The organism is Ligilactobacillus ubinensis (assembly GCF_024160875.1).
Taxonomy (GTDB): Bacteria; Bacillota; Bacilli; order Lactobacillales; family Lactobacillaceae; genus Ligilactobacillus; species Ligilactobacillus ubinensis.
In genome coordinates this window covers 1-115,343 of the sequence record NZ_JAIULA010000004.1, presented here as the reverse complement: position 1 = coordinate 115,343, position 115,343 = coordinate 1, and the positions used below count along the sequence as shown (strand labels likewise).

Below are 115,343 nucleotides of genomic sequence, written 5' to 3'. Positions count from 1 at the left end.
AAAAATTTATAAGCATTAATTATGACAAAGACTGGTTGTATGTTCCAATTCCAATTGATGAAGAAACAATGCAGATAAGGGGATTTAATCAAATTGAAGGACTAACAACAAATATACCCTTAACTAGAGTGATAAGTATGAGAGAAAAAAGAGGGCGGATTAAACAATCTCACAAAAATAAAAAAGAGCGAATGCTGACAAAACAGCCATTTAAAATTTCTGAACAGATAAGTCAGTTAAAAAAAGCCAAAATTTTACTACTAGATGATATATATACAACAGGAAGAACACTGTATCATGCACGTAATTTATTAATGCAACACGGAGCTGAAACAGTGAAAAGTATTACACTTTGTCGATAAATAAAAATTAGATAAAAAATTTTAAAAAGAGAAGATAATATTTGTTAAATGAATCGCTTTCCATTATAATGAAAGAGTAGATAAAATGTAGGTGATTATTACCTGCATTTTGATGCCAAGTTGATAATGGCTTGGTATGGAAAGGAGAGGTTTACCATGTTAAAAATCAATGTTCGTGGTGAAAATATCGAAGTTACTGGAGCAATTCGTGAATACGTAGAAAAAAAGTTAGCTAAACTTGAGAAGTATTTCGAAAATACATCCAGTTCGACAGCTCATGTAAATTTAAAAGTTTATACAGACAAGACGTATAAGGTTGAAGTGACTATTCCATTGCCTTATCTAGTTCTAAGAGCTGAAGAAACCTCGCCTGATATGTATGCAAGTATTGACTTAGTTACTGATAAGTTGGAACGTCAGATTAGAAAGTACAAGACTAAAGTTAACCGTAAATCGCGTGAAAAGGGATTTGAATTTTCTGATTTCGTTAGTCCAACTAATGAGTCAAGTGAAGAAGAAAAGAAATTTGAAATTGTACGAACAAAGCGTGTTTCTTTAAAACCGATGGATAGTGAAGAAGCAGTTTTGCAAATGGATATGTTAGGGCATAACTTCTTTATTTATGAGGATGCTGAAACACAAGGAATTAACATTGTATATCGGCGCAATGATGGACGTTATGGTTTGATTGAAGCTGGAGATGAAGGCTAATAAAATAAATTAAGCCTTGAAGTGCTTTATAATTGTTAGACTAAGAGTCTAATAATTGTGAAGTACTTTTTTATCTCTAACTAATATTAAAATGTAATTAGCTAGTGTAACATCGGGAAATCCAATTTCTGTATTATTGTAGTTATGAAGTTAGAATTCTTTAGTTGACCGTTTTTTGTAGTATCTCATTTTATAAGATTAGCTAAGGTATATTTGTATGGTTGAAACTATGCGTATTTAGAAAAGGTGGAATTTTAGGCAGTTAAGCGTAAAGAGGTATCCGTTGGATAATTTAAATTCGAAGAATACCAATGTAGCATACTTTTTACAAGGTGTTTTCATTCTTTGAAAATAATGTTAAAATGTATCGTGGTATATTAAATTTAAAATGGAATTTAAATATATAAAACTGTTATATTGGAAAGGAATTATGACATGGCAAATGTCCTTAAAAAATGGGTAGAAAGTGACAAGCGCGATTTAAAACGTTTAGGTAAAATTGCCGATAAGGTTGAGGCTTATGCCGCAGATATGGAAGTTTTATCCGATGAAGAATTACAGGCGAAAACGCCAATGTTAAAGCAGCGTTATCAAGATGGTGCTAGTTTAGATGACTTATTACCAGAAGCATTTGCAGTTGCTCGTGAAGGAGCAAAACGTGTGTTAGGATTATATCCATATCGCGTGCAAATCATAGGTGGAGTTGTTTTACACGAAGGAAATATTGCTGAAATGAAAACAGGTGAAGGGAAAACCTTGACTGCAACGATGCCTGTTTATTTGAATGCACTTTCTGGAGAAGGTGTACACGTAGTTACTGTGAATGAATATCTTTCCAAACGTGATGCAACAGAAATGGGTGAATTATATTCATGGCTGGGGCTTAAAGTGGGCTTAAATATTTCCAACAAGACACCTGATGAAAAGCGTGAGGCATATCAAGCAGATATTACGTATTCTACAAATAGTGAATTAGGATTTGATTATTTAAGAGATAATATGGTTGTTTATCGTGAAGATATGGTGCAACGTCCCTTAAATTTTGTTATTGTTGATGAAGTTGACTCAATTTTAATAGATGAAGCACGGACACCATTAATTATTTCAGGTCAAGCAACTGGTTCAACTACTTTATATACACGGACGGACCGTTTTGCAAAGACCTTAACTGAAAAAGAAGATTTTAAAATCGATTTAGAATCAAAAACTGTTTCTTTGACCGAAGAAGGTATAAAGAAAGGTGAGAAGTATTTTGGACTAACTAATCTATATGATACTGATAATACAGCTTTGAACCATCATTTAGATAATGCATTGCGGGCTAATTTTATTATGTTGCGTGATAAAGATTACGTTGTTCAGGATGGCGAGGTTTTAATTGTTGATCAATTTACAGGCCGAATCATGGAAGGAAGACGTTATTCTGATGGCTTACATCAAGCGATAGAGGCTAAAGAACATGTGAAAATTGAAGAAGAAACAAAAACAATGGCTAATATCACTTATCAAAACTTCTTCCGGATGTATAAAAAACTATCAGGAATGACAGGAACAGCTAAAACGGAACAAGAAGAATTTCGTGAAATATACAATATGGAAGTTATCTCGATTCCAACAAACAAGCCGGTTATCCGAGATGATCGCCCGGATTTGTTATATCCAACTTTAGAAAGCAAATTTAAGGCGGTAGTTGAAGATATCAAGGAACGAAATGCTGCAGGACAACCAATCTTAGTTGGGACAGTTGCGGTAGAAACGTCAGAGTTATTAGCTAAATTGCTTGATCATGAAGGAATTGTTCACTCTGTTTTAAATGCTAAAAATCATGCACGTGAAGCCGAAATTATTATGAATGCGGGCCAACAAGGTGCTGTTACAATTGCTACTAATATGGCTGGACGTGGGACTGATATTAAATTAGGACCTGGTGTACGTGAAGTCGGAGGATTAGCTGTTATTGGAACAGAACGCCATGAATCACGAAGAATTGATAATCAGTTACGAGGACGCTCAGGTCGTCAAGGTGATCCAGGAGTTTCACAGTTTTATCTTTCGCTTGAAGATGATTTAATGTTGCGCTTTGGTTCGGAACGAATTAAACTCTTTCTTGAAAAAATGAAAGTAGCTGCTGATGATGCTGTTATTCAATCACGGATGATTACACGTCAAGTGGAATCTGCACAAAAACGAGTAGAAGGAAATAATTATGATACGCGTAAGCAAGTCTTGCAATACGATGATGTTATGCGAGCACAACGTGAGATAATATATAAGCAACGTCAACAAGTTATTATGGAAGATAAATCACTAAAAACAGTAATTGTACCTATGATAAGAAGAACTGTAGAACATATTGTTCAAGTTCATACGCAAGGTGATAAAAATGAGTGGAATTTACAAGCCATTCTTGATTTTGCAATTTCTTCTATGGTGAATGAAAATAGTATTGAGCTCTCAGATATTGTGGGTAAAACACCGGATGAAATAGTTGCTTATCTAATGGATAGAGTTGAGGCAAATTACAAGTTAAAAGAAAAACAACTGTATGATGCTAGTCAAATGCTAGAGTTCGAAAAGGTTGTCGTTTTAAGAGTTGTCGATTCTCATTGGACGGATCATATTGATGAAATGGACCAATTGCGTCAATCTATCGGATTGCGTGGGTATGGTCAGTTGAATCCATTGGTTGAGTATCAATCAGATGGTTTTACAATGTTTGAACAAATGATAGGTGATATTGAATACGATATTACGAGACTCTTCTTAAAAGCTGAAATTCGGCAAAATATTAAAAGATAAGAAGGAAGCTAAAAAACGAGGCAGATAACTGTTAATTGAAGCAGCCTAGTTTTTTAGCTTTTTTAGTTTAAAATTAAAGGAGCTAGATTGTATGGAATATAGTGATTACAAACGCGAAATAACACAAATGAAGGAACAAATTCTAAACTTTAGGGGGTCTCTTTGACTTAGAAGGGCTTGAAGAAGGTATAGCAGTAAATGAAGCCAAAATGGCAGAACCTGATTTTTGGAATAATCAAGAAGCAGCACAAAAAGTAATTAATGAAAATAATGATTTAAAAAATAAGTATGATAATTTCAACAAACTTACTTCAGCAGTAGATGATTTGCAAATTTTATTAGATATGGTACAAGAAGAGCCAGATGATGAAGATTTGAATGCTGAATTAGCTGAATTATATACGACTACTGAGAAAAAAATGCAGGCATATCACTTAGGCATGCTGCTAAATGAAAAGTACGATAAAGATAATGCAATTTTAGAAATTCATCCAGGCGCGGGCGGAACAGAATCTCAAGATTGGGGTTCAATGCTGTTAAGAATGTATACTCGATGGGCCGAACAGCATAATTTTAGAGTTGAAACTATAGATTATCAAGATGGTGATGAAGCTGGAATTAAAAGTGTTACTCTTTTAATTGAAGGTATGAATGCTTATGGTTATCTACGTAGTGAAAAAGGTGTCCATCGCTTAGTCAGAATCTCCCCGTTTGATGCAGCAGGTCGCAGACATACATCGTTTGCATCTGTTAATGTAATGCCTGAACTTGACGATACGGTTGATATAGAGATTAGACCAGAAGATGTAAAAATGGAAGTTTTTCGTGCAAGTGGAGCAGGTGGACAGCATATCAATAAAACATCGTCTGCTGTGAGACTAATCCATATACCAACAGGAATTGTGGTATCAAGTCAAGCACAAAGATCACAATTTCAAAACCGTGCGACAGCTGAAAGTATGTTACGTTCAAAATTGTATCAACTTGAAGTTGAACAAAAAAATAAGCAAAAGGCGGCTATTCAAGGCGAACAATTGGATATTGGCTGGGGCTCTCAGATTAGATCATATGTCTTTCACCCATATTCGATGGTTAAAGATCATCGAACTAACTATGAAACGGGAAATGCTACCGCGGTTATGGATGGAAATTTAGATGATTTTATTAATGCTTATTTACAATGGAACTTGAAGAGAAGCAAGTAAGTATAATTGAAAAATAACTGTAATATATATGAAATGTTAGCGCTAATTATAATGATATAATAACAGTTGATATGTAACTATGGGGAGGATCGCCTTTTGATTGAATTTAAGAATGTAACCAAAAAGTATGCTAATGATATAACGGCAACAGATAATATTTCTGTAAAAATAAAAACAGGTGAGTTTGTTTATGTTGTAGGACCAAGTGGTGCGGGCAAGTCTACTTTTATAAAGATGATGTATCGCGAAGAAGTACCAACAAGTGGTGAGATCAAGGTTAATAAATATGAGCTTGAAAATATTAAAAGTCGCGAAGTTCCATATTTACGTCGCGAACTGGGAATTGTTTTTCAAGATTTCAAGTTATTACCACGCTTGACCATTTTTGAAAACATTGCTTATGCACTTCAGGTGATTGAGAAAACACCTGAAGAAGTAACTGAACGCGTTAACCGGGTATTGGAATTAGTTAATCTAGTTGACAAAAAGAATAATTTTCCGACAGAGCTTTCTGGTGGCGAGCAGCAAAGAATTGCAATTGCACGAGCTATTGCTAATCAACCAAGCATACTGATCGCAGATGAACCAACAGGTAATTTGGATCCTGAAACAGCTGAAGAAATTATGGATATTCTTGAGCGGATAAATCAGGGTGGAACTACAGTTGTTATGGCAACACACAATAGTTACATAGTAAATGAGTACAAGCATCGTGTGATTGAAATAAATAGTGGGAGAATTATTCGAGATGAAGAAGGGGGAGTATACAGCAATGAAAAAGCTAACGTTTAAACGACATTTAGCCGAAAGCTTGAAAAGTCTTAAGCGAAATGGGTGGATGTCAGTTGCGGCTATCAGTGCTGTTACAGTTACCTTATTACTAGTAGGCGTGTTACTGTCAATATTATTGAATGTTAATAAAATTGCACATGATGTTGAAAACGATGTGCAAGTGCGGGTTATTATTGATCGTGGGACAAACGAAAAACAAATTAAGCAAATCAAGCAAAAATTAACTAAAATTGATGGTGTGAAAAAGATAGAATTTTCAAGTCGTAGTGAGGAATTAAAAAATATTATTGGAGTTTATGGAAATGATTTTCGTTTATTTAGAGGAGATAGTAATCCATTATATGATGTTTATGTTGTTGATACAAAAAGTCCCTCACAGACTATTACGGTAGCCAACAAGGCTAAAAAGATTAAAAATGTGTACGACGCGCGGTATGGAGGCATAGCTGCTAAAAAACTCTTTAAAGTTGTAGGAACGGTCCAACGTTGGGGCGCAATAATTAGTATTCTATTACTTTTTGTAGCAGTCTTTCTGATTTCCAACACAATTCGAATTACTATTTTATCACGTAAAGATGAAATTGGAATTATGCGTTTGGTTGGAGCAACTAATAATTATATTCGCTGGCCATTTGTATTAGAAGGTGCTTGGACGGGATTATTTGGTGCAATTATTCCAATTGTTTTAGTTGATGTAGGCTATAATTGGGCTTATGCAGTTCTATCAAAGTCACTAGAAAGTACATCATATCGTTTGCTAGTTCCTGGCCAATTTTTATGGCAAATAGATCTTTTACTCGCAGTAATTGGAATTGTTATTGGGGCTTTGGGAGCAGGAGTATCAATGAGCAAGTTCTTGAAAATATAGATGATTCGCAAAAAACATTGCAGAATATGTAATGCTAAGCTAAAATCTGTAGTTAATAGATAGTATAAAAAGGATTTAAAGTTCGGAGTTTGGAACTTTAAATCCTTTTTTTATATTAATCGAATTTGGTGAATATCTTTCTAACAAAAAATAGATCTAAAACTAATACCATAAGACAGATGATAAATGCACTGTAGAAACGAATAGTACTGCTAGAAATCAAAGATAGAGAGACCGTCGCTGAAATAATGGCAGTACCAGCAGCACCAGCAAATTGTTGAAATGTGTTAAATAATGCATTGCCATCTGATTGGTCTAAAACATTTATTTTGCTCAAAGCACTTGTCATGATAGCTGACATGCTTAAAGACTGTCCAAGTGCAGAGATAATAAAGATAATTGTAACGACAAAAATTGATAAATATTGAAATAGAAGTATAAAAGATAAAACAGAAATAGTTTGAAGCGTTATTCCGTAAATAATGGGTTTTTTAGCACCTAAGTGATCAAGTAATGCCCCTCCAAAAGGTGTTGCAATAGCACCTAAGAGAGCACCAGGAGACATTGCAATGCCGGCTTGAAATGACGATAGATGAAAGTGCAACTGCATAAGATTAGGGACAAGAAAAGATAAGCCTAAAACAACAAATTGGCCAATAAAGTAACTGCTCAAATGTAATGTAAAACGAGTATCTTTTAATATTTTCCAGTTTATAACAGGATGAGGTGTGTTGAGATAATGTTTTTTCATAAAATAGCAACTCATGATACCGATTAAAAGAAAGATAAATGTAAAGACCAGACTTTTACCAATGAAGCTAAATGTAACAATTAAGGAAACAAACATACAAGCCGTTAAACTCCAGCCTATAAAATCAAAATTTGATTTAGCTATTTGTGCTGTTGACGGAATAGAAAAAATGCCACTAATTAAAGCAATAATAATTAGAGGAATCAATAAAATAAAAATCATGCGCCAACTGTAGGAATCGATTAAGATGCCTCCATACACAGGGCCGATTGCAGGCGCTGTTGCGGTTATAAAATTACCTAAGCCCATCAGTAGCCCAAGCTTATTTTTAGGGGCTTGTTCCAAAATTATATTAAACATAAGAGGTAGACTGATTCCAGTGCCTACTCCTTGAAAAAGACGACCTAAAATTAATAATGCTAAATTTTGAGCAAATGCATCGATGAGTACACCAGCTAAGAAAAATAAAGCGGCGATGATAAAAAGTATTTTTTGATTAAAATTGCGTTTAAAAAAAGCTGACAACGGCATCATAGCAGCTAGAACTAGCAAATACGACGTTGTAACCCACTGAGCTTGGCTTAAAGTAATATTGAAGAGTTTCATTAGTTGTGGAAAAGTTACATTCATTGCTGTTTCTACAACGACTCCACAAAATGATAGAATGCCAGTTGAAAAAATGGCTAGTAATAGTTTTTTTTGTTGTTTCAAAATAATAGACCTCTTTTAATAGAATGTGATGTTATTTTTAATTTTTTTTGAAAGTTGAATAAATAAAGTTAATTCCTCCTCAGTTAAATCTTTTTGTAATTGTATTTCGTTAGCTTCAATCATTGAATTGATAGCAAATGCTTTTTTTAAACTATAAGGTGTAAGCGAAATTGTTTTGCGGCGACCATCAACAGATGATGTAGCAAGTGTGACGAGACCATTTTTTTGCATTCGTGTAATTAATTCACTGACAGTTGATTTTTTTAAACCAAAACATTGCTGAAGGGTTGATTGAAAAGTTTCTTGTTCTTTATGAGCATACAGATAGCTTAGAACCCATTGTTGTATTTCAGTAATATTAGTTAAATCATGTAGCATAATTTGATGATTTGCATATTGGGATAGATAAATAGATAATTGTTTAATTTGAAATCCAAGAGTATCACGAATATCCATAGCATGAGCTCCTTCATAAAAATAGTTCGTATACGAAACATGTTAAATGAAATTATTATAAAATGCAAGAGAGATTGATATCCGCTCAAAAATAGCCAAATTTTGGTTTCGCATTGTATACCAATAATTGTTATAATGTATGCAGTTAGTAAAAATGAGATGGAGGGACACTAAGTGATGGTACTTAAACTATTGGGACAGTATCTGTGGCAACCAGTATTTTTGCTAGGTGTTGTAGTTATATGTGTGTTATATCAGCACCGGATGAGAAAAGAGCGTCATTTTTTTCGTATAGCAGCTAATCGAGATTTTTATGAAATGCGCCATTTTATTAAGCATGGATTAATCTTTAGCATTATTGGATCAACAGTTACATTGGCATTAGGAATAGTGTTTCCTTTACAAACAATAGTTATATATGAAATATTAGGTTGCTTTTTTTTACTGGTAGGGATTAGATCAAATCAAGGATTAAATATAGTATTATTAACTGGATTAATTACATGGACGGCAAGTATGTGGTATCCTGAAAATGGAAAAATATGGCTTTTTAGGATGCACGGTGATTTTTTAGGAACAGCTATTTTAGTGTTGTGTAGTTTGTACTTGCTTTTTAAAATAATTCTTTTGAAAAGTAAAAATTCCGCATGGTTTTCGCCACGAATCAAGGATGGTAAACGAGGACGTCGCATTGCGTATTATATCTGGCGTGAACTAACAATTGTTCCGTTAGTGATTTTAATTCCAGGAGATGTGATAGCAAGTAAGGTTGGTTTTTGGCCTATTTTAAACATAGGTGATAAGCATTTTACGTTCTTTATACTCCCATTTGTTGTCTCAGCCTTTATGAAGATTTTTAAACAGGCGCCACAAGATGCTATCAAATTATACCGTAAGCAAACTTGGCATATGTTGGAAATTGCAATTATTGGTTGCATAGTTAGTTATTTTGTTCCAATGATTAGTGGTGCGATATTTGTATTGTTATTTATTGTATGGTTAGTGCAAGGGCAGATAAGAAAAAATGTAGATAAAAAGTCAGATCGATGGTATGTAGAAACAAATCAGGGTGTTCGAGTAGTTGCAATTCAACCGAACACACCTGCGGCAAAAATGAATCTAGTACCAGGAGATATTATTTTAGAATGTAATCAGCAAAGCGTTACTAATGAAGAAGAATTATATGAGGCACTTCAAAAAAATTCAGCTTATTGTAACTTTAGAATTCGAACCTTTAAGGGGGATTTTAAGGTTGCTGAAAGTGCAATTTATGCAGGAGCACCTCATGAGATAGGTTTGATTTTATTTCACTAATAGATGATTCATGGAAGGAAATAAAGCATGAAAAAAGTATTGGTAGTCGATGATGAAATTGCAATTGTGACATTATTAAAATATAACTTAGAAAAAGCAGGCTATGTGGTTACAACGCAAAACGATGGTCAACAAGCCTTTGAGCAAGCATTAAAAGAAAAATTTGATTTTATTTTATTGGATTTAATGCTACCGCATCTTGATGGAATGGAAATTACGCGTAAATTACGGCAAGAAAAAGTAACAACACCGATTATTATGATTACAGCAAGAGACGAAGAATATGATAAGATTATTGGTCTTGAGTTAGGAGCAGATGATTATTTAACCAAACCATTTTCACCAAGAGAAGTGATTGCACGGCTTAAAGCTATCAGCAGACGGGTGCCTGAAGAACAAACAGTTGTAGCTACTAGTGAACTAGAAACTAGTGGTAATCAACAAGAAGTGTATAATTTTATTGATTTTAGTATTGATTTAGAAAATTATGTTGTTACCCGAAATGATAAGGCAATCAGTTTGACACCCAAAGAATTTGAGTTGCTTGCATACTTTGTAAAGAGGCCGCATCGCGTTTTAAGCCGAGATAAATTACTAAATGGTGTCTGGGGGTATGATTACGTAGGACAAACGAGAATGGTTGATATGCATGTTAGTCATTTGCGTGAAAAAATTGAATCTGATCCCAAGCAACCTCAGAACATTCAGACAGTGCGTGGTTTTGGATATCGTTTTGAAGGACAGTTACAATGAAGCTAAAAAGTATTTTTTTAAATTGGTTGGTTATAGTAATATTATTGTTAATAACAGTGATATTGTATAGTGAATTAGAAAATTTAAATATAATAATTGTAATTGAAAGAAATTTTGAATTACTATGTTTTACAAGTGTTATTTTTACTTTATTTAATGTTGCAGTTCTTGTAGTGAGGGAGTATAAGCAAAAAAAAGAGCTTAATATGTTGAGCAACAAATTAACAGATTTAACACAAAAAGGAAAATATACACATATTATTCTTAACCCGGAGAATCCATATTATAAGTTGTCGAAATCGATTAATGAAGTTCAAAGTATGCAGCGTGACTTTTCTAAAGATTATCAGCGTCAACAAAGAGGATATTTTAGTTTGTTGGAGTATTTGACAATTGGTGTAATGGTGATTGATCAAGATAACCTAGTTTACTTAGCTAACCATGCGTTTAGTGAGATTTTTGATAAAGAAATGGATCAAAAAAAGATTGCCTATTATTATGTATTAGATAATTTTGAATTAATTCAGCTAATTGAGCAGGCATTTCGTACGAAAAAAGATCAGCATAAAGAAGTAAAGCATCGAGCTGATAGTGAAAAATATTTGGATGTTCAGGTTTTATATGTTCCGCTAAGTAAGCACCATTTTTTGTTTATGTGCTTAGTGTCTGATATTACCGAGAGAAAGAAAATAGAACAGATGCAGATGGACTTCGTTAGTAATGTCAGCCATGAATTAAAAACACCAATAACATCTATTAGTGGATTTAGTGAAACTTTACTACAAGGTGCAATAGATGATAGTACTGTGAATAGGCAATTTATTGAAATCATTTATCGAGAAAGTAAGGAGTTATCAGAATTAGTTAACGATATGTTGTCTATTTCTAGAATCGAATCAAATAAAAACTTAAAACTAGAAAAAATAGAACTACAACCTTTTTTTAAAGAAAGTCTTGAATCTTTTACTAGTTTGATTACTAAAAATAACTTAACAATAGATGTGCAATTAAATGAGAACCGAGTTATTTTATGTGATAAAAGTAAATTACGGCATATTATAAATAACCTGGTTCAAAATGCTGTTCGTTATAATAAGGAGAATGGTACAATAACAATTGAAGTGAAAGTAACACAAAATGAATGGCAGATGATAATTAGTGATACAGGGATTGGAATTGATTTAGCAGATCAACAACGAATTTATGAGCGCTTTTATCGAGCTGATCAGGCTCGAACAAAAAAGGTTCCTGGGACTGGGTTAGGCTTAGCAGTTGTTAAAGAGTATATTAATTCTTTATCAGGAAGAATAAAAGTGCAAAGTACCTTGGGAGTTGGAACTAGCTTTACGGTAACGTTACCGATTTTTAATGATTTATAATATTTTTTAAAATTCAATTAATAGTGAGTCAATTGTTTGGCAGATAGATTAGTTTAAGGATAAAATCATATGCACAGAGTATAATTTATTAGGAGGAATAGTAATGCGAAAAAAATTATATCGTTCACATAATCGTTTGATAGCAGGTGTTTGTGCAGGCTTGGCAGAATATTTTAATATAGCGACTAAAAATGTTCGTATTGGTTTTATGGTGTGTTTAGTATTGTGTAGTTTTATTCCACATTTAATAGTTTTACCTATTGGAATATATGCAATCCTAGCGTTAGCATTACCATTAAATCCTAACCAAAAAGAATTTAGTTGGTTTTCATTATTGGAATCAATGACGGGCTTTTCTAATGCTTCAAATAATGGTAATGAAACAAAAGATTCAAGAAAACAAAAAAAGAAATCAAGAAAAATTATTACAAATGTACGTGAAAAAGATCTTCATTAATAATATTAGTAGAATAGAGGGGTGTTTTTACGCAATGGGTTTTTGGCAAAGAGTAGTAGTTAATACATTAATTTTTGTGGCTTTAGCTGGGTTCTTCCCTAGCTTTCTTCATGTATCAACGATGTGGGTAGCCTTTATTGCAGCAGTTGTTTTAGGAATATTAAATATGTTTGTAAAACCAATCCTAGTGTTGCTTTCTTTCCCTATTACGATTGTAACGCTAGGCTTTTTTTATTTATTGATTAATGCGTTTATTTTAGAATTAACGTCTGCAGTAGTTGGTAGTTCGTTTGAATTTGCTAGTTTTGGAGCAGCGCTGTTGATTTCAATTATTTTAAGTATCGTTAATGTGATAATAACAAGTTTTTTAAGTAGATAAAAATGGATGTTTTGAGATTGTCATTTTCAAAAGCTGATAGGCAAAAAATAAGATTTTTTGTATAAAACTTTATTTACAGTTAACATATCAAATTTTTCTTATCTTCAGTAGTGATAAAACGGTTACGAAATGATAAAATTAAATTGGATAATCTTAAAATAAGGCATAATAAAGTATATATTCTTGAAGGAGGCAGTTACTGTGAACAAAGTAAGTGTTGCAGAATTGGTTGAAGCAAATAATCTTATTGTATATGCAGGTGGAAACTTTTTAAATGATAGACACGTAACAACAAGTGATATATCGCGACCTGGTTTGGAATTGACAGGATATTTTGATTACTATCCAGAAGAGCGGGTACAACTTATGGGTATGACTGAAATCTCATATGCACATAAGATGGAACATGAAAAGAGAATGACAATTATGGAACGGATGTGTGGCGAAAACACACCGTGTTTTGTTATTTCACGGTATTTGTCAGTTCCTGAAGAGATGGAAATTGCTGCTAAAAAACATAATATTCCAATATTACGTTCTAAATTGCCGACAACGCGTTTGTCTTCTAAGATGACTAATTTTTTAGAAGGAAGATTAGCGGAAAGAAAGTCATTGCATGGCGTTTTAGTGGACATTTATGGGTTAGGTGTCTTGATTACGGGTGATTCTGGTGTTGGAAAGTCAGAAACAGCACTTGATCTTATAAAGCGCGGTCATCGGTTGATTGCAGATGACCGAGTAGAGGTATATCAACAAGATGAGCAAACGCTAGTTGGTGAAGCGCCTAAAATTTTGCAACACCTATTAGAAATTCGGGGTGTTGGAATTATAGATGTTATGAATCTTTTTGGAGCAGGAGCAGTACGGACGTCAACGGATATTGCTTTAATTGTCCATTTGGAAAACTGGAATAAAGATAAACAATTTGATCGTTTGGGTAGTGGAGAACAATCAGTACAAATTTTCGATGTAAGTCTACCTAAAATTACAATTCCTGTAAAGGTAGGCCGAAATATGGCTATTATTATTGAAGTAGCAGCGATGAATTATCGTGCCAAAACAATGGGATATGATGCGACTAAAGTTTTTGAAAATAATTTAAATAATTTGATTCAAGAAAATTCGAAGAATAGTTAATTTAGGAAGAAGAGAAGTAAGTGGGAAATTTATTAGGAGTATTAAATCCAATTGCACTAAAAATTGGCGCCATAGAAATCCATTGGTATGGGATTATTATAGCAACTGCAGTTGTTTTAGCAGTTTTATTGTCTGTAAATGAAGGTAAAAAACGTGGATTAAAAGAAGACTATTTTTATGATTTTCTGTTATGGGCATTACCTTTTTCGATTATTGCGGCACGAACATACTATGTTGTTTTTCAATGGTCATATTATTCGCAACATTTAAATCAAATTTATCGAATTTGGGATGGTGGAATTGCCATTTACGGATCTTTATTAGGTGCGTTAGCGGTACTTTTAATATTTTGCAAAAGAAATAATATCTCAAGTTGGTTATTTTTAGATGTGATTGCCCCAACTGTTATTTTAGCCCAAGGTATTGGTCGATGGGGAAATTTTATGAATCAAGAGGCACATGGTAGGCCAACAACATTGGCCTTTTTAAATAGCTTACATTTACCAGAGTTTATCGTGCAACAGATGCATATAAATGGAATTTATTATCAACCTACATTTTTATATGAATCTGTATGGGATATTTTAGGTTTTATTTTGATAATCAGTCTTAGACATAAGAGTGGTTTATTTAAGCAAGGTGAAGTCTTCTTTACGTATGTTATTTGGTATTCATTTGGGCGATTCTTCATAGAAGGAATGCGGACTGATAGCTTAATGCTAGGTTCATTACGTGTTTCACAATGGCTATCACTTGTCTTTTTTGTTGGCGCTATTGCTTGGTGGGCGTATCGCCGATATTGGAACCCGCTTAATGATTGGTATTTGGATGCAGGGATAAAAACAGAGAAATGAAAAATTTATTCTAAAAACAAAGTGCTAGATTACTAACAAAAAGTAAGGTATAATGCAATAAAGATAATAGTGGGAGGAAGATAAGCTGATGGTAAAAAAGTATGATGTGATTGTAATCGGTGCTGGACCAGGTGGAATGACAGCTGCACTGTATGCATCACGTGCAAACTTACATGTATTAATACTTGATCGTGGTGTTTATGGTGGTCAGATGAACAATACGGCAGAAATTGAGAACTATCCAGGGTATAAATCTATTTTAGGACCTGATTTAGCTGAAAAAATGTATGAAAGTGCATTACAGTTTGGTGCGGAGTATGCATATGGAAATGTGGAAAACGTAAAGTTAACTTCTGCAAAAACCAAAGTAGTTAAAACCGACAGTGAAGAATTTGAAACTGATGTGGTGATTATTGCAACTGGATCTCAGCATAGAAAATTAGGTGTGCCAGGAGAAGAAGAGTACAGTGGGCGCGGTGTATCATATTGTGCAGTTTGTGATGGTGCTTTCTTTAAGAATAAGCAGGTAGCAGTAATTGGCGGTGGCGATTCAGCGATAGAAGAAGGTAGTTACCTTACTCAATTAGCAGCTAATGTGAATGTTATTCATAGAAGAAATGAGTTACGTGCACAAAAAATTATTCAGAAACGTGCCTTTGCAAATGCAAAGATGAACTTTACATGGGATACTGTTGTCACAGAAATTAGTGGCGATGGTCAAAAAGTGACGGGACTTAATGTGCATAATAATAAAACCGGCGAGGATAGTAAAATAGCTGCTGATGGTATTTTTATCTATGTCGGCATTGAACCGATGACAACACCCTTTGAAAGTCTAAATATCACAGATGAAAATGGTTGGATTGAAACCGATGAAAAGATGAGTACTAAGGCACCTGGAGTATTTGCGTTAGGAGATGTTCGCAAAAAGGATCTTCGTCAAATTACAACTGCAGTTGGCGATGGTAGTATAGCAGGGCAGCAAGCATTTAATTATTTAGAAACCTTGAAAGACTAACTTTTCGCAAAAAGAGGGATAAAAGATAATTAGCTAGAAAAAGTAAACGGCGTAAAACGGATAATCTATAGTAGAAGTTAGCTGACTTACGTAGTAAAGTGTAGTTAGTTAAACTTTGGCATACATTTGCACCAAATATTTAGAGATAAGGAGAGTTCAGGGATTTTACCTGAACTTTTTTTATGTGTGCTTGGGACCTTACAAAAATAAGTAAATAGTTAATTAAGGATCTTTAACAACAAATGATGTAATAGGAGACTAATTTTTTCTTAAAAGTATTTGATATATCTGCTTAGTATAAATATGGTATAATGTTAGGTAGATAGTAGTGGAGATATGTTGTTTGAAACTATATTTTTAACCATTATTTAGCAAAACAAATTATTTTATACAGTAGATATTTTAGGGAGTGATTTTATGAGTTGGAAGGAAACTTACAATACTTGGAAGAATTATCCAGATTTAAACCCAGAGTCAAAAAAGGAACTTGCTAGTTTAGCAGGTAACGATACGATGTTGGAAGATGCATTTTATGCACCATTAGAGTTTGGCACAGCTGGTATGCGTGGCGTATTAGGTGTGGGAATCAATAGAATGAATACGTATACTGTGCGCCAAGCAACAGCTGGATTAGCTGCTTTTATGGCTACATTAGATGAAAAAACACGCCAACGTGGTGTTGCAATTAGTTATGATTCTAGACATCATTCCCAAGATTTTGCATTTGAAGCGGCAAAAGTTTTAGGTGCAAAAAACATTCCGACTTTTGTTTTTGAAAGTTTACGTCCAACACCAGAATTATCATTTGCAGTTCGGCATTTACATACATATGCTGGTATTATGATTACTGCAAGTCATAATCCAAAGCAATATAATGGCTATAAGATATACGGTGAAGATGGCGCACAAATGCCACCAGAAGAGTCAGATTTGATTACTAAATATATTCGTGAAGTAGATGATTTATTTACAATTGAAGTTGCTTCGCAGGAAAGTTTAATTGAAGATGGGACTTTGAAGGTTATTGGATCTGAAGTAGATAAAGCATATCTTGCTGAAGTAAAGAAAGTAACAATTAATAACCAACTAGTAGCAGAAGAAGGTAAAACATTAAAATTAATTTTTACACCATTGCATGGAACTGGAGCAATGTTAGGCGAAAAGGCACTTTTACAAGCGGGTTTTGAGAACTTTACAATGGTACCTGAACAGGCCAAACCAGATCCTGATTTTTCAACGGTTAAGAAACCTAACCCTGAAGATGCAGCGGCATTTAATTTAGCAATTGAATTAGGTAAAAAACAAGGTGCAGACTTACTTATTGCCGTTGATCCAGATGCTGATCGACTAGGTGCAGCTGTAAGACAACCAGATGGTGAATATCAGCTTTTGACTGGAAATCAAATTGCAACGATTATGTTGAATTATATTTTAACAGCACGTCAGCAAGCGGGAACTTTACCAGCAAATGCAACCGCAGTTAAATCAATCGTTTCTAGTGAATTTGCAACAAAGGTGGCTGCTAGTTACAATGTAGGCATGATTAATGTTTTGACTGGATTTAAATTCATTGCAGAACAGATTAAACATTTTGAAGAAACAAATGAACATACTTTTATGATGGGCTTTGAAGAAAGTTATGGTTATTTAATTCGGCCATTTGTTCGTGATAAAGATGCTATTCAATCATTGGTTATGTTAGCTGAGGTTGCAGCTTACTATAAGAAACAAGGTAAGAATTTGTTTGATGGACTACAAGAATTATTTGCTAAATATGGGTATTATGCAGAAAAAACAATTGCTTTAACCTTTGATGGTGTTGAAGGAGCCCAAGAAATTAAAGATTTGATGACTAAGTTTAGAGAAGAATCTCCTGAAAGTTTTGCAGACTATAAAGTTGTAGCATTAGAAGATTTTGCGAAAGCAGAAAAACGTTTAGCGGATGGAACTGTTACAAAGATGGCTTTTCCAACAGCAAATGTTCTAAAATATATTCTTGAAGATGGAACTTGGATTGCGGTACGTCCTTCTGGAACAGAACCTAAAATCAAGTTTTATATAGGAACACAAGCCAAGGATGAGGCAGATGTGCAAGCTAAGCGAGATGCTTTTGAAGCGGCTATTAATAATTTTGTGCGTGGTTAGTTTTTAGTAAGATAGCGACTAGTAACTGAAAACTAAGATACTATTTTTTGAAGTGGAGTCTGGGACAAAAGTTCCAGACTTTTTTATCTTAGTTGCTTACCTTTTATATATTTTAAAGTGCTAAATAGATGTGAAAATATGTTCGGTGTGATATGATTAGAGCTGAAATTTTAGGACAAACAGATAAGTGAGGAATAATTGTGATTGAACGTCAAGCAAATCGAAAATTTGAATTAGTTTCTAACTATCAGCCTACGGGAGATCAACCTGAGGCAATCAGTAAGTTAAGTACAGGAATTGAAGCTGGAGAAAAAGAACAAATTCTTTTAGGTGCAACAGGTACCGGAAAAACATTCACAATTTCAAACGTTATAAAAAATGCCAATAAACCTACATTAGTATTAGCGCATAACAAAACATTAGCGGGACAGTTGTATGGCGAATTTAAAGAATTTTTTCCTAATAATGCAGTTGAATACTTTGTTAGTTATTATGATTACTATCAACCTGAAGCGTATGTACCATCAAGTGATACATATATCGAAAAGGATTCTAGTATAAATGATGAAATTGATAAACTTCGACATTCAGCAACGAGCTCACTCTTGGAAAGAAATGATGTTATCGTAGTGGCATCTGTTTCTTCTATATTTGGTTTAGGAGATCCCAAAGAATATCAGGAGCACACAATTTCGTTAAGAACAGGTCAACAAATAGAACGAGATCAATTATTACGTAGTTTAATTGATATTCAATTTGAAAGAAACGATATTGATTTTCAGCGCGGACGTTTTCGAGTTCAAGGGGATATTGTAGAAATTTTTCCAGCGTCACATGATTCTAGAGCCTTAAGAATAGAGTTTTTTGGAGATGAAATTGATCGTATTCGAGAAATTGATCCTTTAACAGGAGAACTATTAGGAGAGCGAGATCATGTTGCAATTTTTCCGGCAACACACTTTATGACAAATGAAGGACGTTTGCAAACGGCAATTGAGAATATTGAAAAAGAAATGGACGAAAGAGTTGCTGAACTAACTGCAGAAGAAAAACTATTAGAAGCACAAAGATTAAAGCAGCGAACAACTTATGATATCGAAATGCTACGTGAAATGGGATATTGTTCTGGAATTGAAAATTATTCGCGACATATGGATGGTAGAAAACCGGGACAGCCACCATATACCTTATTAGATTTCTTTCCAAAAGACTTTTTAATCGTAGTTGATGAATCACATGTAACAATGCCACAGGTACGAGGAATGTATAAAGGAGATCGTTCGCGCAAACAGATGTTGGTAGATTATGGTTTTCGTTTACCAAGCGCATTGGATAATCGGCCTTTGCAGCTAAGTGAGTTCGAAAAACATGTTAATCAGATAATTTATATGTCAGCAACACCGGGACCATATGAATTAGATAGAACTGATAAAGTTATTCAACAAATTATTCGACCAACTGGATTACTAGATCCAACAATAGCTGTACATAAAAGTAGCGGCCAAATGGATGATTTAATTTCAGAAATTAATCTTAGAATTAAGCAAAATGAGCGGGTTTTTGTAACAACTTTAACTAAGAAGATGGCAGAAGATTTAACTGACTATTTTAAAGAATTAGGGATTAATGTGCGCTATCTTCATTCAGATATCAAAACCTTAGAAAGAACCCGATTAATTAGAGATTTACGTTTGGGTAAATTTGATGTTCTAGTAGGAATTAACTTATTACGAGAAGGAATTGATGTGCCAGAAGTATCCTTAATTGCAATATTAGATGCTGATAAGGAAGGATTTTTACGCAATGAACGGTCGCTAATTCAGACTATTGGTCGTGCTGCACGAAATGTGCATGGACATGTTATTATGTATGCTGATAAAATTACAGATTCAATGCAAGCAGCTATGGATGAAACAAAACGACGACGTGATATTCAACAGGCTTATAACGAAAAACATCATATTTCACCGCGGACGATTAAAAAAGAAATTCGGGCTAATATTGCAATCACAGTTAAATCAACGAAGAAGCGCAAAGAAGTATCTGCTGATGATGCATTTATGGATATGAATAAGCAAGATCAACAAGCATTGATAAAAAATTTAGAGGATCAAATGCGACAAGCTGCTAAGAAATTAGATTTTGAAGAGGCAGCAACACTAAGAGATACAGTGTTAGAGTTGAAATCTCAATTATGATAAGAGAAGAGGGAGTTAAGTGACGCATAATAAAATTATTGTTCATGGTGCAAGGGCACATAATTTAAAAAATATTGATATTGAAATTCCTAAAGACAAGTTGGTAGTTATTACAGGTTTATCTGGCTCAGGGAAAAGTTCGCTTGCTTTTGATACTTTGTATGCAGAAGGACAGCGGCGCTATGTTGAAAGTTTATCGGCTTATGCGCGCCAATTTTTAGGTCAGATGGATAAACCTGATGTCGATTCAATTGATGGACTTTCACCTGCTATTTCAATTGATCAAAAAACAACTTCTAAAAATCCGCGATCAACTGTGGGAACAGTAACAGAAATCAACGATTATTTACGTTTGTTGTGGGCGCGAGTAGGTACTCCAATTTGTCCAAATGATGGTCATACAATTACAAGTCAATCACCTGAACAAATGGTAAATAAGGTGCTAGCTTTACCGGAAAAAACTAAGTTGATGATTTTAGCACCAATTGTGCGTCGAAAAAAGGGACAACATAAAAATCTATTAGATAAAGTTAAGCGTGAAGGATTTGTTCGAGTCTTAATTGATGGTCAGATGCATGATATAGAAGAAAAAATTGAGCTAGATAAAAATATTCAACACTCTATTTTTGTTGTTGTAGATAGAATTGTTATTAAAAAAGGAATCCGTTCACGTTTATTTGACTCATTTGAAGCAGCTTTACGCTTGTCAAAAGGATATGCATCAGTTCAGATTATAGATGGAGAGATGTTGCAGTTTTCTGAAAAATTTGCATGTGCCTATTGTGGTTTTACAATTGGAGAATTAGAACCCCGTCTTTTTTCATTTAATGCACCATTTGGAGCTTGTCCAGATTGTGATGGTTTGGGTATGAAACTTGAAGTTGATCAAGATTTGGTGGTACCTGATAAGGGTAAAACACTAAGAGAAGGTGCGATCGCGCCTTGGAATCCAATTAGCTCGAAGTATTATCCTACCTTATTAGAACAAGCTTGTGCAGAATTTGAGATTGATTTAGATACACCGTTTGAAAAACTATCTAAAGAGCAGCAGCAGATTGTTTTGTACGGTGCAGGTGAGCGTAAATTTCATTTTAAGTTTGAAAGTGATTTTGGTGGTTTGCGTGATATAGATACCGTTTTTGAAGGAGTTATCCCTAATATAGAGCGCAGATATCGAGGGACAAATAGTGATTTTACGCGTGATGTAATGCGACAGTATATGACTAGTTTAACTTGTCAGACCTGTCATGGATATCGCCTAAATAAAAAAGCGTTAGCGGTAAAAATTGCTGATAAGCATATTGGTGAAGTATCAGATTATCCAATAGGTGATAGTTTAGAATTCTTTATGAAGTTAAAATTTTCAAACCAAAATGCACAAATAGCTAATCCAATTCTGAAAGAAATATGCGATCGGTTAAGCTTTTTAAAGAATGTCGGACTTGAGTATTTAACTTTAAGTAGAGCTTCGCGAACCTTATCAGGTGGTGAGGCACAAAGGATAAGATTAGCAACTCAAATTGGGTCTAATCTTTCAGGTGTGATGTATATTTTAGATGAACCATCGATTGGATTGCATCAACGTGATAATAATAGACTAATTGAATCTTTAAAGAAAATGTGTGCATTAGGTAATACGCTAATTGTAGTTGAACATGATGAAGATACAATGCGTGCAGCGGATTATTTAATTGATATTGGCCCAGGTGCTGGCGAAAATGGCGGTGAGATTATTGCTGCTGGAACACCTAAGCAGGTTATTCGATCGCGTAAATCATTAACGGGTCAATACTTATCAGGAAAAAAGTATATTGCTATTCCTGACAAACGCAGACAAGGAAATGGTAAAAAAATATGTTTATATGGAGCACAAGAAAATAATTTAAAAAAGATTGATGTCGCTTTTCCTTTAGGTGAATTTATTGCAGTCACAGGTGTTTCAGGGTCAGGAAAATCAACATTAATTAATATGATTTTGGAGCGAGCATTAGCACAGAAAATAAATAATAATTCTAAAAAGCCAGGCAAGTATGCCAAAATTACTGGAGTAGAAAACCTTGAAAAAGTTATTAATATAGATCAAAGCCCAATTGGAAGAACTCCACGCAGTAATCCAGCAACCTATACAGGTGTTTTTGATGATATTCGTAGTTTATTTGCTCAAACGAATCAGGCTAAATTACGCGGGTATGGAAAGGGTCGATTTAGTTTTAATGTTAAAGGTGGTAGATGTGAAGCTTGCAAGGGTGATGGCATTATTAAAATTGAGATGAATTTTTTGCCAGATGTTTATGTTCCCTGTGAAATTTGTCATGGAACAAGATATAATTCAGAAACTTTAGAAGTTGAGTACAAGGGAAAAAATATCGCGCAGATTCTTGAGTTTACTGTTTCTGAAGCGTTAGAATTTTTTGATTCAATTCCTAAAATTAAACGAAAATTGCAAACTATTAAGGATGTAGGATTAGGTTATATAGCACTTGGTCAATCGGCAACGACGCTTTCTGGTGGAGAAGCACAGCGGATGAAGTTAGCTTCTGAGTTACATCGTAAGTCTAATGGGAAAACTTTTTACATTTTGGATGAACCTACTACAGGCTTGCATGCAGATGATATTAAGCGTCTCTTAAATGTATTGCAAAAATTAGTAAATAAAGGAAATACAGTTTTAGTAATTGAGCATAATTTGGATGTCATAAAAACAGCAGATTATGTAATTGACTTAGGCCCTGAAGGCGGTGCAGAGGGTGGTACAATTGTTGCTACAGGAACACCAGAAGAAATTGCAGCGGTAAAAGAAAGTTATACGGGTAAATATTTACGTCCAATCTTAGAAGATGGACACTATGTCACAGTTCAAACTGATTAACTCTTGCTTTTTTAAACTAAAATGCTAAAGTTAGGGTATAGATAAATGAATAGGAGTGGATGATTTGTGGCAAAAGTAGAGAGTTTTACTTTAGATCATACGGCAGTTAAGGCACCTTATGTACGATTAATTACGGTTGAAAATGGTCCTAAGGGTGATCAAATTTCAAATTTTGATCTACGCTTGGTTCAACCAAATGAAAATGCAATACCAACGGCTGGATTGCATACGATTGAGCATATGTTAGCTGGATATCTACGCGATTATATGGACGGTGTAATCGACTGTTCTCCATTTGGATGTAGAACAGGTTTTCATTTGATTATGTGGGGTGAGCACGATACAGTTGAGGTTGCTACGGCATTAAAAAAGGCACTTATTGATATCACTAAGGCTTCATGGAGTGATGTACAAGGAACGGATATCAAGAGTTGTGGTAACTATCGTGATCATTCATTATTTTCTGCACAAGAATGGTGTAGAAAGATTTTAACAGAGGGAATATCTTCTGATCCATTTGAACGAAAAGTGGTAGATTAATATTTAAAAAGCTAAGTAGGGCTCGTTTGAATAATTGAGAATGGGTAATATTTAGCTTTTTTATTGAATAAATTTGTGGAATGTAAAAATATTTAAACCAAATAAATATATACGATATGCTATAATTTTGTTATGGGTTTTAATTTGGAGGGATTTAAATTGACAGAAACTTTGAGTTTAGTCATTGTTACAGGTATGAGTGGTGCTGGTAAAACAGTTGCTATGCAAAGCTTTGAAGATTTAGGATATTTTTGTATTGATAATATGCCGCCCACCTTGCTGCCTAAATTTTGGGAATTGGTCAAGGAATCCGGTAAAGTAAAAAAGGTTGCACTAGTCATTGATTTACGTTCACGGGCTTTTTACGATGAAATAGGTGAAATGTTAGATGACTTAGAAGAAACTGATTTTGCAAATACACGAATTTTATTTTTAGATGCCTCAGATGAAGAATTGGTTGCACGCTATAAAGAAACTAGACGTTCACATCCATTAGCGATGGAAGGTCGGGTGCTTGATGGAGTACAGTTAGAGCGCGAATTACTCGCAACGATAAAATCACAAGCACAATTAATAGTGGATACAAGTCGTTTATCCCCCAGACAATTACGAGAAGAAATTTTTCATAATTTTGAAACAATGGATGTTAAATCATTTCATATTGAAGTTTTATCTTTTGGATTCAAGTACGGCTTACCAATTGATGCCGATATTGTGATGGATGTAAGGTTTTTGCCTAATCCATACTATGTACCGGCATTACGCAACAAAACAGGACTAGATAAAGAAGTTTCAGAATATGTGATGAATTCAGATACAACAGAAGAGTTTTACGCTAATTTTATGAAGACATTAGAAGTTGTTTTACCAGGATATAAGCGAGAAGGTAAATCAAGTGTAACTATCGCTATTGGATGTACTGGTGGACAACATCGTTCAGTGGCTTTATCTCAAAGAATTGGGGATTTCTTGAAAAAGAGTTATTCTGTAAGAGTTTCTCACCGTGATATGAACAAGCGAAAGGAAAGTGTTAATCGTTCATGATGAAGATTGGTAATAAAAGAAAAAATCCCCGAATTGTTGTTATTGGTGGAGGTACAGGACTACCAGTTATTTTAAACAGCTTACGTAAAAAGAATACAGATATTACAGCAGTGGTAACAGTTGCAGATGACGGCGGTTCTTCTGGAATTATTAGAGATTATATCAATGTGGTTCCGCCAGGAGATATTCGAAATGTATTAGTTTCTTTGTCTGATTTGCCTGACGTTTATAAGAAAATATTTCAATATCGCTTTGATTCAAAAGATCAATTTTTTTCTGGACATGCTATTGGTAATTTAATTATCGCCGCTTTATCAGAGATGGATGAGGGTGGTATTTTTGATGCAGTTCAAAAACTTTCAAAAATGATGAAAACACAAGGTAATGTATATCCAGCTTCAAATACATCACTTGTGTTGAATGCGGAATTTAGTGATGGGTCAACCTTAGCTGGTGAAGCTGAAATTACAGCAGCTAAAAAAACAATCAAACAGGTTTGGGTAACGACAACTGATGGTACAGAGCCTGAAGCCCGTCAAGAAGTGATAGATGCGATTATGCAGGCAGATCAAATCGTTTTAGGACCAGGAAGTTTGTTTACTAGTATCTTACCTAATTTGATGATAAAAAACGTTGGTCAAGCTTTATGTAATACTAATGCAGAAGTAGTTTATATTTGTAATATTATGACACAAAAAGGTGAGACAGAACTTTTTAGTGATGCAGATCATGTCCGTGTTTTAAATACACATTTAGGACAAAATGCGATTAATACAGTTTTAGTTAATACAGAGCCAATACCAAGTAATTATATGGATAGGCAAAAATATGATGAATATTTGTATCAAGTTCGATACGATTTTAAAGGCTTACGTGAACAAGGATGTCGGGTTATTTCGGATAATTTTTTGTTGTTACGTAATCATGGTGTTTTTCATGATGGTGATAGAGTTGTGGATGAGTTGATGCGTTTGACAGGACAAATGCACTTGTAAACAAAGAAAGGAGGCTGAAATAATAAGCAATGTCGTATGCTAGTGAAGTAAAAAAAGAACTGACGATGCTAGAAGTTCATTTTGGTAACGCTAAAGCAGAACTAATGGCACTTATTAGGATGAACGGTACATTAAGTATTGTTCATCACCAATTTGTATTAAATGTTCAAACAGAAAATCCGGCAATTGCGAGGCGTATCTATAAATTATTAAAGCAATTTTATGATATTGAAAGTGAATTGCTTGTACGTCGTAAAATGAAACTTAAGAAGAATAACTTGTATATTGTGCGCTTAAAAACTGGTTCGGATTATATATTGAAAGATTTGGATATTTTGGATGAATTTCAAATTAAGGAAACAGTCCCACTTTCTTTTTTAGATGATGATGCTAAAGTAAGGTCGTATTTACGAGGAGCTTTTTTAGCAGCAGGTTCAGTTAACAGTCCCGAGACAAGTCGATATCATCTTGAAATATATTCATTATACGAAGACCATAATAATACCATTTGTGAGATGATGAATCGCTATGGATTAAATGCTAGGATAACTGATCGTCGCAGTGGATATATAACGTATTTGAAGGAAGCTGAAAAAATTGCGGATTTTTTGTCTCTAATTGGGGCAACAAGTTCAATGTTAAAATTTGAGGATATCCGTATTGTACGAGATATGCGAAATTCCGTAAATAGGATTGTTAATTGTGAAACTGCAAATATGAATAAAGTGGCGGATGCAGCTAATAGACAAATTGAGAATATTCGTTTTATCGAAAGTACGGTTGGATTAAAAAATTTGCCATTAAAGTTACAAGTAGTAGCAAGTGCACGCATTTTACATCCAGAAGTTAGTTTAAAGGAATTGGGTGAGTTAGTTGAAGGTGGACCAATTTCGAAATCAGGTGTGAATCATCGTTTGCGTAAAATAGGTGAATTTGCACAAAAGCTACGAGAAAATAATGAAATAGCTTAAATGCAAAAAGTTTGACGTTCTTTGACCAATGCGTTAAACTAGCAATACAGTCATAGGAGTGCTAAACTCAATGACGTAATAATATTTTTATTGGGAGGTTTCTCGCTATGAATTTAGTTCCTACAGTTATTGAACAATCCTCACAAGGAGAACGTGCATATGATATTTATTCACGTTTATTAAAAGACAGAATTATTATGGTATCTGGTGAAGTTAATGATGATATGGCTAATGCGATTATAGCACAGCTTCTTTTCTTAGATGCACAAGATCCAGAAAAGGATATCTATATGTATATTAATTCTCCAGGTGGTTCAGTTTCAGCTGGATTGGCGATTTTTGATACAATGAATTTTGTTAATGCTGATGTGCAAACTATTGTAATGGGGATGGCTGCTTCAATGGCTTCTGTATTATCAACGGCTGGTGCCAAAGGAAAGCGTTTTGCATTACCTAATTCTGAAATTATGATTCATCAACCACTTGGTGGTGCACAAGGTCAATCAACGGAAATCCAAATTGCCGCTGAACATATATTGAAAACACGGAAGTTGATTAATCAAATCTTAGCGGATGGTTCAGGACAAGATCTTGAGGTGATTAATAAAGATACAGAACGTGATAATTTCATGACAGCACAGCAAGCAGTAGATTATGGTTTGATTGATGGCATTATGAAAAACAAAAAGAAAGTTAAGTAATTGTAATTAAGTAGGATATTTAACTTTTATAGTGTAATCGAATTAAAAAATTTAAGATTAGTTCTGATATGAAACGTTAAAAACAACTTCATATCAGAACTTTTTTGTTTACATTGAAAGTAAGATTAAAGCTAAGCGTACTGCTAGGACCTCAATGCCGTAACCTAAAATAGCTTTTGCCACTTTTAACGTACAAATATAATTTCAGAGTGAGAATTCTTGAGGTTAGGATTAAAAAATGATATATCATATTTGATGAGATAATAATAAATTCATATTTGTGCTATTGAATTAGAAATTTAAGATAGTAAATTTTAAATTAGATAATTTACCATTTAAAAGTTGATTAACTACAAAAATTGCAAGTAAAAAAGGGTTTATTTGTAATATTTTGATAAGGGTAAAGTAGTTACTCAGAAAATATCAAAAACATGAGCCAAGCAATCATAATATTTTAGTGATTTTTATTTGTTTGTGGATGAAAAAGTATTTGCCTAATTAATTTGAAAAAACAAGAAATTAAGAAACAAGATATATAAGCAGATTGCTTATGAAATGATTATTTTTTGGGTACTAAAGCGAAACATTCTAAAAGCAATATACGATTTCTGGTTATTTAATATGTAAAATGTTAAAATAAATTAAGAAAAAGAAAATGATTATTGTTAATATATTTGGGATACGTGTCTTTAAAAATGAGTGTAAATTTAGTAGATTATGCAAAATAAAAAAGCCTTATTACAAGGCCTTTTTAACTAATATAATAGCTAATAAAGTAGCAGTATGCGCCATGGGGGAGTCGAACCCCCATTTCAAGAACCGGAATCTTGCGTGCTATCCATTACACTAACGGCGCGTACCTTTATTATATTAACGTAATTTAGGTATAAATACAAGAACAAGTTAGAATAAGGAGGGAAATAAATGTCTTTAGAACAAGGTTTTAGTCAACAACAAAAACAAATTCAAAAGTTGGCAATGACCCAAAAAATGCAGCAGTCTATCCAAATATTGAAATATAATATTGATGAATTGCAGAATTTTTTAAAACAAAAAGAATTAGAGAATCCCTTTATTTCAGTTAGTACACAAATATATAATAGTACTAACGGTTTTAAACAAAACAAAGAAGATTGGCAAAATTACACAGCAATTCATAAGAAACAGTCATTATTTGAATATTTATTGGATCAAGTTCATTTAACGATGCGAAAAACTGAGTTGCGCTATTGGGTAATTTATTTGATTGAACACTTGGATTCAAATGGTTATTTAAAAATCAATCTAGAAAATATTCAAGCTCAATATTCGGTTAGCCAAATCGTTTTATATGATGCTCTGACGCTTTTACAAAGATTAGATCCTCCTGGAGTGGGGGCACGTAATTTACAAGAATGTTTACTTTTGCAAATTGAAGAGGATGATTATGCACCCAAACTAGCAGATACTATTTTAAAAAATGATTTTGTAAATTTTACAGATAAAAAATGGGAATTAATTGCCAAAAAGTATGAAATTGAAAAAAAAGATATTCAGCAAATACTAGATTATGTGCGAACTCTTTCTCCAGCGCCAGGTGCAGCATATTCACAAGACGAGATAGGCTATATAATACCAGATTTAATTGTAATTGATGAAAATGATATTCTCTCTATTAAAGCGACGAAACAAGCAAAATCACATATTGTTTTTCGACAACGCTACTATAACAGCTTAGTTAATACAAAGGATAATGATGTGTTACAGTACATGAATTTGAAGAAAAAAGAGTATGAACAACTTCAGCAAGATGTACAACAAAGAGAAAATACGGTGTTATTAGTTGGAAAAGAGATATTAAAGTTCCAACATGATTTTTTCGTAAACGATAGTCATCCTTTAAAAAGATTATTATTGAGAGATGTTGCACATAAATTACAATTACATGAATCAACAATTAGCCGAGCTGTAAATGGAAAATATATTCAAACAAGTTTTGGAATTTTTGAATTAAAACATTTCTTTTCGCAAGCTGGTAACTATCAAAGAAGTGATGGGAAACAAGTAAGTGCCAGTACAGTTAAGCAAAAGATTAAAGCACTAATTAATGAAGAAGATAAGAGAAAGCCGCTATCGGATCAAAAGATAGCAATTGAGCTCTCAAATGTGGGACTTAAATTGTCCCGAAGAACAGTGGCTAAGTATCGTGAACAACTTGATATTTTGGGATCAAGTAAAAGGAAGCGCTTTGAATAATTTTTATAAAATTTGATTTTACCGATATATAGTTAGACTTTTATTGGGATAATTCTTAAAATTCAGTTTATTATTCGCAAATCAATCAAATGAATTGAAATTGGAACTTTTAAAATTCGGAATAAGGTTATATTATCAAAAAAATAACTATTATTTATCGATATTTTTATTTAAATTAAAGGGTTTAATAGTTGCAAATTTTATTTTTTATTGCTATAATTTTCTTGTAATTGAGGTGTGGGAACAATTTAACGAGAGCGTAATGATTGTTGTTATACTTTGTTTTTTTTAGCTTACTGGGTCATTAGATGGCACAGTCGGACGTCAGATGTCCCACAAGAAAGAGGCATTAGGATGCACCAAGAACTAGAATGGATAGAGTTAATCGCACCAGACATGGTTGATGTTATAAGCCAACGTTTTAAAATATTGCAAAACATTAGTTGGACGGAGCCTGTTGGACGTCGTTCTTTAGCGCAAATGTTAGGAATGAGTGAACGGGTTTTAAGGACAGATACTGACTTTTTAAAAAAACAAGAGTTGATTTCTGTAACTAAGTCTGGAATGATTTTGACTGCTCAAGGCTATGAAACTATTCATGGCTTGACTAACATGATTGATCAATTGTTGGGATTACAGCAATTAGAGAAAAAATTATGTGGTTTCCTTGGAATTAAGCGGTGTTTGATTGTATCCGGTGATAGTGATAACCAACCTCAATTTATTGATGCTATGGGTAAATTGGTTAATGACTCTTTACAGATGTTATTACCAAAGGGAAAGAATATCGTCGCAGTAATGGGCGGTACAACAATGGCTCGGGTAGCTAAGTGTTTAACTCCTGAAATTATGGAGAAACGTGAGGTGCTCTTTGTACCAGCCCGTGGCGGAATTGGTGAAAGAGCTGATATCCAAGCAAACAATGTTTGTGCTCAGATGGCGCTTAAAACTGGTGGTAAACACCGTGCGTTGTATGTGCCAGAGCATGTAAGTGAGAAGGTATATCGTCCTTTATTAACAGAACCAGCAATTCAAGAAGTTGTTTCGTTGATAAAGGATAGCAATGCTGTAATTCATAGTATTGGTGAAGCAATGCATATGGCGAAAAGACGTGCGATGCCTGAAAGTATTGTGAAGATGTTAATTGAAAAGCACGCTGTTGGCGAAGCTTTTGGTTATTTTTTCGATGAATATGGACATGTTGTTTATCGGATACCAAGAATTGGATTACAGCTTGAAGATCTCGCTTCAATGGACTGTATATTAGCGGTTGCGGGTGGCTCATCTAAAGCCAAAGCGATTCGTGCGTATATGCAACACGCCCCTAAAAATACTTGTCTGATTACAGACGAAGGGGCTGCAAAGGTGATTTTAAAGGAGTAATGTTGTAGTTGCATTGCTTTTTAAAATAAATTTTTATTTCCTAAAGGAGGAAATTTTAGTATGACTACTAAAGTAGGTATTAATGGTTTTGGCCGTATCGGTCGTTTAGCTTTCCGTCGTATTGCTGAAGTATCAAGTGATTTGGAAGTTGTTGCTATCAATGATTTAACATCTCCATCAATGTTGGCACACTTATTGAAATATGATACAGCTCATGGTCAATTTGATGCAGAAGTTTCTGCAACAGAAAACGCATTGGTTGTTGACGGTAAAGAAATTCCTGTATATGCTGAAGCAGATGCACGTAATATTCCTTGGGTTAAGAACAATGGTGTTGATTTAGTTCTTGAATCAACAGGTTTTTATACATCAGAAGAAAAAGCATCAGCACACTTGGAAGCCGGTGCAAAGAAAGTTTTAATCTCTGCTCCTGCAGGTAAAGTTAAGACAATCGTATTCGGTGTTAATGATGACACTTTGACAGAAGATGATAAGATTGTTTCTGCTGCTTCATGTACAACAAACTGCTTGGCACCTTTAGCTAAAGCTGTTAACGATGCATTTGGCATTAAAGCTGGTACAATGACAACAATCCATGCTTACACAGCTACTCAAAAATTACAAGATGGTCCTGATCGTGGTGGTAACGTACGTAACGCACGTGCTGCTGCACAAAACACAATTCCTCATTCAACAGGTGCTGCTAAAGCTCTTGGCTTAGTTGTTCCTGAATTGAATGGTAAATTAGATGGCCATGCACAACGTGTTCCTGTTATCACAGGTTCATTAACAGAATTAGTAACAACTCTTGACAAAGTAGTTACAGCTGACGAAGTTAATGCTGCTGTTAAGAAAGTTACAGAAAACAATGCATCATTTGGTTTCAATGATGATGGTATTGTATCTTCAGATGTTATCGGTACAACATTTGGTTCAGTTTTCGATCCTACACAAACACAAATTGTTGGTAAAGGTGAAGGCCAAGTTGTTAAGACAGTTGCTTGGTACGATAACGAATCAGGTTTTACTGCACAAATGATCCGTACATTAGAAAAATTTGCAAGCATGCTTTAATATTTAGCTTATAGCTGAATATTAGGTTAAATTGCATTTTCAAGGCGGGGGGAGGCGAAACTCCTTCCGCTTTTTGTTTTTCAATTATAAATATTGGAGGTTTGCTATCAATGGCTAAACTAATTGTTTCAGATTTAGATGTTAAGAGCAAAAAAGTACTTATTCGCGTAGATTTTAATGTTCCTATTAAAGACGGTGTAATTGGTAATGATAACCGTATTGTGGCTGCATTACCAACGATTAAATATGTAACTGAAAATGGTGGGAAAGCAATTTTATTCTCTCACCTAGGTCGTATCAAATCAGAAGATGACAAGAAAAAATTGTCATTACGTCCTGTGGCAGAACGTTTAGCAGACTTATTAGGGAAACCTGTAACTTTTGTTCCTGCAACTCGTGGTGCTCAATTAGAAGATGCTATTAGTGAATTAAAAGACGGTGATGTTTTATTAGTTGAAAACACTCGTTTTGAAGATTTAGACGGCAAAAAAGAATCAGGCAATGACCCTGAATTAGGTAAGTATTGGGCTTCTCTTGGCGATTTATTTGTAAATGACGCTTTTGGTACAGCTCACCGTTCACATGCTTCAAATGTTGGTATTGCAAGTAATATGGAAAAAGCAGCTGCTGGTTTCTTGTTAGAAAAGGAAATTAAGTTTTTAGGTGAAGCTGTTGATGATCCTAAGCATCCATTTGTAGCTATTTTAGGTGGAGCAAAGGTTTCAGATAAAATTGGTGTTATCAATCACTTATTAGGTAAAGCTGACAAGGTTATTGTTGGTGGTGGGATGACATATACATTCTACGCTGCTAAAGGGATTAAGATTGGTAATTCATTAGTTGAAAAAGATAAGATTGAATTAGCTAAAGAATTATTAGAAAAAGCTGGCGACAAGTTAGTATTGCCTATCGATAATGTTGTTGCTGAAAAATTTGATAACGATGTACCAAATAAAGTTGTTGAAGGTGACATTCCAGACGGCTATATGGCTTTAGATGTTGGCCCTAAGTCTGTAGCATTGTTCAAAGATGTTTTAAAAGATGCTAAGACAGTTGTATGGAACGGCCCAATGGGTGTCTTTGAATTAAGTAATTATGCAAACGGAACTTTGGAAGTCGGCAAATTCTTAGGCGATTTAAAGGATGCTACAACTATTGTTGGTGGCGGTGATTCTACAGCTGCTGTACAACAATTAGGTGTTGCTGATAAGTTAACACATATTTCTACAGGTGGTGGCGCATCTCTTGAATATCTTGAAGGTAAGACATTACCAGGAATAGCTGCTGTTTCTGACAAATAATTCGAAACATATTTTGAATAGTATTTGTTAGTTAGTATTTTCTTGAAAGGATGATTATAAGTGCGTACACCAATTATTGCAGGTAACTGGAAATTAAACATGAATCCAGTTCAAACTGCTGAATTTGTAAAAAATGTAAAAAATGATTTGCCAGCAACAACAGAGGTTGAATCTGTTATTGCTGCTCCAGCTGTTGATTTACCAGCATTATTAGAAGCAGCTAAAGGATCAGAATTAAAAGTTGCTGCAGAAAATTGCTATTTTGAAGATGAAGGTGCCTTTACGGGCGAAACATCACCTAAAGTTTTAAAAGAAATGGGTGTTGATTACGTTGTTATCGGTCACTCAGAACGTCGTGATTATTTTCATGAAACTGATGAAGATATAAACAAAAAAGCACATGCAATTTTCCGCAATAACTTAACACCAATTATTTGTTGTGGCGAAACGCTTGAAACACGTGAAGCAGGTAAAGCTGAAGCATGGGTTGAAGGACAAGTAGAAGCAGCATTAAAAGGTCTTTCTGCTGACCAAGTAGCTAGTTTGGTAATTGCTTATGAACCAATTTGGGCTATCGGTACAGGTAAGACAGCTACAGCTGATCAAGCTCAGGAAATTTGCGCAGTTGTGCGTCAAACAGTTGCTAAATTATACAACAAAGAAACAGCTGATAACGTACGTATTCAATATGGTGGTTCTGTAAAACCAGCTAATGTTAAAGAATTAATGTCTAAAGAAGATATTGATGGTGGCTTAGTGGGCGGTGCTTCATTGATCCCAGATTCATATTTAGCATTAGTAAATTATAAGAACTAAATATTTTTATTAAATCAATTGAAACTTTTAAAGAAAACCTTTAAAATAAAGTGTGAGAGGTTTTCTCTCAAGTCAAACAAACTCAAAGGAGAGTAAAATCAATGTCTGCAATTACAGAAATTTATGCTCGCGAAGTCTTAGACTCACGTGGTAATCCAACAGTTGAAGCTGAAGTTTACACAGAAGCAGGTGCTTTCGGTCGTGGAATCGTACCTTCAGGTGCATCTACGGGTGAACATGAAGCCGTTGAATTACGTGACGGTGACAAGTCTCGTTACCAAGGTAAAGGCGTTTTGAAGGCTGTTGCCAATGTTAACAAAACTATCGCTAAGGAAATCGTTGGCTTCGAAGTAACTGATCAAGTTGCTATCGACAAAGCTATGATTGCTTTGGATGGTACACCAAACAAAGGTAAATTAGGTGCTAACGCTATCTTAGCTGTTTCTATTGCAGTTGCTCGTGCTGCTGCTGATGAATTGGAATTACCTTTATACAACTATTTAGGTGGTTTCAATGCACATGTGTTACCAACACCAATGATGAATGTTATTAATGGTGGTGCACACTCAGATAACAAAGTTGATTTCCAAGAATTCATGATTATGCCAGTTGGTGCAAAATCAATCTCAGAAGCAGTTCGTATGGGTTCAGAAACATTCCATAACTTGAAGAGCCTTTTGGGTGCTGACGGTAAAGTTACTTCTGTTGGTGATGAAGGTGGTTTTGCTCCTGACTTTGCAAACAATGAAGAACCATTACAATATTTAACAAAAGCAATTGAAGCAGCTGGTTACAAACCAGGTAAAGATATTGCTATTGCAATTGATGTTGCTTCTTCAGAACTTTGGAATGCAGAAACAAGCAAATACAAATTACGTTGGTCAACAGGTGAAGAATTCTCAACAGAAGAATTTATTGATTACTTGGAAGACTTAACAAGCAAATACCCAATTATTTCGATTGAAGATCCTATCGATGAAAACAACTGGGAAGACTGGAAAGTTATCACAGATAAATTAGGTAAAAAAGTTCAATTAGTTGGTGATGATTTCTTCGTAACAAACACACAATACTTACGTAAGGGAATCAAGATGGGTTGTGCTAACTCTATTCTTATCAAAGTTAACCAAATCGGTACTTTGACAGAAACAATGGAAGCAATTGAAATGGCTAAAGAAGCTGGTTATACAGCTATTGTTTCACACCGTTCTGGTGAAACAGAAGACACAACAATTGCTGATTTAGTTGTTGCTACAAATGCAGGTCAAATCAAGACTGGTTCAATGAGTCGTACAGATCGTCTTGCTAAATACAACCAATTAATGCGTATTGAAGATCAATTAACAAGTAATGTTGCAGAATACAAGGGAATTCACTCATTCTACAATATTAGTGAAGATGCTCGCCAAAATGTCATTAATAAATAATTAAATTGATAGGGTTGAGCCTTATCTTTTAAGACAAGAGACCAGTATATGGTTTCTTGTTTTTTTAGCTATAAATATGGTATGAAAAAATATTTTTATGAGGTGTGATAATGGGAAAAAAGCAACAGAGATTAATTTTAGATAAAACACGCTTACATTTTATAATAAAGGGTGTTTTAGTTGGACTTTTAGTTGGCTTAGTAGTGAGTCTTTTTAGAATCACAATTGAAAAATTAATGGGTGTTGCGAAATGGGGCTTTCATCAAATAGCTTTAAATCCGATCTACTTAGTTGTTTGGTTAGTAATAGTGTTATTTATTGTTCTTTTTGATGGTTGGTTAATTCAAGGTGATATAAATATAATGGGTTCAGGAATACCACAAGTTGAAGGCCAATTAGCGGGTGAATTAGAGATGAAATGGTGGTCTGTTCTTTGGCGTAAATGGATAGGTGGAGTTCTTGCAATTGGTTCGGGGCTTTTTCTAGGTCGTGAGGGGCCTTCCATTCAATTAGGTTCTGCGATTGGGCAAGGATTAGCGGAAAAAACTGCACAAAAAGGAACACCGCGACGCGTGTTAATTGCAGGTGGTGCTGCAGCTGGACTATCGGCTGCATTTAATGCGCCAATTGCAGCTACGCTATTTATTTTAGAAGAGGTATATCATGACTTTTCACCATTAGTTTGGACGACTGCTTTAGCTGCATCAATTGCTGCAGATATGGTCTCAATGATATTTTTTGGACTTAAACCGGTCTTATATATGCGTTATACTCATGCATTACCCTTGCGTTATTACATATATTTAATCGTATTAGGAGTTATGTTAGGTTTATTGGGCTATTTATATCAATATATAACTTTGAATGTAGATAAAGTGTATGCAATGATCAGATTCATTCCCAGACAATTTGATTCAATTATTGCATTAGTAATATTGCTACCAATAGGTATTTTTTTCCCAAGTACATTGGGTGGTGGAAATAGTTTAATTGTTCAATTAGGAAACAATGTTCCAAGCATTACAATCCTAGTAGGATTGTTCTTACTACGATTAATATTCTCGACGATTTCATATGGTTCAGGGGTTCCTGGAGGAATATTTTTACCAATTTTAACTTTAGGAGCGATTTTAGGAGCTTTATTTGGCCAAATATTACATGTTTTAGGAATATTACCAGAATATTTGATAATAAATTTTATTATATATGCAATGGCGGGCTATTTCGCTTGTATAAGTAAAGCTCCATTTACTGCGATTCTATTGATAACTGAAATGGTAGGATCATTGTTGCATTTAATGCCACTGGCTGTAGTATCAATTATTGCGTATGCAGTTGTTGATTTATTAAGAGGTCAACCAATTTATGAATCGATGCTTTCAAAGTTGCACCCAAATCCAGAGCAGATACATGGTTTTTATAAAGATCATTTAGAGATTCCAGTTTTTGCAGGTTCAAAATTACAGGGCCGCCAAGTGCGTGATATACAATGGCCCAAAGATTGTCTATTAATCAGCATTCGAAGAGGAGAAAATGAACAAATTCCACATGGTGATACATTGATTCGCAGTGGTGATACACTAATTATTTTAACGGATCATAAAAAGAGAGCTAAAATTAGGACAAAGATCGAATTAATTACACAAAATTTAGTTGATAAGTAAATTAACTGGAATTATATTGAAATCTATGCTAAATTAGAATAGATATAGATTTCTTATATGGGTGAGGAGGGTACCTATTGTACAATACACTCTTAACATTGTTGATTATTGTTTCAGTGCTAATTATAATTGCTGTATTGATGCAGCCTGCTAAAACAGATAATGCTTCTAGTGCTTTATCTGGTGGTGCTGCTGATTTATTTAGTAAACAGAAACCGCGAGGATTTGAGGCATTCATGCAAAAGGTGACGACTGTCCTTGGAATTGCATTTTTTGTCTTATCACTAGCATTGGTTTATATTTCATCAAAGTAGACAAATCTGACCTTCTGTATATTTTTCAGGAGGCTTTTTTAATGAATTATAGATAACTTGAATATTAAAAACTGTAAAAACGAGGAATTAAATGGAAAATGAAAAAATAAAACAATTGTTGTTCAAACATTTTGAAGAAGAAGCTAAAAGTGAATTCACTGTTCAACAATTAGTGGAATATCTGCATATGACAGAGACCGGACAATTTAAGTTTGTAGTCAAAGCTATTGCAGAATTAGAACACGAGAAAAAAATAACATTAAATCAATCTGGTGCATTTACATTAGCTCGCCGAAAGGAAGAACCCAGTTATGAAGGGATATTTCATTCGAACGATCGAGGCTTTGGCTTTGTAACTGTTGATCCGGAAAAACAAGACTTTTTTATTAATCCAACCCAAACTTTGTCTGCTCTAAATGAAGATGAAGTTGAAGTTCAAATGATAACAGCGGGAGATGAAAAACTAGGTCGCCGTCCCGAAGGTAAAGTTGTAAGAATAATTAAGCATTCATTGACACAAGTTGTGGGTGCATTTAGTGTGCCAACTGATGAAAAGTTAGCTGATGGGATTATTGGAACTGTAAAGCTAAAAGATAAAAAAATGACTAACTATCGTTTCTTATTGAAAGCGGATGGACTTCATCCGACAGAAGGAGAGGTCGTTTTAGCCGACATTGTTAGTTATCCAGATGCACATACACCAGGAGTTATTACCGGTGTTGCAGTAAAGGTACTAGGAAATGTAAATGATCCTGGAATGGATATCTTAGAAATTGTTTATCAACATAATATTCCAACTAAATTCCCAGAGGATGTGTTGGAACAAATTAAAAATATTCCAGATCAGGTAACACAAGAAGAAAAAAATGGGCGTGTTGATCTAACTAAGCAACAACTTGTTACAATTGATAGTATTGAATCTAAAGATTTAGATGATGCTGTTACAGCATGGAAATTGGATAATGGTAATTATCATTTAGGAGTACATATAGCTGATGTTTCACACTATGTACAGGAAAACTCACCTCTTGATAATGAAGCTTTTGATCGGGGAACCTCTGTTTATTTAACAGATCGTGTTGTCCCAATGTTACCGCCCAAGCTATCTAACGGCATTTGTTCATTAAATCCGCAAGTTGAAAGATTAGCAATGAGTTGTGAAATGGAAATAAATCAAGATGGGGAAGTAGTTAACCATAAAATTTTTCCAAGTGTAATTAAAACAACAGCAAGAATGACGTATATTGATATAAATCAAATTTTAGAAGCTCATGACGAAAAAACAATAGCACGTTATAGTGAATTAGTACCTATGTTTGAAACAATGCACGAGCTACATAAAATTTTGGTTAAAATGCGAAAACGTAGAGGTGCAATTGATTTTGAATATCCTGAAGCAAAAATCATTGTAGATGAAAAGGGCCATCCTACTGACATTGAAATTCGTGATCGTGGGATAAGTGAAAGAATGGTTGAATCATTTATGTTAGCTGCTAATGAAACAGTAGCAGAACATTATAGAAAGATTCATGTGCCATTTGTGTATCGTATTCATGAAAATCCCAAGGAAGAAAAAATTAAATCCTTTTTTGAAATGCTATCAGGACTTGGAATTGAAGTTGCAGGTAAATCAGATAATGTAACTCCTAAGATGTTGCAAGGAATATTAAAGAAGGTTGTTGGAAAACCAGAAGAACCAATGGTTTCTACCATGATGTTACGTTCTATGCAACAGGCTAAGTATGCACCTACACCGATTGGACATTTTGGACTGGGTGCAAAAGATTACACGCATTTTACATCACCAATACGTCGCTACCCTGATTTAATGGTACATCGTCTAATTCGTTTTTATTTAGAAAATGGTCTTCAAAAGAAATATGAAGATAAATTACCTGAAATTGCAACACATAGTTCAGAAATGGAACGAAGAGCGATTGATGCAGAGCGCGATACTGATGCAATGAAAAAAGCAGAGTATATGGCTGATCATGTCGGCGAAGAATTTGATGCAGTTGTTAGTTCGGTAACTAAATTTGGTATGTTTATCTCTTTACCAAATACAGTTGAGGGACTATTGCATATTAGCGAACTTCATGACGATTTCTATGTTTTTCTTGAAAAGCAAATGGCGCTAGTTGGCCGACGGACTAAAAGAACTTATCGAATAGGGCAACCAGTTCGGGTTAAACTAAATAATGTTAATGTAGAACAAAAAGAAATTGATTTTTCATTACTGGATGCACAAAATACGCCTGTAACAGATTTATTGGATAATGTTGAACTTCCAGATGATCATTCTCGTCGTTATAATAATCATGGTAATCAACGAGATAATGGACGTTATCGAAACAATAATAGTAATAATAAAGGCTCACGTAATAAGAATGGAAATAAGAAACCCTTTTATAAAGGTAATAGAAAAAATCAATCTAAAGATAAACGATAAAATTTAATTTGAGGGGGCGTTCAAATATTATGGTCAAAAATAATGGACTGAAGCATGATAAACCATTGGCTCAAAATAAAAAAGCAAGTCACGATTATCGGATTTTAGATACTGTTGAAGCAGGAATGGTTTTAACAGGAACTGAAATTAAATCAATTCGAGCTAGTCGTATTAATTTAAAAGATGGTTTTGCACAAGTGCGTAATGGCGAAGCATGGTTAATGAACGTCCATATTTCAATATATGATCAAGGCAACCAATTTAATCATGATCCTTTACGAAATCGTAAGTTACTTTTGCATAAAAAGCAGTTACAGCAATTAGCTGAACAGACTAGTAAAAAAGGAACGACTCTTGTTCCACTTAAAGTTTATATAAAAAATGGATTTGCTAAAGTTCTAATTGGTATTGCTGAAGGTAAGCATGATTATGATAAACGTGAAACAATTAAAAAACGCGATCAAGAACGTGAGATAAGAAGAACTTTAAAAAATTATCGTTAATATTGATTATTATAGCAAAAGAGCCACTAAATAATATTCCATTTGGAAATATTATTTAGTGGCTCTTTTGCTATAGAGATTTATTTAATTAACCATATTTTTAGGATGACCCGCTAAAAAGGCTTTTAAGTTATCAACAGCAATATTCATCAAGCGTTGTCGTGTTTCAATTGGTGCCCATGCAATATGGGGAGTTAAGAAACTATTTTTTGCGGTTAAAAGTGGATTGTCAGAATTAATTGGTTCATTTGAAACAACATCGGCTCCTAAAGCATAGATTTTACCTTGATTTAAAGCTTTAGCAACATCAGTTTCATTTAGCAAACCACCACGAGCAGTATTGATGATAATAACACCAGGTTTCATCTGAACAATAGCTTTAGTATCTATCATATTTGTTGTTTCAGCTGTTTGAGGTACATGTAAGCTGATGATATCGGCTGTAGCATAAAGTGTTTCTAAAGAAACTTGCTTAAGCCATGAAGCAGAGACTTTTTTAGGATTATGGTTGTAAAAAATGACATTCATCCCAAAGGCATGTGCAAGTTGCGCGACGGCTTTACCGATACTGCCAAAACCAATGATACCAAAAGTTTTGCCAGTTAAGGACATTAAAGGTGTTTTCCAAAAAGTAAAGTCAGCTGACTTAGTCCATTCGCCATTTTGAACAGCTTGATTATGGAGACCAACTTGATTAGTTATTTCTAGTAATAATGCTAGAGTATGCTGTGCCACTGCATCAGTTCCATAACTTGGAATATTGGTAACAGTAATATTATTCTCTGTAGCTGCTTTTACATCGACGACATTGAATCCCGTTGCTAAAACACCAATATATTTTAATTGAGGTGCTTGAGAAATAACTTTTTTTGACAGCGGAGTCTTGTTCGTTAAAATAATTTCAGCATCTTTAATACGTTCAAGGATTATCTTTTCATTAGCAATAGTACGATCATAGTAAGTAAATTCGCCTAGTTGTTTAAAACCATCCCAAGACAAATCACCTGGATTAAGACCGTAACCATCTAAGTCGATAATTTTCATGGAAAACATCTCTTTTCTATATAGGAAATGACATATTAAGTAATTTTCAGTTGCAAGTGTTGATAATTATGTGCACTAATTTTTAAGGTAGTAACTTTATAGAATCCAAACCGACGATATAGTTTAGCTGCAGTAGGATTTTTAAAATCCACGTCTAAACCGATTATTTTTTTATGGTGAGTTAATGCTATTTTAGGAAGATAATTTAATAAGGCACTGGCAATACCTTGACCACGAAATTTTGGATTGACAACTAATGAGTCAAGATACCATTCATTATTAAATGATTCAGAAGAATCCTCATCATAAATACTTTTAATACGTGGTAAACCTACTTGCGGGAAATAATGACATAGTAGAGAATCAACTGCACAGTTACTTTCATCTGGATAGCCAAAGGCCATACCTGCAACATTACCATTTACTTCAGCAACGATAATCTGTGCTTTTTGTTTACGGCACTCTTTAGTCTTAAAAGCAAGTTCTAAAGCTTTGTTAACCTTGGAAGAAGGATACCTTTTAAAGATTGGTAGTTCCATTTGCTTTAAGATAATTTTAAAGAGTGCCATTATTTGGGGGACATCATCAGATGTCGATTGTCGAATAATTAAAATAAAAAAAACTTCTTTCTTTGTTTTTAGCTATCAAAGCTAATATGAAGATGACCTTGCTGTTGATGTGCGTGGCTGCCTGAACTAGATTTAGCCCAGAAGTCGAGAATTGCAACTACACAAATACATAGCGGCTCATCATCTTGATGTGTTATCTGTAGTTCTAGAAATTTACCAGAAGAAAGTTCCACTTCATGAAGACTTAAAATACAGGTTCTTCCATGATAAATTTTATAATTAAAGGTTAAGGAATTTCCCAAGATAAACCAATTAAGTTTTTGAATAAAGAGCATTTCATGACCGACACCATAGTATCTACGTAATGAGCCAACCAGTTTATGCTGCTCAAAAAGCTCAAATTTAGGTAAAAGGCCAAGAGAACGTTGCTTAATTTCAGCCAACAAGACACCATCAATGTCATAAACTGACATTGCAGCAGGGTGCATGCCCCAACGGCCCGTTAAAAGATAAACAACCTTGCCTTGTTCATCTTTAATTGTCGTTGAACCACGACTAGAAAGATTATTACGACTTGAGTATAATTTGCGCACGTTCTCTCACCTCCCTAGCTAGTTGTTTTCTTGTAAGATTTCCTCGATAGCCTTACCAACGCCATCTTCAGTATTATTTTTGGCTAAGCGATTAGCCAAGCGTTTCACTTCAATACTACCATTGCTCATAGCATAACTAATACCAGCAACTTTTAGCATTGAAACATCATTGTTATTATCACCAATTGCCATTACATTATCTAAAGGGATGTTCAAGCTATCTGCAAAAGACTGTAAAGCTATTCCTTTTTGAGCGTTAATGCTGTTAATTTCAATATTTGAGTCAGAAGAGGCAGTTACTTTTAAAGCTGGGTTCTTTGATATTTCTTCACGTAAAGGATTCAGTACTTTAGGTCCTTCTTGACTAAAAGCAACAATTTTTAAGATTGACATATGCGGATCATTTATTAAAGTAAAATAATCATCAACGTAATTAATATTCATAAGTTCCATTCGTGCGGATGCTAATGTAACGGCAAGCTTGTACGGTGTATCTGGACTAACTCTTGAGAGCAATTCAGCAAAATTTGCAATTCTTTTAGCTTTGTTATCTGAATAGACGCCTGTTGTTGTAACTAATTCAAAGTAAAGACCACTTTTCTTTAATGTCGAACAAATCTTGTTAGCAAGTTGGTCAGTTAGCGCAACGGTTTTAGTAAGTTTTCCATTTTCATCATACATTTGTGCGCCATTGATAGTAATCATAGGACAGCTAATATTGACTTTATCTAACAGCGGCTTTATTTCATTAATAGCACGTCCAGTTGAAATAATAAAATGTACGCCTTGGCTTTGAGCTTGTTTAATAGCTTTTGCATTATAGTCTGAGATGACCATTTCATCATTTAATAAAGTACCATCCATATCTGAAGCAATAATTTGAATCATAAGATAAAAACCTCACTTATTGGCTATTTTTGTACTTCTTCATTTTACCATGAATAACTATTTTTTTAAATTTTGTGAATTTAATCTGAAATTGAAAAAAATGAATAGTGTATTTACAAAACGTTTATGGTAGAATATAAACCGAGGTGTTCAAAAATGAAAGCGTTTATCCAAAATGACTGGCAAGAAATATTAAAACCAGAATTTGAGTCAGTTTACTATGAGCATTTGCATAATTTTTTAAGAGATGAGTATACCCACTATAATATTCATCCAGATATGTATCATATCTTTGAAGCGTTCGAATGGACGCCTTTTTCCAAAGTAAAAGTAGTTATTTTGGGACAGGATCCTTATCATGGACCACACCAAGCACATGGACTGAGCTTTTCAGTTTTACCAGGTGTAAAAATCCCCCCATCATTAAAAAATATCTATAAAGAACTTGAATCTGACTTAGGAATTAAGCCGGTTTCACATGGGTATCTTGAAAAATGGGCTAAACAAGGAGTGTTACTGTTGAATTCGGTTTTAACAGTACGCGACGGGCAAGCTTTTTCTCACCGCGGTCAGGGGTGGGAAAAGTTGACGGATGTAGCAATTAAAAAGCTTTCAGACAGAGAGCAACCGGTTGTCTTTATTTTATGGGGAAATGCTGCACAAAGCAAAATTGGATTAATTGATGAGACAAAAAACGTAGTTATCAAATCGGCGCATCCAAGTCCGCTTTCAGCAACGCGTGGCTTCTTTGGTTCGCGTCCTTTTTCCAAAACTAATGCTGCTTTAATTGCAATGGGTGAAACGCCAATTGATTGGCAATTACCTGAACAAGCACCTATTGAGAAATAGTATTTTTTAACTAAATATTGGAGGCGAGTTTTTATGGATTTATTTGATAGTTTAAAGGATAAAGTTAGAGGTAAGAATATAAGTATTGTTTTTCCCGAAGGTGACGATACACGTATTGTCAGTGCGGCAATTCGTCTAGCCAAAGACGAACTGTTACATCCAGTTGTTTTAGGTAACAAAGATGAAGTAAGTAAGCTAGCAACAGCAAATGGATATACTTTAACAGATGCGGTGGAAGTTCTTGATCCGAATACATATCCAGCAAGTGATTTTGATGAAATGGTACAAGCTTTTGTTGAAAGACGTAAGGGTAAGAATAGTGAAGAACAAGCCAAAGAAATGTTAAAAGATGTAAACTATTTTGGCACAATGTTAGTTTATATGCACAAAGTAGATGGCTTAGTATCAGGAGCCAAACATCCAACAGGAGATACTGTTCGACCAGCTTTGCAAATTATTAAAACGCGACAAGGTGTAAGCAGAACCAGTGGTGCATTTATTATGTCTAGAAACGAAGGCAAGGAACGATATCTATTTGCTGATTGTGCAATTAATATAAATCCAGCGGCGCAAGAGTTAGCTGAAATTGCAGTTGAAAGTGCACGGACAGCTAGATTATTTGATATTGATCCTAAGGTTGCAATGTTGAGTTTTTCTACAAAGGGTTCTGCAAAGTCAGATGAGGTTACTAAAGTTGCAGAGGCAACAAAGATTGCTCAGAAGCTAGCACCAAATGAACAAATCGATGGTGAGTTGCAATTTGATGCAGCTTTTGTCCCAGTAGTTGCAGCTCAAAAAGCACCACATTCAGATGTTGCTGGAAAAGCAAATGTTTTTGTTTTCCCAGAGCTACAATCAGGTAATATTGGATATAAGATGGCGCAACGCTTTGGTGGATTTGATGCAGTTGGCCCAATTTTACAAGGACTAAATGAACCGGTATCAGATTTATCCCGTGGGTGTAATTCACAAGAAGTTTTTGATGTGGCATTACTAACTGCAGCACAAGCTACGGTTTAAAAGAAAATTGTTTAGGATTAGATTATGAAATTAGTTGTAAAAAATGCACTTGAAACACAACTTTTGGCTGAAAAACTAGCAAAAAGATTAAAACCGCAAGACCTTATTTTGTTAACAGGAGATCTTGGGGCGGGTAAAACAACGTTTACTAAAGGATTGGCTTATGGATTAGGAATTATGCATAATGTTAAGAGTCCAACGTTTACTTTAATACGCGAGTATCATCAAGGAAGGTTACCATTATATCACATGGATGTGTATCGTTTAGAAAATGGCGGTGCAGAAGATTTAGGGCTAGAAGAGTACTTTAATGGTGATGGTGTTAGTGTTGTTGAGTGGGCACAATTTATTCCTTCAGAATTACCCTCAACGTATCTAGAGATAACGATAGTTAAAGATAATGCCAATGATGAAAGGCGAACTTTAATTTTAGAACCAAAGGGTGATAGATATGAGCGCCTTATTGAAGAATTGAAACAAGATATAGTATGAAAAATAATTTAAAATACCATAAGACTGAATCTAGATGATATCAGTTTTATGGTATTTTTAGTGGTTTATTTTGTTGGATAGGCTGTTACAAAACTTTTCAAATTATTAGCACCAAAGTTTTGAATTTGATAAAGTAAGATGTTAGCACATGCAGTTGCATCGTCTAAGGCGTTATGATGATGTTGCAAAGGAATTTGAAGTTCAGAACAAATAGTATTTAACTTTTGATTAGGAAAATTATTAAAAAAATAACGGCTAGTTTTCAAAGTGTCTAAAACTGCAAAGGTTGGGATATCCAAATTATAGTGTTCCAGGGTTTTGGCTAAGACACTACAATCGAAAGTGGCATTATGAGCAACTACAATTTTTTCAGGTGAAAAGAAAGTTGAAATGTGTGGCCATAATTCTGCAAAAGTAGGCGCATCTATTGTATCTTCTTGATGGATACCATGGATACAGGTATTATAAGTTGAAAAAGCAGATTGTGGGTTGATTAACGAGTAAAACTCATCAACAATTTGGTTATTACGAACAACGCTTAATGCTAAAGAACAAGCGCTGTTTCGTTTAGAGTTTGCCGTTTCAAAATCAAAAGCTACAAAGTTCATGGTAAAAATTTCCTTTCTTGTTGTTTATTTTATACTAAGTTTAAGTGAGATATATGAAACAAGTCAAGCAACTAGACGGAAAAAATGGTAAAATTAAGTGAGTATTTTTGAATGTGAGGAAATAGAAAAATGAATGAAATAGCACAAAAATTTGTAGCTAATTTTCCTAAGTCAGTTGTTTTAGCTGATGAACCATTGGAAAAATATACGAATACGAATACGGGTGGACCAGCAGATTGCCTTGTGTTTCCAGATAATATTCAAGAAACCCAAAATTTGTTGACTTTTGCAAAGAAAAATAATATTCCTGTTACAGTAATTGGAAATGCAAGTAATTTGATTGTTAAAGATGGAGGCATTCCCGGTTTAGTTCTTATGTTAACTAAGCTAAACAAAATAAGTATTAAAGAAAATGAAGTTATTGCGCAAGCAGGCGCTTCATTAATTAGGGTAACGCAAAGTGCATATCATGCAGGATTTACAGGATTAGAGTTTGCTAGTGGAATACCCGGAAGTATAGGTGGAGCGGTCTTTATGAACGCTGGAGCTTATGGTGGCGAAATGAAAGATGTTATCAAAAAAGTTGAAGTTGTTAGTCGTTTTGGAGAGTTAAAAACATATCAAAATAGTGAATTACATTTTAGTTATCGTCATAGTCGTTTGCAAGAAGAAGATGATGTTGTTTTACAAGTGACTTTTAGTTTAGTTCCTGGAGACAAAAAAGTTATTCGAAGTAAAATGGACCAACTTAATTTTTTGCGAGCTTCTAAACAACCGCTGGAATATCCATCATGCGGTAGTGTTTTTAAGAGGCCTAAAGGACATTTTACCGGAAAATTAATTTGTGATGCTGGATTACAAGGTTATCAAAGTGGTGGCGCTCAAGTTTCAAAAAAGCATGCGGGTTTTATTGTAAATATTGATAATGCAACAGCAACAGATTATTTAAATGTAATTAGTCATATTCAAACTGAAATTAAAGCAAGATTTGATGTTACACTAGAAACGGAAGTTAGAGTAATTGGGATAGATAAGTAATAAAAAAGGGGATTAAGCACATTATGCAAAATCCTCTTTTTGGTACTTATTAAGTAGGGCTATCATTCTTTTTATCAGCGTGGATTGGTGCTTCAGAAACATAAGTATTTGTTGAAGCCTTAGGCGTAGAAACAACTTTTAGATTGTTAGTTGCCTCATAGGTATTGAGTGACATACGTGAAATAAAAAATGCTCCCCAAACAATTAGTTGTAAAATAAGCATAAAACAAATAAAAACTAACATACGGATATTCCACATATTCATTAATTGTTGCATTACCCAATCAGGATTGATGAAGAGATAGGCTGTGTGTAACCGTAAAAAGCGACCAATATAAACGCCAATTGAAGATACCACAAGTAAAAGAATAACAAGAAGTATTTGTAAAAAAGTGCCTTTCTTTTTGAAACGAACCATTAAAACATCAACAATATATTGGACACTCCATGTTCCAATAACAATACTAGCTAAAGCACTTGCAACAAGATTAGTGAAGTTTAGCCATAGATGTAGGTTAAAACTCATTAATCCATTTTTAGGATTATAAGGATTCATACGAGCTAAATGGAACAAGTCTGTTAAAATATAAGGTGCATTTGGATAGAATAAAATCCATAAAACAAACAATAACCAAAAAAGCAGTGCGGGCTGTTTTTCATTCATATGAAAAGATAATTCTATAGGAATATACGCTAAAAATGTATTGAGCAATAAAAAACTGTAAAAAGAATTTTGTTTGAAAATGGTTATATATACATACAGCATATACAACCAGAAGACGACCCTAACAAACCATTTAAATTTTTTTGACATAACGACATCACCTTAAAAGTTTCTACTTACCATTTTAACAAAAGATAAGGAAATATGGCATAAAAATGTACTTTTAACAAATTAATTTAATGTTTTTTTGAAAAAATGAAGGAAGGTGCTAGAACTCGCCAAAAAACAATAGGCGATTACATAAAATTGCTATTGAAGTCGTGATATAATGAAAAGGAATTTGAAAGATGGGAGTATTTGAGTATGACAATCGATTGGGGGAGTATCCTCACATTACGTAATGTTATAAATGTAATTGATATTGCTGCTGTATGGTTTGTAATTTATGAATTAATGATGCTGTTACGAGGTACAAAAGCTGTTCAATTATTTCGAGGTGTTCTGGTTATTGTTTTAATAAAGCTCATTAGTTGGTATGTGGGTTTACAGACTGTTTCTTGGATTATGGATCAAATTATTAATTGGGGAATTATTGCAATGATAATTATTTTTCAACCAGAAATCAGACGAGGATTAGAGCACCTTGGTCGTGGATCAGTTTTTCAATACAATAAAGAGGGAACACAGGAAGGGAAAATTGTTGAAGCTTTGGATAAAGCTATTCAATATATGTCTAAAAGACGAATAGGCGCATTAATTACAATTCAACAGAATACAGGGCTTGAGGATTATATTGAAACAGGGATATCTTTGGATGCTGATATTACAGGGGCATTATTGATTAATATTTTTATTCCAAATACACCATTGCATGATGGGGCCGTAATTATTAAAGATAATAAAATAGCAGTTGCTGCTGCATACTTACCTTTATCGGAAAGTAACTTGATTCCTAAAGAACTTGGAACAAGGCATAGAGCTGCAGTAGGTATTAGTGAAGTAACAGATGCACTCACAATCGTTGTTTCTGAGGAAACAGGTGGCGTTACAATTACAAAAAACAACGAATTATTACGTGATTTGACACAACAAGACTATTTGAAACTTTTACGAAATGAATTGGTTCCAAAACAAGAAGAAATGCATAATAATCCGATTGCACGGTTTTTCGAGAGTGTAATTAAGGGAGGGGGGCATAAACATTGAAATTAGCGCAAGCCTTTAATTCAAAGTGGTTTTATCGCTTGATAGCACTTTTCTTTGCAATTTTGCTTTTCTTATATGTCACCTCCGAAAAAGGTAATACAACCCGGAATGGAGATACTGATTCTGTAACTAATGGGTTAGTATCTAATAAAACAGTAACTATAAGTGTACCATTAAAGTTAAATATAGATAGTGATAAGTATTTTGTTACAGGGTATCCAGAAAATGTAAAGGTAAGATTGAGTGGGCCGTCTGCTTTGGTAACAACTGCAAAAAACACAGAAGATTTTGAGGTGTATGCAAATCTGAATAATTTAAAATTAGGGAAGCATACAGTAACACTAAAATCTTCTGGAATTAGCAGTGAGTTAACATCCAAAATTATACCGAAAAGGATAAAAATTAAGATTAGCAAGCGCAAAACTAAAAAAATGGCAGTTCAAGTTCGTTATGATACTAATAAAATAGCATCAAATTATGCTGCGGGAAGTACATCTGTTTCACAAAAGTATGTAACAGTAACAGGGGCAGCTAAAGACATTAATAACATTGATAAAGTTGTCGCTGATGTTAATTTACCACATAATACCGATTCTTCGTATTCAAAAAGTGTAACATTGCAAGCTTTGGATGAAAATGGTAAGGTATTAAATGTTGTTATCTCACCAACTAATGTAACTGCAACAGTACCTATTTATTCTGCAACATATTCCAAAAAAGTTGCAATTAATTTAGTTTCTGGTGGTGATGGTGTTAGTGGCATGAGTTATAGTTTTTCTTCTTCAACTCAAAATGTCACAATTCAAGGAACAAAGCAAGCATTAAGTAAAATTAGCAAGTTAAATGTGCCGGTTTTTGTTACAGGGATAACATCGAGTACCACTGAGAACGTAAATGTTACATCATCTTTAAATGGCATAACATCAATTTCTCCAGCTACGATTAGTGTTAAAGTTACAGTTACAGAGAACAATTCTAGTAGTTCATCTACAGAATCAGCAAGTTCATCAACAAATAAAACAACATCAACTTCTTCAGTTAGTAGTTCACAAGTAGATGGTAGCGATAAAACATCCAGTAGTTCAAGTAATGATATAAGTACTTCAACAACTACTTCAGCGTCGTCAAGCTCGGAAAAAAATAATACTGACAATTAAAATATAAAACTAGGTAATTAAGAAATGAGGATTTTAAAATGAAATATTTTGGTACAGATGGTGTTCGTGGAATAGCAAATGAAACGCTTAGTCCTGAACTAGCTTTTAAATTAGGTCGTTGTGGCGGATATGTATTAACGCAACATGCAGCTAATGGTAAAACACCCAGAGTGTTAGTGGCGAGAGATACACGTATTTCTGGACAAATGTTAGAGCAAGCAATAACAGCAGGTTTATTATCTGTTGGAATTGAAGTTTTCTCATTAGGTGTGATGACGACACCAGGCGTTGCTTATTTAGTGCGTTTGCAAGATGCAGATGCAGGAGTTATGATTTCAGCATCACATAATCCAGCTCAAGATAATGGAATTAAATTTTTTGGTGGGGATGGATATAAGTTATCTGATGATCAAGAAGAAGAGATTGAAGTTTTACTTGAACAAAAAACGGATACGTTACCACGTCCAGCTGCCAAAGGGTTAGGTACAGTAAATGACTATCATGAGGGTGCACTTAAATATACACAGTTTTTAGAGCAAACAATTCCAGATGATTTAGCAGATTTACGCGTTGCTATTGATGGGGCAAATGGGTCAACAAGTGCCTTAGTTTCACGGTTGTTTGCTGATTTAAATGCTGATTTTGTAACGATGGCAACTAATCCAGATGGAATTAATATTAATAAAAATGTTGGGTCAACTCATCCAGAGGAACTTTCAAAATTTGTGGTTGAACAAGAAGCTCAAGTGGGAGTGGCATTTGATGGTGATGGTGACAGATGTATTGCTATTGATGAAAAAGGAAATGTAGTTGATGGCGATAAAATAATGTATATTTGCGGTAAGTATCTTAGTCAACGTGGTAGATTAAAAAAGGATACTATAGTAACAACAGTTATGAGTAATATTGGACTTTATAAAGCAATGGCAAGCCACGATTTAAATTCTGTAAAAACAAAAGTTGGCGATCGTTATGTTGTTGAGGAGATGCGCAAAAATGGATACAACCTTGGCGGGGAACAATCTGGACATGTTGTTTTCTTAGACTTTAATACAACAGGCGATGGAATGTTAACTGCATTACAGTTATTAAATATAATTAAACAGACAGGAAAACCTCTTTCGAAGCTAGCTGAAGAAGTAGTTACTTATCCACAGGAATTAGTTAATGTGCGTGTAACAGATAAAAAAGCGGCATTAGACAATAAAGTGATTCAAGAGACTATTTCTCGTGTAGAAGAAAAAATGGGGGATGAAGGTCGCGTCTTAGTACGTCCAAGTGGAACAGAGGATTTACTACGAATTATGGCAGAGGCTCAGACCCAAGAAAAAGTTCATGAATATGTAATGGAAATAGTAGATGTTGTTGAAAAAGAAATGGGAATTAAGTAATTAGTATTAATTATTGAATAATTTAAATAATAGTCCGGGACAAAAATCCCGGACTATTTGTATTTTCGAATATTTGCTAAAATGTGGACCAAAAGACAAAAAAGCTGTGCTTAACCATTTAAACTAGATATTTACTTTGTGATGTTAGTACTTTTTAGCTAATGTCACTTTATTCTACTCACTTTTTATTTGAACCGTTTTAGTAAAAAGCTAATTATTCTAAATATTAGATATAGACTGCAACTAATAATTATAAATTGTAGGAATAACAATAATATTGGTAAGAACCAAAAGTTAGTATGAAAGAAAAGTAAAATAGTCGAAAAGTTATTAAATGAATCTCCACCTTGAAGCGTAATTAACAGAAGATGAAGGACTGTTAATATAAAACCAAGAAGTAGACTAGTTTTGAATTGTAATTTATTAATCATAGTAACGTTATTACCCTTTCAATATAGATGCTATTTTCATTATAATGTTTAAAGCAGCTAGTAACAAGAAAATAAAATCACTTAAAAAATTTGACAACGCTTACAAAGAATAGTATATTATAGAAGTAAGGTATTTAAGAACTAATTTACCTTCTAATCAATTCTCTTTCTCTCTTATGCCAACCACTGTAATAAAGCTTATTACAGTGGTTTTGTATTGTGATTTTAATTTTGACATATATTATAATTCTTTGTATAATTTGCAGTGTTAACTTTTATATTATTTATATGGAGGGACAAAAACTGTTGAAAAGCGATGAAATACTAACTTTAATTGAGGAAATAACCCGTAATGATGGAAGTAATTATTTTGAAGTTTCTAATATGGTTCAAAATGGCAGAGCAGAATTAGCAGCTGTACGTGGTTTTATAAAGAGCGTTCGAATTTTACAGTTGAATATTCCACGTTCAACGAATGTAATTAAGTATGAGGAATATATTAATTCGAATTTTGAAATGCCAACTGAGAAAATGGATCATTTTGATGAATGGAAAAAAACTCCAGAAGCTCAAGAAATTCTAGCTAATATATTACGCGAGAATCATATTGCTTAAAAAGTTTTGCAATTAATAATATTATATGATAAAATAATTTATATTGATTGATAATTGCTCAGTAGTTCAGCGGTAGAATAATTGACTGTTAATCAAGAGGTCGCTGGTTCGATCCCAGCCTGAGCAGTAGAGTACAAATAGAGTAGAAGTGGATTTAGTCTTTTTAAGAGACTAAATCCTTTTTTTATTTTATCTGTTCATAAAAATGAGAGTAATACCATGAATTATCTAATTAAATACAATACTTTACATGAATAAATCTCAGGTGGCATCAACCAATTCAAATGCTTTTTGGATAGAGATTTAATTTTTTGAATAGTTCCTAAGCTTTATCTTCTAGATGAATACTCACAGTGCAATGGTATATGTGAATTAGAAAAATAAAACGACTTATCAAGCAATCTGTTAGCTGAATATGTTTTGAAAACTCAGGGACTTATAATAGAAATCTTTTCTTTTAAAAATTGTAGTTAAAATTAGCGTATTTGGATTTTACTGGTAAGCTCTTTATTTTACTTTTGCACTGTACGTAAAGTGTAAATTCAGCATCTAAACCGGTTTATTGTGTCATTGTAATTGTTACATTAATAAAAGAATATTTTTTAGTTTAAATTAATTTTCTTGTTTTTAAAACGTTTTATTATAAAAGTATTGTAATTTTTAGGTTTTTGTTTAAAAATTTATATTTGAAAGAAAACGTTATAAACAAGTGATAGAAAGCGAATACATATAAATATATAAAAATTAGAAGATACACATAAATTCAGTGAAATATGTTATTATATAAATAGGGGGTTATCTTAATGAATTGGTTATAACAACGTAAGGAGGTATTGCTGTGAGTGAAATTAATGAAACAGAATTTATAAAAAGTTTAGCAACATTTGCTACAGGTGAAAATTTCCATCTTGATAGAACTCTTGGAATTCACAAGATTGTTAGAAATGGGAAAAAAGGCTATTTATTTAGTGTTTGGGCACCGAATGCACAGCAAGTTTCAGTTGTAGGTGATTTTAACGACTGGGAAAAACCAGGTATCTTAATGCAAAAAAGTAGTACAGGTGTCTGGTATGTTTTTACAGATTTACCTAAAATTGGCCAGTTATATAAATACAATGTAAAACAAAAAAATGGGCGTGAAATATTTAAAATTGATCCGTTTGCACATGTCTTTGAAAGAAGACCTAATGATGCAGCGGTAATAAGTGATGATGCTGTATATAAATGGAATGATGGTTTATGGCGAGGAAGGCAAAAACGCTCCAATTATTTTGAGAGACCACTTAACATTTATGAGGTACACATGAGTTCATGGAAAAAACATGCAAATGGAATACCCTTTACATTTAAAGATTTAACGCGGGAATTAGTTCCGTATTTAAAAAAGATGGGATACTCACATGTTGAGTTTATGCCATTGATGGAACATCCTTTAGGTGCTTCTTGGGGATATCAGTTAATAGGCTATTATGCACTTTCATCTTTTTTTGGAACACCCAATGACTTTAAGGACTTTGTTAATACATGTCATAAAGAAAATATTGGTGTTCTTGTAGATTGGGTCCCAGGACATTTTTGCCGCAATGATGATGCACTATCTTATTATGATGGAACAGCGACATTTGAATATGAAGATATCGATCGTGCAAATAATGTTGGTTGGGGAGCACTGAATTTTGATTTGGGAAAACCAGAAGTACAATCGTTTTTAATCTCAAGTGCATTATATTGGATTGAAACATTTCATCTTGATGGTTTAAGAGTTGATGCAGTTTCTAATATGATTTATTTAGATTATGATTTAGGGCCTTGGAAGCCTAATAGTGAAGGTGATAATCGCAATTTAGAAGGCTGGCATTTTTTGCGCAAATTTAATAGTGTTATAAAACTAAAACATCCTAAGGTAATTACAATGGCCGAAGAAAGTTCAGCTGATACAAAAGTTACTGGTGTTTTAGAAAATGGGACTTTGGGGTTTGACTATAAATGGAATATGGGCTGGATGAATGACGTTTTAAAGTTTTTTGAAATGGATCCAATTTATCGGAAGTATCATTTAAATTTATTAACTTTCTCATGGATGTATAGAATGTCAGAAAATTTTATTTTACCTCTTTCACATGATGAGGTAGTTCATGGCAAAAAGAGTTTGATGCATAAGATGTGGGGAGATCGCTATCGGCAATTTGCTCAATTACGAACACTATATACTTATCAAGCGACACATCCAGGGAAAAAATTGCTTTTTATGGGAAGTGAGTGGGGTCAGTTTCTAGAATGGAAATATGATAGCGAGCTTGAATGGTCTGATCTAGAAGATGATATGAATAATAGAATGCAGATGTTTACTAAAGCACTCAATAATTTTTATCATGAAAATCGTTCTTTATGGGAGCTAGATGACAAGGAGAATACGTTAGAAGTAATTGATGCAGATAATGCCGATGCAACTGTACTAACATTTATACGTCATGGAAAAAGAAAAAAGGATTTTCTAATTATTGCAATGAATCTAACACCTGTTGAAAGGCGTGCATTTAGAATTGGAGTGCCATATTCAGGTACATATACTGAAGTACTTAATACGGAAATGAAAGAATTTGGTGGAACTTGGACAAGGCATAATACAAACAGTGTTTCTGAGGATGTTGCTTTTAAAGAATTCACAAATTCAATTACTACAACAGTTCCAGCGCTTGGGACAATCATTTTAAAACCGAATGAGATTAATATACGTAAGGATTCTCGCAGTAATTTGATTTGAAAAATCATAGAAGAGAGGTGTGAGATGGATAATGTCCATCTGTTGTTATGAAAAATGAAATGCTTGCGATGATTTTAGCTGGTGGTCAGGGATCACGCTTGAAAAAATTAACTCAAAATATTGCTAAACCAGCTGTACCATTTGGGGGAAGATACCGGATTATTGATTTTACCTTGAGCAATTGTGTTAATTCGGGAGTACGTAACATTGGTGTTATTACACAGTACCAACCTCTGGTATTAAATAATCATATTGGAAATGGTGCAAGTTGGGGCTTAGACCGTTTAGATTCTGGAGTAACAATTTTACAACCATATTCAAGTAAAGAAGGAAGTAAATGGTTTGAGGGGACAGCACATGCGATTTATCAAAATATTGATTATATTGATAGCATAAATCCAGAATATTTATTAGTCTTGTCAGGAGATCACATCTATAAAATGGATTATGAAGATATGCTGCGAGTACATAAAGAAAAAAACGCGGCACTCACCGTTGCTGTTATTGATGTGCCCTGGGATGAGGCTAGTCGATTTGGAATTATGAATACAGATGAAAATAATCGCATCATTGAATTTGAGGAAAAACCAACTGAACCAAAAAGTAATCATGCATCCATGGGTATTTATATTTTCAATTGGTCGAGACTAAGAGAAGTTTTAATTAATGGTTTTACAAAAAATGTACCAATGGTTGATTTTGGTAAAAATGTTATCCCGGCATATATTCAAAGTGGAGATAATGTTTTTGCATACAATTTTTCAGGATACTGGAAGGATGTTGGTACGATTGACTCCTTATGGGAAGCAAATATGGAATTCATTGATGATAAAGGAGGTTTAAATATTAGAGATAAAAGCTGGCGTATATATTCAAAAAACCCAATTGCTCCACCTCAGTTTATTACGCAAACAGCTACGGTAAATGATTCAATGGTAGTCGATGGATGTTTTGTAGCGGGAAAAGTTGAACACAGTATATTGGCAGCTAATGTTCAAGTTAAAGAAGGTTCTACTATTAAAGATAGTGTTATAATGCCAGGAGCTTCAATTGGTAAAAATGTAAAGATTAGTCGGGCAATTATTGGTGAAAATGCGGTAATTGGTGCTAATGCAGAAATTGATGGGACAAAAGAAATAGCTGTAGTGGGAAACTCTGAAGTGATTGGAGTGAAAACAGATGAAGACTAATAAATTATTAAACAATAAAATGTGCGCAATTATTGGTAATGAACATGAGTATAATGGGCTGTTGCCTTTAACAAGTAATCGGCCATTATCAACTTTATATTTTGATTGTAAATATCGAATTATGGATTTTGCTTTATCGAGTGTAGTTAATGCTAATATAAAAAATGTTTTTATGATTATGAATGAAGGAAGAATAAAATCTATTTTTGACCATCTGGGTGGTGGTCGAGAATGGGGATTAGATAGTATTGGAAGTTATCAATATACGAGCTTTTATCAAGACATTTTAAGACGTAAAGCAGAAGGAAAAACATATTTTGATGATGTAATCGACTATCTTCAAAAATCAAAAGCAACATATACTGTTTTTATATCTAATAAAATTTTAGCAAACGTTGATTTACGAGCAGTTCTAAAAATTCACCAAAATCAAAAAAATGCGATAACAGCCGTTTTTAAGCGAGTGAAACGTGAAGATATTGCAAATGATGATCAAATTTTAGAGTTGAGTGAAAATGGAGCAATTACAGATACCAAGAAATTTAATGATTTATCAGATAAAGATGATATTTATAATTTGGCAATGGGCTTTTTTATTGCTAATACGGATTGGCTGATAAATGCACTTTATGTTGGTCAAAATGCAGGTGCCTCAACCAGTATCGAGGAATTTCTTATCAGTGAGTTAACAAAGGCAAAAGCCTCAGCATATGAATATACAGGTTATATGAGCAACATTTACAATATAAAGAATTATTATAAAGCGAATATGAATATGCTTGATCCAGAAAAGTTCAATTCATTACTATTTTCAAGTCAAAAGGTAATTACTAGGACCAAAAATGAAGTAGCAACGTATTTTTCAGCTACGTCAGAAATTTGTCTAAGTCAATTTGCAACTGGATGTATCATCAGAGGGAAAATTGATCATAGTTTAATCTCAAGAAGGTCACTTGTCGAAACAGGTGCGATAGTTAAGGACTCAATAATAATGGGGAGTGCTAATATTGGCGAAAATGCAATTATTAAGTATGCTATATTAGATAAAAATGTGCGTGTAGATCCTGGTGTTAAAATTGAAGGAACTACTGATAAACCGGTAGTTATTGAAAAAAACAAGCATATTACAGCTGATGTATTTGGAGGATAGAAGATGAAAATATTATTTGCAGCAGCAGAGTGTGTGCCATTTTTTAAAACTGGTGGATTAGGTGATGTGGTAGGTGCTCTACCTAAATACTTAGCTAAAAAAGAAAATGAAGTACGGGTTGTTGTGCCATACTTTACTGGTATAAAACAGGAATATAAAGAAAAAATGACCGATTTATTTAACTATACAGTACAAGTTGGTTGGAGAAAGCAATACTGTGGAATAAAAACTTTGACGTTAAATGGTCTGAAATACTATTTTATAGATAATGAATATTATTTTAATCGCCCAGAGTTATATGGTTATTATGATGATGGAGAACGATTCGCATTTTATCAAATGGCTGTGATTGAAATGATGGAACGAATTAATTTTATTCCTGATATATTACATGTTAATGATTACCATACAGCGTTTATTCCTTTTTTATTACAAGAAAAGTATCAGTGGATTAATGCATATCAAAATATAGCAACAGTATTGACAGTGCATAATCTCGAATTTCAAGGACAATACGATAAAAATGTTTTGCCAGATTTGTTTGGTATGGATACAAATCGTTATGATGATGGCACAATTCGTTTTAATGGTGCTGTAAATTTTATGAAAGCAGGTATTTTATATGCTGATAGAATAAATACAGTTAGCCCATCATATGCACAAGAAATTCAGACTCCAGATTTTGGTTGTGGACTGGATAATATTTTAAGAATGGAAAGTGGTAAACTTTCTGGAATTTTAAATGGAATTGATTATGAAACAAATAATCCTGCAATTGATAGAAATTTGAAAACGACTTTTAGTAAAGAGAATATAAGCGGAAAATTAGGTGATAAAAAAGAGCTACAAAAGATATTTAGTTTGCCAGTTCGTTCAGATGTACCAGTAATAGGTGTTGTTAGTCGATTGACCTATCAGAAGGGCTTTCAGTTGGTAGTAGCTGAACTAAATAATTTATTGCAATTTGATTTACAATTTATTTTGTTAGGAACTGGATATCCCGATTTGGAACATAGCTTTAAATATTTTAATGAACAATATCCGGATAAATGCGGAGTTAAAATTGGATTTGACATTGAATTAGCTCAGCAGATTTATGCGGGATGTGATATGTTTTTGATGCCTTCAGCGTTTGAACCATGTGGACTTTCGCAAATGATTTCTATGCGATATGGAGCTTTGCCAATTGTTCATGAAATTGGTGGCTTAAAAGATAGCGTTCAGTCTTACAATCCTATTGAAAACACAGGTACAGGGTTTGGATTTGAAGAATACTCGTCATTTTATTTGGTTGAAGCAATAAAACTAGCATTAGATGTTTATAAAAACAAGCCAGATGTATGGAAAAAATTACAATATAATGCAATGAATCAAGATTTCAGTTGGGAGACAGCTAGTGAAAATTACGAAGAATTGTATAAACAAATAGTTTAGTATCGGTTTATGAGTTTTTTAGTGATAAGTTGCTTCTGACAGGAGGTTTTATTAATGGAAATAACGAAAAAGAATTTTGTGGAGGCATTTCAAAAAAGATTAGAACAAAAATATGCACTAGATGTAAATGACGCAACAAATAACGAATTATATGATGCATTGTCTTCTGTTATTAAATCTGCGTATACAAGTATGTGGCGAAAAACATGGAAAGATTATTTACAAACAGATCAAAAGCAAGTCTACTATTTCTCAATAGAGTTTTTGCCAGGTCGTTTATTAAAGAGTAATTTACTGAACATGGGTTGGTTAGATATTGTAAATGACGGATTAAACGAATTGGGTTTAAATTTAGATGACATTGTACAAGCAGAGTCTGATATGGCACTGGGAAATGGGGGCTTAGGCCGATTAGCATCTTGTTTTATGGATTCCTTAGCATCAGAAGGATTTCCAGGTAATGGAAATGGTATTCGTTATAAGTACGGTTTATTTAAGCAATGTTTTGTGAATGGATATCAAGTAGAGTTACCAAATGAATGGCTTAAAACAGGGGTAGGCAATACTTGGGAGATAAGACGTGACAGTAAAGCTGTTATGGTTAAGATGGGTGGGCATGTTCATCTTGAACAAAAAGGTGATTATTTAGAGCCAGTTTATGATGATGCCACCATTATTCGTGCAGTGCCTTATGATGTTGGAATGGTAGGGTATGAAAATCAACATGTTAATACACTACGTCTATGGGATGCAGAAATTCCAGAGAATGAAGAGATTAAGTATCCAACAATTGAGGCTAGACGCAATATTGAAGATTTAACTTCAGTTTTATATCCAGATGATTCAAATGAAGATGGAAAGCGGTTAAGGTTACAACAAGAGTATTTTTTTGTTTCAGCTGGTGTACAAAGTATTATGCGTCACTATCTTAAGTACAAAAAAAGTCTAAATGTAATCAGTGATTATATTGCTATCCATATTAATGATACTCATCCAGCAATGTGTATTGCAGAATTTATGCGAATTCTACTTGATGAATGTCATCTTTCATGGGAGGATGCATGGAGACAGACTGTTAAAGTTATGAGTTACACAAATCATACAATTCTATCAGAAGCATTGGAAAAATGGGATGTTCAAATGCTCAATAGTGTACAGCCGCGAATTTTGCAAATTATTGCAGAAATAGATAACCGCTATGTGGCATCGTTAGCCGGTAAAGCTGATGGAGATTTCATTGAACGAACACGGATTATTGCTGGACATCAAGTGCATATGGCGCATCTTGCTATTATTGGGTCACATAGCACTAATGGAGTCGCTAAATTACATACGGAACTATTAAAAACGGATGTATTAAAAGACTTTTATACTCTATATCCAGAACGTTTCAATAATAAAACTAATGGTATTGCTGAAAGACGATGGTTACAGTTAGCAAATCCAGCACTAACTAAGGTGATTGATGAAACGATAGGAACTAAGTGGCATACTGATGTAAAGTTATTACACGAGTTAATGGAATATACTAATGACAAGTCGGTAATACAGAAAATTGGGGCTGCCAAGCATGAAAACAAAAAAATTTTGGCAGACTTAATCAAAGTAAAAACAGGAATTGAAGTATCTCCAGAAGCTATTTTTGACGTTCAAATAAAACGATTGCATGCATATAAAAGACAATTGCTTAACTTATTGCGTATTGTCAAAATATATTTGGATTTAAAAGAAAACCCAGATTTGTCAATAGTACCACGTGTCTTTATTTTCGGAGCTAAAGCAGCTCCTAGTTACCATTATGCTAAATCAATAATTAAATGTATCAATGAGGTTGCAAATCTAATAAATAATGATGTTGATATTCAAAATAAATTGAAAGTAGTCTTTTTAGAAAATTATGGAGTAACGTTAGCGGAAAAAATAATTCCTGCAGCTGATGTCAGTGAACAAATTTCAACAGCTTCAAAAGAGGCATCTGGAACAAGTAATATGAAATTAATGCTAGATGGTGCCATAACCGTTGCTACACTTGATGGTGCTAATATCGAAATTAAAGATAGAGTGGGTAATGAGAATATCTTTATCTTTGGATTAACAAAAGACGAAGTTTATAAATATTATGAAAATCATAGCTATCATAGCTCAGACTATTATAACAATAATCCTGTCATTCATAGAGTTTTAGATGCTTTTGTTGATGGAACAATTCCAAACATACAGGCAGAAGGACATGAAATCTTTGATTCATTAACATATTTAAATGATGATTATTTTGTATTGTGTGATTTTGAAGATTACTTACGTGCCCAAAGTGAAATAGATGAAATATATCGTGATCAAAGTAGATGGAATAAGATGAGTTTAATTAATACAGCTAATGGGGGCTTTTTTTCTTCAGACGATACGATTCGAAGCTATGCTAGTGATATTTGGCAAATTAAATCTATAACAAAAGCGAAGAGGGTGGATAATAATGGCAAGTATCCACTATAATTCGTGGATGGAACAGTATAAAATGCCATTTGGAGCTGCAAAAAAAGGTACAGAAATCACAATTGGTTTATTTGTGTCAATCATTGAAAATCCGCGAGTAGAGTTGTTAATTCATAAAGATGGAGAAGATAGCGAAAGCAGTTATTTACTAAATGAAAAGGAAAGTCATTTTTATCAAACTAATTTTACACCAGAAACAGAAGGACTATATTTTTATTACTTCAAAATTAGTTCACAAGATAATGGTGAACAGATAACCTATTTTTATGGAGCAGCTTACGATGGTTTTGGTGGTGAAGGTCGAATTTCAAAGCGCGATGAGTTGTTTTTGTATCAATTAACTTGTTTTGAAAAAGATTTAGTACCGTCTAAATGGTATGCTAGTGCTAATTTTTATCAAATCTTTCCAGATAGATTTTTTAATGGTAATGAAAATGAATATATTACTGGACGTAAAAAAAACAGTTTTATATATGCAACTAAAGAAGATACTCCGTATTATATTAAAGATAATACAGGTGCTGTTGTTCGTTGGGACTTTTTTGGAGGAAACTTACAAGGAATTATAAAAAAGATACCGTATTTAAAACAATTAGGTATTACAGGAGTATATTTAAATCCAATTTTTTTAGCAACGACAAATCATCGTTATGATACAAATGATTTTATGAGGATTGATCCGATGCTTGGCAATGAGAACGACTTTAAAGAACTTTTGGATAAATTGCATAGTGCAGGGATTCATATTATTTTAGATGGTGTATTTAATCATGTTGGTAAAGACAGTTTATATTTTAACGCTCGGAACCTTTACTATGATTCAAGTCAAGGTGCAGCACAAAATGTAAATAGTCCATATTATTCTTGGTTTAAGTTTTATCACTACCCAGATGAGTATGCTTCATGGTGGGGTGTGAAAGATTTACCTGAAGTAGATAAAGAAAATACTAGCTATCAACAGTATATCTATGGTGAGGATAATAGTGTGCTAGCTAAATGGACGAGCATGGGGGTAGATGGTTGGCGCTTGGATGTTGCTGATGAGTTGCCAGAGAATTTCATTAAGGGAATTAAAAACAATCTGTCCGAGTATCAAGAAGAAAAAGTATTACTTGGTGAAGTGTGGGAGGATGCTTCTAATAAAATTGCCCATGAAAAGCGACGTCATTATGTTTCAGGTAATGAATTAGACGGTGTAATGAATTATCCACAGCGAAAATGTATTTTGGATTTATTAGTTAATAATCGGCAACGTTCAATCTATGAAATAGCACGCGAATTAATGAGTTTAAGAGAAAACTATCCGCATAATTTTTATTTTAATTCATTAAATAACTTAGGTACTCATGATACAGAAAGAATATTGACAATTCTTGAAAATGACATAAGAAAACTCAAAGTAGCTTGGGATTTATTATATATGTTACCAGGAGTACCCTGTATTTATTATGGGGATGAAGTTGGAATGACAGGTGGCAAAGATCCGCTTAATAGGGGCTTTTATCCGTGGAATAAAGAAAATACGATAGTATTAAATTATGTAAAGCAATGCATAAAAAGAAGAAAGGAGACAGAGGTTTTACAGAAGGGTGATCTTATCGTAGGTGCTAGTATGTATTGTTTTTCTATCATTCGATATAATCAAGAAAGCATTGGCATTTATGTAGTGAACATTTCAGAAGAGTCTAGAAATTTAGATGAGGAAGAATTTACTTGGTATCATGATAATGATAATTTAGGTGAGTTTATTCATACTGAATTTGGCAATCAAAATTTGACACCATATGAAGGGCAGTGGCGTATTTTAAAGCGACCATAGCGCAATAATTTAGAGCCAAATATCATTAATACAGCAAATAAGCAGAGGACAAGGTTCATTATTTTTTTGAATTTTATCTCCTGCTTTTTTAATTTAATAATAAAAAACAATCAGTGTAAAGACATCTTTACAGATAATAGAAAAAATCGTTGCAATATTTACATAACCTTTACACAACCACCTAAGACCCTTTACAAAAATAACGTAACATGGGAATGGTAGAGGAAAGGATATACACTATGAAAAAGAAAATAAGGACTATATTGCTGACTTTGAGCGCAGTGCTTTTTTTGAGTGCATGTAGTAGCACAAATAAAAATAAGCAGATAACCATTGTAGGTTCGACGGCTTTACAGCCAATCGTTGAAGTCGCAGCTGAAGAGTATCAAACTACTAATGCGAAAATAAGTATTACAGTACAAGGAGGGGGTTCTGGAACTGGTTTGAGTCAAGTTCAAACGGGAGCTGTTACAATTGGAAATTCAGATATTTTTGCAAATCAGCAATCCGGGATTAAGGCAAAAAAATTAGTTGATCATAAAGTAGCTGTTGTTGGAATTGGACCAATTGTTAACAAAAAGACAGGCGTAAAAAATTTATCATTAAAGCAATTACAAGGCATTTTTACAGGTAAATATACAAATTGGAAGCAATTAGGCGGCAAAAATCAAGAAATTATTGTTATTAATCGTGCTCAAGGAAGTGGGACTCGGGCAACTTTTGAACAACATGTGTTACAAGGTAAGAATGCTATAAATACGCAGGAACAAGATTCAAGTGGAACTGTTGAAAAAATGGTTGCCAGTACACCAGGGGCAATTAGTTATGTTGCATTTTCTTACTTTAAAAAAGATGTGACAGCACTGAAAGTCGATAATATAAAACCAACAGATAAAAATGTAACAACGAATACTTGGAAAATTTGGGCATATGAGCATATGTATACAAAAGGCAAGCCTGATAAACAAACACAAAAGTTTTTGGATTATATGCTATCAGCAACTGTTCAAAACAAATTAATTAAAAAGCTTGGTTATATTTCAATTCATGATATGAAAGTGACAACTACAAAGGAAAAAGCAGAGTAAGAGGTATATATGATGGATAAGATTAAAGAAAAAATTCAAAATAACTCAAGGGAAACACGGCAAGAGTTAAGAGGAAGAATATTAACTTATTGTGCAATTGGGTTAATTTTGATTGTGGTTATTTCGATTTTTCTATTTGTTGCACTAAAAGGAATTGCAACCTTTACACAAGATAAGGCAAGTTTAAAAACATTTTTTACTGGAACTAACTGGAATCCAGGTATTTTAGGATCAGATGGTAAACCACTTGTAGGGGCATTGCCTATGATTGCTGGCTCATTTGGTGTAACTATTTTAGCAGCAATTATTGCGACACCTTTTGCTATTGGAACAGCATTATATATGACGGAAATAGCGGGAAAAAAAGGTAGAAATGTCTTGCAATCAGTTATCGAATTATTAGTTGGAATTCCATCAGTTGTGTATGGGTTTATTGGATTAACGGTGGTTGTACCGTTTGTTCGAGATCATTTTGGTGGTTCTGGATATGGTATTTTAGCAGGTTCTTTCATCTTGTTTGTCATGATTTTACCAACAGTGACATCTATGACAGTAGATGCATTGAAAGCTGTTCCTAAGCACTATAAATCAGCATCTTTAGCTTTAGGAGCAACACAGTGGCAGACAATATATAAAGTTTTATTAAAAGCTGCTATTCCTGGAATTTTAACGGCTATAATTTTTGGGATGGCACGTGCATTTGGAGAAGCTTTAGCTGTACAGATGGTCATTGGTAATGCATCACTATTACCAACAAGTTTATTGACTCCAGCTTCTACACTAACGAGTGTATTAACTATGGGAATAGGCAATACAGTAATGGGAACAACAGCAAATAATGCATTATGGTCATTAGCACTAATATTGTTATTGATGTCATTAATATTCAATATATTAGTCAGATGGATTGTTAAGAAAGGGAGAATGTAATCATGAACACAAAATTACAAAATAAAATTGCGATTACGATTATTAAAGCAATTGCAATAATGGTGGTTATTATTCTTGCTTTTTTAATTGGACGGATTCTTCTGCAAGGACTGCCACATATTTCTTGGCATTTTCTAACTTCGCCGTCACGTGCATTTACAGCAGGTGGGGGAATTGGGCCCCAGCTATTTAATTCACTGTATCTTTTGTTGTTAACACTTATTATTTCATTTCCTATTTCGTTAGGGGCGGGAATATATTTATCTGAATATGCACCTAAAAATGGAATTACAACTGTAATTAGAATGGCAATTGAAGTTTTAAGTTCACTGCCTTCGGTTGTTGTTGGTTTATTTGGTTTCTTATTATTTGTTGTTCAGTTCAAATTAGGATACTCAATTCTATCAGGTGCAATAGCATTAACATTTTTCAATTTACCGTTATTAACAAGAAATATAGAAGAATCAATTAATTCTGTTTCAAATCTACAAAGAGAAGCAGGTTTGGCATTAGGTATGTCAAAATGGAGAACTGTAAATAAAATAATTTTACCAGAAGCATTACCTGGTATAGTAACTGGTATAGTGTTAAGTGCTGGTCGAGTTTTTGGTGAAGCTGCTGCTTTAATATATACAGCAGGTCAAAGTGCAACTAACGTTAATTTTAGTAATTGGAATCCATTCAGTTCAACAAGTCCACTAAATTTGATGCGACCAGCTGAAACATTAGCAGTGCATATTTGGAAAATCAATTCAGAGGGTATCATGCCTGATGCAACAGCGGTTTCTGCAGGAGCATCTGCTGTTTTAATTATTGCTGTTTTAGTTTTTAATTTAATGGCACGTTTTTTGGGAAATTATTTGTATAAAAAAATGACATCAGCTGAAACGAAGTAGGGGTAAAATAATATGAGCATAGAACAATATGATTTAACAAAAAACTATATCCGTCCTCTAGATGCGGATAAGCATGAACTTGCAATTGAAACTAAAGATTTGCAAGTATTCTATGGAGAAAACCATGCGTTTCATGATGGAAATTTAAAATTTGAGCGATATAAAATAACTTCACTAATCGGCGCATCAGGATGTGGTAAATCCACATATTTACGTTCTTTAAATCGAATGAATGATGGTATTGGTAGAGTTACAGGCCAAATAATGTACCGGGGTTTAGATATTAATACGAAAAAGATAAATGTTTATGAAGTTCGTAAGCATATAGGGATGGTTTTTCAAAGACCAAATCCATTTTCAAAATCCATTCGTGAAAATATTATATTTGCGCTAAAAGAGGACGGACAAAAAAATAAGAAGAAACTAGACGAAATTGTTGAAAAAAGTCTACGTAGTGCAGCTTTATGGGATGAAGTAAAAGATGATCTTGATAAAAGTGCACTTGCATTATCAGGTGGACAGCAACAACGTCTATGTATTGCACGAGCAATTGCAATGGCACCTGATATTTTATTAATGGATGAACCTTGTAGTGCGTTGGATCCAATTTCTACATTGAAGATTGAGGAAACAATGATTGAATTGAAGAAAAATTATACGATTATTATTGTTACACATAATATGCAACAAGCTTCACGTGTTAGTGATTACACTGCTTTTTTCCATTTGGGTCATGTAATAGAATTTGATAAAACACGCAAAGTTTTTACTAATCCAAAGATTCAAGCAACAGATGACTATGTATCAGGTAATTTTGGTTAGGAGAAGTTAACTATGAATGAATTTATTACAACAAGGGATGTACATTTGTATTACGGATCCAAAGAAGCATTACGTGGAGTCAATTTAGATTTTCCTGATAAGGGAGTTCACGCACTTATTGGTCCTTCAGGATGTGGTAAGTCAACTTACTTACGTTGCTTAAACAGAATGAACGATTTGATTGAAAATGTAAAAATTACAGGTAGCTTTAAAATAAATGGGGAAGATATTTATGGCCCTAAGACAGATACAGTTGAACTAAGAAAAAAAGTTGGGATGGTTTTTCAACAACCTAACCCATTCCCTTTTTCAATATACGAAAATGTAACATATGGACTAAAGCTTTCCGGTATTAAAGATAAACAATTGTTGGATGAACGCGTAGAAATGAGTTTAAAACAAGCAGCTGTTTGGGATGAAGTAAAAGATGATTTAAACAAAAGTGCACTAGCTTTATCTGGTGGACAACAACAGCGTGTATGTATTGCGCGTGTTTTAGCCGTTCGACCACAGGTTATATTATTGGATGAACCAACTAGTGCACTAGATCCAGTATCAAGTAATCTAATTGAAGATATGTTGTTAACTCTTAAAGAACAATATACAATTATTATTGTTACACATAATATGCAACAAGCATCGCGTATTTCTGATACAACTTCTTTTTTCTTGAATGGTGAGCTAATTGAAACTAATGAAACGAAACATATCTTTTTAAATCCTGAAAAACAAGAAACTAATGATTATTTGAGTGGTCGTTTTGGTTAGAGAGAGGGGAAAATAAATAATGAGACGTATGTTAGAGCAACAGATTGATAATTTGAAAAAAGAATTTACAACTATGGGTTTAAACGTCGAATCAGCTATAAGAAATGCAATCCTAGCTTTTCAAGGACATGATTTGGAATTAGCGCAGGAAGTTATTGAAAATGACGAAACAATCAACGGACAAGAAACGCACTTAGAAAAGCAGTGTGCACAGGTCATCGCATTACAACAACCAGTTGCTAGCGATTTAAGGCTAATAATTTCAATGCTTAAAGCTAGTTCAGATTTAGAACGTTTAGGTGATCATGCTGTTAGTGTAGCTAAAGCAACGAAAATATTTGAAAATGAAAAACGTGATGCAGAAATTGAAAAAATTGTGATTGAAATGGCACAAAATGTTCAAAAGATGCTTGAAGAAATAATGAATGCATATGAGGTTTTAGATGATAAAAAAGCAATTGTAATTGCAAATGATGATAATCAAAATAATGAATATTTTAAACAAATTCGAAAATTATCACTTAAAGAAATTCGAACAGACGCAGATTTTGCTGAAAGTGGGATTGACTATTTGAATGTCGCTAATCATATTGAACGGATGGGTGATTATGTAACTAATCTTGCAGAATGGATAATTTATGCAACTAAAGGGAAAATTACCGAGTTGGGTAGAAATGACTTGTAAACGCTATTTTCAATTCATTCAATGAAAATATTGAAAAACCGATAAAAATGATACGTTTGGTTACAGAAATGTGTTAGAATATAAATGTACTCAGAAGAGTAATTTTAGATGTAAACTTTTTAGGAGGCTGTTTTATGTCATTCGTAAACGGTAATGAAATCTTTACTGCTGCCCGCAAAGGTCACTATGCAGTTGGTGCTTTTAACACAAACAACTTGGAATGGACACGTGCTATTCTTAAGGCTGCTCAAGAAAAGAAAACACCTGTTTTGATTCAAGTATCAATGGGTGCAGCTAAATATATGGGCGACTACAAGTTGGTTAAGACTTTAGTTGAAGAAGAAGCACGTGTAATGGGAATTACAGTTCCTGTTATTATGCACTTAGACCATGGTAACTACGAAGCTGCTAAAGAATGTATCGAAGCTGGTTATAACTCAGTAATGTTTGATGGTCATGATTTACCATTTGAAGAAAACTTAGTTAAAACAAAGGAAATTGTTGCATTAGCACATGCTAAGAACATTTCTGTTGAAGCTGAAGTTGGTTCAATTGGTGGCGAAGAAGATGGTATCATTGGTGCCGGTGAATTAGCTGATGTTGAAGAAGCTAAGCAAATTGCTGCTTTAGGTGTAGACTACCTAGCTTGTGGTATTGGTAATATCCATGGTAAGTACCCAGCAAACTGGAAGGGTTTAAACTTTGATCGTTTGAAAGAACTTGCTGATGTAATTGATACTCCACTTGTTTTACATGGTGGTTCAGGAATTCCTCAAGAACAAGTTGTTAAAGCTATCAAGATGGGTGTATCAAAGGTTAATATCAATACTGAATGTCAATTGTCATTTGCTGCAGCAACACGTAAATATGTTGAAGCAGGTAAAGACTTGGAAGGTAAGGGTTACGATCCTCGTAAATTACTTGCACCAGGTACAGATGCAATTACAGATACAGTTAAAGAAATTATTGACTGGCTTGGAACACCATCAGTTGACTAGAATTTAGTTAAGTTGATAAAAAAGAATTCAGATGTTAATCTGGATTCTTTTTTTATATCTTATTGTGTTGAGTTTCGAATAGTTTGGTGCTAATCATTTTGTAAATAACGGCCCGAATTGCAAGATGCTCTGTAAAAGTAATATCGTTCGCATCAATATCTTCAAAAGAAGTGAGCTTTTGTTGTTTTTTAATTTGAATCATTGTTTGGTTAAAGGTATTAGCAAAATAGTTATATGCATTTTCTACAGAAGTATATTCTACTGCCTCTTTAATGCTTTGGCGAATCATTTCTAGAGAATAGATATTTTTTAATAAGCTGATAACAATTAACTCTGCAATATGAGCAGCATGATATTTTTTTTTAATAGGTCTTTGCATTAAGCCCTTTTTGACATAGCTATTTATCATTGATGAAGTAATTGGTGTATCAATTAAATTATCAAGATAACGGTTACCAAGATTTACTAATTGATCCATATAGAGTTCAAAATCAGGGAATTCTGACCAAGTAGGTAGATTGGGCGTATTTAATTGTACTAACCATTTTGTAAAAGCAACTGTATCCATTATAAACTCCTATAACTATTATTAATCTTAGTATAGCATAAATACTACTTAAATAATATTTAAGAACATTATCTAGATCTTAAGTCTAGATAATGTTGATTTTCAATTTAAGGAGAGTTAAAATAGATTATAGACAAATACTGAAAGGGTGATATGATGGATAAGCATTCGCAAATAATCAATGAATTGTGGAGTGCCGTGACACATGGAATTGGGGTAATTTTAAGTGTATGGGGCTTGGTAGAACTAATATTAAAGGGTCTACATACTGGCAATGATACAGCTATTTTTTCATATTTAGTATATGGAATCTCATTGTTAGTGTTATATTGCTGTTCTATGTTATTTCATAGTCTGTATTTTACGAAAGCAAGAAGAATATTTCAGGTTTTTGACCATTGTGGCATTTTCATTTTAATTGCTGGTACTTATACACCATATTGTCTACTCGCAATCAAGGGGACATTAGGTACGGGATTATTAATATCAATCTGGATATTAGCTTTTTTTGGGATGCTATATCATATTTTAGCGCGTAAAAGAATTCAATTAATTGAAACAATAACATTTGTTGTTATGGGCTGGCTCTGTCTAGTTGGAGTCAAGGAACTTGCTACAGCACTAGGAAGTTTTGGTTTAATATTACTTGTAATAGGAGGGGTGATTTTTACATTAGGTGCTTTAGTTTATAGTATTCGAGGCGTAAAGTATGCGCATGTGTATTGGCATATATTTGTAATGTTAGGTTCGTTATCAATGTTCTTTTCAATCTACTATTTTATTCATTAAGTGTATTCATATTGTCTAATGCAAACGCTTGCTCTTTATATAAATATGTGTTACTCTATCCTTAAATTAGGTAGCTCTGAAAGGAGAAAAGCTTATGCCATCAGTTCAATTGACATCAAAGCAAGAAACCGTATTGGATAGTTTTGTGAAAGAAATTAATGTTTTAAATGCTTTAGCTGATATGAAACGTCAACAAATCATTGTCATTTTATGCAAGCATGAAAAAGAAGGCTTAACAGTAACCGAAATAACGAATCAAATGGCTATTACACAGCCAGCAGTATCACACCATCTGAAAATCTTACGTGAAGCAGGACTTGTATCTTTTCGTAAAAACGGTCTTCAGAGTGTATATTATTTGACTGTAAGTGAACCATTAACGCATCTTGAAGAAGTTGTTCATCTATTGAGGACAGAAATAGTTGAAGTATAAGGTCTATTGGAAGCTACTTAATTATATTTAGAACTACAAGAAGCTAATTGGCTACCTGTAGTCTTTTTTTGTTATACTAATAATTATATAAATAAGTTTTTTAGGGAGAAAAAATGGTACAAAAATATTACGCAGTTGCTAGAGGAAGAAAAACAGGTATTTTTAACACTTGGAAAGAATGTGAACAGTTAGTAAAGAACTATCCTAAAGCACGTTATAAAAGCTTTATTAAGATGGAAGAAGCTAAGGTTTGGTTAAAAACAATTTCAGGAGCTAAGGGTAATGAAACGATGCAAGAAAATACAGTTAGTGCGGCAAAAATAATCGTATATACGGATGGTGGTTCTCGAAATCATGGTAATGTTTTAGGACAACACGTAAAAGAAAATGATAAGGCAGCATGGGCATACTATATTATTACACCAACTATGACTTTCAAAAAAAGCGCGGGAGAATACGGCAGTACAAACAATCGAATGGAGATTATGGCATTACTGCGTGCATTGGAAACTTTATTGGAAAAACGATTACAACTAGAATCTATTCAGGTAGTAATGGATTCACGCTATGTTTTAAATTCTATTACTAAAAACTGGCTTAAAAATTGGGAACGAAATAATTGGTGTAAAGCAAATGGACAAGAGGTTTTAAATAAAGAGCTTTGGGAAAGAATTGCCCAGTTATTACCTAAATTTAAAGATCTTCGTTTTAGTTGGACTAAAGGACATGCAGTAAATGCAGGGAATAATGAAGTTGATAGATTATTAAACGAAACAATGGATAAAATGTAGTTCAAATAGCTAAAAAGAAATAAGCTTGAATTTTTACAGTTAGTAAAAATCTCAAGCTTATTTCTATAAAACCAGATAGGATTATTTTTATAGTTATCAGATGTCTGTAAAGTATTTTAAGATATCTGTTTCAGTTAATTGATGACGTGCATCACCTTTTATGTCTAGAACAATGTTACCAGCATTTAGGATGATGGTTCTATTTCCAAATTTTAACGCATCTTTTAATTGGTGCGTAATCATAATGCAAGTTAGTTTTTCTTGTGTAATAATTTTATTTGTTAGTTCTAGTAATTGTTGTGCGGTATTTGGATCAAGGGCGGCAGTATGTTCATCAAGCAATAAGATTTCAGGATGATTAATTGTAGCCATTAAAAAGCTTAATGTTTGGCGTTGCCCACCAGATAGATTTCCTGTAGGTGTGTTGAGAAGGTTGCTTAATCCGTTAGGCAGTTGCGCGGTTAGTTGCTTGAATGAAAGCATATGTTTATGCAAATTACGCAAACGCAGAGTTCTTTTTTGACCACGTTTAAAGGCTAAGAGAAGATTTTCAGCAACGGTCATACGAGGAGCTGTTCCTAGTTTAGGATCTTGAAAAACCTGTGCTATATATTTTGCTCGTTTTGATTCAGTTAAAGTTGTTAAATCTAGACCGTTTAATTTAATGGTGCCTTGATTAGGAAACAAAGATCCATTAATAACATTTAATAACGTTGATTTTCCGGCGCCATTGGTACCAAGAAGGGTTATAAAATCACCGGAATCAATATCAATATTTAGATTCTTCAAGATTTGTTTTTCTTCGTTGTTACCTGCATTTACGGTAGTTATAATATCATGTAGCTCTAAAATATGATCAGTCATGGCTGTTGAACTCCTTTCTTAATTACTTTACCTAGATTAAGCTTATTTTTTAATAATGGTAGCATTAAGCACAGTGCTAGGACAATTGCAGAAATTAATTTAAAATCGTCAGTGCTAAAACCTAGTTTAAGCACAATTAGTAGGACGAAACGATAGAGAATACTCCCGATAACAACAGCAATTAATCGAGCGATTAAAGGTAATTCACCGTATGCAACTTCGCCAATGATAATAGCTGCTAAACCAATAACGATAGTTCCAATTCCCATATTGACATCAGCATAGCCATTATTTTGAGCGATTAAACCGCCAGTTAAGCTGATAAGGCTGTTTGATATCATTAAACCTAGAATTTTCATATTATCTGTATTAATACCTAAAGAACGAGCCATTTTTTCATTATCACCTGTTGCTATAAAAGCTTGACCCAATTCTGTATTTAAGAAAACAGATAATACACATACAACTAAGATAACGACAAAAATACCTAATAGAACTGTATCAAAACCGTCAGGTAATTTTTTGAAGAAAGTGGCAGTTAGAATTGTATTTTTATTAAGTAATCCAACTGTTGCCTTACCTAAAATACGTAAGTTTATTGAATAAATACCAGTCATTACCAAAATTCCAGCTAATAAAATTGGAATTTTACCTTTAGTATAAAGTAGCCCTGTTATTAGCCCGGTTAGTAACCCAGCACATAATGAAAGTAAGGTTGCTATAAGTGGTGAAGCACCATGTACGATAGCAGCAACGCAAATACTTGCACCAAAGGGAAAGGTACCTTCTACTGTCATATCTGGGAAATTAAGAATTCTAAAGGTTAGAAAAAGACCTAAACCTAAAATTCCCCAAATTAATCCTTGACCAATTGCGGATACAATTAAACTCATTTGTAAATTTCCCCCTTAATTTTAGCTTGTTTTAATAATGATTTAGGAATAGTAATACCAAACTTTTTAGCTTGAGTAGTATTGAAAGAATAATTCCCCTTAGAAATATGGGTAATAGCTATTTGATTAGGTTTTTTACCAGAAAGAATTTCGGCAACAATTTTTCCAGTTAGTTTTCCAATATCATATTGACTTACGCTGTAAGTTGCAACAGCTCCAGACTTTACCATGGATGCAACAGAGGCAAAAACAGGAATATTAGCAGCATTGGTATTTTTCAATAATGTTTGAATACCAGAAGCAACTGTATTATCAGTAGGAACATAAACAGCTTGAACCTCACTGGACATTGTTGCAGATACTTGATCAATATCGTTGGTAGATGAGATTGTATATGTTTTAACTGTAATCCCATTATCTTCGGCTAAATGTTTGAACTCTTTATATTCAGCAGTGGATGAATCATCACTTGAAGTGTAAATCACACCAATTGTATTTAAATTTGGCATTAACTTTTTAATTAGTTGAACTTGTTTTCTTACTGGCTCTACATGCTGAGTTCCTGTGATATTACCGTTATTTTTAGGATTAGATAAGCTTTTGACTAATCCAGCACTAACAGGATCACTAATTGCCCCCATCACAATAGGAGTACTAGAAGTAACATTAGCTAATGATTGAGCAGCTGGAGTAGCTATACCGACCATGACATCAACATTTTCATTTTTAAAACGATCACTCATTGATTTAAGATTGCTTTGATCTCCCTGAGCATTTTGATAATCAATCTTTAGGTTTTTACCAACAACATATCCTTTTTCCTTTAATCCAGCGATAATACCGCGGTGAATAGAGTCAAGTGCAGGATGAGTCATTAATTGTAGAATACCAACAACTGGTGTCTTCTTAGTGTTAGTTTTGTTTTGAGTTGGATAAAAAAATGCAATACCTAAAAAGATAAATAGTGCAAAGATTGTTGCTAACAAACGTTTCATAACATTAATTCTCCCTCATTTTAAAGTATGTAAAAAAGAGCATCCCTGTGAAATCGCAGGGATGCTCTTAAAAAAGCAAAACCTGCACAATAAATCTGTGCAGGTAGTAAACAAAAAAGTTAACCAGCACAGATACGATCAAACAGGGTCGCATCTGTACTACAAAACAGAAACAACCTTCTACTGGTTTTGCCAACGAATGTTTAATTCTAAATTTTGCATATAATTCAAGTTAACTCTTCCTTTCCGTTTATAATGATTTTATTATATTCAAAAGGCAAAAAGATGTCAAGAACTAAAAATATTTACATAGTATTGTTGACATCGCTTTCTAAAAACGGTATCATAGTATCTGTAAATAAGTGTGTTACTGATTCGATCAGGCATGAACCTATTACTACTATATTGTAGGACGTCAAATTCGTGTTATGATATATATTAATAGGTTTTTTATTTTCCAATAATCAGGAGGCAGTTAATGAATGCTTTTTATTAAAAACTTCAATAATAATGCTGCACTGGTAAAGGATGACAATGATATTGAGTGGATTGTTGTTGGTAGTGGTGTTAGTTTTGGAAAGCGAAGCGGTGATTTAGTAGATGAAAGTAAAGTCGAAAGACGTTTTAAAGCTGAAGATACAGATAAACCGGCATTAACAACATTCAAAAGTTTACAAGGATTAAGCTTAGAAGCTACCTCAAAAGCCGTTAATCTAGTTGAAAAGGAATTGCTACTTAAATTTAATGATTTTCAATATCTTGCTTTAGCTGATCATATTGATTTTGCGCTTACAAGAATCCAAAATGGAATTGACTTAAATGATGGGACAGTTCGTTGGGAAGTTAGAAAGTTATTTAAAAAGGAATTCGCGGTTGCTCAAGAGGTGGTTAATTTAATTAATGGAGTCACTGGGGCAGCGTTGCCAGACAGTGAAGTTATATTGATGACTTACCATTTAGTTAATGCAGAGTCAGATGGTTCAAAACTGCAAGATACTATTAAGATTACGCGCTTAATTGCTGGCATAATAGACATTGTCCAGTACCAGTACAGATTAGTTTTAGATGTTGATTCATTTAACTATACACGTTTTGTAGGTCATTTGCGTGCATTTATGGTTCAACGATTGAGTAATTCTAATCCCAATGGTGGTGAATTAGATCCGTCACTTCTAATGTTAATGCAACAAAAGTATCCTAAGGCATATGAGACAGTTGAGAGAATTGACACATTTTTACAAAACAAGGCTGGTTGGCGTTTGCATCCTGATGATGAGGTGTATTTAACACTACATATCTGGCGTGTAACGCATAGACAGACCGAAGATTGAATAATATTTTAGGCGTGTTATTAGAATTATTAAAGCATTAGCCCACATAATGGAGTTTAACTCATTTAATAAAATGAGGTTAGCTTGATTTATGTGGGCTTTTAGTTTGTTTAAGGAGGAATAAAGATGGCTTATGAAGAACTATCACAAAAAATTATTGCAGGAGTTGGTGGTAAAGATAATGTAGCCAGTGTGGTACATTGTACAACGAGATTGCGCTTTAAATTAAAAAATGAAAAAATTGCACAAGAAAGTGATTTAAAAAATACAGATGGAGTTATTACAGTTGTTAAATCTGGAGGACAATTTCAGGTGGTTATTGGTAACCATGTTGCTGATGTCTATGATACTTTGATTAAAGAAGGTGGCTTTGCAGATGGTGGCCAAGTAGCGGACGATTATGAAGATGCAAAAAATATGAGTATCCTTGATCGTTTTATTGATTTAGTATCTGGAATATTCACCCCAATTCTAGGTCCATTATGTGCAGCTGGTATGATTAAAGGATTTACAGCTATGTTTGTTGCATTTGGCTGGATAACAACAACTTCAGGAAGCTATATAATGCTTCATGCTATTGGAGATGCATTTTTCTATTTCTTCCCAGTGATTTTAGGGTTTACTGCAGCAAATAAATTTAAAGTTGATAAATTTGTTGGGATGGCAATTGGCGCAGTGTTATGTTATCCAGACATAGTTGCTCTAGATAGCAGTAAAACAGTTTTATATACATTATTTAAAGGTACATTCTTTGCTTCTCAAATTCATACAACATTTTTTGGAATTCCAGTAATTATGACTAACTATACATCATCAGTTATCCCTATAATTTTAGCAGTATGGTTTGCATCATATATAGAACGTTGGGCAAAAAAAGTAATTCCATCTGTAGTAAAGACCTTTTTAGTGCCGTTTGTAACATTATTAGTAACATTACCTATTACATTTATCGTCATTGGACCTATTGCAACATGGTTAAGTACAGCAATTTCAGATGTAACTGTTGCAATTTACAACTTTAGTCCCGTTTTTGCAGGAATTTTGATGGGTGCATTTTGGCAAGTATTTGTTATGTTTGGACTTCATTGGGGGTTTGTGGCAGTTATGCTTACAAACTTGGCATCTAAGGGATTTGATCCAATTGTCGTTCTTTCATTTGGAGCTTCATTTGCCCAAACAGGTGTAGTACTTGCAATGACATTACAGACAAAAGATGAAAAAACACGTAGTATTGGTATTCCAGCAGTAATTTCAGGTATTTTTGGGGTTACAGAGCCAGCTATTTACGGATTATCGCTTCCGAGAAAAAGACCATTTATTTTAAGCTGTATTGGTGCAGCTGTTGGTGGTGGCTTAATTGGATTCTTTGGAACAAAAGCTTATATATATGGTGGATTAGGAATTTTTGCCTTTCCAAGTTATATGAATTCACATACTGGGATTAATATGGCATTTTACGGATCAATTATTGCGGCTACAGTATCATTAATATTAGGATTTGTTTTACAAATTATTTTTGGTAAGAACTATGTTGATATAAAACCAGCAACGGTAGCAGCATCAACTGCTACTACAACTGAAAATGCACCTACGGTTTCAGTTGCTCAAAATGTAGAAAAATATAATAAACCAACTAAATTAACAAGTCCATTGAGTGGTGAAGTAATTGCTTTAGCAGATGTTAAAGATGAAGTTTTTTCTTCTGGAGCAATGGGTAAAGGTGTTGCAATAAAACCAACTGAGGGAGTTGTCGTTGCTCCTGCAGATGGTAAAATAGCGTTAGTTTTTCCGACAGGACATGCAATTGGAATAAATACTTATGATGGTGCAGAATTGTTAATTCATATAGGTATGGATACAGTGGAACTTGATGGTAAGGGTTTTGAAACATTAGTCAAAAAAGATCAGGAAGTTAAAGCTGGACAGGCATTGGTTAAATTTGATATTGCAGCAATTACAAATGCTGGCTATGAGATAACGACGCCAATAATTGTGACTAATACTAAAAATTATCATGATGTGAAAGTTATTGGAACAAAAACAGTAAAACAGCAAGATGAATTGTTAAAACTAGAATAACTACATGAAAAACAAACACTTTAAGTAAGGTTTAAGGTAGTTATAGAGAAGATGGAACATAAATAAGATGGGTATTCTCTAATTATTGATTGATGGGTCTAATAATTAGAGAATATTTTTGTGCTTCTGTTAAAAGCAGTTTACTTTTCTTAAATAAATTAGTAGTATATAATATATAGTATATTTGGGGATGTTATGGATTCGACAGGTATAGGTTGTGCTTAAATTGCGTTTGGTAGGTTGCGACTACCATAAAACGCTCAGTTAAAATATAACTGCAAAAAATAATACAAACTCTTACGCTTTAGCTGCTTAATCGCAGTTGCGTAAATCTGCCTAACATTGTCTATGTGTTAGATACAGGTTTTATAATAAATAGACTTACGTTTATCACTCACATCTGAAGTGATAAAGAGAGGCTTAATCAGATTAGTTACTAATGTTGGCCAAGCCATATGGCGTAATTAGTAATGAAAACTAAATGATATGACTATGAACGTAGATATTTAAGTGGCAATATGCTTGGACGCGGGTTCGATCCCCGCCATCTCCATTGAACTAACTGTATATTTTAATTTTTAAAGTGACTGATTAATTCATCTAAGGATGATTACTTAAATCAGTCTTTTTTATTGTAATATAGATAAAGAAGTAATTTAGACAAGACAGAATTAGACATGGATTGATTTGAGTAAAAGATATGTTAAAATAGAGCGTAAAATCTAATTTTAGAAAATGAAAACAGAATCGTAGCGTATATAATGGTATGATTGAAAAGTAAATTATTTAATGAAGTAAAGATAAATAATATTTAAATACGGTTAGTTTGTGTAATTGTCGCGAAAAATTCTTAAAAAGTTAACAACTTTAAGTTAAGATAATATTAATAGGTATAAAAGGAGAATTTTACTATGAAACTATTAATGGTAGAAGATAATAAATCTGTTTCAGAAATGATGTCAATGTTTTTTAAAAAAGAACAATGGAATGTAGAGTATGCTTATGATGGTGAAGAAGCAGTTGAAAAATTTAAACAAGATCCAGATAGTTGGGACATGATTACATTAGATCTTAACTTACCCAAAAAAGATGGGATGCAAGTTAATGCGGAAATTCGGTCAATTTCAAAAACAGTTCCCATTATTATTTTAACGGCACGTGATTCTGAAAGTGATCAAGTTTTAGGGTTAGAAATGGGTGCAGATGATTATGTAGTTAAGCCGTTTTCACCGATCACACTAATTGCGAGAATTAAAGCATTGCATAGACGTGCTGAAATTCCAAATTCTAGAGTAAGTAGTAATGGAATTAGTCAAGAAAATTATGATGTTGTAACAGATCATTTTAAGTTAAATAGTAAGACGCGTGAAGCATTTTTGGTTGATAAACCAATAAATGATTTAACTCCAAAGGAATTTGACTTACTTAAAACACTAGCTCAAAAACCAAGACAAGTTTTTTCACGAGAACAGTTACTACAATTGGTTTGGGATTATGAATATTATGGTGATGAAAGAACGGTAGATGCTCATATTAAGAAGCTACGTCAAAAAATTGAAAAAGTTGGGCCACAAGTTATTCAAACTGTCTGGGGAGTAGGTTATAAATTTGATGATTCAGAGGTAGTTGCCAAATGAAATTAATTTATCAACAGATGTTGGCATTTTTTGTAGTGATCATCACTTTGTTGGTAATTCTGGGAGTTTCGTTTTTTCATTTAATGAAGGAAAATGTATATAAAACAACATGGTCACAAATGGAAAGCTATGCATACAGTCTTAAAAATTCGTCGATGACGCTACAATCCACTAATTCAGGGCAGAAGCTTGTATTAGATAATGTAAAGTTGCAGACTAGTGAAACCCTACTGCAAAATCAGGAAGTCCATTTTACAATTTATACAGGACGTAAGAAAATTATCTATCCATCAAATGGATTTAAATCGACTATTTCTAAGTCTGATTGGAAAAAATTGAAGCAAGGAGAGATTTTAAAACGTCGTAAAGATGTTGGCGGGCGCAAAATCTCTGTTAAAAATAAAAAATTAAGTTCATATTTTAAAAATAAAATGCAAAGTAGCAATAAAAATAAACGTTTGCCTGAAATACAAAAGCAACAACAACAAGTTACAACAGATGTTTTTGTTCCATGTTTTGATTCTAGTGGCAATTTAGTGGCGGTTATTTCAGTTGGAGCAATGGTATCTAGTGTAGAGTCTAATCTCCAAGATATTCAAAAAAGTTTACTGTATGCACTGCTAATTTCTGCATTATTAGGTATTTTTGTGAGCTATATTTTAGCTCATTATACAACAAAACGAATTAGTCGTTTGCGTGGTGCAGTGCATCAAATTGCTGAAGGTAATTTTGATGTTAAAATTGAAAATAACGGTCGTGATGAATTAGATTATTTAGCTGGTGACTTTAATCAAATGACGGATTCATTAAAAGAATCACGTGAGGAAATTAAGCGTCAAGAAGATCGGCGACGTCAATTTATGGCAGATGCAGCGCATGAGATGAGAACGCCGCTAACTACAGTTAATGGATTATTGGAAGGATTAGCTTATGATGCCATTCCGGAAGAAAGTAAAGGCAAGAGTATTGAGTTAATGCGCAATGAAACGAATAGACTAATCAGATTGGTAAATGAAAACTTGGATTATGAAAAAATTCGTAGTGGAGCAATTACACTTTCAAAATCAAAATTTGATGCAGTTCAAGTTATTAAAAATATCGTTCAACAGTTAACAAAAAAAGCGAAAGAAGTTGGCGATGAGTTTGAATTGAATATTCCTAAAGAACTAAGTGTTTATGCAGATTATGATAGATTTGTTCAGGTGGTCTTTAACATTACCCAAAACGCGATTCAATTTACTCAAAATGGCAAAATTGGAATTTCAGCAGAAAGAGGATATCACGAAACTATTATACGTATTTCGGATACGGGGATTGGGATGAGCAAAGAACAATTACGTAATATTTGGGAAAGATATTATAAAGCGGATCCGTCTAGGAATAACACTAAGTATGGCGAATCTGGCTTGGGGCTATCCATTGTTCATCAATTAATGCAATTGCATAAAGGAAAAATTGAAGTTACAAGTCAAGAAGGACAAGGAACGACATTTATATTAACATTTCCGGATGAGGAAGTAAGCGAAGTTTAAAATAAATAACTGATTCAATAGCATGGTCATTCAGCTTTACAGTTGAAGACTGTGCTATTTTAGTTTCTAATATTTGTATAGATAATACAAAAAAACCTAATTTTATAAGATATAAAATTAGGCATAGAATATGGTTATGAAGGTTGATTAGTTGAGTTGAAGACTATTTATATCAATGACAGTTGCTTTTTTATGATTAGTAAGTTCTTTTTGATGGGTTAAAATAACAACGTAGTAAGCAGTAGTATCAATAATGTGAAGTAGAATATCTAATAAAAAGTGAGTTTGATTAATATCTAATTCGTCGAAATGATCGGCAATGACCAAGTATTCTTGTTGATTACGAATACCTCTTAAAAGGGTAACAAGGATTTTTTCGAGCGGAGAAAGATTATTGGTTGGAGTAAAAAAAAAGTTGTGGTAAGTTTCTGTAGAGAGTATTTTAGAAATAATTTCAGTATATATTTGGGGCTCTTGTCCATGCTTTTTTAAAAGTTCTATATTGTCACTAACAGATAGATATGGAATTAAACTTTCATTAGAACTAGTAACAAAAGCAATCTGATTTTTTTTTCCTAAATTAGAGTGCTTAAAATGTTCTTTCAAAAACTGGTTTTTTTTTAGACTAGAACCAGAGACATATATAATGTTTAAAGTGTGAGTATTTAGATGAATGGTAGGTTGTATTTGTAAATTTTGCACAGGATCACCTCGAATTTCTTTTATGAAACATCTTTATTTGAATAAATGAACTTATACTTAAAAAAATGCTGCTACTTAAAAATAATGCTAAGAATAGTTTGCAATATTTGCTAAAACTAAGAATTAAGATATCACTTAAAGTACTAGGATCTGTTTTAAGCAAGTTATTTGCAGTTGTTGCAAAAATATCAGATTCAAACAGTCTACCAACGGTATGCTGTATTTCATTAGCGCTTAAACTATTTTTTAATACAAGATTATCATTAAAACTGTTAAGTTCAGATACGAAAAAGGATTCAAAAAAATTTAAACAAACAAATGACAAAATGAAACTAGCAACAATAACAATAACTAATTGTGCAACAACAAAGAAGGTAATTGAAATATCTGTTTGATTTGCCGTGAAGAAAATAGATATTTCATGTTTACGATGTTGTAACACATAAATATTAAGTATTAGTAAGGTTAAAATAAAAAGAATAATTAATATTAATAAGATTAGTTGACTATTGAATATTTGTTGCTGTTTAAATTGAATAATTTCTTCAATAGCTGCACTTGTTCTAAAATCAGTACCTATATTGCTAGTATTAATTTTAAACTGTGCCAATGAAGTTTGTTGGATGAGCTGCAAAGTTATTATTACTAGTAAGCATAAGGAACCAATAAAAGAAAAGCCGATAAAAGTCAGGGTATCTTTAATATGATAGCGTAGACTTGCAAGTATTTTTGGTAAGCAATGCAAACTCGTCACCTCTTTTAAAGTAATTCTATTCAGATAGTTTAAAAGAAAAATATGAATAAATTATGAAAAGGACACGAAAAAAGGAGCAAATTATTTAATAATTTACTCCTTTGTAATGAAATCTTTAGTTGTTTGAACTAGAACTACTACTACTATTAGAAGAATCAGTACTGTTAGTTGAGCTTTTATCTGTTGTTTTTAATTCAGGCGCGTCTGAAGTGTAATCATCAATTGTAGACTTATTACCATTTTGACTCCATAAACTAGTTGAGTTATTACCTAAAAGATTTTGGATTTTTGTTATTTGTCCAAATTCATTTTTGTAGTTGTAATTACTTGAATTAACTGGTGTAAATCCAGTTGGAACATAAAAACGCAATAGATTTTTATTATTGAGTGAATCTGATAATGATAATTCAGTGGAAACCTTTTTATGCGCTTTAGAAACATATTTTTTAATTTTAGCAGATGGATGTGTAATTACATCTCCAGTACTGTTTTGATAAATTGTATTATTTATAACAGTGTATTTTGGCGTTACAAAATCACCGCTTCTAAATGCAACAACTTGGTCATGCTGTTTAGAGAACAAATCGGTTCCAAACTGGATATATTTTGAGGTATTTATTCCTAGTAGATGTAGTAATGTTGGTAAAACATCGATTTCACCACCATATTGGGTTTGAACCCCACCTGTTGTTGTACCAGGAATGTGTATCATAAATGGTACTCGCTGCATTTGAGCATCATCGTAAGAGTTCCAAGTAGAAGCCGATTTTCCTAATAGTGAGGCTAATTTAAGATTACGTGAATCTGAAATGCCATAGTGATCACCATAAATTACAATAATAGAATTGTCATAAAGGCCAGATTTTTTAAGGTATTCAAAAAACTCTTTTACAGCTTGATCTAGATAATGCGCAGTAACAAAGTAATTATCGACAGAACTATCACCTGTATTCGCTGCCTTAAATGTGGTGTTCTGTTTGTCTAATTCAAATGGAAAGTGATTACTTACAGTAATAAATTTAGCATAGAACGGTTGTTGAAGTCGCTCTAAATATTTAACTGAATCGTGAAAAAGTAATTTATCCTTTAGTCCATATTCGGTTAAGTTATTTGAATTTGTATTGTAATAACTGGAGTCAAAGAAATATTGATAACCCATATTTTTATAAGTATTATCACGATTCCAGAAAGAACCAGAGTTTCCATGAAAAACGGCTGAAGTGTATCCAGAAGTTTGTTTTAAGATTGCAGGAGCAGCTTCAAATGTGTTGTCACTACCTAAGGTTGAAAATAATGAACCTTGTGAAAGACCATATGTGCTCGTTTCTAATAAATTTTCAGCATCAGAGGTTTTTCCCTGCCCAACCTGATTGAAGAAGTTAGAGAAGCTATACGTATCATTACTGTTATATAAACTGTTTAAAAAAGGAGTAACTTCTTTTCCGTTTAGTTTAAAATTAATCAGGAACTGTTCGAAGCTTTCTAGATGGATGACGATGACGTTGCGTCCTTTTGCAATACCATACATACTGGAATTTGGTGCTGCATAATGTTTCTTGACAAATGAAATAATATCATTTAAATCAGAACTTTCAGCATCGCTTCTTGTTTGATTAGTTTTAGCTGTTTTTAAACCATCATAGACTGTGAAAGTATCTAAGCCTAAATATTTAACAAGATAGGTACGATCAAAGGTTCTGGTAAGTAACTGGGGTCTACTAATTTCAGCTAGTGTAATATTTAGAAATAAAAAGAAAAGACTAAATGAAGTAACGGCAATAGCAGATTTTCGTGGTATTGGCCGAGAATCAAGTTTAATAAACTTAAATAATAGTAGAAAAAGAACAGCAATAATATCTATGACCATGATAATGTCAGATGGTTGTAATAATGCCATTGAACTGGTACTTAGACCGTTGGAAACAGATGAATAGCCAAAAATGACATTAAAAGTCATAAAATCGGTAAATTCACGATAATAGATAACGTTAAAAAGTAATAATGCAGAATTAGCGATATACAGTAGTAACATAGTTAGATAAGCTGGAATCGTTCGCTTTAAATAAAAAGCTAAACTAAATAGTAACATCGTTGTTGCAATTGGGTTAATTAGTAAAACAAAATATTGATAAATACCGGAAACATCTAAACTAAAGTCAATGCAGTAGATAATAATTGTTTTTAACCAAAACAAACTAGTTAACAACGTAAAGAAACCCCAGCGTGTGTTAAGAAAATTACTAATTTTTTTTAAGTGCACGGCTATGAACCGTCCTTTCCAAGAAAGTGATAATACTTAATTTTAAACCAATAAATTATTCTAAGTCAATTTTACAATGGTTAAATTACTAAAGTTTTAAACATCAGATAATAAATATAAGTTATTAATTTAGGATAGCAATTAAAGTAGTTAAGTTTAATTTGGGAGATATACTTGTAAAAGACTAAGGATAACTGGTAAAATATACTTTTATCCTTAAGAGAGAATCTACAAAGTAAAGAGAGGTATTTTAGTATGTTAATTGCACTAATTCCAGCAATTGCTTGGGGTAGTGTTGGTCTTATTAGCGGAAAACTAGGTGGTAGCGCTAATCAACAAACATTAGGAATGACGTGGGGAGCGTTATTATTTTCCATATTGATGACAGTATTTACGTGGCAACATTTTACAACACATACAACTGTTAAACTATGGATTGTCGGGATTGTTTCTGGCTTTTTTTGGAGTATAGGTCAAAATCAACAATTTCATGCGATGAAGGCAGTAGGGATATCTAAAGCAGTTCCCATTTCAACTGGGGCACAATTAGTGGCTAATGCTCTAGCAGGCGCTTTACTATTTCATGAATGGACAACGGTTAGGCAGTTGACGCTGGGAACAATAGCATTAATTGTTTTAGTGGTAGGCTCTTCATTGACCGCCCTACGTGACAAAACTGCGATAAAAAAGGTGAACGAAAATTGGAGTGTAGGTTATCGCGCTATGCTACTTTCAACATTAGGGTACTTAGGCTATACAGTTATAGTTACATGGGCAAATGTGGATACACAAGCGATGGTTTTACCACAAGCAATGGGAATGGTCGTTGGAGCAACTATATTTGCATATGGCCAAAATATATTTCAAACAGAAACTTTTAAAAATATGTTGACAGGTTTAGTTTGGGGAACCGGAAACTTTTTTATGTTTTTAGCCACAACAACAGTCGGACTAGCTATTAGTTTTTCATTTTCTCAAATGGGAATTGTTATTTCAACTTTTGGATCGATACTTTTTTTGGGCGAGAAAAAAACAAGAAAAGAAATGGGCTATGTTATTATTGGTTCATTGCTAGTTATTGTAGGTGGTATACTATTAGGTCAGTTAAAATAAATATTTTTTAAGATGAATTAAAATAGTTAGATGCAGATATACAACAACGATAAAAATTTATTTTTAAGGTGATTGACTATCTTTTAAGTGGTTTTAAGGATAAATAATAATTTATCGTCAATTTTATGTTTCAAATCATAAAATATATTGTATAATTAAAAATGTAGATAACATATTTTAAGGAGAGATGGAAATGACTCATATTTCATTTGACAGTTCAAATCTTGAGAAGTTCGTTCATTCTAATGAATTAGGTGAAATGCAAGCTTTAGTTACTGCAGTTGATGCAGAATTACGTAATGGTACAGGAGCAGGTAATGATTTTCGTGGTTTTGTCAATCTACCTGTAGAATATGATAAGGAAGAATTTGCACGGATCAAAAAAGCTGCTAAAAAAATCCAATCAGATTCAGATGTTTTAGTTGTGATTGGAATTGGTGGTTCCTATCTTGGAGCACGAGCAGCAATCGAGTTTTTGCACCATTCATTTTATAATTATTTACCAGCTGAAAAAAGAAATGCTCCACAAATTTTCTTTGCAGGAAACTCAATCTCATCGAGTTATGTCCATGATTTGATGGACTTAATTGGTGATCGTGATTTTTCAGTAAATGTTATCTCAAAGTCAGGGACAACAACAGAACCTTCAATTGCATTTAGAATCTTCAAAGAAAAGTTAGTTGCTAAATATGGAGAACAAGGCGCGCGCGAACGTATCTATGCAACAACAGATCGAGCTCGTGGTGCATTGAAAACTGAAGCAGATGCTGAAGGATATGAGACTTTTGTGATTCCTGATGATGTTGGTGGTCGTTTTTCTGTATTGACACCAGTCGGATTATTGCCAATTGCTGCGTCAGGTGCAGATGTTGATAAGTTGATGGAAGGTGCAGCTGCAGCAAGAAATGATTACTCTGATGCAGATTTGGAGAAAAATGAAGCATATCAATATGCAGCGTTACGTAATATTTTATATCGTAAAGGCTATACAACAGAAATTTTGGAAAATTATGAACCATCATTGCAATATTTCTCTGAATGGTGGAAGCAATTAATGGGTGAATCAGAAGGAAAAGATCAAAAAGGTATTTACCCATCTTCTGCAAACTTTTCAACAGATTTACATTCATTAGGCCAATATATTCAAGAAGGCCGTCGTAATTTGATGGAAACTGTTGTTAAGGTTGGTAAACCTAATCATGATATTGAAATTCCAAAGGAAAAAGAAAATTTAGATGGTTTAGGTTATTTAGAAGGCAAGTCAATGGACTTTGTTAATACTAAAGCATTCCAAGGTGTTGTATTAGCACATACTGACGGTGATGTGCCAAATATGATTGTGAACATTCCAGATCAAACAGCCTTTACTTTAGGTTATACAATCTACTTCTTTGAAATTGCTGTTTCAATTTCTGGATACTTAAATGGAATTAATCCATTTAATCAACCAGGTGTTGAAGCTTATAAGAAGAATATGTTCGCTTTACTTGGTCGCCCAGGATATGAAGAATTGACTAAGGAATTAACTGCTCGTTTGAATAAATAGTTATTCAAAGAATTAGTGTTAAGTGAATTAATCTAATTAATTTAAGACTTTGAAATTAGTGTTATACTAGTTTCAAAGTCTTTTTATAATGAGGTGATGAAATGGCGATAAAAAAGAATCTTGGGATAAGTCTATTAGGGGCGAGTGCAGCTGCTTTTATTTTTAGCGAGTATCTATTTAAGGTTGCCTTTAAAAGAATTGATTATGTTCCCGAGACATCTAAAGACAAACAAAAGTATGCACATCGATATTGGGATTATGTTGCTTGGTTTAAAGAAGTTAATAAGGAACATTGGACTTTTTCTTTGAATGATGGTGATGATTTAATGTCCGCATACTATATTCCGGCTAAAAATGGAAAGTCAAAGAAATGTGTGATAATAGCTCATGGTTATAAAGGAAACGGTGAGACCATGACAGGTTATGCAAAAATGTTTTATGATATGGGATACAATATTTTATTACCAGATGATCGTGGACATGGTCAAAGTGCTGGTAAATATATAAACTTCGGATGGTTAGATCGAATAGATTACTTGAGTTGGTTAAATAAAATAGTTATGCGCGTAGGTCAAGATGCAAAAATTGTTTTGTTTGGAGTCAGTATGGGCGGTTCAACAGTCGAGATGATGAGTGGTGAAAAATTGCCACAACAAGTAAAATGTATTATTGCAGATTGTGGTTATTCAAGCATTAATGAAGAGTTAACATATTTATTGAGACAACAGTTTCATTTGCCTAAATATCCATTTTATCCACTTGTAAGTACAATTAATCATCGTCGTTTAGGGTACTATTTGAATGACGTTTCAGCAAAAGATCAATTAGCTAAAAATAAATTACCAATAATGTTTATTCATGGTGAAAAAGATACATATGTTCCTAGTTATATGGCGTTAGAAAATTATCAAGCAACTACATCTGCAAAAGAACTGTGGATTGTTGATGGAGCAACACATGCTGAAAGCTTTTGGTATGATACAAAAGAATATACGCGTCGGATAAACAATTTTTTGGAAAAATATATTTAGTTTTCCTGCTTAATAAGAAATAGATTATTAATATTAAGAAAATGCTATTTTTTTCTTAGATAGCTTGGTACAATTATAAGAAAGATGAAAAGATAGAGGTGACCAATAATGGCAACAAATATTCGGTATGGAATTATGGGCTCTTCTCAAACGGCAACGAGATTTGCAAGTGCAATTAAAGCTGTTGCAGGTAGTGAGGTTTTAGCGGTAGCTGGACGTGAATTATCCGCAGCTAAAAAACAAGCTGATAAACTTGGGATAAAGCAAGCATATGGGAGTTATGAAGAATTATGCAACGATGATAATATTGATGTTATCTATATTCCATCGTACAATCGAGCACACTATGCTTGTGCTAAATTTGCTTTGAATAATAATAAACATGTCTTGATGGAAAAGCCCTTTACTCATCATAAAGTAGGAGCAGAAGAACTATTTCAACTTGCTGCTAACAAAGGGTTATTTTTAATGGAAGCACAAAGAGCTATATTTTTACCATTGCTTTTACGTGTAAAGAAGTTGTTAGCTGAAAAAGCAATTGGTGAAGTTAAGTTTATTGATATAAAAAATTATCATAAAGTAGGAATTCCAAATGAATGGATTACTGACTTAGCAGCAGGCGGTGGTGCTTTAAATTATGGAGGAAGTTATCCACTAGAAGTTGTTTCATACTTATTAGAAAATAGTATTTCTGAATTTGCAGGATTAGGTGCAAATAAGATTGGTGAAGCAGATAGCAGTTGTACATTAACTTTTAAAAGTAACAATGTTCTAGTTAATGCGTTTATTACGACTAGTTTTAAAGGTGAAAGTGAGATGATAATTACTGGAACCGAAGGTAAGATAATTATTCCTAATTATTGGGAAGCAACAACGGCAGTTATTGAAAATCAAAAGGGTACACAACAATTAGTTGATCAATCTAATAAAAGCTCATTAGCGTATACAATTGAGCATGTTGCAACTTGTTTAAAAGAAAAGAAGACGACAAGTCCAATTGTAACTCCAAAATTAACAATATCATCTTTAGCGATTATTGAAACGCTATATCAAAAATGGTATGGAGATCCATTGAATTAATAAGGATAAGAGATACTAAATACTAAGCAATAAATTTCAATAAGAGGTGCTAATATAATGAAGAAAAGAATTAAGGGTTCATGTACCACTGTTTTAGTTGGGAAAAAAGCATCTATCGACGGTTCTACGATTATTTCACGCAATGATGATGGACACGAAGCGTTAGATCCAAAGCGGTTTGTTGTCATTAACCCAGAAGAACAGCCCCGACAATATCAAGCTATCATAAGTGGGATTAAAGTTGAGTTACCTGATAACCCGTTACGTTATACTTCAATTCCCAATTCAGTTTTAACAAATGGAATTTGGCCTGCAGCAGGAATCAATAGTGAAAATATTGCAATGTCGGCAACTGAAACAATTACAACAAATTCGCGAATACTAGGTGTAGATCCATTAGAAGTAAGTGGAATTGGTGAAGAGGATTTAGTAACGCTAGTGTTACCATATATTCATAGCGCTAGAGAAGGTGTAACACGATTAGGAGCGTTACTTGAAAAGTATGGGACATATGAGTCCAACGGAATCGCTTTTTCAGATAAGGATGAAATTTGGTGGCTAGAAACAATTGGAGGACACAATTGGGCAGCTAAGAGAATTCCTGATGAAGCTTATGTAGTTGCACCGAATAGAATGAATATTGATGAATTTGATTTCAAATCAGATGATACAATGTTTTCATCTGATTTAGAAAATATTATTATTAAGTATAAGTTGAATCCAGATTTTAAAAATATCAATCTACGTCACATTTTTGGGAGTGCATCGATAAAAGACACTGTTTATAATAATCCACGTACTTGGTATGGGCAAAAGTTTTTTAATCCGGAAATAGTGCATGATCCGATGGAACAAGATTTACCGTTTATCTGTTATCCAAATCGGAAAATTTCGATAGAAGATGTCAAATTTGTATTAAGTTCTCATTTTGAAAACACAAAATATGATGTATATGGTTCCGGTTCAAAAGAGGATAAAAAGTTGTTTCGCCCAATTGGGATAAATCGTAATCATGATGTGCATATTTTGCAAATACGTAATGATGTTCCAGCTGAAATTGCAGGAATTCATTGGTTAGCTTTTGGTGCAAATACTTTTAATACAGTTGTACCATTTTATGCAAATGTTAGAGATACACCAGAAAGTTATAAAAATGCAGATGAAAACTTTAATTTAAATCAGATGTATTGGTTGAGTTGTACAACTGCTTTATTGGGAGATACTGATTATGATTTTTATGTTGATATGCGTAATAGCTATGAGCTAGCTGCTATGGCTGCCTATCGAAACATAGAAAATAAGACAGATGCAAATTTAACTGGACAAGATATTAATAGCTATCTTGAAAAAGCTAATCAAAAGTTAGCTGATGAAGCATTGAAGTACCAAACCAAGCTTTTAGGAGATATGGTAATTGCAGGTTCAGAAAAGATGAAATTACGCTACAATCTGAACGATTAATATATATAAAAGAGGATTTGAAACTCTATTTTGAGCTTCAAATCCTTTTATATATATATGATAAAAATAAGTGCTAATGCATAGTCGCTATAACTTTTACAAAATTATAGACCAAATACAGTCTTATATAATAAAGCAGCACTGATACCAGCACAAATCGGAGCTGCTACTGGAACCCAGGCATAACTCCATTGAGAAGAGCCTTTATGTTTTAAGGGTAAAAGTGCATGAACCAAACGGGGACCCAAATCACGAGCTGGATTAAGAGCAGGGCCTGTAGGACCACCAAAGGAAGTAACAAGAACCATAACCAATAAACCAATTCCAATAAAGCCAGCACCTTGATTTCCATGAGCGAAAACTGGTGAATTTGTTATTGCAAGTGCTGAAAAAACTAAGGTAAATGTACCAAAAAATTCGGTGACAAAACCGTTGAAATAATTTTTTGTAGCATCAATCGTTGAAAAAGTCCCTAGAATGGATTCTGGGTTTTCTGTAATATCGTAGTGTGGTTTGAAACATAGAACGACTATTAATTGACCAATAATAGCACCTAGAAATTGAACGCATAAATATGGTAAAACTTCGCTCCATGGAAACGCACCAGCTACAGCTAATCCAATAGTAAATGCAGGATTAATATGATTGCCAGAAACTGAACCAAACATTAAAGCGGGAATCATTACCCCAAAACCATAACCGACAGCAATGGTAAGCCAGCCACTTTTTTCTCCTTTCGTTCCTCTTAGTTCAACGTCGGCAACTGACCCGTTCCCTAAAATAACCATGATTGCAGTTCCAAAAAACTCAGCTGCTAATCTTGTTGTCAATGCAAAATGCATGATATCCTCCTGAAAGTATGTATTAAATTTTTAATTGCTATATGTAACAATTTAATAATTGCATATTATATATAATAAGTATCTAAGTGTGCAATGTCAATAAGCTTTCTAAATATTTTTCAAAGATGCCTAATATAATCTTTACATTTTCAAAAAATCATGAAAATGATATTTTATTTAATTATTTAAAATAATCAGCTTTTTTAGTTGTAATTTTGTCCAAATATTTTAGAATAATAGTTAGTGACCTAAGGAGGTTTTAGGATGATATCAAAAGTAGTAGAAAAAATGCTTGGTAGTCGTAAGAATAGTTATTTAATTCCGGCTGATATGGTTGCTAATGTATCAGAAAGTAATCATTTAAACCATGCATTGCTTGTATTAACTAAGGTTAAATATGCTAAAATACCAGTATTGGATAAAAAGCAGCATATAAAAGGACTACTTTCTCTCTCGATGATTACAGATACAATGCTAGGGTTAAATGGCATTGATCCTAGTCACTTAACTCGTTTAACCGTGGCTGATGTGATGGATACAGAGGTACCTACAATTCATCAACCTTATGATATAGAAGAAATTTTACATTTACTTGTAAATCAACCATTTTTAGTGGTCGTAGATGATGATAGTCTGTTTAAGGGGATTATTACTCGACGAGAAGTGATGAAAGAAGTCAATTATCTAGCACACGAGTTAGAAAAAGAGTATGAAGTAAAACCGAATCCAGGTTATGTAAAAATATAGTAACAAAAACAATAGTTTAAATTAAGAGGAGGTAGTTTTATTTGGCAAAGTTAGATGCAAATGAAATTATTAGTACAATTGCGAATTCAGAAAAAAAGACACCGGTAAAGGTTTTCGTAAAGGGTGAGTTAACTAAAGTAAATGCACCAGAAACAATTGAAACATATTTTGCAGAAACAGCAGGTGTATTATTTGGTGATTGGAAAGATGTCGAAATATTTTTAAAGGACACTCCAGAGATTAAACAATATCATATTGAAAATGATGGCCGTAATACTGGTGTTCCGATGATTGATAAGAAACAATTTAATGCTAGAATTGAGCCTGGCGCAGTTATTCGAGACCAAGTAGAAATTGGTGATAACGCAGTTATTATGATGGGTGCTGTTATTAACATCGGTGCTGAAATTGGAGAGGCATCAATGATTGATATGGGGGCTATTTTAGGTGGCCGTGCTTTAGTAGGCAAACATTGTCATATTGGGGCAGGATCAGTGTTGGCGGGAGTTGTTGAACCACCTTCAGCACAGCCAGTAACAATTGAAGATAATGTTTTGATAGGGGCTAATGCTGTCATACTAGAAGGTGTTCGTGTAGGTAAAGGAGCCATTGTTGCCGCTGGTGCAGTAGTTACTAAAGATGTTGCTCCATATACTGTTGTTGCAGGTACTCCAGCTCAAAAAATTAAAGATGTAAAAGATGTAGCATTAGGTAAAAAAGAAATTGTGGATGATTTACGTAAGTTGTAGACTGTGCAAGTATAAAATTATCTTTAATTATTAGAACAATAAAAAAAGTCAAGAGCCCAGGACAAAAGCCTGGGCTCTTCGTATCTTCGAATGTTTATTGTTAGAATTTGAGCACAAAGGTTGTTGTCGCACTTAAACTCGTAAACTAGAGCCCCAAAAAGTGTTGCATTTAATTTGATAATTCAAAATATAAAGAACAAGAGTTGAAAGATTTATCTATGAAAGTAGCTTTTAAACACAAAATTTTTGCGGTATGATGTAAAATATAAGCATACTTTAAACTAAAAGAGGGTAACTTTATGGCATTTAACGAAGCAGAATTGATTAAGATTAGGCGTGAATTGCATCAAATTCCAGAAATCGGAATGCAAGAATTTATGACATCTGAAAAGTTATTAAAGATTATAAAAAGACTTCCTCAGAAATATTTGGAAATTAAAGTTTGGAAAACAGCTATTGTCGTACATGTTTTAGGAAAAAAGGCAACTAAAACTATTGGATATAGAACAGATATTGATGGTTTACCAGTAACCGAGGAAACTGGATTACCATTTTCTTCAAAGAGACCAGGATATATGCATGCATGTGGGCACGATATCCATATGACAGTGGCGTTAGGCATCTTAAGTCACTTTGCAGATGAGCAACCTGAATGTAATTTAACTTTCCTTTTCCAACCGTCTGAAGAAATATTGAGTGGTGGTAAACAAGTATATGAAAATGGTGTGCTTGATGAATGGATGCCTGATGAAATATATGCTTTTCATGATAATCCACAGTTACCCGCAGGGGCAATTGGATGTAGAATGGGAACATTATTTGCAGGAACTTGTGAAATCCATGCAACATTTATAGGGAAAAGTGGGCATGCAGCTTATCCGCATATGGCAAATGACATGGTTGTTGCAGGGGCACAATTTGTAAACCAAATTCAAACGATTGTAAGTAGAAATATTGATCCAATCCAATCAGGTGTTATAACATTAGGTCATTTTAATGCAGGAACAACAGGTAATATAATTGCTGGTAAATGCCAGATAGATGGAACCATCAGGGCCTTGACACAAAAAAATAATTTATTCATTCAAAAAAGAGTACAACAAATTGCTAAAGGAATAGAAGATAGTTTTGACTGTGAGGTAAAGTTAATTTTACAGCAAGGTGGATATTATCCTGTAGAAAATAATAAAAAAACTACAGCTTATTTCATAGATTATATGCAACACAATCAAGATGTTAATTTTATAGAAACTGCACCAGCAATGACTGGGGAAGATTTTGGCTTTTTGCTGTCTAAAATTCCTGGGACGATGTTTTGGTTAGGCGTAGATAGTCCATATTCATTACATTCAGAGCATTTAGCGCCTAAAGAAGATGCAATAATGAAAGGTGTTAACGCAATGGTTGGTTATCTAAAGAAAAGACAAAAAGATATTTTTGCAGCTGAATATTAAAAATAATGTAATTAATATCAATTGCATAAGTATAGCGAGAAAAGAGGAGCTTAGGACTTGGTCCCGAGTTCCTCTTTTTTCTGAATGTAGGGTGCTAAAATATGTATCTAAAGACAGGTAATTGTGCTTAACCACGTAATTAAGACAACACAAGCTCTAGATTATCTAATTCACGAGGTTAATATGCTCTAGCTAACTATTTTTTCAGTCTTTTAGTTAGAAGATACTTCGTACTTTCTTTGCTAGAACAGTTATTTAGGAGCAATATTTAATGGTGATGATGGGATTACAAAACCGTTTTTGTGTAAGGCTTTCAGATACTGAGTCAAAAAAGCACGTTGAATAGGTGCTTGAGCACCATTTTTGGTATAAATTGCAATGCGAAAAACCATACGACCACTGCCTGCATCAACAACTCCTAAAATTAAAGGCCCTTTAGTTATATCAGGATATTTAGGAGTTAGTTCGACATTTACAGTAGAAATAATTTTTTTCATTTCATCTATTGATTTATTACGATCAATTTGGATATCAATTAGAGCACGCATATCACTGCGCGAAAGGTTACTAACAATAGTAATGCTACGATTAGGTATATAATTTAGAGTACCATCATAGCCTAGAATTTGGGTTGTACGTAATCCAACTGAGTAAACTGTCCCCTCAATAGTTCCAATTTTAACTTCATCGCCTACTGAGAGTTGTTGCTCAAGTAAAATAAAGCCACCTGTTATCACATCATTAACAAAACCTTGTGCGCCTAAACCAATTGCGACAGATAAGATTCCGGCACCGGCAATCAATGTACCTACAGGGACACCTAAGATAGACAAAACAGCATAGAAATAAAATAATAAAACGGAATAGTGAAAAATATTACGAATTAAAGCTTTCATTGTTTTGAGTCGGTTACTTGCTACATGTTGTAGATTGTGAGAATGTTTGAAACTTTGCTTGATAATTTTATTACCTACTAAATTGATGAACAAAAACAAGATAGAAATTAATATAAGGATAATAACTGTTGAAATTATTTTACTAAATATACCATCCCAGTTAATTGAAGAAATATATCTAGATAAGATATTTGTTTGTTTAGATACCTGATTACTTACAGAAAGTGTAGCTAATCCATTTTCTAATAGCATAAAGTGTTTCAATGCATGAGATCTCCTTCGATTTTTTAGTTAGTATAATAATAACAAATTTTGTGATTAACTGCGAAAAAAGTTAAGAGATAGTTAATCATTTAGCAAACAGTTATCTTTTAATTGCAGTTTTGGCAGTGTAATGCTATCCTAAAAATAAGTAAATGAATGCGGAAAGCGGGAAAAATTATGATATTAACATTTGGGCAGTTGGCTGGGTTAATAGCAGCGGGGGCATTTGCTGTTTTAGTTGTTGTAATCTGTATTGTATTAAAACATGTCGTAAAAACGTTAGAGGAAACGACAAAGAGCATTACTACTTTGACAGAAGATGTAAATGGTATTGCAGGTGAAGTAGAGGAATTAGTTAGTAAAACGAATGTTTTAATGGATGATATAAATAGCAAAAGTGAAAAGCTGGACCCATTATTTGATACAATGGCAGAACTTAGTGAAAGTGTGTCAGATTTGAATACAGCTAGTCGCAACGTTGTTGAGAAGGTATCTGATTCAGCAAAATCAGCTACACAAGCAACGATGTTATTTAAAGCAAGTAAACAAATTTTAAAATTTTATAATAAACACAAGAAGAATTCAACTAATTAAGTTGGATGATAAATTGGAGGCAATAGTACAATGAAGAAAACTTTTCTATTGGGTTTAGGATTAGTCGCTGGAGCTACTTTTTATGTATCGAAAAAATTAACAGAAGAACAACGTGACAAAATTGCTTTGAAACTTGATGAAGCAATTTTAGATGGTCGTGAGGCAACCCTTAAGTATGATCGATATCTACATGAATTTATGCATGCTAACCAACTTGAATTGTCGCCTTTGAAAGATAAATTTCTTGAAAAAAAAGATGCAATTACAGAAAACGAGGCAGTTAATGATGCAATGACATCATTAAAACAAGCAACATCTGAGTTGCGTGCTAGACTTAAAGAAGCAAGTAAAGAATTAAGCGAAGGAACTCTAGATGAAAATAACGAAAATCTACAAGATGATATTGTGATAGATGGACGCTCTGCTTTTGGAGAAGCAAAAGATGTTGCTGATTTTGAAAGTGAACATCCAACAGAAACTTTTTATCCTAAAGATACTGAAAAATAATAAAACCAGAAATGATTTTAACGTTTAAATCATTTCTGGTTTTATTATTATACTATTGATTATTTAATAGGTAGCATTCTAAGCTCTTTTGAAGAATGAGTAAATGAATTTGCGCCAGTATCAGTAATATAGACACAGTCTTCAATGCGTACTCCAGAAAAACCAGGAACATAAATACCTGGTTCAATTGAGAAGCACATTCCAGGTTTAAGTACCATATCATTTCCTTCCATGATTGAAGGAAATTCATGATCACTCTGTCCCATTCCATGCCCTAATCGGTGGATAAAATATTGACCATAGCCTGCTTTAGTAATGATATCGCGAGCTATTTTATCTAATTGAGCGGCTGTAATCCCTGGTTTAGCAGCAGCTTGAGCAGTTAGTTGTGCCTCTAAGCAGACATCGTAAATTTCTTTAGATTTGGCATCTATTTGTCCGAATGCTACAGTACGTGATGCATCAGAAACGTAACCTGAATAAACAGTCCCTAAATCAAAAAGACATAGTTCATTTGCTTTAATATTGTCAGCTTTAGGTGCACCATGTGGATCAGCCGCATTTGCTCCACTTTGTACAATTGTGTCAAAACTCATATGCAGAATACCTTTTTTCTTCAAGGCGTATTCAATTTCAGCAACAACATCTTGTTCAGTTCTTGCGGTAGATAATGAGTTGAAGCCAACTTCAAAAGCGTAGTCAGCCCATTTACCAGCGACTTTCAGAAGCTCAATTTCCGCCGCTGTTTTAAAAAGTTTCTCATGCTCGATTACAGGAGTTAAATTTCCTGTAAATTCAGCGTTGGGAAATTGTTGTTTAATTGCTTCATAGCGTGTAACTGTTAAGTTTCCCTTTTCTATTGCCCATTTTTGAGGATCAGAGATTAGATTAGCAATATGATTTTTGATTAATAAAAAAGGATCTTCATGATCTAGATAACCATAAACAGGGAATTTCCAACCAGTTTCTTTAACAGCCTCAACTTCAAGTGCAGGTGCAAAAATAAAAGGATCTTTATCTGGAAAGATAAATAAAGCCAAAACACGCTCAATTGGGTCACTGCCAAAACCAGTGAGATATTGGATGTTTTTATAATCACTAATATAAGCAATATCATAGCTATTATCAGCGAGCCATTCTTGGACTTTTGTAATGTGTGACATAAACATCGCCTCGTAAAATAAGATAGTTAAAACAATTTTATTATAGCACAATCCCTATAATGAAATTTGCAAGAATAAAGAGACATTTGTGTATCCAAAATAAATAATTATATTTTATGGAACAGGAAGATTATTTTGAAAAAGAATATGAAAATAAAAATGAAAATTTTCTTTGAAACGCTTGCATTTTTTGCTAAACTTTGCTAAATTAGATAGGACATAGTGAAAGCAATTTTGAAAATTAAATTTTTTAAGGAGAAGAAAAATGGAAAAGCAAACAATTACAATATACGATGTTGCTCGTGAAGCAGGTGTTTCAATGGCAACTGTTTCTAGAGTCGTTAATGGTAATCCAAATGTTAAACCTGCAACAAGAAAAAAGGTTCTTGAGGTAATTGAGCGTCTAGATTATCGTCCTAATGCAGTTGCACGTGGATTAGCAAGTAAAAAAACAACTACCGTTGGTGTCATTATTCCAGATGTAACTAATATTTATTTTTCATCTTTAGCACGGGGTATTGATGATGTAGCTGCAATGTATAAATATAATATTATTTTAGCTAACTCTGATGGTAATACACGGAAAGAAATTCAAGTTTTAAATACTTTGTTAGCTAAACAAGTTGATGGAATTATTTTTATGGGTAATAATTTAACAGACGAACTGCGTGCTCAATTTGAACGTTCTAAGACGCCAATAGTTTTGGCAGGGTCTATTGATCCAAAAGGTGAAGTAGAAAGTGTGCATATTGATTATGTAGCAGCTGTTGAAGAAGCAGTGGCAGATTTAATTAATCATGGTAATAAGCGTGTAGCATTTATTTCGGGTTCGCTTGCGGATCCAATAAATGGACAATATCGTTTAAAGGGCTATAAAAATGTTTTAGCAAAACATGGAATTAAATATGATCCTGATTTGGTATTTGAAACAGATTACAGTTATCGTGCAGGAGAAGTCTTATGGCCAGCAATGGTTGCAACAAAGGCGACAGCTGCTTATGTTGGAGATGATGAATTAGCTGCCGGCGTTATTAATGGTGCACAAGATTCTGGTATTAAAGTACCCGATGAATTTGAAGTGGTTACAAGTAATAATTCTAAATTAACAGAAATTGTGCGACCACAAATGACCTCAATAACACAACCACTTTATGATATTGGTGCTGTTGCTATGCGCTTTTTGACAAAGATGATGAACAAAGAAACGATGACAGAAAAAACAATTGAATTGCCATATGGCTATATCAAGCGCTCTTCCACAAAATAAAATATTGTTATAAGAAGGTGCAATTAAATTCTATTTACTCGGAAATTTAATGCACCTTTTTTATTGAATTAGTAAGAGGTGAATAGTTGCGTGCGCAAGATAGCTTTAAAGTCTAAGATAAATATATATATTTTTTTTGTACTCATAATAATGTTAGTGCTGTTTATCAGTTCTTCGATGACATATAAGCAACAAACGGTTGTTCCAGGATTAGCTAAGTATTTACCTAATAAACCTTTTGAAAGTACACTTAGATACATTTCTTTTCATTATGCTGGTGAAACTGTTGCAATTAAAGAAATAGGTTATTATAAATTTGTTGAATTTTTTATTAGAAAGGGTGCACATTTTTTTATTTATTGTATGATGGGTGCATTTTTTTATCTAGGTTTAAAAGATAAGTTAGAAGCTATTTTTTTAACAGTGTTTGTCAGTTGGTTAGCTACATTAGGTTATGCAGCATTTGACGAATTTCATCAGATGTTGACGGGGGGACGAACCCCATTATTTCAAGATGTTATGTTAGATGGCAGTGGTGCATTTTTGGGAATTATTTTAGCTACTATTTTTTTGATGTTTTGGAATAAAAAAAAGCAAAATGGAATTTATTGGTAGATAGCATTGCTAAAAGATTACAGATTTGGTATTATGAAAGTTGGCTTGTTAGCTAAATTTGAATTTAATCGGAAAGAGGTATTCGAACATGTCAGGACATTCAAAATGGCATAATATACAGGGCCGTAAAAACGCTCAAGATGCTAAACGCGGAAAAGTTTTCCAAAAAATTTCACGAGAAATATATATGGCTGCAAAGAGTGGTGGTCCTGACCCAGACGCCAATCCACAACTTCGTTTGATGATGGATAAAGCTCGTGCAGCAAATATGCCTAAAGACAATATAAAACGTGCATTAGATAAAGCATCTGGTGCTAATGGTGCAAATTATGAAGAAATTACCTATGAAGGCTATGGCCCAGCTGGTGTTGCAATTCTAGTGCACACATTAACTGATAACCGTAATAGGACAGCTTCAGCGGTTAGAGCTGACTTTAATCGCAATGGTGGTGCTTTAGGCGAAACTGGTTCGGTGAATTTCATGTTTGATCGCAAGGGTTATATTGCTATTTCTCGTGAAGAACTAGATGTAGATGAAGATCAAATGTTTGAAGATATTCTTGAAGCAGGTGCTGAGGATATGCAAACAAGTGATGAAGTATTTGAAATCTATACTGATCCTAAAACATTCGTTGGTGTAAGAGATGTTTTAGAGAAGAAATATGATTTAGCAAATGCTGAACTTACGATGATTCCTCAAAATACAGTTCCAGTTCCTGAAAATAAAATTGAACAATTGCAACGATTAATTGATCGTTTGGAAGATGAAGATGATGTTTCTGAAGTCTATACATCTGCAGAATTTCCAGATGAGGATTAATTAGCAATATTAATAATTGGCAATAGTTAGATAGCTCTCTTTTGATAAACTTCAAAGGAGAGCTTTTTGGTGCACCATTACATAAATTACAGAAGCAATTTTTAAATAGTTTATTTGAGCAATATAATATAATATAATATCTATGAGTGCAGTAAATGAATATAGAAGGGTACTATATAAAGATATATAGTTTAATAGGATAAGATAATGAATAAAGTAACAGTATTAGGAAGCTTAAATGTAGACACAATTTTAAAGGTTCAGCGACTACCTAAACCTGGAGAAACATTACAGATAATTTCAAAGCAAAATGCTGGTGGTGGAAAGGGAGCAAATCAGGGAATTGCAGCAGCTCGAAGCAATGCACAAACTTCTTTTATTGGTAAAATCGGAAAAGATGAAAATGGAAAAATGATGTGTGAGGTTTTACGTTCTGCTGGAATTGATATAACTAATGTGACAACTGCATCTTCTGGAACAGGGCAAGCATTTATTTTACTGCAGAAAAATGGAGAAAATAGTATCCTTGTTTATGGAGGGGCAAATCAAGAGCTAACAGCAGCAGATGTGCAAAAGGCAAAAAATAAGATTGTCAATTCAGATTTTTTAGTTACCCAGTTTGAAACACCACTTGAGTGTGCGATAGAAGGATTTAAAATAGCTAAAAATGCAGGAGTAGCAACAATTTTAAATCCAGCTCCAGCTAAAAAAATCCCAACTGAATTGATGCAAAATGTGGATTTAATAACCCCTAATGAAACTGAAGCTGAGTTATTAACAGGAATTAAAGTGATTGATGAAAAAACACAATGTTTGGCCGCAGAAAAATTACTAGAGTTTGGTGCCAAGAATGTTATTATTACACTCGGAAGTAAGGGGGCATTCTATCAAACAAAAAATGAGCGAGGGTTTGTTCCGGCACTTAGAGTGGATGCGGTGGATACGACTGCGGCCGGAGATACTTTTTTAGGAGTACTTAGTTCACAATTAGACAAAGATTTCAGCAATATAAAGGAAGCAATTAAATTTGCAAATAAAGCATCAGCGTTAGCCGTACAAAAACTAGGCGCTATACCGTCAATACCTAGCTATAAAGAAATAAAAAGATCGTTATAAAAAAGCATTTTAATACGAAAAAGTACTTAGAAAAACATTAATGATTATTTTTTAATTAATCGTTAATTAATTTTTTAAGTACTTTTTTATATTTTAATAAAAAAACGAGTATTATTTGCGTATTTATATTGTAACAGGAGGATGAAAAATATGAATTCACAATTAAGAGAAATTTTTAAAAAGGCAGTTGAAAAAAGAGCAAGCGATATTTACTTTTTACCTAAAAAGGATAGCTATACTATTAGTTATGCAACGCAAGGGTTTCATTTGAAGCAAATGTCTTTTCAATTTGAAATAGTACGTCAGTGGTTAAACTATCTAAAATTTAAAGCCAATATGGCATTAAGTGAGCATCGTCGGCCTCAGCTAGGTTCATGGATTTACGAAGCGGGAAAAGAAAAAATATTTTGTCGTTTATCTACAGTAGGTGATTTTTTAGATAATGAATCTTTGGTAGTGCGACTAATATATGGACAAAAGGAAGAAAAAGCTGGCTATTTTTTTTCCGACCAATGGACGAAAATAATGCAAGCTTGCAATAAGAGAGGATTAGTCTTGTTTGCTGGACCAATGGGATCTGGTAAAACGACATCGATGTATCAATTCGCAAGACAAATGAAAAATAAGCAAGTCTTATGTATTGAGGATCCTATAGAAATACATGAACCTAACTTTTTACAATTACAAGTTAATGAAAAGGCTGAGATGACTTATTCGGAATTACTGAAAGTTGCTTTACGACATCATCCAGATGCATTTATTATTGGTGAAATTCGAGATGAAAAAACAGCACAGGCAGTTATTAAAGCTGCATTAAGTGGGCATTTAATTTTTAGTACTGTTCATGCGCAAGATGCAGGTGGTGTAATAACACGACTGCAAAATTTAGGGGTCTCAAAAGATGAAATACTACAAGCTGTTCAAATGGTTTCTTATCAACGCCTTTTACCAACAATAGATGGAAATAGCAAGGTTCTTTTCGATCAAATTGACAACTTAGAAATTAGAAAGGGAAATTATTGTTTGCTAAGAATGACGGAAGAATGGAGTGAACGTCTTGAAATTTGTGTTAAGAATAAATGGATTAGTAACGAGACAAAAAAGCAATTTAGCAAAGGTTAAAGTCTGGTCTGCCAGAAAACAGGCAGTATTTTTTAAATTATTAGCTGATCTGTTAAAGTCAGGCTTTTCACTCCAACAGGCTTTAGAAAGTATTGTGGTATTACAACCTGAACAAGCAGTCGAAATTAAGCATATACTAACAATGCTTTCAAATGGAGATCAAATTAGCCAAGCAATGAAAGATGTGGTATCTAAAAATACATTTTATCAACTTGTTATTGCTGAAAGACATGGACAACTAGATGATAGTGTGCATCAATTGGGAGAAATACTGGAGCGCAGAGTACGGCAACAAGAAAAAATAAGGATGTTACTATTATATCCAGCTATTCTATTTATATTATTAGCAAGTATTATTACTGGAGCTCAAATATGGTTAAAACCAGCTTTAAATCAATTTGGAATAATGAATAGTTATTCTAAAGAATTTAGTTATATCAATTTAGTATATTACTGTATATGGATTTTACTAAGTGCAGCTGTTGTGTATTGTTTAAAAATACTATATTGGTGGAAGAAGCAATCTACATTGTCAAAGCATCATTGGTATAGTCAATTGCCAATTATTGGAAGTGTATACAGGCAATATTGCTATTATTATGTATCACTGAATTTAGGCTTGTTACTCAGTAGTGGTTTAGATTTTCACCAAATTTGTCAATATTTACTTAACTTTGAACACAATTCATTACTATATCAGATGGGAAGACAACTAACTTCTTGGTTGGAAAAAGGAGAAGAAATAAAAGATTTTGTTAAATTATATCCATTCATACCTACGGAAATGGGGATTTTTTTCAGTAAAGGTCAAACTCAAGAGAAGCTAAGTAGCGAGATGCTAGTATATTCACGATTAGCATATCAAAAACTAATGCGTAAATTTGATCAACTGATAGGTCTAGTACAGCCACTACTTTTTTTAGTAATTGCAATTATCATTGTCGGAACATATCTAACAATTTTATTGCCGCTTTATAAAAATATGGGGGAATTATATAAATGAAAATAAAGAATAAAGTACAGGGTTTTACATTAATTGAAATGGTTGTCGTCCTTTTCATCATTAGTTTACTATTGTTAATAGTTATTCCAAATGTGACAGAGCAAAGACAGCATGCTAATGTCATAAGTGATAGTGCACTAAAAACCGAATTATCGACACAACGACAACTATATTTGAGCGATAATCCAACTGAATCAACAGTATCATTAGAAAAATTACAAGAGGAAAAGTATTTGTCAAGTCAGCAAGTTAAGCAGATAAAAGAACGTAACTTAGATGATTAATAAAAAAAACGATGCTTTTACTTTAATTGAAGTAATTATTGTTCTTGGAATTACTGCAGCTATATTTATATTAGGATTCTCTATTACAAAAAATACAAAGCAACGATTGGATGAGAGACAGTTTTGGAAAACTTTTGATCAAGCTTGGTCACAAGTAGCTACTGAATCTGAACAAATGAAAACTAATGCGCAAATAGAATTTTATTCGACAAAAATAAATTTTATATATTATAGTTCAACAACAAAAGGATATAAGCGCAATACAAAAATTATAAAAATACCAACTACATTTAAATTAACAAGCAATTGGGCAACGGTATATTTTTTTGAAAATGGTGGGGCAAAGATGCAAAGTGTAAGTTATTACTCCTCAGTGACAAAAAAACAATATGTTTTTATACCTCAGATTGGATATGGGAGGCGTTATCGAATTGAAGAGAAATAGTTGTGGCTTTATTCTCGTAGATAGTTTAGTTGGCTTATTGCTAATTACAACCGGTGTTACACTTTTTTGTAGTAATCAATATTTTTTTGAAAAGCAAAAAAACAAATTAATAGATACATCAGATAATTATACAGAGTTAGTTAATAAAGGTAAGCAGATGATTTTAGATGGTGGTTCAACTAAAATTAGCAAATTTGAACTTAAGGATATTAAAGTTGAAGTACAAGAATAAAAAAGCAGCATTTACTTTATTAGAAACGCTTATAGCATTAGTGATAAGTGCAATAGGAATTTTGTTAGTTACTGGAATAATATTTAACATATCTAAAAATCTTGAAAAACAAAAACAAGAATATAAGGCTAGAGTGGTACAAATGGTTCAAGTGATAGAATCGGATACTTTGATGTTGGAGTATAGAGAAAGTAATTATAAGGGGAGTGAGATAAGTTTTTATAGTGCTACTAAAAAATCGATGTATAATTTGAAATTTCAAAATAATAAAATATGGCTTAACCAAGATGGTCAAGGGTATATGCCATTATTGTTTGAAGTAGAGAGCTTTAAGTCGAATTGGAATAATAACAAACATAGTTTAAACATTAATATAAAGATGCATGGTTATGAATTTAATAGAACAGTGATTTTAGCTACATATAAGGGGAAAGTAGATGATGAATAGACTAAGTGCAACATTATTATATACAGGGGGAATGTTACTGTTGTTACTTTCAACAATTTTTGTTGGACAGAGTATTTATTATCAATTTCAACTTAGTATGTATTCGCACAATATTCAATACAATAAAGCAAAGGTATTATATAATATGGCAATGCTTAATCGTTTAGAAAAAGGCAAGCAGATGAAAACAAATATTGGAACAATAAAATATGAAGGCGATAGTTACCAAGTGTATTTAACTAGTCAGCAAAAATATATTTTTTATGTATCAAAAAATAGTAGCAGTGCAAGTGAGTAGCTGGTAAGCTTGAAATTTATATTAAATATAGTTACACTTGAACAATAAAATAATGAGGTGAAGTGGTTTGGATATGGAGAGTATGAAAAATATTGTTGAACGATTTCAAAAGTTATCACAAATTGTAAAAATTTTACAAAAAGATTTAGATATAAGTTATATGGATGCTTTAATTGAAACAATTGACAATATTAATTCAGGAGAAATACATGTTGAAGAAGGGTTACCACATAAGGAAGTAAGAAGAGAATTAGAAAAGAAATATGCAGAGGCTAATTTTAATGGTTTAAGTAATGAAGAAAAGCGTAAAGTATTCCAGTACTTAATATTACAAGCTTATAAAAAAGAAATGTTTCAAGCCAATCATCTGATGACACCGGATACGGTAGCTATTTTTATGTATAGTATATTAGATAAAGTATTATTAAGAAAAAAGGAAAATACTCTGTTAGATATTACTGTTGGAACAGGAAATTTATTATGTTTTGTTATGGACAAACTACAAAAAAGTGGGACTAAAGTGCAAGCATTTGGTATTGATAATGACGATTCATTAATTGCATTAGCAGGCTTAAATGTAGAGTTAGAAAAACTTCAAGTTGAATTGTTTCACCAAGATGCGCTTGATGGATTAGTAATTCCACAGGTTGATACTGTAATCAGTGATTTGCCAGTAGGGTACTATCCAATTGATGAAAAAGTTAAGGAGTTTAAAACACGTGCAGCAACAGGACATTCATATGTGCATCATCTATTAATTGAACAGGCAATAAACCAGTTGAAAGACGGAGGAATAGGAATCTTTTTAGTTCCTCAAAATCTATTTGAAACGGAGGAATCTAAGAAGTTATTAGAATATATACAATCAGATGCATATTTGCAAGGAATGTTGGGCATACCGTTAGAACTATTTAAAAATAAAAAAGATCAAAAATCGATTTTAATTCTACAAAAAAAGGGTGGGAGTGCTAAACAAGCGGATCAAATTCTTTTAGGTAATTTTCCAAGTATTTTTGATAAAAAAGCGCTAGAAAAATTTCGAGATGAGTTAGATAGTTGGTCAGAAAGAAATTTTAGAAAGCAAAACTAGTTAAAAACCTTTATTTCAATAATTATACAAGGGTAAGCTGTTGGTGTAAAAATTATCCAAAGCGAAAAACATTCTTCTTATTTTAAAATTAAGTATTGTATAGTGTGATGAATTATTTTCATCATTTCATGAAACTGCTGAATTTTACTACATTTTCGGAACGTGTTATACTAGAAAATGCAAGTCTAAAGTTAGAGAGTTTAATTACATCGTAATGATACTTTAAGTCTAATTTTAAAGATAAGGAGTCGTAGTATAAATGGCACAAGAGAAAGGATATGCAAGAAACCTTAAAAGTCGCCATGTACAATTAATCGCTTTGGGTGGGACAATCGGAACGGGATTGTTTTTAGGCTCAGGAAAATCTATTCATTTAGCGGGACCATCGATAGTGTTAGCATATTTGATAACTGGGATAGTTTGTTTTTTACTGATGCGTGCGATGGGAGAATTATTACTTTCAGATCTAGAAACGAGATCCTTTATTGATTTCATTTCAAAATATTTAGGTAAAGATATTGGACTTATTACAGGGTGGACATACTGGGTTTGTTGGATTACCATAGCGATGGCAGATGTTACTGCAACTGGAATGTATGTTCAGTATTGGTTTCCAAATATTCCTCGGTGGCTGCCTGGATTAATAACAATTGTCGTTCTTTTATGTTTGAATTTAATTACAGTTGGTCTTTTTGGTGAAACAGAGTTTTGGTTTGCTCTGATAAAAATTATAGCAATAGTGGCGTTAATAATTATTGGAGTTATATTAGTTCTTATTAACTATAAAACACCACAAGGACATGCTAGCTTTGGAAATTTAATTAATTATGGTGGCATATTTCCAAAGGGTTTTAGAGGATTTTTAATGTCATTTCAGATGGTAACTTTTGGTTTTATTGGAATTGAGATGATAGGGGTGACTGCCTCTGAGGCAGAAAATCCAACTAGAGTAATTCCTAAAGCAATTAATGAGATACCAACTCGAATTATTATTTTTTATGTAGGATCTTTAATAGCTTTGATGGCTATTTATCCATGGACAAAAATTACTACTACTGAAAGTCCGTTTGTGCAAGTATTCCAAAATGTAGGAGTTACAATGGCTGCGGGAATTATTAATTTTGTAGTATTAACGGCAGCGGCTTCGGCATGTAATAGTTCATTATTTAGTACAGGAAGAATGTTATTTTCTTTGACGTATGACAATAAAAAGAATTGGTTCGCTCGAAAAATGAGAAAACTATCACGAACACAAGTGCCTGCCAATAGTATTATTTTTTCGGCAGTTATAATTGCGATAGCTGTTATGGCTGAGTTTATTGTACCTAGTGCAACAACATTATTTACATTTATTTCAAGTGTTGCAACGACATGTTTTCTTTTTGTGTGGGGGGCTATCGTAATTGCACATTTGCATTATCGTGAAGATTTGAGAAAAAAAGAAAAAATGGCTAGCAGAAATTTTAAGATGCCATTTTATCCAGTTTCTAATTATTTAATTATCATTTTTTTGATTTTTGTTGGATGCATTATGTGTTTTGAAAAGACAACTTTTTTGGCTTTATTAGCGGCGTTAATGTGGTTTATTGCATTATATGTAGTTATACGCATTCGAAAAAAAGCAAGATAATTATTTTATATGCACTTAAGCAAAAATGAATTTATGCTTGAGTGCTTTTTTTATTATAAGAATCGTTGTAATATTAGTAATATATATTAAGCGGTGCAGGAGGATTTTATTTGAAAACAGAAAAAAAAGAACGACGGGAGGCACAACTAGCTAAAAAAGCAGAAGCAATTCAAGCTTTTGCTAGTGATGTACAGATGCAAGACTCTACAAATATTTCAATTGATGGACATCCGTATACTTTACTAGTTAATTATCGCGAAGGATTTCAGATAGAGAAGTTACGCGAACGGTTCAGTAAGATTTTGACTAAATATGATTACATTGTCGGTGATTGGGGATATGATCAATTACGCTTACACGGCTTTTATGAGGTTGAAAGTAAAAAAGGAGTACCTAGTCAAAATATTGATCGCCTTGAGGATTATTTGTATGAATATTGTAACTTTGGATGTGCATACTTTGTATTGCATAATTTAGAAGTACAACAGCCAGAGCCAATTCCAGCGGGTACAAAGCGTAAATTTAAGAAAAATAAGATGGATACACATAGAAAGGTCCCTTCAAAAGTAAAAAAACAGAGAGATAAGATCTATGGTGATGAAAAAAAATATGATGGTAATAAAAATAAAGTTCATAAATTTAAAACGCCAAGGAATGTACAACCTAAAAAACAGCAAACAAAAAAGCATCATTTTACAATTCGCCAAAAAGGCTGAACTTTAGAGAGGATATTTTATGAAAAGCTATAAGGGATATTTAATTGATTTAGATGGCACAATATATAAAGGAAAAATAAGAATTCCAGCAGCTAAAAGATTTGTTGAACGATTACAAGAAAAAAATATTCCATTTTTATTTGTAACTAACAATAGTACACAGACGCCAGAAAAAGTAGTTGAAAATTTGCGGGTGAATTTTGATATTTATGTAGAAACAAATAATATCTATACTACAGCAATAGCAACGGCAGACTATATTGCTGACTTAGATTCTAATAAACGTTCAGTTTATGCGATAGGTGAGTTAGGCTTGAAACAAGCACTACTTGATCGGAATTTTTATTTTGAGGAAACTAGGCCAGACTATGTTGTTGTTGGTTTAGATTATGATGTTACATATCATAAATTTGAATTAGCTACTCTTGCTATTAAACGTGGTGCAAAATTTATAGGGACGAATGCGGATACTAATTTACCTAATGAAAGAGGTTTAGTACCTGGTGCAGGCTCTGTAATTGCACTTGTTGAATGTTCAACACAGCAAAAGGCGACTTACATTGGTAAACCAGAAGCGATTATCATGGAAAAAGCCTTAAAGAGGATTGGGTTAAAAAAAGATGATGTTGTAATGGTAGGCGATAATTATATGACTGATATTCAAGCTGGAATAAATTTTGGAATTGATACGATGCTTGTTTATACAGGGGTATCGACAAAAGAACAAATTCAAAAGGTTAATATAAAACCAACAATAGAGTTAGATTCTTTGGATGAATGGCAAATAGAAAATGATTAAACTTAGAGTGACAGAAATTTTGCAAATTTTTGGCTTGTTCTTAGCGCTATTTGCAATCTGTATAGCAATAACTATTAATTTTCATCCACTATATTATTTTATGGTAACTAAGGAGAATCTTGGTGAAAAAGCAGGTGTTAGTAACGCACACTTAATTAAGTCGTATAAGGATTTGCTAAATTTTTTGAATTTCCCATGGATTACGGAGTTACATATGAAATTGCCAACATCATATGCAGCTATGCAACATTATCGTGATGTTAAGGCACTTTTTTTTAAAGATTATGTTGTCGCTACTATGGGTATTCCGTATAGCTATTGGTATTTAAAAAAACTTAGAATACAAAAGTGTATGTGGATTTTAATACAACCAATATATTATTTAATAATTATGATAGTCTTAATACTGTTTGCAATGTTAATTAATTTTAATAATTTTTTTATAGTATTTCATAAAATATTATTTCGAAACAATGATTGGTTGTTTGATCCAAATTTGGATCCTATTATTAATGCTTTGCCGGAATCTTATTTTATGGCGTGCTTTATTTTGTTTTTAAGCTTATTTTTTGCTTGTTTGATTGGGCTACTGATGTGTGGAAAAAATGAATTAAAAAAGAAATAGTGGATTTTTTTGCAAAAAAAGTCTAAACATAAACAATGCTAATGTGTAAGAATATACGCATTTAATGTTTATGTTTAGACCTTTTTTATTAATTGTCTATAGATTTATTTTTGCTAAAACGTGTTTTTATAAAAGCTATTAGAGCAGGTAATATAGAGACTAAAATAATACCCAGGACAATCATTGAAAAGTGTTTTTTGACGAATGGAAAATTTCCAAAGAAATGACCACCACCACAGCAGATAGCTACCCAAGCAGTTGCGCCAATAACGTTGTAGCGAATAAATTGTGTATATTTGTAGCCACTTGCTCCAGCAACGAAAGGAGCAAAGGTACGAATAATTGGCATAAACCTAGCCAATGTAATTGAAATACCACCGTGTTTTTCAAAAAATCTTTCGGTTTTGGCAATATTTTCTTCTTTAATAAATTTACCAAAAAATTTGTGTTTAACAATAGATTTACCCACTTTTTGACCAATAAAAAAGTTTAATGAATCTCCAGCTATAGGGGCAATTAAAAATAAAACTACAAAAATCCAAGTATGCAAATGATAAATTGGATTAGCAGCTAGAGCACATGCTGCAAAAAGTAATGAGTCTCCGGGTAAGAAGGGCATAATAACAGCCCCGGTTTCAATAAAAATGATAAAAAATAAGATAATATATGTCCAATTGCCAAACGTGTTCACGATTGTAACCAGATGTGAATCGATGTGTAGGACAAAATCGATGAAAAACTGTAACAGATTCAATGTGATAACTCCTTTAATATTGTTTATCGTTATATTCAATAAAATTAACTTTAGTTACTTCCCTTTAGAGAATTAAATTGTTTAATTAATTGAGTACTATGTGCGGGTTGTCGTTTATCGGGATAAACGTACAATAAAGCATTATTTACAGCACTAGGTGCTTCACCTAAACCGGTAGCAATTAAATCTAATTTTCCAGGATGGTATGCACTGTCTCCAATTGCATATATACCTGGTAAGTTTGTTTCTTGAGACTGATTTACTTTAATGACACGGTTTTCCATTTGAAGATTCCAACTAGACAATAATTTATTATCTGAAATAAAACCATAATTAACTAGTAAATGATCAACAGTAAGTTCCTTTTTATCATCAGAACGAGCTTTTTTTAAATTTAACTTAATTTTATTTTCAGAAGCTTTTTCCAGAGAGGAAATAGTAAATGGTGTATCAAATATAGTTTTTGTTGAACGAAGTTTTTCTAAATTTGCTTCCAATGCCCTAAATTTATCGCGTCGATGAATAATATGAATGGATTTTGCAATAGGATAAAGTGCTAAAGCCCAGTCAATTGCAGAATCACCACCACCAGCGATGGCAAGATCTTTATTTTTAAAAATCTGTGGATTAGTAATGAAATAATGTAACTGTTCGTTTTCGAATTCTTTAGCATTTTCAATAGCTAGTCTACGCGGTTCAAATGCACCTATACCTGCGGCAATAATAATGCTGCGACTGTAAGTAATTCGCTTTGACGTTTTAATAGCATAACCTAAATCTGTTTTACTAAAACTTTCGACAGTTTCACCTAAAAAGATATCAGGATTGAATTTTGTGGTTTGATATATCAAGTGCTGTATTAGTTTTTCACCTGTAATTTCATAGAAGCCGGGGACATCATATATATTTTTAGCTGCAAAAAGAGTACTGACTTGTCCGCCGAGTTGATCTAGGCTTTCAATAATTTGTGTTTTAGCTAAACGCATACGTGCATAGGTGGCAGCAAATAACCCGACTGGGCCACCACCTATGATTGTTATATCATAATAATTTTGCTCTGTCATTTGAGACATAAACTCCTTCCAAATGCATTAAATATAGCTTTAGATTAGCACAATTTTTAGTTAAGTCAAAATACTATAATATTAAATATTAGTGTATGTTATAATAACAGATAAAGACTCTAATATTAAACTGGAGGAAATATAATGACGTATCCACAATTGATTTTGACGGATTTAAAGGGCCCAAAAGCAACTATTAAAACAAATTTTGGTGATATAGAAGTACAACTATTTGCTAAACAAGCACCTAAAACAGTAGAAAATTTTGTAGGCTTATCAGAAAAAGGATATTATGATGGCGTAATTTTTCATCGTGTAATTAAAGATTTTATGATTCAAGGCGGAGATCCAACTGGTACTGGTATGGGAGGAGAAAGTATTTGGGGTCAACCATTTGAAGATGAATTTTCGAGTGATCTTTTTAATTTACGTGGTGCGCTGTCAATGGCAAATGCTGGACCATCTACAAATGGTAGTCAATTTTTTATTGTTCAAAATAAGAATATGGCTCCGCAAATGTTGGAACAAATGAAAGCTGCAAAGTATCCAGAAGAAATAATAGCGGCCTACGAAAAAGGCGGGACACCTTGGCTTGATCATCGACATACAGTTTTTGGACAAGTAATAAAGGGAATGAATATTGTCGACAAAATTGCAAACATTAAAACGAAACGTCAAGATAAACCATCTGAGGATGTTGTAATTGAAACTATATTAATTGAGAAATAGATATATTTGTAGGAACATAGAAAGTGAGTTTTAGTAACAATGCTAAAGGTTGAGAAAATTCGATTTGCGCTTTGTTGATTGACTCACTTTTTAATTATATTTAAACTTGTAACATTATTTTTATAATAAATAACTGTTCTACTAATATAAAGGAGTTTAACATGGATTATAAAATTGGAATGATATTGGAAGGAAGGATAACAGGAATTCAACCATATGGTGCTTTTGTAGCGCTAGATGAAAATACGCAAGGGTTAATTCATATTTCTGAATGTCGTCACGGGTATGTAAACAATATTGAAGACTTTCTTAAAGTAGGACAGAAAGTTAAAGTAATTATAATTGATATTGATGAATATACCGGTAAAATATCACTATCTGTTCGATGTTTAGAAAAACCTTTTGATTTTTCAAAGACAGATAATCGAATTCATTATCAGCATAAAAAATTTTGGACTAATAAGCATCTTCAAAGTGGATTTGCTCCTATCGATCAGCGATTGGATAAGTGGATTAAAAGAGCTTTAGATGATATAGAACAAGAAAAATAGAGAATTTTAAATTTGTACTTGACTAAAGCTGATAAGATTGGTATCATATTTTTTGTTGTCAAGAATAGGTGTTATAGTTTTTCTTTTGAACATATTAAATATTTAAAAGTGGTTATTGACATCAGCTTGAGACTAAAGTATAATAAAATGGTTGTCAGTTATTAACTGGTGACTAAAGTAGATCTTTGAAAACTGAACAAAGTTTTTAGACAAATCAAATGTGTAGGGCTATCTATTCGAAAGAATAGGTACAAACATTTGCGAAGTCAATTCGCTAGTAACAAATTAATGAGTCACAAATTCTAAAATGAGAGTTTGATCCTGGCTCAGGACGAACGCTGGCGGCGTGCCTAATACATGCAAGTCGAACGCTTTGCTTATCACCGTAGCTTGCTACACCGATAAGCATTGAGTGGCGAACGGGTGAGTAACACGTGGGTAACCTGCCCAAAAGAGGGGGATAACACTTGGAAACAGGTGCTA

At 33.3% G+C, this 115,343-nt stretch carries 108 protein-coding genes, 2 tRNA genes, 1 rRNA gene and 1 other RNA gene (1 of these 112 running past the window's edge); 91 read left to right on the top strand and 21 right to left on the bottom strand.

From position 1 onward, the window contains the following. The 6 genes from LB941_RS03310 to ftsX all read left to right on the top strand — a co-directional run. On the top strand, nucleotides 1-362 hold the 3' portion of the coding sequence (locus LB941_RS03310; protein WP_253359455.1) for a ComF family protein. Its footprint begins 337 nt before the window's first position; 362 of the gene's 699 nt are visible here — the last part of the coding sequence; its start codon lies beyond the left edge, outside the window; the stop codon is at nucleotides 360-362. A gap of 156 nt (nucleotides 363-518) precedes the next feature. Further along, nucleotides 519-1,073, top strand: a complete 555-nt coding sequence (hpf, locus tag LB941_RS03305) for a ribosome hibernation-promoting factor, HPF/YfiA family (RefSeq protein ID WP_253359454.1) — start codon at nucleotides 519-521, stop codon at nucleotides 1,071-1,073. Between the two features lie 435 nt (nucleotides 1,074-1,508). Then, entirely contained in the window at nucleotides 1,509-3,872 is a 2,364-nt protein-coding gene (gene secA / locus LB941_RS03300) for a preprotein translocase subunit SecA (RefSeq protein ID WP_253359453.1), read from the top strand. Between the two features lie 91 nt (nucleotides 3,873-3,963). Further along, nucleotides 3,964-5,077 (top strand): peptide chain release factor 2 gene (gene prfB, locus LB941_RS03295; RefSeq protein ID WP_253359452.1). Its coding sequence is split into 2 segments (ribosomal slippage): nucleotides 3,964-4,035 and nucleotides 4,037-5,077, totalling 1,113 coding nucleotides; the frame shifts between segments, so codons are not numbered across the junction. A 96-nt stretch (nucleotides 5,078-5,173) separates the two neighbouring features. Next, nucleotides 5,174-5,869: a cell division ATP-binding protein FtsE gene (ftsE, locus tag LB941_RS03290; RefSeq protein WP_253359451.1), complete on the top strand. Its 696-nt coding sequence runs from the start codon at nucleotides 5,174-5,176 to the stop codon at nucleotides 5,867-5,869. Then, on the top strand, nucleotides 5,850-6,737 hold the full coding sequence (gene ftsX, locus LB941_RS03285) for a permease-like cell division protein FtsX (RefSeq protein ID WP_253359450.1): 888 nt from the start codon (nucleotides 5,850-5,852) through the stop codon (nucleotides 6,735-6,737). The genes ftsE and ftsX overlap by 20 nt, the downstream gene beginning before the upstream one ends. 115 nt (nucleotides 6,738-6,852) lie before the next feature. Here ftsX and LB941_RS03280 read toward each other — a convergent pair whose 3' ends face one another. Together LB941_RS03280 and LB941_RS03275 are read right to left on the bottom strand one after the other, a co-directional pair. After that, nucleotides 6,853-8,199, bottom strand: coding sequence for an MFS transporter (locus LB941_RS03280; RefSeq protein WP_253359449.1), 1,347 nt, complete (start codon nucleotides 8,197-8,199; stop codon nucleotides 6,853-6,855). Between the two features lie 15 nt (nucleotides 8,200-8,214). Further along, nucleotides 8,215-8,655, bottom strand: a complete 441-nt coding sequence (locus tag LB941_RS03275; RefSeq protein ID WP_253359448.1) for a MarR family winged helix-turn-helix transcriptional regulator — start codon at nucleotides 8,653-8,655, stop codon at nucleotides 8,215-8,217. Between the two features lie 177 nt (nucleotides 8,656-8,832). Between LB941_RS03275 and LB941_RS03270 the strand changes: the two genes are divergently transcribed. From LB941_RS03270 to clpP, 16 genes are all read left to right on the top strand, one after another. Continuing rightward, nucleotides 8,833-9,969: a PDZ domain-containing protein gene (locus tag LB941_RS03270; protein WP_253359507.1), complete on the top strand. Its 1,137-nt coding sequence runs from the start codon at nucleotides 8,833-8,835 to the stop codon at nucleotides 9,967-9,969. Nucleotides 9,970-9,996: 27 nt separating this feature from the next. Then, nucleotides 9,997-10,722, top strand: a complete 726-nt coding sequence (locus LB941_RS03265; RefSeq protein ID WP_253359445.1) for a response regulator transcription factor — start codon at nucleotides 9,997-9,999, stop codon at nucleotides 10,720-10,722. Next, nucleotides 10,719-12,101, top strand: a complete 1,383-nt coding sequence (pnpS, locus tag LB941_RS03260; RefSeq protein ID WP_253359443.1) for a two-component system histidine kinase PnpS — start codon at nucleotides 10,719-10,721, stop codon at nucleotides 12,099-12,101. Before LB941_RS03265 ends, pnpS begins: the two co-directional genes overlap by 4 nt. A gap of 103 nt (nucleotides 12,102-12,204) precedes the next feature. Further along, complete coding sequence (locus LB941_RS03255) at nucleotides 12,205-12,558, top strand: PspC domain-containing protein (RefSeq protein ID WP_253359441.1); 354 nt, start codon at nucleotides 12,205-12,207, stop codon at nucleotides 12,556-12,558. Nucleotides 12,559-12,592: 34 nt separating this feature from the next. Further along, nucleotides 12,593-12,937 (top strand): phage holin family protein, encoded by a 345-nt coding sequence (locus tag LB941_RS03250; protein WP_253359439.1) that lies wholly within the window; start codon nucleotides 12,593-12,595, stop codon nucleotides 12,935-12,937. A 201-nt stretch (nucleotides 12,938-13,138) separates the two neighbouring features. Beyond that, nucleotides 13,139-14,074: an HPr(Ser) kinase/phosphatase gene (hprK, locus tag LB941_RS03245; RefSeq protein WP_253359438.1), complete on the top strand. Its 936-nt coding sequence runs from the start codon at nucleotides 13,139-13,141 to the stop codon at nucleotides 14,072-14,074. A gap of 20 nt (nucleotides 14,075-14,094) precedes the next feature. Further along, nucleotides 14,095-14,928, top strand: a complete 834-nt coding sequence (lgt, locus tag LB941_RS03240; protein WP_253359437.1) for a prolipoprotein diacylglyceryl transferase — start codon at nucleotides 14,095-14,097, stop codon at nucleotides 14,926-14,928. An 88-nt stretch (nucleotides 14,929-15,016) separates the two neighbouring features. Beyond that, nucleotides 15,017-15,946, top strand: a complete 930-nt coding sequence (gene trxB, locus LB941_RS03235) for a thioredoxin-disulfide reductase (RefSeq protein WP_253359436.1) — start codon at nucleotides 15,017-15,019, stop codon at nucleotides 15,944-15,946. Between the two features lie 417 nt (nucleotides 15,947-16,363). Beyond that, the gene (locus LB941_RS03230; protein ID WP_253359435.1) at nucleotides 16,364-18,091 is read left to right on the top strand and encodes a phospho-sugar mutase; all 1,728 of its coding nucleotides are present in this window, start codon (nucleotides 16,364-16,366) and stop codon (nucleotides 18,089-18,091) included. Between the two features lie 200 nt (nucleotides 18,092-18,291). After that, a complete protein-coding gene (gene uvrB / locus LB941_RS03225) occupies nucleotides 18,292-20,289 on the top strand; it encodes an excinuclease ABC subunit UvrB (RefSeq protein WP_253359434.1) in 1,998 nt (665 codons plus the stop codon). 19 nt (nucleotides 20,290-20,308) lie between these two features. Continuing rightward, nucleotides 20,309-23,158 carry an excinuclease ABC subunit UvrA gene (uvrA, locus tag LB941_RS03220; RefSeq protein ID WP_253359432.1) on the top strand — a complete coding sequence of 950 codons (2,850 nt, stop codon included), beginning with the start codon at nucleotides 20,309-20,311 and terminating at the stop codon, nucleotides 23,156-23,158. 66 nt (nucleotides 23,159-23,224) lie between these two features. Continuing rightward, on the top strand, nucleotides 23,225-23,698 hold the full coding sequence (locus LB941_RS03215) for an S-ribosylhomocysteine lyase (protein ID WP_253359430.1): 474 nt from the start codon (nucleotides 23,225-23,227) through the stop codon (nucleotides 23,696-23,698). Between the two features lie 159 nt (nucleotides 23,699-23,857). Further along, entirely contained in the window at nucleotides 23,858-24,742 is an 885-nt protein-coding gene (gene rapZ / locus LB941_RS03210; protein WP_253359428.1) for an RNase adapter RapZ, read from the top strand. Continuing rightward, nucleotides 24,739-25,737, top strand: a complete 999-nt coding sequence (gene mgfK, locus LB941_RS03205) for a gluconeogenesis morphogenetic factor MgfK (protein WP_253359426.1) — start codon at nucleotides 24,739-24,741, stop codon at nucleotides 25,735-25,737. The genes rapZ and mgfK overlap by 4 nt, the downstream gene beginning before the upstream one ends. A 29-nt stretch (nucleotides 25,738-25,766) precedes the next feature. Next, nucleotides 25,767-26,708 carry a DNA-binding protein WhiA gene (gene whiA / locus LB941_RS03200; protein WP_253359424.1) on the top strand — a complete coding sequence of 314 codons (942 nt, stop codon included), beginning with the start codon at nucleotides 25,767-25,769 and terminating at the stop codon, nucleotides 26,706-26,708. 107 nt (nucleotides 26,709-26,815) lie between these two features. Continuing rightward, the gene (gene clpP, locus LB941_RS03195) at nucleotides 26,816-27,409 is read left to right on the top strand and encodes an ATP-dependent Clp endopeptidase proteolytic subunit ClpP (RefSeq protein WP_253359422.1); all 594 of its coding nucleotides are present in this window, start codon (nucleotides 26,816-26,818) and stop codon (nucleotides 27,407-27,409) included. Between the two features lie 784 nt (nucleotides 27,410-28,193). On the opposite strand, the gene LB941_RS03190 is transcribed toward clpP, so the two are convergent. Continuing rightward, nucleotides 28,194-28,265: transfer RNA gene (locus LB941_RS03190), tRNA-Arg, on the bottom strand. Between the two features lie 68 nt (nucleotides 28,266-28,333). Between LB941_RS03190 and rpoN the strand changes: the two genes are divergently transcribed. The 10 genes from rpoN to smpB all read left to right on the top strand — a co-directional run bounded on the left by rpoN (nucleotide 28,334) and on the right by smpB (nucleotide 40,575). Next, the gene (rpoN, locus tag LB941_RS03185; RefSeq protein ID WP_253359420.1) at nucleotides 28,334-29,644 is read left to right on the top strand and encodes an RNA polymerase factor sigma-54; all 1,311 of its coding nucleotides are present in this window, start codon (nucleotides 28,334-28,336) and stop codon (nucleotides 29,642-29,644) included. Nucleotides 29,645-29,998: 354 nt separating this feature from the next. Next, nucleotides 29,999-31,027, top strand: coding sequence for a sugar-binding transcriptional regulator (locus LB941_RS03180; protein WP_253359418.1), 1,029 nt, complete (start codon nucleotides 29,999-30,001; stop codon nucleotides 31,025-31,027). Nucleotides 31,028-31,087: 60 nt separating this feature from the next. Then, nucleotides 31,088-32,101, top strand: coding sequence for a type I glyceraldehyde-3-phosphate dehydrogenase (gene gap / locus LB941_RS03175; RefSeq protein WP_253359415.1), 1,014 nt, complete (start codon nucleotides 31,088-31,090; stop codon nucleotides 32,099-32,101). Nucleotides 32,102-32,211: 110 nt separating this feature from the next. Next, nucleotides 32,212-33,402, top strand: coding sequence for a phosphoglycerate kinase (locus LB941_RS03170; RefSeq protein ID WP_253359412.1), 1,191 nt, complete (start codon nucleotides 32,212-32,214; stop codon nucleotides 33,400-33,402). Nucleotides 33,403-33,462: 60 nt separating this feature from the next. Beyond that, nucleotides 33,463-34,218 (top strand): triose-phosphate isomerase, encoded by a 756-nt coding sequence (gene tpiA / locus LB941_RS03165; RefSeq protein WP_253359410.1) that lies wholly within the window; start codon nucleotides 33,463-33,465, stop codon nucleotides 34,216-34,218. Nucleotides 34,219-34,319: 101 nt separating this feature from the next. Continuing rightward, a complete protein-coding gene (eno, locus tag LB941_RS03160) occupies nucleotides 34,320-35,645 on the top strand; it encodes a phosphopyruvate hydratase (protein ID WP_253359408.1) in 1,326 nt (441 codons plus the stop codon). A 110-nt stretch (nucleotides 35,646-35,755) separates the two neighbouring features. Beyond that, nucleotides 35,756-37,309, top strand: coding sequence for a ClC family H(+)/Cl(-) exchange transporter (locus LB941_RS03155; RefSeq protein ID WP_253359407.1), 1,554 nt, complete (start codon nucleotides 35,756-35,758; stop codon nucleotides 37,307-37,309). 77 nt (nucleotides 37,310-37,386) lie between these two features. Beyond that, nucleotides 37,387-37,623, top strand: coding sequence for a preprotein translocase subunit SecG (gene secG, locus LB941_RS03150; RefSeq protein ID WP_253359406.1), 237 nt, complete (start codon nucleotides 37,387-37,389; stop codon nucleotides 37,621-37,623). Between the two features lie 91 nt (nucleotides 37,624-37,714). Further along, the gene (rnr, locus tag LB941_RS03145) at nucleotides 37,715-40,072 is read left to right on the top strand and encodes a ribonuclease R (protein WP_253359405.1); all 2,358 of its coding nucleotides are present in this window, start codon (nucleotides 37,715-37,717) and stop codon (nucleotides 40,070-40,072) included. A gap of 29 nt (nucleotides 40,073-40,101) precedes the next feature. Beyond that, nucleotides 40,102-40,575: an SsrA-binding protein SmpB gene (gene smpB, locus LB941_RS03140; protein WP_253359404.1), complete on the top strand. Its 474-nt coding sequence runs from the start codon at nucleotides 40,102-40,104 to the stop codon at nucleotides 40,573-40,575. An 84-nt stretch (nucleotides 40,576-40,659) separates the two neighbouring features. On the opposite strand, the gene LB941_RS03135 is transcribed toward smpB, so the two are convergent. The 4 genes from LB941_RS03135 to LB941_RS03120 all read right to left on the bottom strand — a co-directional run bounded on the left by LB941_RS03135 (nucleotide 40,660) and on the right by LB941_RS03120 (nucleotide 43,669). Beyond that, the gene (locus LB941_RS03135) at nucleotides 40,660-41,619 is read right to left on the bottom strand and encodes a D-2-hydroxyacid dehydrogenase (RefSeq protein WP_253359403.1); all 960 of its coding nucleotides are present in this window, start codon (nucleotides 41,617-41,619) and stop codon (nucleotides 40,660-40,662) included. Between the two features lie 35 nt (nucleotides 41,620-41,654). After that, a complete protein-coding gene (locus LB941_RS03130) occupies nucleotides 41,655-42,188 on the bottom strand; it encodes a GNAT family N-acetyltransferase (RefSeq protein ID WP_253359402.1) in 534 nt (177 codons plus the stop codon). Nucleotides 42,189-42,256: 68 nt separating this feature from the next. Further along, nucleotides 42,257-42,781 carry an LURP-one-related/scramblase family protein gene (locus tag LB941_RS03125; protein ID WP_253359400.1) on the bottom strand — a complete coding sequence of 175 codons (525 nt, stop codon included), beginning with the start codon at nucleotides 42,779-42,781 and terminating at the stop codon, nucleotides 42,257-42,259. An 18-nt stretch (nucleotides 42,782-42,799) separates the two neighbouring features. After that, the gene (locus LB941_RS03120) at nucleotides 42,800-43,669 is read right to left on the bottom strand and encodes a Cof-type HAD-IIB family hydrolase (RefSeq protein ID WP_253359398.1); all 870 of its coding nucleotides are present in this window, start codon (nucleotides 43,667-43,669) and stop codon (nucleotides 42,800-42,802) included. A 156-nt stretch (nucleotides 43,670-43,825) separates the two neighbouring features. Between LB941_RS03120 and LB941_RS03115 the strand changes: the two genes are divergently transcribed. Genes LB941_RS03115 through tsaE form a run of 3 tightly spaced genes read left to right on the top strand, consistent with a single transcriptional unit; the run spans nucleotide 43,826 to nucleotide 46,030 of the window. After that, nucleotides 43,826-44,518, top strand: coding sequence for a uracil-DNA glycosylase (locus LB941_RS03115; RefSeq protein WP_253359396.1), 693 nt, complete (start codon nucleotides 43,826-43,828; stop codon nucleotides 44,516-44,518). Between the two features lie 33 nt (nucleotides 44,519-44,551). Continuing rightward, nucleotides 44,552-45,538 (top strand): phosphate acetyltransferase, encoded by a 987-nt coding sequence (gene pta / locus LB941_RS03110; RefSeq protein WP_253359394.1) that lies wholly within the window; start codon nucleotides 44,552-44,554, stop codon nucleotides 45,536-45,538. Between the two features lie 24 nt (nucleotides 45,539-45,562). Further along, nucleotides 45,563-46,030 carry a tRNA (adenosine(37)-N6)-threonylcarbamoyltransferase complex ATPase subunit type 1 TsaE gene (gene tsaE, locus LB941_RS03105; protein WP_253359391.1) on the top strand — a complete coding sequence of 156 codons (468 nt, stop codon included), beginning with the start codon at nucleotides 45,563-45,565 and terminating at the stop codon, nucleotides 46,028-46,030. Nucleotides 46,031-46,095: 65 nt separating this feature from the next. Here tsaE and LB941_RS03100 read toward each other — a convergent pair whose 3' ends face one another. Continuing rightward, a complete protein-coding gene (locus LB941_RS03100; protein ID WP_253359389.1) occupies nucleotides 46,096-46,638 on the bottom strand; it encodes a 3'-5' exonuclease in 543 nt (180 codons plus the stop codon). A 129-nt stretch (nucleotides 46,639-46,767) separates the two neighbouring features. On the opposite strand from LB941_RS03100, the gene murB reads away from it, so the two are divergent. Continuing rightward, complete coding sequence (murB, locus tag LB941_RS03095; RefSeq protein ID WP_253359387.1) at nucleotides 46,768-47,676, top strand: UDP-N-acetylmuramate dehydrogenase; 909 nt, start codon at nucleotides 46,768-46,770, stop codon at nucleotides 47,674-47,676. A gap of 49 nt (nucleotides 47,677-47,725) precedes the next feature. Here murB and LB941_RS03090 read toward each other — a convergent pair whose 3' ends face one another. After that, nucleotides 47,726-48,490 carry a DUF1361 domain-containing protein gene (locus tag LB941_RS03090; protein WP_253359385.1) on the bottom strand — a complete coding sequence of 255 codons (765 nt, stop codon included), beginning with the start codon at nucleotides 48,488-48,490 and terminating at the stop codon, nucleotides 47,726-47,728. Nucleotides 48,491-48,703: 213 nt separating this feature from the next. Here LB941_RS03090 and cdaA point away from each other — a divergent pair, with 213 nt between their 5' ends. From cdaA to fba, 18 genes are all read left to right on the top strand, one after another. Beyond that, nucleotides 48,704-49,546: a diadenylate cyclase CdaA gene (cdaA, locus tag LB941_RS03085; protein ID WP_253359383.1), complete on the top strand. Its 843-nt coding sequence runs from the start codon at nucleotides 48,704-48,706 to the stop codon at nucleotides 49,544-49,546. Then, on the top strand, nucleotides 49,543-50,703 hold the full coding sequence (locus tag LB941_RS03080; protein ID WP_253359381.1) for a CdaR family protein: 1,161 nt from the start codon (nucleotides 49,543-49,545) through the stop codon (nucleotides 50,701-50,703). The genes cdaA and LB941_RS03080 overlap by 4 nt, the downstream gene beginning before the upstream one ends. Before the next feature lie 38 nt (nucleotides 50,704-50,741). Further along, nucleotides 50,742-52,094, top strand: a complete 1,353-nt coding sequence (gene glmM / locus LB941_RS03075) for a phosphoglucosamine mutase (protein WP_253359380.1) — start codon at nucleotides 50,742-50,744, stop codon at nucleotides 52,092-52,094. Nucleotides 52,095-52,831: 737 nt separating this feature from the next. Further along, complete coding sequence (locus LB941_RS03070) at nucleotides 52,832-53,140, top strand: hypothetical protein (RefSeq protein WP_253359379.1); 309 nt, start codon at nucleotides 52,832-52,834, stop codon at nucleotides 53,138-53,140. A 55-nt stretch (nucleotides 53,141-53,195) separates the two neighbouring features. Then, a tRNA-Asn gene (locus LB941_RS03065) sits at nucleotides 53,196-53,267 on the top strand. Between the two features lie 720 nt (nucleotides 53,268-53,987). Continuing rightward, nucleotides 53,988-55,904 (top strand): 1,4-alpha-glucan branching protein GlgB, encoded by a 1,917-nt coding sequence (gene glgB / locus LB941_RS03060; RefSeq protein ID WP_425270484.1) that lies wholly within the window; start codon nucleotides 53,988-53,990, stop codon nucleotides 55,902-55,904. Between the two features lie 47 nt (nucleotides 55,905-55,951). Next, the gene (locus LB941_RS03055) at nucleotides 55,952-57,094 is read left to right on the top strand and encodes a glucose-1-phosphate adenylyltransferase (protein ID WP_253359378.1); all 1,143 of its coding nucleotides are present in this window, start codon (nucleotides 55,952-55,954) and stop codon (nucleotides 57,092-57,094) included. After that, complete coding sequence (gene glgD / locus LB941_RS03050) at nucleotides 57,084-58,244, top strand: glucose-1-phosphate adenylyltransferase subunit GlgD (protein ID WP_253359377.1); 1,161 nt, start codon at nucleotides 57,084-57,086, stop codon at nucleotides 58,242-58,244. Before LB941_RS03055 ends, glgD begins: the two co-directional genes overlap by 11 nt. Nucleotides 58,245-58,247: 3 nt before the next feature. After that, on the top strand, nucleotides 58,248-59,678 hold the full coding sequence (glgA, locus tag LB941_RS03045; RefSeq protein WP_253359376.1) for a glycogen synthase GlgA: 1,431 nt from the start codon (nucleotides 58,248-58,250) through the stop codon (nucleotides 59,676-59,678). A gap of 54 nt (nucleotides 59,679-59,732) precedes the next feature. Next, on the top strand, nucleotides 59,733-62,171 hold the full coding sequence (locus LB941_RS03040; protein WP_253359375.1) for a glycogen/starch/alpha-glucan phosphorylase: 2,439 nt from the start codon (nucleotides 59,733-59,735) through the stop codon (nucleotides 62,169-62,171). After that, a complete protein-coding gene (locus LB941_RS03035; RefSeq protein WP_253359373.1) occupies nucleotides 62,152-63,990 on the top strand; it encodes a glycoside hydrolase family 13 protein in 1,839 nt (612 codons plus the stop codon). The genes LB941_RS03040 and LB941_RS03035 overlap by 20 nt, the downstream gene beginning before the upstream one ends. Nucleotides 63,991-64,229: 239 nt before the next feature. After that, nucleotides 64,230-65,078 (top strand): phosphate ABC transporter substrate-binding protein, encoded by an 849-nt coding sequence (locus tag LB941_RS03030; protein ID WP_253359371.1) that lies wholly within the window; start codon nucleotides 64,230-64,232, stop codon nucleotides 65,076-65,078. A gap of 12 nt (nucleotides 65,079-65,090) precedes the next feature. After that, entirely contained in the window at nucleotides 65,091-66,008 is a 918-nt protein-coding gene (pstC, locus tag LB941_RS03025; RefSeq protein WP_253359505.1) for a phosphate ABC transporter permease subunit PstC, read from the top strand. A 2-nt stretch (nucleotides 66,009-66,010) separates the two neighbouring features. Continuing rightward, nucleotides 66,011-66,904: a phosphate ABC transporter permease PstA gene (pstA, locus tag LB941_RS03020; RefSeq protein WP_253359369.1), complete on the top strand. Its 894-nt coding sequence runs from the start codon at nucleotides 66,011-66,013 to the stop codon at nucleotides 66,902-66,904. A gap of 18 nt (nucleotides 66,905-66,922) precedes the next feature. After that, a complete protein-coding gene (gene pstB, locus LB941_RS03015; RefSeq protein ID WP_425270483.1) occupies nucleotides 66,923-67,726 on the top strand; it encodes a phosphate ABC transporter ATP-binding protein PstB in 804 nt (267 codons plus the stop codon). 12 nt (nucleotides 67,727-67,738) lie between these two features. Next, complete coding sequence (pstB, locus tag LB941_RS03010; RefSeq protein ID WP_253359365.1) at nucleotides 67,739-68,494, top strand: phosphate ABC transporter ATP-binding protein PstB; 756 nt, start codon at nucleotides 67,739-67,741, stop codon at nucleotides 68,492-68,494. Nucleotides 68,495-68,513: 19 nt separating this feature from the next. Next, the gene (phoU, locus tag LB941_RS03005; RefSeq protein WP_253359363.1) at nucleotides 68,514-69,179 is read left to right on the top strand and encodes a phosphate signaling complex protein PhoU; all 666 of its coding nucleotides are present in this window, start codon (nucleotides 68,514-68,516) and stop codon (nucleotides 69,177-69,179) included. A 134-nt stretch (nucleotides 69,180-69,313) separates the two neighbouring features. Continuing rightward, nucleotides 69,314-70,177 carry a class II fructose-1,6-bisphosphate aldolase gene (fba, locus tag LB941_RS03000; RefSeq protein WP_253359360.1) on the top strand — a complete coding sequence of 288 codons (864 nt, stop codon included), beginning with the start codon at nucleotides 69,314-69,316 and terminating at the stop codon, nucleotides 70,175-70,177. Nucleotides 70,178-70,229: 52 nt separating this feature from the next. On the opposite strand, the gene LB941_RS02995 is transcribed toward fba, so the two are convergent. After that, on the bottom strand, nucleotides 70,230-70,745 hold the full coding sequence (locus tag LB941_RS02995; protein ID WP_253359358.1) for a DUF1836 domain-containing protein: 516 nt from the start codon (nucleotides 70,743-70,745) through the stop codon (nucleotides 70,230-70,232). A 156-nt stretch (nucleotides 70,746-70,901) separates the two neighbouring features. On the opposite strand from LB941_RS02995, the gene trhA reads away from it, so the two are divergent. From trhA to LB941_RS02980, 3 genes are all read left to right on the top strand, one after another. After that, complete coding sequence (trhA, locus tag LB941_RS02990) at nucleotides 70,902-71,534, top strand: PAQR family membrane homeostasis protein TrhA (RefSeq protein ID WP_253359504.1); 633 nt, start codon at nucleotides 70,902-70,904, stop codon at nucleotides 71,532-71,534. 94 nt (nucleotides 71,535-71,628) lie between these two features. Next, nucleotides 71,629-71,967, top strand: coding sequence for an ArsR/SmtB family transcription factor (locus LB941_RS02985; protein ID WP_253359356.1), 339 nt, complete (start codon nucleotides 71,629-71,631; stop codon nucleotides 71,965-71,967). Between the two features lie 113 nt (nucleotides 71,968-72,080). After that, nucleotides 72,081-72,758, top strand: coding sequence for a ribonuclease H family protein (locus LB941_RS02980; protein ID WP_253359355.1), 678 nt, complete (start codon nucleotides 72,081-72,083; stop codon nucleotides 72,756-72,758). Nucleotides 72,759-72,854: 96 nt separating this feature from the next. Here LB941_RS02980 and LB941_RS02975 read toward each other — a convergent pair whose 3' ends face one another. From LB941_RS02975 to trpX, 3 genes are read right to left on the bottom strand one after another with little or no spacing between them, the layout of a single operon-like run. Further along, nucleotides 72,855-73,622 (bottom strand): ABC transporter ATP-binding protein, encoded by a 768-nt coding sequence (locus LB941_RS02975; RefSeq protein WP_253359354.1) that lies wholly within the window; start codon nucleotides 73,620-73,622, stop codon nucleotides 72,855-72,857. Further along, nucleotides 73,619-74,515 carry an ABC transporter permease gene (locus LB941_RS02970; RefSeq protein WP_253359353.1) on the bottom strand — a complete coding sequence of 299 codons (897 nt, stop codon included), beginning with the start codon at nucleotides 74,513-74,515 and terminating at the stop codon, nucleotides 73,619-73,621. The genes LB941_RS02975 and LB941_RS02970 overlap by 4 nt, the downstream gene beginning before the upstream one ends. Further along, nucleotides 74,512-75,510 carry a tryptophan ABC transporter substrate-binding protein gene (trpX, locus tag LB941_RS02965; RefSeq protein ID WP_253359352.1) on the bottom strand — a complete coding sequence of 333 codons (999 nt, stop codon included), beginning with the start codon at nucleotides 75,508-75,510 and terminating at the stop codon, nucleotides 74,512-74,514. Before trpX ends, LB941_RS02970 begins: the two co-directional genes overlap by 4 nt. A 482-nt stretch (nucleotides 75,511-75,992) precedes the next feature. Here trpX and LB941_RS02960 point away from each other — a divergent pair, with 482 nt between their 5' ends. From LB941_RS02960 to LB941_RS02940, 5 genes are all read left to right on the top strand, one after another. Further along, complete coding sequence (locus tag LB941_RS02960; RefSeq protein ID WP_253359351.1) at nucleotides 75,993-76,841, top strand: PRD domain-containing protein; 849 nt, start codon at nucleotides 75,993-75,995, stop codon at nucleotides 76,839-76,841. A gap of 126 nt (nucleotides 76,842-76,967) precedes the next feature. Further along, nucleotides 76,968-78,920 (top strand): beta-glucoside-specific PTS transporter subunit IIABC, encoded by a 1,953-nt coding sequence (locus LB941_RS02955; RefSeq protein WP_253359350.1) that lies wholly within the window; start codon nucleotides 76,968-76,970, stop codon nucleotides 78,918-78,920. Nucleotides 78,921-79,106: 186 nt separating this feature from the next. Next, nucleotides 79,107-79,476, top strand: a transfer-messenger RNA (tmRNA) gene (ssrA, locus tag LB941_RS02950). Between the two features lie 355 nt (nucleotides 79,477-79,831). Continuing rightward, entirely contained in the window at nucleotides 79,832-80,557 is a 726-nt protein-coding gene (locus LB941_RS02945; RefSeq protein ID WP_253359347.1) for a response regulator transcription factor, read from the top strand. Beyond that, complete coding sequence (locus LB941_RS02940) at nucleotides 80,554-82,089, top strand: ATP-binding protein (protein WP_253359345.1); 1,536 nt, start codon at nucleotides 80,554-80,556, stop codon at nucleotides 82,087-82,089. Before LB941_RS02945 ends, LB941_RS02940 begins: the two co-directional genes overlap by 4 nt. Before the next feature lie 147 nt (nucleotides 82,090-82,236). On the opposite strand, the gene LB941_RS02935 is transcribed toward LB941_RS02940, so the two are convergent. The 3 genes from LB941_RS02935 to LB941_RS02925 all read right to left on the bottom strand — a co-directional run bounded on the left by LB941_RS02935 (nucleotide 82,237) and on the right by LB941_RS02925 (nucleotide 85,805). Next, nucleotides 82,237-82,791: a hypothetical protein gene (locus tag LB941_RS02935; RefSeq protein WP_253359343.1), complete on the bottom strand. Its 555-nt coding sequence runs from the start codon at nucleotides 82,789-82,791 to the stop codon at nucleotides 82,237-82,239. Nucleotides 82,792-82,795: 4 nt separating this feature from the next. Continuing rightward, entirely contained in the window at nucleotides 82,796-83,536 is a 741-nt protein-coding gene (locus LB941_RS02930; protein ID WP_253359341.1) for a hypothetical protein, read from the bottom strand. A 124-nt stretch (nucleotides 83,537-83,660) separates the two neighbouring features. Further along, nucleotides 83,661-85,805, bottom strand: a complete 2,145-nt coding sequence (locus LB941_RS02925) for an LTA synthase family protein (RefSeq protein WP_253359339.1) — start codon at nucleotides 85,803-85,805, stop codon at nucleotides 83,661-83,663. A 255-nt stretch (nucleotides 85,806-86,060) separates the two neighbouring features. On the opposite strand from LB941_RS02925, the gene LB941_RS02920 reads away from it, so the two are divergent. From LB941_RS02920 to LB941_RS02900, 5 genes are all read left to right on the top strand, one after another. Then, nucleotides 86,061-86,918 (top strand): GRP family sugar transporter, encoded by an 858-nt coding sequence (locus LB941_RS02920; protein WP_253359337.1) that lies wholly within the window; start codon nucleotides 86,061-86,063, stop codon nucleotides 86,916-86,918. Between the two features lie 193 nt (nucleotides 86,919-87,111). Continuing rightward, entirely contained in the window at nucleotides 87,112-88,464 is a 1,353-nt protein-coding gene (locus LB941_RS02915; protein ID WP_253359336.1) for a glucose-6-phosphate isomerase, read from the top strand. A gap of 101 nt (nucleotides 88,465-88,565) precedes the next feature. Next, entirely contained in the window at nucleotides 88,566-89,495 is a 930-nt protein-coding gene (locus LB941_RS02910; RefSeq protein WP_253359335.1) for an alpha/beta hydrolase, read from the top strand. 108 nt (nucleotides 89,496-89,603) lie between these two features. Beyond that, nucleotides 89,604-90,575: a Gfo/Idh/MocA family protein gene (locus LB941_RS02905; protein WP_253359334.1), complete on the top strand. Its 972-nt coding sequence runs from the start codon at nucleotides 89,604-89,606 to the stop codon at nucleotides 90,573-90,575. Nucleotides 90,576-90,632: 57 nt separating this feature from the next. Beyond that, nucleotides 90,633-92,036 (top strand): C69 family dipeptidase, encoded by a 1,404-nt coding sequence (locus tag LB941_RS02900; RefSeq protein ID WP_253359333.1) that lies wholly within the window; start codon nucleotides 90,633-90,635, stop codon nucleotides 92,034-92,036. A 104-nt stretch (nucleotides 92,037-92,140) separates the two neighbouring features. On the opposite strand, the gene LB941_RS02895 is transcribed toward LB941_RS02900, so the two are convergent. Further along, nucleotides 92,141-92,878, bottom strand: coding sequence for an MIP/aquaporin family protein (locus LB941_RS02895; protein WP_253359332.1), 738 nt, complete (start codon nucleotides 92,876-92,878; stop codon nucleotides 92,141-92,143). Nucleotides 92,879-93,142: 264 nt separating this feature from the next. Between LB941_RS02895 and cbpB the strand changes: the two genes are divergently transcribed. The 3 genes from cbpB (at nucleotide 93,143) to LB941_RS02880 (ending at nucleotide 95,828) form a co-directional block, all read left to right on the top strand. Next, a complete protein-coding gene (gene cbpB, locus LB941_RS02890; RefSeq protein ID WP_253359331.1) occupies nucleotides 93,143-93,625 on the top strand; it encodes a cyclic-di-AMP-binding protein CbpB in 483 nt (160 codons plus the stop codon). A gap of 41 nt (nucleotides 93,626-93,666) precedes the next feature. After that, a complete protein-coding gene (dapD, locus tag LB941_RS02885) occupies nucleotides 93,667-94,374 on the top strand; it encodes a 2,3,4,5-tetrahydropyridine-2,6-dicarboxylate N-acetyltransferase (protein ID WP_253359330.1) in 708 nt (235 codons plus the stop codon). Nucleotides 94,375-94,673: 299 nt separating this feature from the next. Next, nucleotides 94,674-95,828, top strand: coding sequence for an N-acetyldiaminopimelate deacetylase (locus LB941_RS02880; RefSeq protein ID WP_253359329.1), 1,155 nt, complete (start codon nucleotides 94,674-94,676; stop codon nucleotides 95,826-95,828). Between the two features lie 251 nt (nucleotides 95,829-96,079). On the opposite strand, the gene LB941_RS02875 is transcribed toward LB941_RS02880, so the two are convergent. After that, complete coding sequence (locus LB941_RS02875) at nucleotides 96,080-96,976, bottom strand: mechanosensitive ion channel family protein (protein WP_253359503.1); 897 nt, start codon at nucleotides 96,974-96,976, stop codon at nucleotides 96,080-96,082. A gap of 189 nt (nucleotides 96,977-97,165) precedes the next feature. On the opposite strand from LB941_RS02875, the gene LB941_RS02870 reads away from it, so the two are divergent. Then, the gene (locus LB941_RS02870; protein WP_253359328.1) at nucleotides 97,166-97,582 is read left to right on the top strand and encodes a DUF948 domain-containing protein; all 417 of its coding nucleotides are present in this window, start codon (nucleotides 97,166-97,168) and stop codon (nucleotides 97,580-97,582) included. Between the two features lie 30 nt (nucleotides 97,583-97,612). Beyond that, nucleotides 97,613-98,089: a hypothetical protein gene (locus LB941_RS02865; RefSeq protein ID WP_253359327.1), complete on the top strand. Its 477-nt coding sequence runs from the start codon at nucleotides 97,613-97,615 to the stop codon at nucleotides 98,087-98,089. Between the two features lie 59 nt (nucleotides 98,090-98,148). Here LB941_RS02865 and LB941_RS02860 read toward each other — a convergent pair whose 3' ends face one another. Next, nucleotides 98,149-99,252 carry an aminopeptidase P family protein gene (locus tag LB941_RS02860; protein ID WP_253359325.1) on the bottom strand — a complete coding sequence of 368 codons (1,104 nt, stop codon included), beginning with the start codon at nucleotides 99,250-99,252 and terminating at the stop codon, nucleotides 98,149-98,151. Nucleotides 99,253-99,517: 265 nt separating this feature from the next. Between LB941_RS02860 and ccpA the strand changes: the two genes are divergently transcribed. From ccpA to LB941_RS02780, 16 genes are all read left to right on the top strand, one after another. Continuing rightward, complete coding sequence (gene ccpA / locus LB941_RS02855) at nucleotides 99,518-100,519, top strand: catabolite control protein A (protein ID WP_253359323.1); 1,002 nt, start codon at nucleotides 99,518-99,520, stop codon at nucleotides 100,517-100,519. 99 nt (nucleotides 100,520-100,618) lie between these two features. Further along, nucleotides 100,619-101,134 (top strand): VanZ family protein, encoded by a 516-nt coding sequence (locus tag LB941_RS02850; protein ID WP_275979986.1) that lies wholly within the window; start codon nucleotides 100,619-100,621, stop codon nucleotides 101,132-101,134. 88 nt (nucleotides 101,135-101,222) lie between these two features. Then, nucleotides 101,223-101,954 (top strand): YebC/PmpR family DNA-binding transcriptional regulator, encoded by a 732-nt coding sequence (locus LB941_RS02845; protein ID WP_253359318.1) that lies wholly within the window; start codon nucleotides 101,223-101,225, stop codon nucleotides 101,952-101,954. A 204-nt stretch (nucleotides 101,955-102,158) separates the two neighbouring features. Continuing rightward, complete coding sequence (rbsK, locus tag LB941_RS02840; RefSeq protein ID WP_253359502.1) at nucleotides 102,159-103,070, top strand: ribokinase; 912 nt, start codon at nucleotides 102,159-102,161, stop codon at nucleotides 103,068-103,070. A gap of 150 nt (nucleotides 103,071-103,220) precedes the next feature. Then, nucleotides 103,221-104,192, top strand: coding sequence for a competence type IV pilus ATPase ComGA (comGA, locus tag LB941_RS02835; protein ID WP_253359316.1), 972 nt, complete (start codon nucleotides 103,221-103,223; stop codon nucleotides 104,190-104,192). Then, on the top strand, nucleotides 104,137-105,195 hold the full coding sequence (comGB, locus tag LB941_RS02830) for a competence type IV pilus assembly protein ComGB (RefSeq protein ID WP_253359500.1): 1,059 nt from the start codon (nucleotides 104,137-104,139) through the stop codon (nucleotides 105,193-105,195). Before comGA ends, comGB begins: the two co-directional genes overlap by 56 nt. Next, complete coding sequence (comGC, locus tag LB941_RS02825; protein WP_253359314.1) at nucleotides 105,192-105,479, top strand: competence type IV pilus major pilin ComGC; 288 nt, start codon at nucleotides 105,192-105,194, stop codon at nucleotides 105,477-105,479. The genes comGB and comGC overlap by 4 nt, the downstream gene beginning before the upstream one ends. Continuing rightward, complete coding sequence (locus LB941_RS02820; protein ID WP_253359313.1) at nucleotides 105,472-105,924, top strand: prepilin-type N-terminal cleavage/methylation domain-containing protein; 453 nt, start codon at nucleotides 105,472-105,474, stop codon at nucleotides 105,922-105,924. The genes comGC and LB941_RS02820 overlap by 8 nt, the downstream gene beginning before the upstream one ends. Beyond that, nucleotides 105,911-106,156 carry a hypothetical protein gene (locus tag LB941_RS02815; protein WP_253359312.1) on the top strand — a complete coding sequence of 82 codons (246 nt, stop codon included), beginning with the start codon at nucleotides 105,911-105,913 and terminating at the stop codon, nucleotides 106,154-106,156. Before LB941_RS02820 ends, LB941_RS02815 begins: the two co-directional genes overlap by 14 nt. Beyond that, nucleotides 106,140-106,604 carry a type II secretion system protein gene (locus tag LB941_RS02810; RefSeq protein ID WP_253359311.1) on the top strand — a complete coding sequence of 155 codons (465 nt, stop codon included), beginning with the start codon at nucleotides 106,140-106,142 and terminating at the stop codon, nucleotides 106,602-106,604. Before LB941_RS02815 ends, LB941_RS02810 begins: the two co-directional genes overlap by 17 nt. Next, entirely contained in the window at nucleotides 106,594-106,902 is a 309-nt protein-coding gene (locus tag LB941_RS02805) for a hypothetical protein (protein WP_253359310.1), read from the top strand. Before LB941_RS02810 ends, LB941_RS02805 begins: the two co-directional genes overlap by 11 nt. A 73-nt stretch (nucleotides 106,903-106,975) precedes the next feature. Next, complete coding sequence (locus LB941_RS02800) at nucleotides 106,976-107,992, top strand: class I SAM-dependent methyltransferase (RefSeq protein WP_253359309.1); 1,017 nt, start codon at nucleotides 106,976-106,978, stop codon at nucleotides 107,990-107,992. A gap of 259 nt (nucleotides 107,993-108,251) precedes the next feature. After that, nucleotides 108,252-109,622: an amino acid permease gene (locus tag LB941_RS02795; protein WP_253359308.1), complete on the top strand. Its 1,371-nt coding sequence runs from the start codon at nucleotides 108,252-108,254 to the stop codon at nucleotides 109,620-109,622. Nucleotides 109,623-109,732: 110 nt separating this feature from the next. After that, on the top strand, nucleotides 109,733-110,338 hold the full coding sequence (locus tag LB941_RS02790) for a YutD family protein (RefSeq protein WP_253359306.1): 606 nt from the start codon (nucleotides 109,733-109,735) through the stop codon (nucleotides 110,336-110,338). Nucleotides 110,339-110,357: 19 nt separating this feature from the next. Beyond that, nucleotides 110,358-111,137, top strand: coding sequence for a TIGR01457 family HAD-type hydrolase (locus tag LB941_RS02785; RefSeq protein WP_253359304.1), 780 nt, complete (start codon nucleotides 110,358-110,360; stop codon nucleotides 111,135-111,137). After that, the gene (locus LB941_RS02780; RefSeq protein WP_253359302.1) at nucleotides 111,130-111,762 is read left to right on the top strand and encodes a TIGR01906 family membrane protein; all 633 of its coding nucleotides are present in this window, start codon (nucleotides 111,130-111,132) and stop codon (nucleotides 111,760-111,762) included. Before LB941_RS02785 ends, LB941_RS02780 begins: the two co-directional genes overlap by 8 nt. A gap of 88 nt (nucleotides 111,763-111,850) precedes the next feature. Here the strand turns inward: LB941_RS02780 and LB941_RS02775 are convergent, their stop codons facing one another. Next, a complete protein-coding gene (locus LB941_RS02775) occupies nucleotides 111,851-112,516 on the bottom strand; it encodes a VTT domain-containing protein (protein WP_253359300.1) in 666 nt (221 codons plus the stop codon). Nucleotides 112,517-112,566: 50 nt separating this feature from the next. After that, nucleotides 112,567-113,580 (bottom strand): NAD(P)/FAD-dependent oxidoreductase, encoded by a 1,014-nt coding sequence (locus LB941_RS02770; protein ID WP_253359298.1) that lies wholly within the window; start codon nucleotides 113,578-113,580, stop codon nucleotides 112,567-112,569. A gap of 144 nt (nucleotides 113,581-113,724) precedes the next feature. Here LB941_RS02770 and LB941_RS02765 point away from each other — a divergent pair, with 144 nt between their 5' ends. The 3 genes from LB941_RS02765 to LB941_RS02755 all read left to right on the top strand — a co-directional run. Next, complete coding sequence (locus LB941_RS02765; RefSeq protein WP_253359296.1) at nucleotides 113,725-114,309, top strand: peptidylprolyl isomerase; 585 nt, start codon at nucleotides 113,725-113,727, stop codon at nucleotides 114,307-114,309. Nucleotides 114,310-114,470: 161 nt separating this feature from the next. Beyond that, complete coding sequence (locus LB941_RS02760; RefSeq protein WP_253359295.1) at nucleotides 114,471-114,860, top strand: CvfD/Ygs/GSP13 family RNA-binding post-transcriptional regulator; 390 nt, start codon at nucleotides 114,471-114,473, stop codon at nucleotides 114,858-114,860. Between the two features lie 303 nt (nucleotides 114,861-115,163). Beyond that, nucleotides 115,164-115,343, top strand: a 16S ribosomal RNA gene (locus tag LB941_RS02755); the annotation flags it as partial.

What these genes read in the sequence shown, in the direction of transcription:
- mgfK (WP_253359426.1), top strand. Translation starts at nt 24,739, where the DNA reads ATGATGAAGATTGGTAATAAAAGAAAAAATCCCCGAATTGTTGTTATT.
- LB941_RS02870 (WP_253359328.1), top strand. Translation starts at nt 97,166, where the DNA reads ATGATATTAACATTTGGGCAGTTGGCTGGGTTAATAGCAGCGGGGGCA.
- cdaA (WP_253359383.1), top strand. Translation starts at nt 48,704, where the DNA reads ATGACAATCGATTGGGGGAGTATCCTCACATTACGTAATGTTATAAAT.
- whiA (WP_253359424.1), top strand. Translation starts at nt 25,767, where the DNA reads ATGTCGTATGCTAGTGAAGTAAAAAAAGAACTGACGATGCTAGAAGTT.
- pstA (WP_253359369.1), top strand. Translation starts at nt 66,011, where the DNA reads ATGAACACAAAATTACAAAATAAAATTGCGATTACGATTATTAAAGCA.
- LB941_RS03030 (WP_253359371.1), top strand. Translation starts at nt 64,230, where the DNA reads ATGAAAAAGAAAATAAGGACTATATTGCTGACTTTGAGCGCAGTGCTT.
- LB941_RS03100 (WP_253359389.1), bottom strand. Translation starts at nt 46,638, where the DNA reads ATGAACTTTGTAGCTTTTGATTTTGAAACGGCAAACTCTAAACGAAAC.
- LB941_RS03270 (WP_253359507.1), top strand. Translation starts at nt 8,833, where the DNA reads ATGGTACTTAAACTATTGGGACAGTATCTGTGGCAACCAGTATTTTTG.
- LB941_RS02760 (WP_253359295.1), top strand. Translation starts at nt 114,471, where the DNA reads ATGGATTATAAAATTGGAATGATATTGGAAGGAAGGATAACAGGAATT.
- LB941_RS02960 (WP_253359351.1), top strand. Translation starts at nt 75,993, where the DNA reads ATGCTTTTTATTAAAAACTTCAATAATAATGCTGCACTGGTAAAGGAT.
- LB941_RS02970 (WP_253359353.1), bottom strand. Translation starts at nt 74,515, where the DNA reads ATGAGTTTAATTGTATCCGCAATTGGTCAAGGATTAATTTGGGGAATT.
- pnpS (WP_253359443.1), top strand. Translation starts at nt 10,719, where the DNA reads ATGAAGCTAAAAAGTATTTTTTTAAATTGGTTGGTTATAGTAATATTA.
- LB941_RS02875 (WP_253359503.1), bottom strand. Translation starts at nt 96,976, where the DNA reads ATGCTATTAGAAAATGGATTAGCTACACTTTCTGTAAGTAATCAGGTA.
- hpf (WP_253359454.1), top strand. Translation starts at nt 519, where the DNA reads ATGTTAAAAATCAATGTTCGTGGTGAAAATATCGAAGTTACTGGAGCA.
- LB941_RS02940 (WP_253359345.1), top strand. Translation starts at nt 80,554, where the DNA reads ATGAAATTAATTTATCAACAGATGTTGGCATTTTTTGTAGTGATCATC.
- LB941_RS02920 (WP_253359337.1), top strand. Translation starts at nt 86,061, where the DNA reads ATGTTAATTGCACTAATTCCAGCAATTGCTTGGGGTAGTGTTGGTCTT.
- cbpB (WP_253359331.1), top strand. Translation starts at nt 93,143, where the DNA reads ATGATATCAAAAGTAGTAGAAAAAATGCTTGGTAGTCGTAAGAATAGT.
- clpP (WP_253359422.1), top strand. Translation starts at nt 26,816, where the DNA reads ATGAATTTAGTTCCTACAGTTATTGAACAATCCTCACAAGGAGAACGT.
- LB941_RS03135 (WP_253359403.1), bottom strand. Translation starts at nt 41,619, where the DNA reads ATGAAAATTATCGACTTAGATGGTTACGGTCTTAATCCAGGTGATTTG.
- LB941_RS03035 (WP_253359373.1), top strand. Translation starts at nt 62,152, where the DNA reads ATGGCAAGTATCCACTATAATTCGTGGATGGAACAGTATAAAATGCCA.
- smpB (WP_253359404.1), top strand. Translation starts at nt 40,102, where the DNA reads ATGGTCAAAAATAATGGACTGAAGCATGATAAACCATTGGCTCAAAAT.
- tsaE (WP_253359391.1), top strand. Translation starts at nt 45,563, where the DNA reads ATGAAATTAGTTGTAAAAAATGCACTTGAAACACAACTTTTGGCTGAA.
- LB941_RS03115 (WP_253359396.1), top strand. Translation starts at nt 43,826, where the DNA reads ATGAAAGCGTTTATCCAAAATGACTGGCAAGAAATATTAAAACCAGAA.
- pstC (WP_253359505.1), top strand. Translation starts at nt 65,091, where the DNA reads ATGGATAAGATTAAAGAAAAAATTCAAAATAACTCAAGGGAAACACGG.
- LB941_RS02795 (WP_253359308.1), top strand. Translation starts at nt 108,252, where the DNA reads ATGGCACAAGAGAAAGGATATGCAAGAAACCTTAAAAGTCGCCATGTA.
- LB941_RS03120 (WP_253359398.1), bottom strand. Translation starts at nt 43,669, where the DNA reads ATGATTCAAATTATTGCTTCAGATATGGATGGTACTTTATTAAATGAT.
- comGC (WP_253359314.1), top strand. Translation starts at nt 105,192, where the DNA reads ATGAAAATAAAGAATAAAGTACAGGGTTTTACATTAATTGAAATGGTT.
- LB941_RS02880 (WP_253359329.1), top strand. Translation starts at nt 94,674, where the DNA reads ATGGCATTTAACGAAGCAGAATTGATTAAGATTAGGCGTGAATTGCAT.
- pta (WP_253359394.1), top strand. Translation starts at nt 44,552, where the DNA reads ATGGATTTATTTGATAGTTTAAAGGATAAAGTTAGAGGTAAGAATATA.
- LB941_RS02985 (WP_253359356.1), top strand. Translation starts at nt 71,629, where the DNA reads ATGCCATCAGTTCAATTGACATCAAAGCAAGAAACCGTATTGGATAGT.
- fba (WP_253359360.1), top strand. Translation starts at nt 69,314, where the DNA reads ATGTCATTCGTAAACGGTAATGAAATCTTTACTGCTGCCCGCAAAGGT.
- rnr (WP_253359405.1), top strand. Translation starts at nt 37,715, where the DNA reads ATGGAAAATGAAAAAATAAAACAATTGTTGTTCAAACATTTTGAAGAA.
- rpoN (WP_253359420.1), top strand. Translation starts at nt 28,334, where the DNA reads ATGTCTTTAGAACAAGGTTTTAGTCAACAACAAAAACAAATTCAAAAG.
- LB941_RS02765 (WP_253359296.1), top strand. Translation starts at nt 113,725, where the DNA reads ATGACGTATCCACAATTGATTTTGACGGATTTAAAGGGCCCAAAAGCA.
- LB941_RS03275 (WP_253359448.1), bottom strand. Translation starts at nt 8,655, where the DNA reads ATGGATATTCGTGATACTCTTGGATTTCAAATTAAACAATTATCTATT.
- gap (WP_253359415.1), top strand. Translation starts at nt 31,088, where the DNA reads ATGACTACTAAAGTAGGTATTAATGGTTTTGGCCGTATCGGTCGTTTA.
- glgD (WP_253359377.1), top strand. Translation starts at nt 57,084, where the DNA reads ATGAAGACTAATAAATTATTAAACAATAAAATGTGCGCAATTATTGGT.
- glmM (WP_253359380.1), top strand. Translation starts at nt 50,742, where the DNA reads ATGAAATATTTTGGTACAGATGGTGTTCGTGGAATAGCAAATGAAACG.
- LB941_RS02800 (WP_253359309.1), top strand. Translation starts at nt 106,976, where the DNA reads ATGGAGAGTATGAAAAATATTGTTGAACGATTTCAAAAGTTATCACAA.
- LB941_RS03230 (WP_253359435.1), top strand. Translation starts at nt 16,364, where the DNA reads ATGAGTTGGAAGGAAACTTACAATACTTGGAAGAATTATCCAGATTTA.
- pstB (WP_253359365.1), top strand. Translation starts at nt 67,739, where the DNA reads ATGAATGAATTTATTACAACAAGGGATGTACATTTGTATTACGGATCC.
- LB941_RS03255 (WP_253359441.1), top strand. Translation starts at nt 12,205, where the DNA reads ATGCGAAAAAAATTATATCGTTCACATAATCGTTTGATAGCAGGTGTT.
- LB941_RS02770 (WP_253359298.1), bottom strand. Translation starts at nt 113,580, where the DNA reads ATGACAGAGCAAAATTATTATGATATAACAATCATAGGTGGTGGCCCA.
- LB941_RS03155 (WP_253359407.1), top strand. Translation starts at nt 35,756, where the DNA reads ATGGGAAAAAAGCAACAGAGATTAATTTTAGATAAAACACGCTTACAT.
- LB941_RS02955 (WP_253359350.1), top strand. Translation starts at nt 76,968, where the DNA reads ATGGCTTATGAAGAACTATCACAAAAAATTATTGCAGGAGTTGGTGGT.
- comGA (WP_253359316.1), top strand. Translation starts at nt 103,221, where the DNA reads ATGAATTCACAATTAAGAGAAATTTTTAAAAAGGCAGTTGAAAAAAGA.
- LB941_RS02780 (WP_253359302.1), top strand. Translation starts at nt 111,130, where the DNA reads ATGATTAAACTTAGAGTGACAGAAATTTTGCAAATTTTTGGCTTGTTC.
- trpX (WP_253359352.1), bottom strand. Translation starts at nt 75,510, where the DNA reads ATGAAACGTTTGTTAGCAACAATCTTTGCACTATTTATCTTTTTAGGT.
- LB941_RS02785 (WP_253359304.1), top strand. Translation starts at nt 110,358, where the DNA reads ATGAAAAGCTATAAGGGATATTTAATTGATTTAGATGGCACAATATAT.
- LB941_RS03090 (WP_253359385.1), bottom strand. Translation starts at nt 48,490, where the DNA reads ATGTCAAAAAAATTTAAATGGTTTGTTAGGGTCGTCTTCTGGTTGTAT.
- LB941_RS03265 (WP_253359445.1), top strand. Translation starts at nt 9,997, where the DNA reads ATGAAAAAAGTATTGGTAGTCGATGATGAAATTGCAATTGTGACATTA.
- LB941_RS02945 (WP_253359347.1), top strand. Translation starts at nt 79,832, where the DNA reads ATGAAACTATTAATGGTAGAAGATAATAAATCTGTTTCAGAAATGATG.
- LB941_RS02915 (WP_253359336.1), top strand. Translation starts at nt 87,112, where the DNA reads ATGACTCATATTTCATTTGACAGTTCAAATCTTGAGAAGTTCGTTCAT.
- secA (WP_253359453.1), top strand. Translation starts at nt 1,509, where the DNA reads ATGGCAAATGTCCTTAAAAAATGGGTAGAAAGTGACAAGCGCGATTTA.
- LB941_RS02845 (WP_253359318.1), top strand. Translation starts at nt 101,223, where the DNA reads ATGTCAGGACATTCAAAATGGCATAATATACAGGGCCGTAAAAACGCT.
- LB941_RS03180 (WP_253359418.1), top strand. Translation starts at nt 29,999, where the DNA reads ATGCACCAAGAACTAGAATGGATAGAGTTAATCGCACCAGACATGGTT.
- LB941_RS02895 (WP_253359332.1), bottom strand. Translation starts at nt 92,878, where the DNA reads ATGCATTTTGCATTGACAACAAGATTAGCAGCTGAGTTTTTTGGAACT.
- ccpA (WP_253359323.1), top strand. Translation starts at nt 99,518, where the DNA reads ATGGAAAAGCAAACAATTACAATATACGATGTTGCTCGTGAAGCAGGT.
- LB941_RS02905 (WP_253359334.1), top strand. Translation starts at nt 89,604, where the DNA reads ATGGCAACAAATATTCGGTATGGAATTATGGGCTCTTCTCAAACGGCA.
- LB941_RS02805 (WP_253359310.1), top strand. Translation starts at nt 106,594, where the DNA reads ATGATGAATAGACTAAGTGCAACATTATTATATACAGGGGGAATGTTA.
- trhA (WP_253359504.1), top strand. Translation starts at nt 70,902, where the DNA reads ATGGATAAGCATTCGCAAATAATCAATGAATTGTGGAGTGCCGTGACA.
- LB941_RS03055 (WP_253359378.1), top strand. Translation starts at nt 55,952, where the DNA reads ATGAAAAATGAAATGCTTGCGATGATTTTAGCTGGTGGTCAGGGATCA.
- LB941_RS02980 (WP_253359355.1), top strand. Translation starts at nt 72,081, where the DNA reads ATGGTACAAAAATATTACGCAGTTGCTAGAGGAAGAAAAACAGGTATT.
- LB941_RS03130 (WP_253359402.1), bottom strand. Translation starts at nt 42,188, where the DNA reads ATGGCACTCTTTAAAATTATCTTAAAGCAAATGGAACTACCAATCTTT.
- LB941_RS02910 (WP_253359335.1), top strand. Translation starts at nt 88,566, where the DNA reads ATGGCGATAAAAAAGAATCTTGGGATAAGTCTATTAGGGGCGAGTGCA.
- LB941_RS02860 (WP_253359325.1), bottom strand. Translation starts at nt 99,252, where the DNA reads ATGTCACACATTACAAAAGTCCAAGAATGGCTCGCTGATAATAGCTAT.
- LB941_RS02975 (WP_253359354.1), bottom strand. Translation starts at nt 73,622, where the DNA reads ATGACTGATCATATTTTAGAGCTACATGATATTATAACTACCGTAAAT.
- murB (WP_253359387.1), top strand. Translation starts at nt 46,768, where the DNA reads ATGAATGAAATAGCACAAAAATTTGTAGCTAATTTTCCTAAGTCAGTT.
- LB941_RS03170 (WP_253359412.1), top strand. Translation starts at nt 32,212, where the DNA reads ATGGCTAAACTAATTGTTTCAGATTTAGATGTTAAGAGCAAAAAAGTA.
- ftsX (WP_253359450.1), top strand. Translation starts at nt 5,850, where the DNA reads ATGAAAAAGCTAACGTTTAAACGACATTTAGCCGAAAGCTTGAAAAGT.
- LB941_RS02865 (WP_253359327.1), top strand. Translation starts at nt 97,613, where the DNA reads ATGAAGAAAACTTTTCTATTGGGTTTAGGATTAGTCGCTGGAGCTACT.
- LB941_RS02820 (WP_253359313.1), top strand. Translation starts at nt 105,472, where the DNA reads ATGATTAATAAAAAAAACGATGCTTTTACTTTAATTGAAGTAATTATT.
- eno (WP_253359408.1), top strand. Translation starts at nt 34,320, where the DNA reads ATGTCTGCAATTACAGAAATTTATGCTCGCGAAGTCTTAGACTCACGT.
- trxB (WP_253359436.1), top strand. Translation starts at nt 15,017, where the DNA reads ATGGTAAAAAAGTATGATGTGATTGTAATCGGTGCTGGACCAGGTGGA.
- LB941_RS03250 (WP_253359439.1), top strand. Translation starts at nt 12,593, where the DNA reads ATGGGTTTTTGGCAAAGAGTAGTAGTTAATACATTAATTTTTGTGGCT.
- phoU (WP_253359363.1), top strand. Translation starts at nt 68,514, where the DNA reads ATGAGACGTATGTTAGAGCAACAGATTGATAATTTGAAAAAAGAATTT.
- LB941_RS03040 (WP_253359375.1), top strand. Translation starts at nt 59,733, where the DNA reads ATGGAAATAACGAAAAAGAATTTTGTGGAGGCATTTCAAAAAAGATTA.
- glgA (WP_253359376.1), top strand. Translation starts at nt 58,248, where the DNA reads ATGAAAATATTATTTGCAGCAGCAGAGTGTGTGCCATTTTTTAAAACT.
- LB941_RS02900 (WP_253359333.1), top strand. Translation starts at nt 90,633, where the DNA reads ATGAAGAAAAGAATTAAGGGTTCATGTACCACTGTTTTAGTTGGGAAA.
- LB941_RS02995 (WP_253359358.1), bottom strand. Translation starts at nt 70,745, where the DNA reads ATGGATACAGTTGCTTTTACAAAATGGTTAGTACAATTAAATACGCCC.